The organism is Azospirillum sp. VT-I1, from assembly GCF_055698305.1.
Genome location: NZ_CP168800.1, coordinates 2,484,763 through 2,593,642, shown reverse-complemented (window position 1 = coordinate 2,593,642; position 108,880 = coordinate 2,484,763). Strand labels below are relative to the sequence as shown.

Annotated in this window: 115 protein-coding genes and 3 pseudogenes (2 of these 118 running past the window's edge); 49 read left to right on the top strand and 69 right to left on the bottom strand. The window is 67.9% G+C overall.

What is annotated here, in order from left to right; all coding sequences use genetic code 11:
• The 4 genes from AB8P05_RS12515 to AB8P05_RS12500 all read left to right on the top strand — a co-directional run.
• On the top strand, nucleotides 1-322 hold the 3' end of the coding sequence (locus tag AB8P05_RS12515) for a PAS domain-containing sensor histidine kinase (protein ID WP_472758157.1). 1,217 nt of this gene lie to the left of the window's left edge; the window shows 322 of its 1,539 coding nt (coding positions 1,218-1,539); its start codon lies off the left edge, out of view; the stop codon is at nucleotides 320-322.
• Nucleotides 323-472: 150 nt separating this feature from the next.
• A complete protein-coding gene (locus AB8P05_RS12510) occupies nucleotides 473-964 on the top strand; it encodes an MmcB family DNA repair protein (RefSeq protein WP_455171087.1) in 492 nt (163 codons plus the stop codon).
• A 258-nt stretch (nucleotides 965-1,222) separates the two neighbouring features.
• Nucleotides 1,223-1,678 carry a response regulator gene (locus AB8P05_RS12505; protein WP_472758156.1) on the top strand — a complete coding sequence of 152 codons (456 nt, stop codon included), beginning with the start codon at nucleotides 1,223-1,225 and terminating at the stop codon, nucleotides 1,676-1,678.
• The gene (locus AB8P05_RS12500; protein WP_472758155.1) at nucleotides 1,648-2,046 is read left to right on the top strand and encodes a hypothetical protein; all 399 of its coding nucleotides are present in this window, start codon (nucleotides 1,648-1,650) and stop codon (nucleotides 2,044-2,046) included. The genes AB8P05_RS12505 and AB8P05_RS12500 overlap by 31 nt, the downstream gene beginning before the upstream one ends.
• 33 nt (nucleotides 2,047-2,079) lie before the next feature.
• Here AB8P05_RS12500 and AB8P05_RS12495 read toward each other — a convergent pair whose 3' ends face one another.
• The 3 genes from AB8P05_RS12495 to AB8P05_RS12485 all read right to left on the bottom strand — a co-directional run bounded on the left by AB8P05_RS12495 (nucleotide 2,080) and on the right by AB8P05_RS12485 (nucleotide 5,339).
• A complete protein-coding gene (locus tag AB8P05_RS12495) occupies nucleotides 2,080-3,333 on the bottom strand; it encodes a serine hydrolase (protein WP_472758154.1) in 1,254 nt (417 codons plus the stop codon).
• A 715-nt stretch (nucleotides 3,334-4,048) separates the two neighbouring features.
• A complete protein-coding gene (locus tag AB8P05_RS12490) occupies nucleotides 4,049-4,210 on the bottom strand; it encodes a hypothetical protein (protein WP_472758153.1) in 162 nt (53 codons plus the stop codon).
• A gap of 367 nt (nucleotides 4,211-4,577) precedes the next feature.
• Nucleotides 4,578-5,339: a proteasome-type protease gene (locus AB8P05_RS12485; RefSeq protein ID WP_472758152.1), complete on the bottom strand. Its 762-nt coding sequence runs from the start codon at nucleotides 5,337-5,339 to the stop codon at nucleotides 4,578-4,580.
• A gap of 480 nt (nucleotides 5,340-5,819) precedes the next feature.
• Here AB8P05_RS12485 and AB8P05_RS12480 point away from each other — a divergent pair, with 480 nt between their 5' ends.
• From AB8P05_RS12480 to AB8P05_RS12460, 5 genes are all read left to right on the top strand, one after another.
• Entirely contained in the window at nucleotides 5,820-6,332 is a 513-nt protein-coding gene (locus tag AB8P05_RS12480) for a phasin family protein (RefSeq protein ID WP_472758151.1), read from the top strand.
• 324 nt (nucleotides 6,333-6,656) lie between these two features.
• Nucleotides 6,657-7,130 carry a phasin family protein gene (locus AB8P05_RS12475; protein ID WP_455171081.1) on the top strand — a complete coding sequence of 158 codons (474 nt, stop codon included), beginning with the start codon at nucleotides 6,657-6,659 and terminating at the stop codon, nucleotides 7,128-7,130.
• 345 nt (nucleotides 7,131-7,475) lie between these two features.
• Nucleotides 7,476-7,802, top strand: coding sequence for an ATP-dependent Clp protease adapter ClpS (clpS, locus tag AB8P05_RS12470; protein WP_063633957.1), 327 nt, complete (start codon nucleotides 7,476-7,478; stop codon nucleotides 7,800-7,802).
• Between the two features lie 8 nt (nucleotides 7,803-7,810).
• Nucleotides 7,811-10,126 (top strand): ATP-dependent Clp protease ATP-binding subunit ClpA, encoded by a 2,316-nt coding sequence (gene clpA, locus AB8P05_RS12465; RefSeq protein WP_455171080.1) that lies wholly within the window; start codon nucleotides 7,811-7,813, stop codon nucleotides 10,124-10,126.
• 135 nt (nucleotides 10,127-10,261) lie between these two features.
• Nucleotides 10,262-11,125, top strand: coding sequence for an NAD kinase (locus AB8P05_RS12460; RefSeq protein ID WP_472758150.1), 864 nt, complete (start codon nucleotides 10,262-10,264; stop codon nucleotides 11,123-11,125).
• Between the two features lie 28 nt (nucleotides 11,126-11,153).
• Here AB8P05_RS12460 and AB8P05_RS12455 read toward each other — a convergent pair whose 3' ends face one another.
• The 3 genes from AB8P05_RS12455 to AB8P05_RS12445 all read right to left on the bottom strand — a co-directional run bounded on the left by AB8P05_RS12455 (nucleotide 11,154) and on the right by AB8P05_RS12445 (nucleotide 13,519).
• Nucleotides 11,154-12,341: a PP2C family protein-serine/threonine phosphatase gene (locus AB8P05_RS12455; protein ID WP_472758149.1), complete on the bottom strand. Its 1,188-nt coding sequence runs from the start codon at nucleotides 12,339-12,341 to the stop codon at nucleotides 11,154-11,156.
• Between the two features lie 10 nt (nucleotides 12,342-12,351).
• Nucleotides 12,352-13,149 carry an ATP-binding protein gene (locus tag AB8P05_RS12450; protein WP_472758148.1) on the bottom strand — a complete coding sequence of 266 codons (798 nt, stop codon included), beginning with the start codon at nucleotides 13,147-13,149 and terminating at the stop codon, nucleotides 12,352-12,354.
• A 64-nt stretch (nucleotides 13,150-13,213) separates the two neighbouring features.
• Nucleotides 13,214-13,519, bottom strand: coding sequence for an STAS domain-containing protein (locus AB8P05_RS12445; RefSeq protein ID WP_455171076.1), 306 nt, complete (start codon nucleotides 13,517-13,519; stop codon nucleotides 13,214-13,216).
• A gap of 305 nt (nucleotides 13,520-13,824) precedes the next feature.
• Here AB8P05_RS12445 and AB8P05_RS12440 point away from each other — a divergent pair, with 305 nt between their 5' ends.
• From AB8P05_RS12440 to AB8P05_RS12425, 4 genes and pseudogenes are all read left to right on the top strand, one after another.
• Nucleotides 13,825-16,221: an ATP-binding protein gene (locus tag AB8P05_RS12440; RefSeq protein WP_472758147.1), complete on the top strand. Its 2,397-nt coding sequence runs from the start codon at nucleotides 13,825-13,827 to the stop codon at nucleotides 16,219-16,221.
• On the top strand, nucleotides 16,218-17,909 hold the full coding sequence (locus tag AB8P05_RS12435) for a response regulator (RefSeq protein WP_472758146.1): 1,692 nt from the start codon (nucleotides 16,218-16,220) through the stop codon (nucleotides 17,907-17,909). The genes AB8P05_RS12440 and AB8P05_RS12435 overlap by 4 nt, the downstream gene beginning before the upstream one ends.
• Nucleotides 17,900-18,922, top strand: a complete 1,023-nt coding sequence (locus AB8P05_RS12430; protein ID WP_472758145.1) for a response regulator — start codon at nucleotides 17,900-17,902, stop codon at nucleotides 18,920-18,922. Before AB8P05_RS12435 ends, AB8P05_RS12430 begins: the two co-directional genes overlap by 10 nt.
• Nucleotides 18,919-20,292 (top strand): annotated as a pseudogene (locus tag AB8P05_RS12425) (DUF1329 domain-containing protein); the annotation flags it as partial. The gene AB8P05_RS12430 and the pseudogene AB8P05_RS12425, both read left to right, overlap by 4 nt.
• A 44-nt stretch (nucleotides 20,293-20,336) precedes the next feature.
• On the opposite strand, the gene AB8P05_RS12420 reads toward AB8P05_RS12425, so the two are convergent.
• Together AB8P05_RS12420 and AB8P05_RS12415 are read right to left on the bottom strand one after the other, a co-directional pair.
• Entirely contained in the window at nucleotides 20,337-20,966 is a 630-nt protein-coding gene (locus AB8P05_RS12420; RefSeq protein WP_472758144.1) for a hypothetical protein, read from the bottom strand.
• A gap of 107 nt (nucleotides 20,967-21,073) precedes the next feature.
• Complete coding sequence (locus AB8P05_RS12415) at nucleotides 21,074-21,220, bottom strand: hypothetical protein (protein ID WP_167562458.1); 147 nt, start codon at nucleotides 21,218-21,220, stop codon at nucleotides 21,074-21,076.
• A 116-nt stretch (nucleotides 21,221-21,336) separates the two neighbouring features.
• On the opposite strand from AB8P05_RS12415, the gene AB8P05_RS12410 reads away from it, so the two are divergent.
• From AB8P05_RS12410 to AB8P05_RS12400, 3 genes are all read left to right on the top strand, one after another.
• Nucleotides 21,337-21,900, top strand: coding sequence for an ankyrin repeat domain-containing protein (locus AB8P05_RS12410; RefSeq protein WP_472758143.1), 564 nt, complete (start codon nucleotides 21,337-21,339; stop codon nucleotides 21,898-21,900).
• A 27-nt stretch (nucleotides 21,901-21,927) separates the two neighbouring features.
• Complete coding sequence (locus tag AB8P05_RS12405; RefSeq protein WP_472758142.1) at nucleotides 21,928-22,911, top strand: cobalamin biosynthesis protein; 984 nt, start codon at nucleotides 21,928-21,930, stop codon at nucleotides 22,909-22,911.
• Nucleotides 22,912-23,078: 167 nt separating this feature from the next.
• Nucleotides 23,079-23,483 carry a hypothetical protein gene (locus AB8P05_RS12400; protein ID WP_472758141.1) on the top strand — a complete coding sequence of 135 codons (405 nt, stop codon included), beginning with the start codon at nucleotides 23,079-23,081 and terminating at the stop codon, nucleotides 23,481-23,483.
• Between the two features lie 45 nt (nucleotides 23,484-23,528).
• Here the strand turns inward: AB8P05_RS12400 and AB8P05_RS12395 are convergent, their stop codons facing one another.
• The 3 genes from AB8P05_RS12395 to htpX all read right to left on the bottom strand — a co-directional run bounded on the left by AB8P05_RS12395 (nucleotide 23,529) and on the right by htpX (nucleotide 26,331).
• Nucleotides 23,529-24,251, bottom strand: a complete 723-nt coding sequence (locus tag AB8P05_RS12395) for a hypothetical protein (RefSeq protein ID WP_472758140.1) — start codon at nucleotides 24,249-24,251, stop codon at nucleotides 23,529-23,531.
• Nucleotides 24,252-24,277: 26 nt separating this feature from the next.
• Entirely contained in the window at nucleotides 24,278-25,210 is a 933-nt protein-coding gene (locus AB8P05_RS12390) for a DHH family phosphoesterase (RefSeq protein ID WP_472758139.1), read from the bottom strand.
• 77 nt (nucleotides 25,211-25,287) lie between these two features.
• Nucleotides 25,288-26,331: a zinc metalloprotease HtpX gene (gene htpX, locus AB8P05_RS12385; RefSeq protein WP_472758138.1), complete on the bottom strand. Its 1,044-nt coding sequence runs from the start codon at nucleotides 26,329-26,331 to the stop codon at nucleotides 25,288-25,290.
• A gap of 102 nt (nucleotides 26,332-26,433) precedes the next feature.
• On the opposite strand from htpX, the gene AB8P05_RS12380 reads away from it, so the two are divergent.
• Nucleotides 26,434-26,622, top strand: coding sequence for a DUF1674 domain-containing protein (locus AB8P05_RS12380; protein WP_472758137.1), 189 nt, complete (start codon nucleotides 26,434-26,436; stop codon nucleotides 26,620-26,622).
• A gap of 9 nt (nucleotides 26,623-26,631) precedes the next feature.
• Here AB8P05_RS12380 and AB8P05_RS12375 read toward each other — a convergent pair whose 3' ends face one another.
• The 5 genes from AB8P05_RS12375 to AB8P05_RS12355 all read right to left on the bottom strand — a co-directional run bounded on the left by AB8P05_RS12375 (nucleotide 26,632) and on the right by AB8P05_RS12355 (nucleotide 32,770).
• Nucleotides 26,632-27,696: a sn-glycerol-3-phosphate import ATP-binding protein UgpC gene (locus AB8P05_RS12375; protein WP_472758136.1), complete on the bottom strand. Its 1,065-nt coding sequence runs from the start codon at nucleotides 27,694-27,696 to the stop codon at nucleotides 26,632-26,634.
• A 25-nt stretch (nucleotides 27,697-27,721) separates the two neighbouring features.
• Nucleotides 27,722-28,570, bottom strand: a complete 849-nt coding sequence (gene ugpE / locus AB8P05_RS12370; RefSeq protein WP_455171064.1) for a sn-glycerol-3-phosphate ABC transporter permease UgpE — start codon at nucleotides 28,568-28,570, stop codon at nucleotides 27,722-27,724.
• The gene (gene ugpA, locus AB8P05_RS12365) at nucleotides 28,567-29,451 is read right to left on the bottom strand and encodes a sn-glycerol-3-phosphate ABC transporter permease UgpA (protein WP_472758135.1); all 885 of its coding nucleotides are present in this window, start codon (nucleotides 29,449-29,451) and stop codon (nucleotides 28,567-28,569) included. The genes ugpE and ugpA overlap by 4 nt, the downstream gene beginning before the upstream one ends.
• A 100-nt stretch (nucleotides 29,452-29,551) precedes the next feature.
• The gene (gene ugpB, locus AB8P05_RS12360) at nucleotides 29,552-30,904 is read right to left on the bottom strand and encodes a sn-glycerol-3-phosphate ABC transporter substrate-binding protein UgpB (protein WP_472758134.1); all 1,353 of its coding nucleotides are present in this window, start codon (nucleotides 30,902-30,904) and stop codon (nucleotides 29,552-29,554) included.
• Between the two features lie 297 nt (nucleotides 30,905-31,201).
• Nucleotides 31,202-32,770, bottom strand: coding sequence for a hybrid sensor histidine kinase/response regulator (locus AB8P05_RS12355; RefSeq protein ID WP_472758133.1), 1,569 nt, complete (start codon nucleotides 32,768-32,770; stop codon nucleotides 31,202-31,204).
• A 281-nt stretch (nucleotides 32,771-33,051) separates the two neighbouring features.
• Between AB8P05_RS12355 and AB8P05_RS12350 the strand changes: the two genes are divergently transcribed.
• The gene (locus tag AB8P05_RS12350; protein WP_472758132.1) at nucleotides 33,052-33,819 is read left to right on the top strand and encodes a M48 family metallopeptidase; all 768 of its coding nucleotides are present in this window, start codon (nucleotides 33,052-33,054) and stop codon (nucleotides 33,817-33,819) included.
• A 30-nt stretch (nucleotides 33,820-33,849) separates the two neighbouring features.
• Here AB8P05_RS12350 and AB8P05_RS12345 read toward each other — a convergent pair whose 3' ends face one another.
• A complete protein-coding gene (locus tag AB8P05_RS12345) occupies nucleotides 33,850-37,107 on the bottom strand; it encodes a bifunctional diguanylate cyclase/phosphodiesterase (protein WP_472758131.1) in 3,258 nt (1,085 codons plus the stop codon).
• Nucleotides 37,108-37,531: 424 nt separating this feature from the next.
• Between AB8P05_RS12345 and purB the strand changes: the two genes are divergently transcribed.
• The 4 genes from purB to rarD all read left to right on the top strand — a co-directional run bounded on the left by purB (nucleotide 37,532) and on the right by rarD (nucleotide 40,733).
• Nucleotides 37,532-38,827 carry an adenylosuccinate lyase gene (gene purB, locus AB8P05_RS12340; RefSeq protein WP_472758130.1) on the top strand — a complete coding sequence of 432 codons (1,296 nt, stop codon included), beginning with the start codon at nucleotides 37,532-37,534 and terminating at the stop codon, nucleotides 38,825-38,827.
• 158 nt (nucleotides 38,828-38,985) lie between these two features.
• Entirely contained in the window at nucleotides 38,986-39,225 is a 240-nt protein-coding gene (locus AB8P05_RS12335; RefSeq protein WP_012973287.1) for a BolA family protein, read from the top strand.
• 88 nt (nucleotides 39,226-39,313) lie between these two features.
• Entirely contained in the window at nucleotides 39,314-39,649 is a 336-nt protein-coding gene (grxD, locus tag AB8P05_RS12330; RefSeq protein ID WP_042697386.1) for a Grx4 family monothiol glutaredoxin, read from the top strand.
• Between the two features lie 157 nt (nucleotides 39,650-39,806).
• A complete protein-coding gene (gene rarD, locus AB8P05_RS12325) occupies nucleotides 39,807-40,733 on the top strand; it encodes an EamA family transporter RarD (protein ID WP_472758129.1) in 927 nt (308 codons plus the stop codon).
• Nucleotides 40,734-40,736: 3 nt separating this feature from the next.
• Here rarD and AB8P05_RS12320 read toward each other — a convergent pair whose 3' ends face one another.
• On the bottom strand, nucleotides 40,737-41,414 hold the full coding sequence (locus tag AB8P05_RS12320) for a TetR/AcrR family transcriptional regulator (protein ID WP_472758128.1): 678 nt from the start codon (nucleotides 41,412-41,414) through the stop codon (nucleotides 40,737-40,739).
• Between the two features lie 136 nt (nucleotides 41,415-41,550).
• On the opposite strand from AB8P05_RS12320, the gene AB8P05_RS12315 reads away from it, so the two are divergent.
• Entirely contained in the window at nucleotides 41,551-42,696 is a 1,146-nt protein-coding gene (locus AB8P05_RS12315; protein ID WP_472758127.1) for an alkene reductase, read from the top strand.
• A 133-nt stretch (nucleotides 42,697-42,829) separates the two neighbouring features.
• On the opposite strand, the gene AB8P05_RS12310 is transcribed toward AB8P05_RS12315, so the two are convergent.
• On the bottom strand, nucleotides 42,830-43,354 hold the full coding sequence (locus AB8P05_RS12310; protein WP_472758126.1) for a hypothetical protein: 525 nt from the start codon (nucleotides 43,352-43,354) through the stop codon (nucleotides 42,830-42,832).
• 322 nt (nucleotides 43,355-43,676) lie between these two features.
• Here AB8P05_RS12310 and AB8P05_RS12305 point away from each other — a divergent pair, with 322 nt between their 5' ends.
• The 6 genes from AB8P05_RS12305 to nifW all read left to right on the top strand — a co-directional run bounded on the left by AB8P05_RS12305 (nucleotide 43,677) and on the right by nifW (nucleotide 48,769).
• Nucleotides 43,677-44,072: a HesB/IscA family protein gene (locus tag AB8P05_RS12305; protein ID WP_472758125.1), complete on the top strand. Its 396-nt coding sequence runs from the start codon at nucleotides 43,677-43,679 to the stop codon at nucleotides 44,070-44,072.
• Nucleotides 44,073-44,155: 83 nt separating this feature from the next.
• Nucleotides 44,156-45,079 carry a Fe-S cluster assembly protein NifU gene (nifU, locus tag AB8P05_RS12300; protein ID WP_472758124.1) on the top strand — a complete coding sequence of 308 codons (924 nt, stop codon included), beginning with the start codon at nucleotides 44,156-44,158 and terminating at the stop codon, nucleotides 45,077-45,079.
• Nucleotides 45,080-45,094: 15 nt separating this feature from the next.
• Nucleotides 45,095-46,300: a cysteine desulfurase NifS gene (gene nifS / locus AB8P05_RS12295; RefSeq protein ID WP_472758123.1), complete on the top strand. Its 1,206-nt coding sequence runs from the start codon at nucleotides 45,095-45,097 to the stop codon at nucleotides 46,298-46,300.
• A 150-nt stretch (nucleotides 46,301-46,450) separates the two neighbouring features.
• On the top strand, nucleotides 46,451-47,572 hold the full coding sequence (gene nifV / locus AB8P05_RS12290) for a homocitrate synthase (RefSeq protein WP_472758122.1): 1,122 nt from the start codon (nucleotides 46,451-46,453) through the stop codon (nucleotides 47,570-47,572).
• Nucleotides 47,569-48,420, top strand: a complete 852-nt coding sequence (cysE, locus tag AB8P05_RS12285) for a serine O-acetyltransferase (protein ID WP_472758121.1) — start codon at nucleotides 47,569-47,571, stop codon at nucleotides 48,418-48,420. Before nifV ends, cysE begins: the two co-directional genes overlap by 4 nt.
• 13 nt (nucleotides 48,421-48,433) lie before the next feature.
• Nucleotides 48,434-48,769: a nitrogenase-stabilizing/protective protein NifW gene (nifW, locus tag AB8P05_RS12280; RefSeq protein ID WP_455171048.1), complete on the top strand. Its 336-nt coding sequence runs from the start codon at nucleotides 48,434-48,436 to the stop codon at nucleotides 48,767-48,769.
• Between the two features lie 71 nt (nucleotides 48,770-48,840).
• Here nifW and AB8P05_RS12275 read toward each other — a convergent pair whose 3' ends face one another.
• Nucleotides 48,841-49,143 (bottom strand): hypothetical protein, encoded by a 303-nt coding sequence (locus tag AB8P05_RS12275; RefSeq protein WP_111065673.1) that lies wholly within the window; start codon nucleotides 49,141-49,143, stop codon nucleotides 48,841-48,843.
• 295 nt (nucleotides 49,144-49,438) lie between these two features.
• On the opposite strand from AB8P05_RS12275, the gene AB8P05_RS12270 reads away from it, so the two are divergent.
• Nucleotides 49,439-49,843 (top strand): response regulator, encoded by a 405-nt coding sequence (locus AB8P05_RS12270; protein WP_472758120.1) that lies wholly within the window; start codon nucleotides 49,439-49,441, stop codon nucleotides 49,841-49,843.
• A gap of 196 nt (nucleotides 49,844-50,039) precedes the next feature.
• Here the strand turns inward: AB8P05_RS12270 and AB8P05_RS12265 are convergent, their stop codons facing one another.
• The 5 genes from AB8P05_RS12265 to AB8P05_RS12245 form a co-directional block, all read right to left on the bottom strand.
• Nucleotides 50,040-50,333, bottom strand: coding sequence for a ferredoxin family protein (locus tag AB8P05_RS12265; RefSeq protein ID WP_472758119.1), 294 nt, complete (start codon nucleotides 50,331-50,333; stop codon nucleotides 50,040-50,042).
• Nucleotides 50,330-51,631 (bottom strand): FAD-dependent monooxygenase, encoded by a 1,302-nt coding sequence (locus AB8P05_RS12260; RefSeq protein ID WP_472758118.1) that lies wholly within the window; start codon nucleotides 51,629-51,631, stop codon nucleotides 50,330-50,332. The genes AB8P05_RS12265 and AB8P05_RS12260 overlap by 4 nt, the downstream gene beginning before the upstream one ends.
• 28 nt (nucleotides 51,632-51,659) lie before the next feature.
• Complete coding sequence (locus tag AB8P05_RS12255) at nucleotides 51,660-52,739, bottom strand: electron transfer flavoprotein subunit alpha/FixB family protein (RefSeq protein WP_455171044.1); 1,080 nt, start codon at nucleotides 52,737-52,739, stop codon at nucleotides 51,660-51,662.
• A 25-nt stretch (nucleotides 52,740-52,764) separates the two neighbouring features.
• Nucleotides 52,765-53,616 carry an electron transfer flavoprotein subunit beta/FixA family protein gene (locus AB8P05_RS12250; RefSeq protein WP_149225452.1) on the bottom strand — a complete coding sequence of 284 codons (852 nt, stop codon included), beginning with the start codon at nucleotides 53,614-53,616 and terminating at the stop codon, nucleotides 52,765-52,767.
• A 227-nt stretch (nucleotides 53,617-53,843) separates the two neighbouring features.
• Nucleotides 53,844-56,975 carry a hybrid sensor histidine kinase/response regulator gene (locus tag AB8P05_RS12245; protein WP_472758117.1) on the bottom strand — a complete coding sequence of 1,044 codons (3,132 nt, stop codon included), beginning with the start codon at nucleotides 56,973-56,975 and terminating at the stop codon, nucleotides 53,844-53,846.
• A 186-nt stretch (nucleotides 56,976-57,161) separates the two neighbouring features.
• On the opposite strand from AB8P05_RS12245, the gene AB8P05_RS12240 reads away from it, so the two are divergent.
• Entirely contained in the window at nucleotides 57,162-58,007 is an 846-nt protein-coding gene (locus tag AB8P05_RS12240; RefSeq protein WP_472758116.1) for a BglII/BstYI family type II restriction endonuclease, read from the top strand.
• Nucleotides 58,008-58,147: 140 nt separating this feature from the next.
• Here AB8P05_RS12240 and AB8P05_RS12235 read toward each other — a convergent pair whose 3' ends face one another.
• The 7 genes from AB8P05_RS12235 to AB8P05_RS12205 all read right to left on the bottom strand — a co-directional run bounded on the left by AB8P05_RS12235 (nucleotide 58,148) and on the right by AB8P05_RS12205 (nucleotide 64,171).
• Complete coding sequence (locus AB8P05_RS12235; protein ID WP_472758115.1) at nucleotides 58,148-58,720, bottom strand: LysE family translocator; 573 nt, start codon at nucleotides 58,718-58,720, stop codon at nucleotides 58,148-58,150.
• 120 nt (nucleotides 58,721-58,840) lie between these two features.
• Nucleotides 58,841-59,737 (bottom strand): LpxL/LpxP family acyltransferase, encoded by an 897-nt coding sequence (locus tag AB8P05_RS12230; RefSeq protein ID WP_472758114.1) that lies wholly within the window; start codon nucleotides 59,735-59,737, stop codon nucleotides 58,841-58,843.
• Nucleotides 59,721-60,719: a tetraacyldisaccharide 4'-kinase gene (lpxK, locus tag AB8P05_RS12225; protein ID WP_472758113.1), complete on the bottom strand. Its 999-nt coding sequence runs from the start codon at nucleotides 60,717-60,719 to the stop codon at nucleotides 59,721-59,723. Before lpxK ends, AB8P05_RS12230 begins: the two co-directional genes overlap by 17 nt.
• 20 nt (nucleotides 60,720-60,739) lie before the next feature.
• Nucleotides 60,740-62,035, bottom strand: coding sequence for a 3-deoxy-D-manno-octulosonic acid transferase (locus AB8P05_RS12220; protein ID WP_472759342.1), 1,296 nt, complete (start codon nucleotides 62,033-62,035; stop codon nucleotides 60,740-60,742).
• A gap of 165 nt (nucleotides 62,036-62,200) precedes the next feature.
• Nucleotides 62,201-62,380, bottom strand: coding sequence for a hypothetical protein (locus tag AB8P05_RS12215; protein ID WP_472758112.1), 180 nt, complete (start codon nucleotides 62,378-62,380; stop codon nucleotides 62,201-62,203).
• 49 nt (nucleotides 62,381-62,429) lie between these two features.
• A complete protein-coding gene (locus tag AB8P05_RS12210) occupies nucleotides 62,430-63,320 on the bottom strand; it encodes a hypothetical protein (protein WP_472758111.1) in 891 nt (296 codons plus the stop codon).
• A 239-nt stretch (nucleotides 63,321-63,559) separates the two neighbouring features.
• Nucleotides 63,560-64,171 carry a LysE family translocator gene (locus tag AB8P05_RS12205; RefSeq protein ID WP_455171037.1) on the bottom strand — a complete coding sequence of 204 codons (612 nt, stop codon included), beginning with the start codon at nucleotides 64,169-64,171 and terminating at the stop codon, nucleotides 63,560-63,562.
• Between the two features lie 232 nt (nucleotides 64,172-64,403).
• Here AB8P05_RS12205 and AB8P05_RS12200 point away from each other — a divergent pair, with 232 nt between their 5' ends.
• Complete coding sequence (locus tag AB8P05_RS12200) at nucleotides 64,404-65,153, top strand: YoaK family protein (RefSeq protein WP_472758110.1); 750 nt, start codon at nucleotides 64,404-64,406, stop codon at nucleotides 65,151-65,153.
• A 5-nt stretch (nucleotides 65,154-65,158) separates the two neighbouring features.
• Here AB8P05_RS12200 and AB8P05_RS12195 read toward each other — a convergent pair whose 3' ends face one another.
• Nucleotides 65,159-66,157, bottom strand: coding sequence for a glycosyltransferase family 4 protein (locus AB8P05_RS12195; RefSeq protein ID WP_472758109.1), 999 nt, complete (start codon nucleotides 66,155-66,157; stop codon nucleotides 65,159-65,161).
• Nucleotides 66,154-66,996, bottom strand: coding sequence for a UDP-2,3-diacylglucosamine diphosphatase (locus tag AB8P05_RS12190; protein WP_455171034.1), 843 nt, complete (start codon nucleotides 66,994-66,996; stop codon nucleotides 66,154-66,156). The genes AB8P05_RS12195 and AB8P05_RS12190 overlap by 4 nt, the downstream gene beginning before the upstream one ends.
• 148 nt (nucleotides 66,997-67,144) lie before the next feature.
• On the opposite strand from AB8P05_RS12190, the gene AB8P05_RS12185 reads away from it, so the two are divergent.
• Nucleotides 67,145-68,179: a diacylglycerol/lipid kinase family protein gene (locus AB8P05_RS12185; protein WP_472758108.1), complete on the top strand. Its 1,035-nt coding sequence runs from the start codon at nucleotides 67,145-67,147 to the stop codon at nucleotides 68,177-68,179.
• 218 nt (nucleotides 68,180-68,397) lie between these two features.
• Here the strand turns inward: AB8P05_RS12185 and AB8P05_RS12180 are convergent.
• The 3 genes and pseudogenes from AB8P05_RS12180 to purC all read right to left on the bottom strand — a co-directional run.
• Nucleotides 68,398-68,805 (bottom strand): annotated as a pseudogene (locus tag AB8P05_RS12180) (DNA-3-methyladenine glycosylase family protein); the annotation flags it as partial.
• A gap of 164 nt (nucleotides 68,806-68,969) precedes the next feature.
• On the bottom strand, nucleotides 68,970-69,212 hold the full coding sequence (purS, locus tag AB8P05_RS12175; RefSeq protein WP_014246942.1) for a phosphoribosylformylglycinamidine synthase subunit PurS: 243 nt from the start codon (nucleotides 69,210-69,212) through the stop codon (nucleotides 68,970-68,972).
• A 54-nt stretch (nucleotides 69,213-69,266) separates the two neighbouring features.
• On the bottom strand, nucleotides 69,267-70,031 hold the full coding sequence (gene purC, locus AB8P05_RS12170; protein ID WP_472758107.1) for a phosphoribosylaminoimidazolesuccinocarboxamide synthase: 765 nt from the start codon (nucleotides 70,029-70,031) through the stop codon (nucleotides 69,267-69,269).
• A 295-nt stretch (nucleotides 70,032-70,326) separates the two neighbouring features.
• Between purC and AB8P05_RS12165 the strand changes: the two genes are divergently transcribed.
• On the top strand, nucleotides 70,327-71,103 hold the full coding sequence (locus tag AB8P05_RS12165; RefSeq protein WP_472758106.1) for a peptidoglycan-binding protein: 777 nt from the start codon (nucleotides 70,327-70,329) through the stop codon (nucleotides 71,101-71,103).
• 45 nt (nucleotides 71,104-71,148) lie between these two features.
• On the opposite strand, the gene AB8P05_RS12160 is transcribed toward AB8P05_RS12165, so the two are convergent.
• Nucleotides 71,149-71,925, bottom strand: a complete 777-nt coding sequence (locus AB8P05_RS12160; RefSeq protein ID WP_472758105.1) for an NRDE family protein — start codon at nucleotides 71,923-71,925, stop codon at nucleotides 71,149-71,151.
• Nucleotides 71,926-72,104: 179 nt separating this feature from the next.
• On the opposite strand from AB8P05_RS12160, the gene AB8P05_RS12155 reads away from it, so the two are divergent.
• The gene (locus AB8P05_RS12155; protein WP_472758104.1) at nucleotides 72,105-72,425 is read left to right on the top strand and encodes a DUF1476 domain-containing protein; all 321 of its coding nucleotides are present in this window, start codon (nucleotides 72,105-72,107) and stop codon (nucleotides 72,423-72,425) included.
• A 60-nt stretch (nucleotides 72,426-72,485) separates the two neighbouring features.
• Here the strand turns inward: AB8P05_RS12155 and AB8P05_RS12150 are convergent, their stop codons facing one another.
• Complete coding sequence (locus AB8P05_RS12150; RefSeq protein ID WP_472758103.1) at nucleotides 72,486-73,352, bottom strand: N-formylglutamate amidohydrolase; 867 nt, start codon at nucleotides 73,350-73,352, stop codon at nucleotides 72,486-72,488.
• Between the two features lie 278 nt (nucleotides 73,353-73,630).
• On the opposite strand from AB8P05_RS12150, the gene AB8P05_RS12145 reads away from it, so the two are divergent.
• Nucleotides 73,631-74,584, top strand: coding sequence for a M14 family metallopeptidase (locus tag AB8P05_RS12145; protein WP_472758102.1), 954 nt, complete (start codon nucleotides 73,631-73,633; stop codon nucleotides 74,582-74,584).
• 224 nt (nucleotides 74,585-74,808) lie between these two features.
• Here the strand turns inward: AB8P05_RS12145 and AB8P05_RS12140 are convergent, their stop codons facing one another.
• Entirely contained in the window at nucleotides 74,809-75,333 is a 525-nt protein-coding gene (locus AB8P05_RS12140; protein WP_472758101.1) for a CreA family protein, read from the bottom strand.
• Nucleotides 75,334-75,456: 123 nt separating this feature from the next.
• Here AB8P05_RS12140 and AB8P05_RS12135 point away from each other — a divergent pair.
• Nucleotides 75,457-76,563: pseudogene (locus AB8P05_RS12135) on the top strand (AI-2E family transporter); the annotation flags it as partial.
• 187 nt (nucleotides 76,564-76,750) lie between these two features.
• Here the strand turns inward: AB8P05_RS12135 and AB8P05_RS12130 are convergent.
• Together AB8P05_RS12130 and AB8P05_RS12125 are read right to left on the bottom strand one after the other, a co-directional pair.
• On the bottom strand, nucleotides 76,751-77,764 hold the full coding sequence (locus tag AB8P05_RS12130; RefSeq protein WP_472758100.1) for a DUF6352 family protein: 1,014 nt from the start codon (nucleotides 77,762-77,764) through the stop codon (nucleotides 76,751-76,753).
• Between the two features lie 30 nt (nucleotides 77,765-77,794).
• On the bottom strand, nucleotides 77,795-78,793 hold the full coding sequence (locus AB8P05_RS12125) for an alpha/beta hydrolase (protein ID WP_472758099.1): 999 nt from the start codon (nucleotides 78,791-78,793) through the stop codon (nucleotides 77,795-77,797).
• Nucleotides 78,794-78,997: 204 nt separating this feature from the next.
• Here AB8P05_RS12125 and AB8P05_RS12120 point away from each other — a divergent pair, with 204 nt between their 5' ends.
• The 5 genes from AB8P05_RS12120 (at nucleotide 78,998) to AB8P05_RS12100 (ending at nucleotide 83,085) form a co-directional block, all read left to right on the top strand.
• On the top strand, nucleotides 78,998-79,585 hold the full coding sequence (locus AB8P05_RS12120; protein ID WP_472758098.1) for a septal ring lytic transglycosylase RlpA family protein: 588 nt from the start codon (nucleotides 78,998-79,000) through the stop codon (nucleotides 79,583-79,585).
• A 465-nt stretch (nucleotides 79,586-80,050) separates the two neighbouring features.
• On the top strand, nucleotides 80,051-80,500 hold the full coding sequence (locus tag AB8P05_RS12115) for a MaoC family dehydratase (RefSeq protein ID WP_455171021.1): 450 nt from the start codon (nucleotides 80,051-80,053) through the stop codon (nucleotides 80,498-80,500).
• A gap of 131 nt (nucleotides 80,501-80,631) precedes the next feature.
• Nucleotides 80,632-81,573, top strand: coding sequence for a bifunctional riboflavin kinase/FAD synthetase (locus tag AB8P05_RS12110; RefSeq protein WP_472758097.1), 942 nt, complete (start codon nucleotides 80,632-80,634; stop codon nucleotides 81,571-81,573).
• Between the two features lie 14 nt (nucleotides 81,574-81,587).
• Nucleotides 81,588-81,764, top strand: a complete 177-nt coding sequence (locus tag AB8P05_RS12105; RefSeq protein WP_455171019.1) for a hypothetical protein — start codon at nucleotides 81,588-81,590, stop codon at nucleotides 81,762-81,764.
• A gap of 118 nt (nucleotides 81,765-81,882) precedes the next feature.
• A complete protein-coding gene (locus AB8P05_RS12100) occupies nucleotides 81,883-83,085 on the top strand; it encodes a multidrug effflux MFS transporter (protein ID WP_472758096.1) in 1,203 nt (400 codons plus the stop codon).
• Here the strand turns inward: AB8P05_RS12100 and AB8P05_RS12095 are convergent.
• Nucleotides 83,051-83,623, bottom strand: a complete 573-nt coding sequence (locus AB8P05_RS12095; RefSeq protein WP_472758095.1) for an MgtC/SapB family protein — start codon at nucleotides 83,621-83,623, stop codon at nucleotides 83,051-83,053. The genes AB8P05_RS12100 and AB8P05_RS12095 overlap by 35 nt on opposite strands.
• A 439-nt stretch (nucleotides 83,624-84,062) precedes the next feature.
• Between AB8P05_RS12095 and AB8P05_RS12090 the strand changes: the two genes are divergently transcribed.
• A complete protein-coding gene (locus tag AB8P05_RS12090) occupies nucleotides 84,063-85,199 on the top strand; it encodes a type III PLP-dependent enzyme (protein WP_455171016.1) in 1,137 nt (378 codons plus the stop codon).
• Nucleotides 85,200-85,410: 211 nt separating this feature from the next.
• Here AB8P05_RS12090 and AB8P05_RS12085 read toward each other — a convergent pair whose 3' ends face one another.
• Entirely contained in the window at nucleotides 85,411-85,623 is a 213-nt protein-coding gene (locus AB8P05_RS12085; protein ID WP_455171015.1) for a DUF1127 domain-containing protein, read from the bottom strand.
• Between the two features lie 313 nt (nucleotides 85,624-85,936).
• Here AB8P05_RS12085 and AB8P05_RS12080 point away from each other — a divergent pair, with 313 nt between their 5' ends.
• Together AB8P05_RS12080 and AB8P05_RS12075 are read left to right on the top strand one after the other, a co-directional pair.
• Nucleotides 85,937-86,662 (top strand): HAD family hydrolase, encoded by a 726-nt coding sequence (locus tag AB8P05_RS12080; protein ID WP_472758094.1) that lies wholly within the window; start codon nucleotides 85,937-85,939, stop codon nucleotides 86,660-86,662.
• Nucleotides 86,663-86,674: 12 nt separating this feature from the next.
• Nucleotides 86,675-87,025, top strand: a complete 351-nt coding sequence (locus tag AB8P05_RS12075) for a cupin domain-containing protein (RefSeq protein WP_472758093.1) — start codon at nucleotides 86,675-86,677, stop codon at nucleotides 87,023-87,025.
• Between the two features lie 22 nt (nucleotides 87,026-87,047).
• On the opposite strand, the gene AB8P05_RS12070 is transcribed toward AB8P05_RS12075, so the two are convergent.
• The 3 genes from AB8P05_RS12070 to AB8P05_RS12060 form a co-directional block, all read right to left on the bottom strand.
• Nucleotides 87,048-87,281: a hypothetical protein gene (locus AB8P05_RS12070; RefSeq protein ID WP_455171012.1), complete on the bottom strand. Its 234-nt coding sequence runs from the start codon at nucleotides 87,279-87,281 to the stop codon at nucleotides 87,048-87,050.
• 132 nt (nucleotides 87,282-87,413) lie between these two features.
• Nucleotides 87,414-88,916: a tripartite tricarboxylate transporter permease gene (locus tag AB8P05_RS12065; RefSeq protein ID WP_472758092.1), complete on the bottom strand. Its 1,503-nt coding sequence runs from the start codon at nucleotides 88,914-88,916 to the stop codon at nucleotides 87,414-87,416.
• Entirely contained in the window at nucleotides 88,913-89,389 is a 477-nt protein-coding gene (locus AB8P05_RS12060) for a tripartite tricarboxylate transporter TctB family protein (RefSeq protein WP_472758091.1), read from the bottom strand. Before AB8P05_RS12060 ends, AB8P05_RS12065 begins: the two co-directional genes overlap by 4 nt.
• A gap of 409 nt (nucleotides 89,390-89,798) precedes the next feature.
• On the opposite strand from AB8P05_RS12060, the gene AB8P05_RS12055 reads away from it, so the two are divergent.
• On the top strand, nucleotides 89,799-90,779 hold the full coding sequence (locus tag AB8P05_RS12055) for a tripartite tricarboxylate transporter substrate binding protein (RefSeq protein WP_472759341.1): 981 nt from the start codon (nucleotides 89,799-89,801) through the stop codon (nucleotides 90,777-90,779).
• 41 nt (nucleotides 90,780-90,820) lie between these two features.
• Here the strand turns inward: AB8P05_RS12055 and queC are convergent, their stop codons facing one another.
• From queC to AB8P05_RS12025, 6 genes are all read right to left on the bottom strand, one after another.
• Nucleotides 90,821-91,561 carry a 7-cyano-7-deazaguanine synthase QueC gene (gene queC / locus AB8P05_RS12050; RefSeq protein WP_455171008.1) on the bottom strand — a complete coding sequence of 247 codons (741 nt, stop codon included), beginning with the start codon at nucleotides 91,559-91,561 and terminating at the stop codon, nucleotides 90,821-90,823.
• Nucleotides 91,562-91,684: 123 nt separating this feature from the next.
• Nucleotides 91,685-93,559 (bottom strand): PAS domain S-box protein, encoded by a 1,875-nt coding sequence (locus AB8P05_RS12045; protein ID WP_472758090.1) that lies wholly within the window; start codon nucleotides 93,557-93,559, stop codon nucleotides 91,685-91,687.
• 199 nt (nucleotides 93,560-93,758) lie between these two features.
• Complete coding sequence (locus AB8P05_RS12040) at nucleotides 93,759-94,574, bottom strand: alpha/beta fold hydrolase (protein WP_472758089.1); 816 nt, start codon at nucleotides 94,572-94,574, stop codon at nucleotides 93,759-93,761.
• Nucleotides 94,575-94,584: 10 nt separating this feature from the next.
• Nucleotides 94,585-95,910 carry an O-acetylhomoserine aminocarboxypropyltransferase gene (locus AB8P05_RS12035; RefSeq protein WP_472758088.1) on the bottom strand — a complete coding sequence of 442 codons (1,326 nt, stop codon included), beginning with the start codon at nucleotides 95,908-95,910 and terminating at the stop codon, nucleotides 94,585-94,587.
• A 402-nt stretch (nucleotides 95,911-96,312) separates the two neighbouring features.
• Nucleotides 96,313-97,449, bottom strand: coding sequence for a carboxylate-amine ligase (locus AB8P05_RS12030; protein ID WP_472758087.1), 1,137 nt, complete (start codon nucleotides 97,447-97,449; stop codon nucleotides 96,313-96,315).
• Nucleotides 97,450-97,468: 19 nt separating this feature from the next.
• Complete coding sequence (locus AB8P05_RS12025; RefSeq protein WP_472758086.1) at nucleotides 97,469-98,293, bottom strand: N-formylglutamate amidohydrolase; 825 nt, start codon at nucleotides 98,291-98,293, stop codon at nucleotides 97,469-97,471.
• Between the two features lie 208 nt (nucleotides 98,294-98,501).
• On the opposite strand from AB8P05_RS12025, the gene AB8P05_RS12020 reads away from it, so the two are divergent.
• From AB8P05_RS12020 to AB8P05_RS12010, 3 genes are all read left to right on the top strand, one after another.
• Entirely contained in the window at nucleotides 98,502-99,209 is a 708-nt protein-coding gene (locus tag AB8P05_RS12020; RefSeq protein WP_472758085.1) for an MBT domain-containing protein, read from the top strand.
• Nucleotides 99,210-99,335: 126 nt separating this feature from the next.
• Nucleotides 99,336-100,256 (top strand): DMT family transporter, encoded by a 921-nt coding sequence (locus AB8P05_RS12015; RefSeq protein WP_472758084.1) that lies wholly within the window; start codon nucleotides 99,336-99,338, stop codon nucleotides 100,254-100,256.
• 154 nt (nucleotides 100,257-100,410) lie between these two features.
• A complete protein-coding gene (locus AB8P05_RS12010) occupies nucleotides 100,411-101,190 on the top strand; it encodes a FadR/GntR family transcriptional regulator (protein ID WP_472758083.1) in 780 nt (259 codons plus the stop codon).
• A 93-nt stretch (nucleotides 101,191-101,283) separates the two neighbouring features.
• Here the strand turns inward: AB8P05_RS12010 and AB8P05_RS12005 are convergent, their stop codons facing one another.
• The 16 genes from AB8P05_RS12005 to rpsC form a co-directional block, all read right to left on the bottom strand.
• On the bottom strand, nucleotides 101,284-101,931 hold the full coding sequence (locus tag AB8P05_RS12005; protein WP_014246906.1) for an adenylate kinase: 648 nt from the start codon (nucleotides 101,929-101,931) through the stop codon (nucleotides 101,284-101,286).
• On the bottom strand, nucleotides 101,931-103,271 hold the full coding sequence (gene secY, locus AB8P05_RS12000; protein ID WP_455170998.1) for a preprotein translocase subunit SecY: 1,341 nt from the start codon (nucleotides 103,269-103,271) through the stop codon (nucleotides 101,931-101,933). Before secY ends, AB8P05_RS12005 begins: the two co-directional genes overlap by 1 nt.
• Before the next feature lie 123 nt (nucleotides 103,272-103,394).
• On the bottom strand, nucleotides 103,395-103,880 hold the full coding sequence (gene rplO, locus AB8P05_RS11995) for a 50S ribosomal protein L15 (RefSeq protein WP_455170997.1): 486 nt from the start codon (nucleotides 103,878-103,880) through the stop codon (nucleotides 103,395-103,397).
• Between the two features lie 4 nt (nucleotides 103,881-103,884).
• On the bottom strand, nucleotides 103,885-104,076 hold the full coding sequence (rpmD, locus tag AB8P05_RS11990; protein ID WP_014246903.1) for a 50S ribosomal protein L30: 192 nt from the start codon (nucleotides 104,074-104,076) through the stop codon (nucleotides 103,885-103,887).
• 2 nt (nucleotides 104,077-104,078) lie between these two features.
• Entirely contained in the window at nucleotides 104,079-104,654 is a 576-nt protein-coding gene (gene rpsE / locus AB8P05_RS11985) for a 30S ribosomal protein S5 (protein WP_455170995.1), read from the bottom strand.
• Between the two features lie 12 nt (nucleotides 104,655-104,666).
• Nucleotides 104,667-105,029 carry a 50S ribosomal protein L18 gene (gene rplR / locus AB8P05_RS11980; protein ID WP_063633870.1) on the bottom strand — a complete coding sequence of 121 codons (363 nt, stop codon included), beginning with the start codon at nucleotides 105,027-105,029 and terminating at the stop codon, nucleotides 104,667-104,669.
• A gap of 5 nt (nucleotides 105,030-105,034) precedes the next feature.
• Complete coding sequence (gene rplF, locus AB8P05_RS11975) at nucleotides 105,035-105,568, bottom strand: 50S ribosomal protein L6 (RefSeq protein ID WP_149225497.1); 534 nt, start codon at nucleotides 105,566-105,568, stop codon at nucleotides 105,035-105,037.
• A gap of 13 nt (nucleotides 105,569-105,581) precedes the next feature.
• Nucleotides 105,582-105,980 (bottom strand): 30S ribosomal protein S8, encoded by a 399-nt coding sequence (gene rpsH / locus AB8P05_RS11970; RefSeq protein WP_042694090.1) that lies wholly within the window; start codon nucleotides 105,978-105,980, stop codon nucleotides 105,582-105,584.
• Between the two features lie 13 nt (nucleotides 105,981-105,993).
• A complete protein-coding gene (rpsN, locus tag AB8P05_RS11965; RefSeq protein ID WP_012973218.1) occupies nucleotides 105,994-106,299 on the bottom strand; it encodes a 30S ribosomal protein S14 in 306 nt (101 codons plus the stop codon).
• 15 nt (nucleotides 106,300-106,314) lie between these two features.
• On the bottom strand, nucleotides 106,315-106,857 hold the full coding sequence (gene rplE, locus AB8P05_RS11960; protein ID WP_012973217.1) for a 50S ribosomal protein L5: 543 nt from the start codon (nucleotides 106,855-106,857) through the stop codon (nucleotides 106,315-106,317).
• 10 nt (nucleotides 106,858-106,867) lie between these two features.
• Nucleotides 106,868-107,185, bottom strand: coding sequence for a 50S ribosomal protein L24 (rplX, locus tag AB8P05_RS11955; protein WP_014246896.1), 318 nt, complete (start codon nucleotides 107,183-107,185; stop codon nucleotides 106,868-106,870).
• Nucleotides 107,185-107,553 (bottom strand): 50S ribosomal protein L14, encoded by a 369-nt coding sequence (gene rplN, locus AB8P05_RS11950; protein WP_012973215.1) that lies wholly within the window; start codon nucleotides 107,551-107,553, stop codon nucleotides 107,185-107,187. The genes rplX and rplN overlap by 1 nt, the downstream gene beginning before the upstream one ends.
• Before the next feature lie 19 nt (nucleotides 107,554-107,572).
• Entirely contained in the window at nucleotides 107,573-107,827 is a 255-nt protein-coding gene (gene rpsQ, locus AB8P05_RS11945; protein ID WP_042694099.1) for a 30S ribosomal protein S17, read from the bottom strand.
• A 12-nt stretch (nucleotides 107,828-107,839) separates the two neighbouring features.
• Nucleotides 107,840-108,046: a 50S ribosomal protein L29 gene (gene rpmC, locus AB8P05_RS11940; protein ID WP_012973213.1), complete on the bottom strand. Its 207-nt coding sequence runs from the start codon at nucleotides 108,044-108,046 to the stop codon at nucleotides 107,840-107,842.
• Complete coding sequence (gene rplP, locus AB8P05_RS11935; RefSeq protein WP_014246894.1) at nucleotides 108,043-108,474, bottom strand: 50S ribosomal protein L16; 432 nt, start codon at nucleotides 108,472-108,474, stop codon at nucleotides 108,043-108,045. The genes rpmC and rplP overlap by 4 nt, the downstream gene beginning before the upstream one ends.
• A 12-nt stretch (nucleotides 108,475-108,486) precedes the next feature.
• A protein-coding gene (gene rpsC / locus AB8P05_RS11930; protein ID WP_455170994.1) for a 30S ribosomal protein S3 crosses the window boundary here: on the bottom strand, nucleotides 108,487-108,880 show its 3' portion. It continues 356 nt past the right edge of the window; 394 of the gene's 750 nt are visible here — the last part of the coding sequence; its start codon lies off the right edge, out of view — the gene reads right to left on this strand; the stop codon is at nucleotides 108,487-108,489.

Here is a 108,880-nt window from a genome sequence, read left to right as displayed (position 1 = left end):
GCTGACGGCACAGCTGATGCCGGACGGCGGGATCGGGCTGATGGTGGCCGACACCGGCGTCGGCATCCCGACCGCCGAGCTTCCCCGCATCCTCCACCCCTTCGAGCCGCAGGATTCCACCATCGCCCGCAACTCCCGCGGGACCGGGTTGGGATTGCCGATCGTCAAGCGGCTGGTGGAAATGCATGGCGGCCGGCTGGAGCTGACCAGCGAGCCGGGGGTCGGCACCGCCGCCGTGCTGGTGTTCCCCGCCGACCGCAGCCTGCCGCGCGACCGCTGCCGGCCGGCGCCCCTGCCCCCGGTCGTCATTCCCGGCCAGTAGGGGGCGGACCAGCAGGACCCGGCCAAGTCGGATCCGGCCAAGTCGGATCCGGCCATACCCTTTTTGCCCCTTGGCGCCGCGGGGCCGACGCGGCATTGTGTCCGCACCGTTCCCGAACCGTTCCCATTTCCTGGTGGTGGCACAGCGCCAATGAGCGACGATCTTGCCGTTCCGGCTTCCGACAGCGACCTCGCTCCGTCCACAGGCGGGGCGGTGCCGATCTTCCGCGGCGTGCGGCGGGCGCTGGCGATGCGCGGCTACGCCACCCTGACCGAGTTCCGGCTGGCCAGCGGCCGTCGGGCCGACGTGCTGGCCATCGACGAGTCCGGCTGCATCCTGATCGTCGAGGTGAAGAGCGGCGTCCCCGACTTCCGGTCCGACCAGAAATGGCAGGACTATCGCGAATGGTGCGACGCCTTCTATTTTGCCGTCGATGACGGGTTCCCGACCGAGCTGATCCCCGACGATTGCGGGCTGATGGTCGCCGACGCCTATGGCGCCGAGGTTCTGCGCGAGGCGCCGGTCGCCAAGCTGGCCGCCGCCCGCCGCAAGACCCTGCTTCTGCGCGCGGCGATGACAGGCGCCGGACGCCTGCACCGGATCGAGGATCCGATGTTCACCCAGGCTTCCCCCACCGTGTGATACCGTCGAGCGTAAGTTCTGACTTACGCTCGACGGTAAGGGCCGCGACTGCGGCCCCGCAGGCCCATGCCTGCGAAGGCAAGCGGCCGGACGGCCGCGCCCGCCGATTGAGGGCGAGCATAAAGCCTGATGTGTCAGGATTTATGCTCGATGATAGTACGCGACCGTCCATCCGAAACTGTCTGATGGTGTGGGTGCGCGCTGCGTGCGAACCGGCTAGACTGCGGCCCTCTCATCAACCCGGAAGAGCGGACCGGCATGCCACCCTTGCACATCCTGCTGGCGGAAGACGAGACGGTCACCCGCCTTGCCGCCCGCGCCCTGCTGGAGCGCGCCGGCCATCGGGTGGTGGCGGTGGAGGACGGTCCCGCCGCCGTCGCGGCCGCCGCGCAGATCGCTTTCGACCTGATCCTGATGGATCTGGGCCTGCCCGGCCTGCCGGGCGACGAGGCCGTGCGTGCCATCCGCAGCCGCCCGTCCGGCGCCACCCCGCGCATCCTGATGCTGACGGCCAGTGTCACCGCGGACGGGCGCGACCGCTGCGCCGGCTGCGGCGCCGACGGCATCCTGGCGAAACCGCTGCAGATGGACGCCCTGTCCGCCGCGCTGGCCGGCTCCCGCCTGCAGCGCCGCTGGTGGCCGAGCCGGAGTTCGACGAGAGCGCCATCGCGACGATGCGGGAGATGCTGCCGCCCGCCCGTGCAGCCGAACTGATCGGCAAGACGGCCGCGGTGCTGCGCCAGCACGATCAGGCGCTCGCCGAGGCGTTGCGGAACGGGGATCGGACATTGGCCGGGGCGATGGCGCACAAGATCGCCGGCGTGTCGGGGCAATATGGCTGCCTCGCCCTGCGCCGCGCCGCCCGTGCGCTGGAGGCGGAGTTGGAGGACGGTCCCGCCGCCGACCTGTCGCGGCGAACGGGCGAACTGGCCGGCACCCTGGCGCCGGCGCTGGAGTTCCTGGAACGCTACGCCGCCGCGGCGCGGGGTGATCCCCCCGCCCGCCGAGGCGTATCAGAGTCTGTCTGGTGCTTATTGAAGCACCAGACAGACTCTAAGCTTATGGTTTTCCGTGTGATTTAAGCTTCAAGCGACTCCGCTTGAACCGATCACACTCTAGCCGCGGTCGCCGGGCGACACCGCGACGCAATGGTGGCCGTGCTTCGTCAGGACGGCGCAGGCCTTGCGCGCATCCTTTTCGTCGAGACCGGTCAGGCGGGCGCGATAGACGGTGTCCTTGCCGGCCTTCGCCTCCACCACGCTGGCCTTGGCCGCGCGCAGGATGAAGGGGGCCTGCTTGACCGCCTGACTGACCGCCTTGTTGCCGGCGGCACGGCTGGAGAAGGCGCCGACCTGGACGCCCCAGTGGGAGCCGGCCTCGCGGGCGGCCTTGCTCTCCCGCGCCGGAGCGGCGGGAACCGCGGCCATCTGCACGGCGGCGCGCACCGGCTTGGCCTTCGCCACCGGTTCGTCGTCGTCATCCCCCTCGCCGTCGACGGCGCGGGCATCGGAGCGCGAGGTGTCGAGGCTGGCCATCACCGGCCCGTCGTCGCGGCCATGGCTGGGCCGGCCGAAGGCCTGGTCGAGCAGCGCCGCCATCTTGTTGTCGCGCGACCCGGCGGACTTGCCGCCCATCACCACGCCGACCAGCCGGCGCCCGTCCCGCACCGCCGAGGCGGCGAGGTTGAAGCCCGACGCGACGGTGTAGCCGGTCTTGATGCCGTCCATCCCCTCGTAGCGGGACATCAGGTGGTTGTGGTTGGCCAGGGTGCGGCCGCCATACACGAAGTTGCGGCGGCTGAAATAGGGATAGTACTTGGCGTGGTCGCGCATCAGGGCGCGGGACAGCAGGGAATAGTCGCGGGCGGTCGTCACCTGCTCCATGTTCGGCAGGCCGGACGCGTTGCGGTAGACGGTGCGCCGCATGCCCAGCTCGCGCGCCTTGCGCGTCATCATCTCGGCAAAGCGGGATTCGGTGCCGCCCAGCGCTTCCGCCAGCACGACGGAGGCGTCGTTGGCCGACTTGGTGACGAGGCCGAGGATCGCGGTTTCCACCTTCAGCGTCTGGCCGGCGCGCAGGCCGAGCTTGGTCGGCGACATGCTCTCCGCGAAGGAGGAGACCGGCAACTGCTGGTCGAGGGACAGGCGCCCGTCCTCCAGCGCGTCGAAGGTGAGGTACAGCGTCATCATCTTGGTCAGCGATGCCGGATGGACGATGGCGTCGGCATCCTGGTCGATCAGCACCTGCCCGGTCCGGGCATCGACCACGATGGCCGCAGCCTTGGCCGCCAGCGCTTCGGCGGCGGTGAGGCCAGACCCGACGGCCACCATGCCCAGCAGCGCGGCCGCCGCGAGGAAATGGCGTCCCACACCCGCCGAACTCCGCCCGACGGCCGTATCCGTTCCGCGAAAGGCGAACGGAAACAATCCGTTACGAACGGTGTTGCGCGTTACACTCATGATGGCCCCGCCAACCGCTAGATTTTGGTGCTTGGTTCAATGGTAAATTCGTGCGAAATCAGTGTCTAGCAGGAATTCGTTAATTTCTTGCTTTGGCTTTTGGCAGTGTCTGTGACCAAAATGGCGTGCCCTGGGTGACGGGGGAGGACGGGGAAGACCGCGGAGGACGGCACGCAAGCAGAGGGGTTACGGCGCGGGGGCAGACGGATTACCGGCGCCCTCCGATCGGCCGGGGCCCGGCGATCGGGCTTGCCGCCGCGACCTGCGCCCTCCACCTACCAGGGGCCGCCGACGCGAGGCAAGCGACAATGAGCCGTGGTCATCAAAGAAGCGTCCCGGACACAAGCGTACCGGGAACAACCGTTTCGACCGACGCCTTTTCCCCCGGCCGCCGACGCGGCCTGCCCCGCCGCGCACGCACCGCCCTGATGGCGGCATCCGTGACGGCGTCCCTGCTGGCGCTCGCCGGCTGCACCTCCGCCGGGCCGACCGACAATCCGGTAGCGCGCAAGCTGACCTGGTTCAGCTATCTCAACGGCGACGACCTGCGGTCGCGCTGCGGCAAGGACGGGACCGACCGCTTCCGCCTGGTCTTCAATGCCGACTACAACCGGCATGTGCGGACCTACGACGTCGTCGGCGACCCGGAGCGCGGCGGCGCCGCGGTGGAGGCCCATGTGATCGAGGCGACCGACCTCGCCCGCATCACGCCGGCCGACCCCTTCTCCGCCGCCCGCGGCCGCAAGGCGTCGCTGCAGCTGACCGCGGCGCAGTATGACAGCTTCATCGGCCGCCTGCGCGAGGACGGGGCGTTCGACCCGCCGCCGCACGGGCTGCGGCTGCCGTCCAACGGCTTCTATTGGCTCATCAACGGCTGCCGCGCCGGGCAGTGGTTCTTCACCGCCTTCCCCTACCCGTCCAGCCGCTTCACCGACGCCGGCTTTCCCGACCTGATGCGCGGCATCGACCCGACCGGCGTGGCCTTCCCCGGGCTGCCGCCCCCGACGAGGCCCCGCGCACCCTGCCCTCCTCCGGCCAGCTGGCGGACGGCGGCGTGTTCTTCGAGGTCCAGGTCGGCCGTCATGGCCTCGTCGGCCCGACCGCCCCCTTCGGGGCGCTGCTGCTGGGCGCCCTTCCGGGGGACTGAGCGGAGGTCAGACGGCTTCTTCGGCCGTCTGGCGCGGGCGCAGGCTGTCGGGCACCAGCGTCTCGACCCACGGGCCGTCGGGCATGCGGCGGGCCAGTTCCGTCAGGTTGCGGTTCCACCACTGGCGCTGTTCGCTGAGATCGTCATAGTCGTAGTTGGACTGGCGCCAGCTGCGCGAGTCCGCATGGTAGGACACCATGTCGATGGGGAAGCCGACGTCGTTGCTGGAAAAGCGGGTGCTGTCGAAGGACAGGTAGGCAAGCTTCAGCGCCGTCTGCATGTCGGTGCCGTAGGTCAGCGCCCGGTCCAGGATCGGCTTGCCGTAGGCGGTGGCGCCGATCGACAGGTAGGGCGTGCGCTCGTCCACCTCGATCCAGTTGCCTTCCGGATAGACCAGGAACATGTAGGGCTCCCGGTCCTCGGCCAGCTGGCCGCCGATGATGGCGTGCAGGTTGAAGTGCAGCTTCGACGCCTCCAGCGACTCCTTATCCTCCGCGGCGACTTGCCGCAGGCAGGCGGTGAAGGCCGAGACCGCGTCCAGCATGGTCGGGTAAGCCTCGCCCCGGCGCTTCTGCATGTCGCGGCGCAGATAGGCCAGCGTCTTGTCGCGCACGCTGCGCAGGCCGGAATTCATGATGAAGAAGCGGTCGCCGCCGCTGCCCATCATCGTCACCTTGCGGGCCGACGAAAGCTGCGAACCGCTGGTGATGCGGCCGTCCGACAGACCGATCAGGCCGTCGCGTGTCTTGATTCCAAGGCAATAGGTCATGATCGAAAAGGTCCCGAAGATGCGGCCCGAGGAGCGGACGGCCCGGAGCGCCGCGTCCAAGCGCCGCACCTGACCATTGGCCAGGGCGAATCCCGCCCGCGGCCACGCTACACTTGTCCCACCGCCGGTAAATCCTTCGTTAAGGAGTTGCCGTCGTTTCCGCGACCGCCGCGTCCGTCGGCAACGTCCGAGACGCCGTGTTCATCGGAGTTTCACGCGATCGGAGTATGGTGCGGCGCAAAAGGTCAGGCAGGACACTTGCCGAACGGACAGTTGACACCGCCCTCTGCTTAGCCCATAAAATCCTCATATTGCAGTGCAGCATTCCTGGGGCCGTCTCGCGGCTCCGGGGGCCGGCTGGACCGGATGCACAACGTATAAACGCAACGCAAACCGCTGCCGGCAGGCATCGTGCCCCGCTCCGCGGCGGGCCGGGCCCATCTTCCAAACGTCGGCATCAGCCAGGAAGGAACGCGCGTCATGAACCAGTTCACGCCGAAGTCGCTCGAAACCGTCGCCGCCCAGGCCAAGGAGCAGTATGAGGGTCTGGTGAAGGCCGGCCAGGAGCAGACGGTCAAGCAGTTCGAGCAGACCGCGACCGCCGCCAAGCAGCAGTTCGAGAAGACTGCCGCCCAACTGCTGAAGAGCTACGAGGATCTGCAGGCCACCGGCAAGGCGAACGTCGAGGCGCTGATCGCCAGCAGCACCATCGCCGCCAAGGGCGCCGAGGATCTGGGCCGCGAGGTCGTCGCCTACGGCCAGTCGGCGCTGGACAAGTCGATCACCACCGGCAAGGCCCTGCTGACCGCCAAGACCATCCAGGAAGTCGTGGAGCTGCAGAACGACTTCCTGAAGTCGAGCTTCGACGCGATGCTGGCCGAGACCAGCCGCCTGCAGGAGCTGACCACCAAGGTCACCAACGAGGCGCTGGCCCCGCTGAACGCCCGCGTCACCGCGACGGTGGAGACCTTCTCCAAGCCGATCGCCGCCTGATCGGTCCCGACCGCACGGCATCCGACCGCCGGGGTTCAGCCATGGCCCCCGGCTTCGCGAACGGCCCGGCAACCTCCACGCGGTTGCCGGGCCGTTCGCGTCAGAGGATGATGGCGATGGCCGGCCACGCCGGCATTTTTGTGCAGCGCACAATGCGCCGTTGACTCCACGCCCGGCTTTCCTTACATTCAGCTTATGTTGCAGTGCAGCATATCTCGGGCGCCCGCCCTGACGGGGTCCGAGGGTTTCAACCCAGTCCGCACCCGGTCGCCGCACTGGCGGGACCGCGCGGTTGACCCCTGAGAGAGCGCGAGGAGCATAGCCATGTCCGACCAGATCGCCGCCGTCACCAAGTCCGTCGAAGACGCCATCGCCACCGCCAAGCAGAACCTGGAAGGCCTCGTGAAGGCCCAGCAGGAGCAGATCGAAAAGGCCTCCGCCCAGGTGCTGAAGGGCTATGACGAGCTGACCGTGCTGACCAAGCAGAACGTCGACGCCTTCGTGAAGTCCGGCACCGTCGTCGCCAAGGGCGCCGAAGAGGCCGGCAAGCAGGTCGCCGCCTTCACCCAGTCCTCGCTGGAGAAGAGCGTGTCGAACGCCAAGGCCCTGCTGGCGGTTAAGACGATCCAGGAACTGGTCGAGCTGCAGAACGCCTATGCCAAGGCCAGCATCGACGCGCTGGTCGCGGAAAGCACCAAGATGCAGGAGCTGACCGTCAAGATCGCCAACGAGGCGCTGGCCCCGCTGAGCGCCCGCGTCAACGCCACGGTCGAGGTTCTGTCGAAGAAGGCTGCCTGACCGGCGGAACCGGACGGGCCTTGACCGGCCCGCCGACCATTCCCAGCTGATGGCACGCATCGCGGCGGCCCGGCATCCCAAACAAATGGGGTGCCGGGCCGTTTTGCGTTCGCCCTCCCCCATCCGCAAGCCCCTGCGCGCGATGCCGCGGAAGGGGCTAGGGTTTTCCGCCGATTGCGGACCGTCCGAAAGCGATGTCTCCTATTACGGGGTAGCGGGAGGGCCGGCGGTCCAAAGGAGGGTCTGCCAAATGGAGGGTGACTGAAAACGGCCCCTTCCCACCGCGACCGAAATGCCCATATCATTCACATTGACAGTGCATCGCGATGAAATTCGACTGGGACCATGGCCGACTCTGACAAGCAGGGCAACGACGGCACTAACAGCGGCGTGGTCGTCAAGGCCAAGCCGAAGACCAAGAAGCCGTCGATGTACAAGGTGTTGATGCTGAACGACGACTACACTCCCATGGAGTTCGTCGTTCTCGTTCTCGAACGCTTCTTCAGCAAATCGCGCGAGGAAGCGACACAGATCATGCTGCATGTGCACCGGCGGGGTGTGGGGTTGTGCGGCGTGTTCACCTACGAGGTGGCGGAGACGAAAGTCACGCAGGTGATGGACTTTGCGCGCCAGCACCAGCATCCGCTGCAATGCACGTTAGAAAAGGATTAGACCCACACATGCTGTCGCGTAACCTGGAACAGACGCTGCACCGAGCCCTGGCCCACGCGAACGAGCGCAGGCATGAATACGCGACGCTCGAACATCTGCTTCTCGCGTTGACCGAAGACTCCGATGCTACCGCCGTCTTGCGCGCTTGCGGGATCGACCTCGACCGACTGCGCGCGGAACTGTCGGATTACCTCGACAATGAACTTGCGAACCTTATCACGAACAGGCCCGATGACGCCAAGCCGACGGCTGGTTTCCAACGGGTTCTGCAGCGTGCGGCCATCCACGTCCAGTCGTCGGGACGTGAGGAGGTGACGGGAGCAAATGTGCTCGTCGCCTTGTTCTCTGAACGCGAGAGCCACGCGGTCTATTTCCTGCAGGAGCAGGAGATGACCCGGTTCGACGCGGTCAACTACATCTCTCACGGAATCGCGAAGGCTCCGGGCCGCTCGGAAACAAAGCGTGTCTCGGGCGCTGACGACGAGGCGGCGGCGGAGAAGGTCGTGAAAAAAGGCAGCGAAGCGCTCGAGGCTTACTGTGTCAACCTGAACAAGAAGGCGTCCGGCGGGAAGATCGATCCGCTGATCGGCCGGGAGCAGGAGGTCGAACGGACCATCCAGATCCTGTGCCGGCGGTCGAAGAACAACCCGCTCTACGTCGGCGACCCCGGTGTCGGCAAGACCGCCATCGCCGAGGGCCTGGCCCGCCGCATCGTCCAGCAGGAAGTGCCGGAGGTGCTGCGCAACGCCACCATCTTCGCGCTCGACATGGGCTCGCTGCTGGCCGGCACGCGCTACCGCGGCGATTTCGAGGAGCGGCTGAAGGCCGTCGTGTCCGAACTCGAGGCGACGGAGGGGGCCATCCTCTTCATCGACGAGATCCACACGGTGATCGGCGCCGGCGCCACCTCGGGCGGTGCGATGGATGCCTCGAACCTGCTGAAGCCGGCGCTGGCGTCGGGTTCGCTGCGCTGCATCGGTTCGACCACCTACAAGGAATACCGCAGCTACTTCGAGAAGGACCGGGCGCTGGTCCGCCGCTTCCAGAAGATCGACGTCAACGAACCGTCGGTCGAGGATGCGATCAAGATCCTGCAGGGCCTGAAGCCCTATTACGAGAAGCACCACAAGGTCACCTACACCAACGACGCCATCCGCGTCGCGGTGGAGCTGTCGTCCAAGTACATCGGCGACCGCAAGCTGCCCGACAAAGCCATCGACATCATCGACGAGGTCGGTGCGGCGCAGATGCTGCTGCCGGAGAACAAGCGCCGCAAGAAGATCGGCGTGAAGGACGTGGAGGCGGTGGTCGCCAAGATCGCCCGCATCCCGCCGAAGTCAGTCAGCCGCGACGACAAGGAAACGCTCCTGAACCTGGAGCGCGACCTGAAGACCATGGTCTTCGGCCAGAACAAGGCGATCGACGCGCTGGTCTCCGCCATCAAGCTGGCCCGTGCCGGCCTGCGCGAGCCGGAGAAGCCCATCGGCAACTACCTGTTCACCGGCCCGACCGGTGTCGGCAAGACCGAGGTTGCCCGCCAGCTCGCCATGACGCTGGGCATCGAGCTGACCCGCTTCGACATGTCCGAATATATGGAGCGGCACACGGTGTCGCGCCTGATCGGCGCCCCGCCGGGCTATGTCGGCTTCGACCAGGGCGGCATGCTGACCGACGCCATCGACCAGCACCCGCACTGCGTCCTGCTGCTGGACGAGATCGAGAAGGCCCATCCGGATCTGTTCAACATCCTGTTGCAGATCATGGACCACGGCAAGCTGACCGATCACAACGGCAAGATCGTCGACTTCCGCAACGTCATCCTGATCATGACCTCGAACGCCGGGGCCGCCGACATGGCCAAGCCCGCCATCGGCTTCGAGCGTGACCGCCGGGTCGGCGAGGACATCGAAGCGGTCGAGAAGATGTTCACGCCTGAGTTCCGCAACCGCCTGGACGCGATCATCCCCTTCGCGCCGCTGACACAGGAGGTCATCAACCGCGTCGTCGACAAGTTCATCATGCAGATGGAAGCGCAGCTGGAAGACCGCGGCGTGTCCATCGAGCTGAACGAGGAGGCGCGCGAGTGGCTGGGCAAGAAGGGCTACGACCCGCTCTATGGCGCCCGCCCGCTTGGCCGCGTGATCCAGGAGTACATCAAGAAGCCGCTGGCGGAAGAGCTGCTGTTCGGCAAGCTCAGCAAGGGCGGTCTGGTCAAGGTCACCGTGCAGGACGACAAGCCGGCCTTCGAGTATGCCGAGGGCAACCGGCCGAAGCGCACCTCCGGCGACGACGACGAGGAAATGGTGACGGAGATGGTCGAGTAACCCGACCGCTCCGTTCCGGATCGTGAAAAAGGGGGACCGTCCGCGGTCCCCCTTTTCGTTGCCCTCCCGGCGGATGCGCTCTTTTGCATCGCTTCGTCACCGCGCGATACTTTTGCGCGAACGCCGGACTGCGCTATGGTCGGCACCATGACCGATCCCGCCGCCATGCAGCCCGCCCTTTTGCAGTCCGCAGACGCGCAGGCGCCCTTGCTGCCCGCGCCCGACGCGCTGCGCATCGCCTTCGCCTGCGCCGACACGGACGAGGCGCGCGCCGCGCGCACCCGGCTGGTGCACCGCTACGGCAATGCCGTCCCGGACGAGGCCGACGTGATCGTGGCGCTGGGCGGCGACGGCTTCCTGCTGGAAACGCTGCACCGGGCGCTGACCCGCGACCGCCAGCGGCCGACTCCGGTCTACGGTATGAACCGCGGTTCCGTCGGCTTCCTGCTGAACGCCTACCGCGAGGAGGACCTGGCGGAGCGCATCGTCGCCTCGCAGCATGTCCGCCTGCACCCGCTGCGCATGATCGCCACCCGGGTCAACGGCGAACGGGTGGAGGCGCTGGGCATCAACGAGGTGTCGCTGCTGCGCGAGACGCGGCAGGCGGCCAAGCTGCGCATCACCATCGACGGCGTGGTCCGGCTGCCGGAGTTGATCTGCGACGGCGCCCTGGTGGCGACGCCGGCCGGCAGCACCGCCTACAACCTGTCGGCCCACGGTCCCATCGTGCCGCTGAATGCCGGGGTGCTGGCCCTGACCCCGATCAGCGCCTTCCGTCCGCGGCGCTGGCGCGGCGCCCTGCTCCCCCATGCCGCCCGCATCACCTTCGACGTGCTGGAGGAATCCAAGCGCCCGGTCAGCGCCGTCGCCGACTTCACCGAGGTGCGCGAGGTGCTGCAGGTGCAGGTTCAGGAATGCCGCGAGGTCGGCCTGACCTTGCTGTTCGACCCCGAACTGAATTTCGAGGAACGCATCCTGAAGGAGCAGTTCGCGCCCTGACCTCCACGCCTTTCCACGCCCGCTCCTTCTACGCCCGCCTTGCCACCCACACCGCGGTCAGGTCGTCGCGCAGGGGCAGGCGGGTGCGGGCGTAGAAGCTCTCCATCATCGGGCCCAGCGGATGCACGCGATCCCTGGCCAGCGCATCGCGGACAAAGTCGGGCACCGCGTCCTGCCCCAGCGGGCCGAGTTCGTCGCCGCCGCATTCGATCAGCGCGTCGCTGTAGAGGAACAGGAAACCGCCGCGCGGCAGGCGGAAGCTGTGGTCGACATACTGCGCCCGCCGCGAGGCGCCCAGCACCAGCCCGGCCGAATCGAGCAGGCGGATGTCCGGCCCGTCGCCCTTCACGGCCGCCGGCGTGCCCAGCACCGGGTTGGGCGACCCCGCCGCGGCGAAGGTCAGCGTGTCGGTGGCAAGGTCGAGGATGCCGAAGAAGGCGGTGGCGAACTGCCCCGTCGGCAGCACGTCCTTCAGCGCGGCGTTCAGCTGCGCCAGCCATTGCGACGGCGCCACATGGTGCATGGGAAAGCGGTCGATCAGCGTGTGCAGGCGGAAGGTGTTGATCGCCGCGGTGATGCCGTGCCCGGCGAAATCGACGATCAGAAGCCCAAGCCGCCGGTCGCCCAGCGGATAGAGCCCCCAGAAATCGCCGCCCAGTTCCGACGACGTCTCGAAATGGGCGTCCAGCGTCAGGCCGTAGCGGTCGGCCACCTCCGCCAGCCGCCGCTTTTCCGGCAGGAGCGAGGTCTGCATGGCGCGGGCGTGCGACAGCTCGCGCTGGACCCGCTCGCGGAAGGCGGCGAGGTCGTTGAACAGCTTGCGCTTTTCCAGCTGGTGGCGGACGCGGGCGACGCATTCGCCGGGCTTGATCGGCTTGGAGATGAAATCGCTGCCGCCGGCCTCGAAACAGCGGACCTGCTCCTCGTCGCTGTCCAGCGCGGTCTGGAACAGCACCGGCAGCTCCTCGTGCGTCGCATTGCGGCGCAGGGCCTCGCACATCTCCCAGCCGTTCATCACCGGCATGTCGACGTCGAGCAGCACGAGGTCGGGACGGAACCGGTCGACCGCCGCCAGCCCTTCGCGACCGTTCTCGGCAAAGGCGATGTCGGTGATGCCGGCGCGGCGGATCACCAGGGCGAGGGATTTGCGGTTGAATTCATTGTCGTCGACGATCAGGACGCGGCAATCCGACAGCGACAGGGCAGGCACGGGCATGCGGGCTCCGTCAGCGGTCGAACTGCAGAACGGTGCAGCGCCCGCCGTCGGTCACCGTCACGCGGGAGGCCAGCGTGCGCATGAAGACGAAACCGCGGCCGGACCGCGCCTTGTTGCCGGTGGTCGCCGGCGCCAGTTCGGTGTCGAAGCCGCCGCCCTGGTCCACCACGGCGATGGCGATGCTGTGATCGGTCCAGCGGCAGAAGATGTCCAGCCGCCGCCGCACCACGGCCGGGTCGCCCAGCCGGTCGCGCATCATCTCGCCGAAGCGGCGGTAACCGCCGGGCTCCCCCTTGACCGAACTCGACAGGCCGAGGTTGCCGTGGACGATGGCGTTGGCCACCGCCTCGTGCAGGCAAAGCTCCACGTTGGAGCGGCGCTGCGGGTCGAGCGCGCCGCGCCGCACCAGCTCGTCGCAGACCAGGACCGGGCATTGCAGGCCATAGGCGCTGCCGGTGGTCAGCGACAGGTAGAATCCGGGCAGGCGCGGATGCTCCGCCGCCGACGCGCCCGACCAGTCATCCAGCAGGGCCGCGCATTCGTCGGTCCCCTCCCCCAGCTCGACCGTCAGGAACGGGCTGCGGTCGAAGGCGGCGCGCAGCCGGTCGCGGTCCGCCCGCTCCAGCAGCTGGGCTTCCACCGCCGGACAGGCGGCCTCCGCGGCGGCGGGCAGGCCGTCGGTCCCCACCCCGGTGCCGTCGAAGCGGGAGAAGAAGCGCGCGGCCATGTCCGCCGGCACGCGGTTGCGCAGCACGCTGAAGGCGCGGAGCGCCGGTTCGGCCGGGCTGTCGGGAAGGGCGGCGTCCATGGCGGCAATCTCCCCAGTGAAATGGACCGGTGCAGCCGGCGGCTGGCGGCCGGCTGCCGGAGGATCAATGTTCGAAGGTGATGATCTCGGACAGGCGGGCAAGCTCGATCGACCGCTTGACGTCGCCGGCCGCCCCGCGGACGACCAGCTTGGTGTTCATGCTTTCCGCCTCCTCCTGCAGGATCAGCAGCATGCCGAGGCCGGCGGAGTCGATGAACTCAAGCCCCGACAGGTCGAGCACCACCCGGTGGCCGCGCAATTCCTGCAACTCGGTCACGATTTCGACCAGACGGTCGTGGTCGGTGAACTCCATCCGTCCGGACAGCCGGATCTCGGGCGCCGTATCGGTCTTGATCGTCTTGAATTCCATACTTCCCCTCACCCGTCCGTCGCCGTCCGGACATGCGTGTGCAATCCGGACGCCCTTCATACAAATGCGCGCGAAACACCAGACAACTGCCTATGCACAGTAGTGCAAGCTCCGGCCTTGTCTCAAGCGCCGATGCCATGCGTGCGGCTCCATTCACCCAAGCGCGACAGTTTTTCCACGGCCGCGGGCCCAGGCTTCACCTCCATGGACGGGCCCATGGACGTGCCGCCCGCAACGGGGTAGAACGTCTTGACGGGCGCACGCGCGCTGCGTGCCGCCCCAACGAACCTCCGGAACGGCAATGCATGACCAGGATCGCTGAGGCGTGGCGGCGCGTGCCGGCGGTATCGGCAAAGTTCCTGCTGATCCTGGTGCCCAGCCTGGTGGTCGCCGTCTCGCTGTTCTCGGCCCTGTTCTTCTACGACCGCTACAAGGATTTGCAGACGGCCCTGCGGGACAAGGTGGCGACCATCGCCGACATCAATGCGGCGGCGCTGTCCAACAACCTGTGGACCTTCGATGTCCAGGCCATCCGCAACGTCATCCAGGCCATCGGTGCCAACCGCGAGCTGGTCTGCGTCGAGGTGACGGACGATCTGGCCGACGGGCTGTTCGCCTGGCCGGGACCGAACTGTCCGCTGAGCGGCGACGCCAACATCGAGCGGCGTCCGATCCGGGTGCAGAACCTCCAGGTCGGCACCATCACCCTGCACTACAATCACAAGGTCGCGCGCGAACAGCTGCGGCAGGAGGTGGTGAACACCGCGGTCCTGCTTCTGCTGATGCTGGCCGGCACCATTGCGGCGGCGCTGGCCGCACTTCGCCTGACGGTGGGTCGCCCGCTGCGGCGGCTAATCGCCTCCATTCTGGAATCGGAACGCGGCGGCGGGCTGCAGCCGGTGGACTGGCGCGCCTCCGACGAGCTTGGCCGGGTGATCCAGGCCCACAACGCCATGCTCGCCCGGCTGGGGCAGGAGGAGGCCGCCCTGCGCAAGAGCGAGCAGCGGCTGGCGCTGGCCATCACCGCCACCCGCTCCTCCGTCTGGGATTACGATTTGCGGACCGGGCAGTATTGGTGGTCGAAGGAGTTCCCCGCCCTGCTCGGCTACGGGCCGAACGAACTGACGATGACGGCGGAGACCTGGGCCTCGCTTCTGCATCCGGACGAGGCGGAGCGGGTGATGGCCGAGTCGCGGCGGCGGCTGCGCGACCGGGCCATGGCCTACACCACGGTCTACCGCATGCGCCGGCGCGACGGCCGCTGGGCCTGGATCGAGGACCGCGCCACCGCCCAGCGCGACCCCGACGGCCGCGCCCGGCGGCTGACCGGCACCATGTCCGACGTCACCGAACGGGTGCGGGCGGAACTTGACCTTGCGCACGAGCGCAACGTGCTGCAGGTCACGCTGGACAACACCGACCAGGGCATCATCAAGGTCGACGGCGACGGCCGGGTGGTGATGGCGAACAGCCGCGCGGCGGAACTGCTGAACATCCCGCCGGACATGCTGGCCGGCAACCCCCGCTTCGCCGACGTGGTCGCCCTGCAGCGCCGCCAGGGCGAGTTCGGCGAGATGGGCGACGACCCGGACCTGTATCTGAGCTACGGGATCTGCGGTTCGGACGGCGCCGCGGATGGTGGATTAGAGGGACCGGCCGGCACCATCGACCAGCCCTTCACCTTCAAGCGCCGCCGCCCCGACGGCCGCATCGTGGAGGTGCGCACCAACCCGCTGCCGGAGGGCGGGTTCGTCCGTACCCTGACCGACGTGACGGTGGAGGCGCGGTCGGCCGAGGAGATCTTCAACGCGATGCAGGAGCTGGAGCGCGCCTATGCCGACCTGAAGGAGACCCAGGCCAACCTCGTCCAGGCGGAAAAGATGGCCTCGCTCGCCCTGCTGGTCGCCGGCGTGGCGCACGAGATCAACACGCCCATCGGCATCGCCTTCGGCTGCGCCACCCACCTGTCGGGCCGCACCGGCGCCCTGGCCGAAGCGTTCGAGCGCGGGACGATGAAGAAGTCGGAGCTTGCCGCCTATGTCGCCACCGCCGGCGAATCCTCCCGCCTGATCGAACAGAACCTGACCCGCGCGGCTGAACTGATCCAGAGCTTCAAGCGCGTCGCCGTCGACCAGACCAGCGAGGAGCGGCGCCGCTTCGACCTGCTGGCCTATCTGGAGGAGGTGGTGACCTCGCTCGGCCCCACCCTGCGCAAGAGCCGCCACCGCGTCGCCATCGCCTGTTCCCCCGGCATCCTGATGGACAGCTTCCCCGGCGCGCTCAGCCAGGTGGTGACCAATCTGGTGATGAACGCGCTGACCCACGCCTTCCCGGCCGACGGCAAGGGGCACATGGTGATCGACGTGGACGAGATGCCGGACGACGAGGTGGAGATCCGCTTCGCCGACGACGGCGTCGGCATCCCGGCGGAAAACCTGCCCAAGGTGTTCGAGCCCTTCTTCACCACCCGGCGCGGGTCGGGCGGCAGCGGGCTGGGGCTGCATATCGTCTTCAACCTCGTCACCCAGTCGCTGGGCGGGCGGATCTCGGTTGACAGCGTTCCCGGCGATGGAACTACCTTCACCCTGCGCATCCCGCGGACCGCCGCCAATCCGCAGGCCGCCCAGCAATCCCAGTTGCAGCCTCAGCCGCAGCCTCCCCACCTTCCGACGCCCGTCCCGCTGGAGACCGACCCCGCATGAACACCGGCGCCGCCTATGACGACGACGAGATCCTGTTCGCCGACGAGGAGGCGGAGGGTCTTGCGGATCGCTCCGGCGTCGCGGCGGTCGAGCGGGAGCCGGCGCACGACCCGGCGGCCCCGCCCTGGACCATCCTGGTGGTGGACGACGAATCGGACGTGCATTCAATGACCGGCCTGCTGCTGGCCGACGTCACCTTCCAGCGGCGGCGGCTGGAGCTTCTCAGCTGCTTCACCGCGGCGGACGCCCGCGCGGTGCTGGAACTCCGCCGCGACATCGCCGTGATCCTGCTGGACGTGGTGATGGAGGAGGACGATTCCGGCCTGAAGCTGGTCCGCTGGATCAGGGACGAGCTGGGCAACCGCGACGTCCGCATCATCCTGCGCACCGGCCAGCCGGGGCAGGCGCCGCAGCGCGACGTGATCGTCGATTACGACATCAACGACTACAAGCCGAAGGCCGACCTGTCGGCGGAAAGCCTGTTCACCGCCGTGATCGCGGCACTGCGCGCCTTCGACCAGATCCAGTCCATCGAGACCCGCGTGGCCGAGCGCACGCGCGAGCTGCGCGAAAGCCGCGAGCAGGCGGAGGAGGCGACCAGGGCCAAGTCGGCCTTCCTCGCCACCATGAGCCACGAGATCCGCACGCCGATGAACGGGGTGCTGGGCATGCTCGGCCTGCTGGAACGGACGGAGCTGGACGAACACCAGCGCGACACCGTCGCCACCATGCGCGAATCGGCCAGCGCGCTGCTGCGGATCATCGACGACATCCTGGATTTCTCCAAGATCGAAGCCGGGAAGATGGATCTGGAGCGGGTGCCGCTGTCGGTCCCCGCGCTGGTCGAAGGGGTGGCGGAAACGCTGGCGCCCGCCGCCGGGGCGAAGGGGCTGGCGCTGCTGACCTATGTGGACCCGGCGATCCCGCCGGCCCTGCTGGGCGACCCGGTGCGGCTGCGCCAGATCCTGTTCAACCTCGCCGGCAACGCCATCAAGTTCACCGAGGCCGGCCGCGTCGTCCTGCGCGCGGAGATGGAGCCCACCGCCGCCGCCGACGACGATGCGGAGCCGGTGCTGCGCATCGCCGTCTGCGACACCGGGATCGGCATCGCCGAATCGACCCGCCAGCGCCTGTTCCAGCCCTTCACCCAGGCGGAAAGCTCCACCACCCGGCGCTTCGGCGGCACCGGGCTGGGGCTGTCGATCAGCCGGCGGCTGGCCGCGCTGATGGGCGGCGAGATCGGTGTGGAGAGCGAGCCCGGCGCCGGTTCCACCTTCTGGCTGCGCCTGCCGCTGGCCCGCGCGGCCGACCCGGCCCCGGCGGAGGACGGCGGCGACGCCATCGGGCTGGACGGGCTGACGGTGCTGCTGGGCGTGCCCGACGACATGGAGCGCGGCTTCCTCGCCCGCTATCTGGAGCAGGCCGGCGCCCGCGTGCTGCCCGCCGCCTCCCCGCCCGAACTGGCGACCCAGGCCCGTATCGCGCGGGAGGCGGGATGCGCGGTCGGCGTCGTCACCATCGACGAGGCACTGCATGTTCCCGCCGCGGCCTGCGCGCCCGACGAGTTCGGCCGCCGCAGCGGCGAACCCCGGCCGCCGGTAGTCCTGCTCTGCCACGAAACCGGGGGGAAGTCTCCGCGACCTCCCGGCCCGGCACGCGGGGCGCCGAACCCGGCACCGTGGTGTTGAGCCGCCCGTTGCGCCGGCTGGTCCTGCTGCGCGCCGTGGCGGTCGCCGCCGGGCGGCTGGCCCTCCCGGCCGCCGCCCACCACACCCCTCACCACGCCGCCCCGGCGACACCCCCCGCCGGCCGCAAGGCGGAGGCCGCGCCATCTGCCGACTCCGCCGCGACCAGCCCGCCAAGCGTAGAGGAGGCGATGGCCCAGGGGCGCCTGATCCTGGTGGCGGAGGACAATCCGGTGAACCGCAAGGTCCTGCTGATGCAGCTGCAGGCCCTGGGCTATGCCGCGGAGATGGCGCCGGGCGGGGCGGAAGCCCTGGCAGCACTGGACGCCATGCGCCGGGGCGAGCGCCGTTACGCCCTGCTGCTGACCGACGTCCAGATGCCGGAGATCGACGGCTTCGAGCTGACCCGCCGCATCCGTACCGCCGAGCCGGACACCGGCGCCCGCCTGCCGATCGTCGCGATCACCGCCAACGCCGCGCCGGCCGACATCGAAAGCTACCGCGCCGCCGGCATGGACGACGTGCTGAGCAAGCCGCTGGAGCTGTCGCAACTGGCCGTCGCCCTCGCCCGCTGGATGCCGCCGTCCCTCCCGCCGCCGGAACCACTGCCGGCCATCCCGGCCGCGATCCCGGCCGCTGCCGGCGATGCGCTGATCGAGCTGGGAAGCCTGCGCGCGCTGTGCGGCGGCGATGCGGCGATTCTGGCGGAGCTGCTGGACGATTTCGTCACCATCGGCCGCGGCATCGTCGCCGATCTGGACACGGCGCTCGGCAACGGCGACCGCGAATGGATGCGGGCCTGCGCCCACAATCTGAAGGGCTCCTCGCGCAATGCCGGCGCCAAGCCGCTGGCGGACGCCGCCCGCGTCCTGGAGCAGGCCGCCGCGGAGGGTGCGCCGCTTCCGCAGCTTGCGGAGGCGGCCGACCGGCTGCGCTCCATCTTCGCCGCCACCGGCGAGGCCATCGGCCGGGAGCTGGCCGGGGTGAAGCAGGCCGACGCGGAGCGCCCGGCATGAACGGCGATCCGTCCGCCTACCGTCCCGGCCGGCGCGAGGCGCTGGGCCTTCTGCTGGGCGCCGCCGCGGCGACCGCCGCGTCCCCGCTGTCGGCCCAGAATGCACCGGCCGCACCGGCCCAGAACGCCCCGCCGGATGTCGGGGTCCCGCGGCTGGGCGAGGAGCTGACGCCCTTCGGGGCGGTGCGGGCCGGCAACCGCACGCGGGCGATCCCGCCCTGGACCGGCGGGCTGACCCAGGCGCCGCGCGGCTATGTGCCCGGCCGCCCCTCTCCCGATCCCTATATCGAGGATGTCCGCTGGTTCACCGTCGGCGCCGCCGATGTGGAGCGCTACAAGGTCCGGCTGACCGCCGGGCAGCAGGCGCTGCTGGAAAAGTACCCGGAGAGCTTCGAGCTGGCGCTGTTCCCCTGCCGCCGCAGCGCCGCCGCACCGCAGCGCATCTATGACGCGTCGATGGCGAATGCCGACCGGGCGGCGTTGGGGGCGAACGGTCTGGTTCTGCGCGATGCGGCGGTCGGCGTACCCTTCCCCATCCCGGCCAACGGGCTGCAGGCGATGTGGAACCACAAGCTGCGCTGGCGCGGCGAGCGGGTGTCGCGCACCAGCCTGACCATGGTCCAGTCCGGCGACGGGGCGCGCACGCAGACCCGGCTGCGCGAGGACTTCCTCTCCCCCTACGCCGCCAGCGATGCGGCGGCACCGCCGTTGCTCTACCGCCGCACCATCCTGGACCCGAAGGAGCAGGCCGGCAGCAGTCTGGTGGTCCAGTCGACGCTCGATCCCATCGCGGCCCGGACCCGTGCCTGGGCGCGGGAGGGCGAGCGCGGCCGGGTGGTGCCGGCGCCCGACTTCTCCTATGACACGCCGGACCCGGTGACAGGCGGCATCTGTACCGCCGACATGCTGGACATGTTCAGCGGCGCGCTCGACCGCTTCGACTACACGCTGGTGACGCGGCGCGAGATGTATATGCCCTACAACGCCCACCGGCTGACCAACCCCAGCCTGACGGCGCGGGACATCCTGTGGCCGGGTCATCCCAACCCGCAGTTCCTGCGCTACGAGATGCACCGGGTCTGGGTGGTGGATGCCCGGCTGAAGCCGAACTTCCAGCATGCCCTGCCCGACCGCACCTATTACCTGGACGAGGACAGCTGGCAGATTCTGGCGTCGGAGCATTACAACGGCAAGGGCGACCTTCTGCGCTACGCCGAGGCGCATCCGGTCCCGCACTGGCAGGTGCCGGCCCTGGTCCCGACGGTGGAGTTCGCCTTCGACCTGACCGCCGACCGCTATGTCGCCCGCGGCGTGGACAACGGCCTGCCGCCGCCGCAGTTCGACGCGCCGCTGAAGCCGGAGGACTTCACCCCCGAGGCCCTGGTCCGCCGCGGCCGGCGGGGTGACGCCCGTCCTTACGTCGACCCGGTCTGCCGCACGTCGTGGACTTCGGCCGGCTGGGTGGCGTGGCGGTTCAGCACCTCCAGCGCGATGCTTTCGCGGGCGGCGTCGCCGACATTGACCCACAGCAGGATCCCGCCCTTGTCGAGATGCTGCAGCATCGGCTCGTTGCGCTTGTCAGTGATCCATTGCGACAGGAAGGAGCCGGCGGCCCCGCTGCCCACTCCGGCGGCCGCGGCAGCCGCGGCGGCGGCGAGTGCCGTCCCGCCGGTGGCCAGCACCGCGCCGGTGGCGATGATGGCGCCGACATAGGCGGGGAAGCCAACGGCGGCGCCCTGGCCGCTGCCGATGTCCTCCGGCGAGATGTAGGCCTGCCGCGGGGCGTCGGGATCGTGGGCGAGGCTGCCGACGTCTCCGGGCACGCTGCCCAGCCGCTCGCGGATCGTCTCGTCGTTGGCCAGCAGGCTCAGCTCATGGCGCTGGAAGCCGGCCAAAGTCAGGTCGTCGATGGCGTTCTGCAGGGATTCGCGGCTGTCGAAGATCGCCACCGCCTCGCGCACCGTGGCGTCCGCGGTCCCTCCGCTGTCCCCGGTCCAGGCGCTGGAATCGATTGTGGTCGGGTTCTGGTCGCGGCTCTCGATCATGCCTCCACCCCTTCGCTTCGCAGGATGTCCGTACAATCCGGATCCAACCGAGAAGCGGGGCCAAGGTTCCGGCCATGCTGGCGATGAGGCCCTTGCCGGGCGCTCGATCAGGAGCGCGCTGCCGCGGCGGGGGGCGGCACGATGCCGCGCGGTTCCGGCATGGCGCCCAGGAACCACCAGAGGCCGAGCCCGATCAGCACCGCCTTCACCAGCAGGAACAGCGCGATGTGGCGGGCAAGCGGGTTTCGCAGCATGACGGTCCTCTTGGCGAATCGGCGCGCGCGTACCGAAGAGAAAAGGCCGATCTGGCAAAGGCGCCCGTCTTTTGGCTAGTATCCGGCACCCCTGCTGTCAAGGAAGGACACCCGCCATGAAGCGGCTCCTGCTCGCCACCCTCCTCGCCGCCGGCCTGTCCGCCGGCTCCGCCGCCCCGGCCTTCGCCCAGATCAGCCTGTTCCAGGACACCGGGCTGATGCAGGCGGTCAACGAGGGCGATGTCGCCAAGGTGAAGGGCGCCCTGTTGCGGGGCGAGAACCCCAACCAGGCCGACATCCACGGCAAGACCGCCCTGCTGGCCGCGGTGGACCGGTCCAACCCGGCGATGGCCGGCCTGCTGCTGGACGGCGGCGCCAACGTCAACCGCGCCGACAAGGCCGGCAACACCCCGCTGCTGGCCGCGGCCGAGAACGGCAACCCGGAACTGATCGACCTGCTGCTGAAGAAGGGCGCGAAGGTCGACCAGGAGAACCGCGAGGGCATGACCCCGCTGATGGTCGCCGCCCGCGCCGGCCGTGCCGACGTGGTGGACCGGCTGCTGAAGGCCGGCGCCAAGGTCGACCGTTCCGACTTCACCGGCCGCACCGCGCTGAACTGGGCGCAGGAAAGCCGCAACGCCCGCGTCGGCACCCTGCTGCGCCAAGCCGGCGCCCGCTGATGCCTGTCCTCTAGTCGCGGAGACGCCATGTTCGGTTCGGCCTTCGGCGGTCCCGGCCCGCTGCTGCTCCTGCTGCTGGCACTGGGGATCGACGCGCTGTTCGGCGACTGGCTGGACCGCATCCTGCCCGACCCGGCAGGGCTGGCGCGGCGATTCTGCAACGCCGCCGACGCCCGGCTGAACCGGGCGGAGCGCGGCGCCTCGGCGCAGGTTTTCCGCGGGGCGCTGGTGGTGCTGGCGCTGCTGCTGATCGCCGTGGCGGCCGGGCTGGCTGTGGAATGGATCGGCTCCATCGGCCGCGGCTGGATGCTGGAACTGCTGGCCCTGCTCTGCGGCCTGCGCGGGCGGGCGGCCTGGACCCGCGTGCGGGCGGTCCGCCGCGCGCTGGAGAGCGGCGGGGTGGTTCCCGGCCAGGAGGCGATCCAGTCGCTGACCCGCCGCCACGTCTATGGCCTGGACGAGCACGGCATCGCCCGCGCGGCGGTGGAGGCGGCAGCCCGCGCCTTCGACCGCAAGCTGGTGGCGCCGGTCTTCGCCTATGCCCTGCTCGGCGTGCCGGGCCTGTTCGTCTGGACCGCGATGGACGGCGCCGACGCGGCACTCGGCAGCCCCGGCGTGCGCCATGGCCGATTCGGATCGACCGCGGCGACGCTGGACGACGCGCTGAACGCCCTGCCCGCCCGGCTGGCTGGCCTGCTGCTGGCGCTCGCCGCCCCCTTCATCGGCACCGCCAAGGCCGGCAGCGCTTTCCGGACACTGCGAAGCGATGCGCGCAAGCACCCGTCGCTGAACATGGGCTGGCCGATCGCGGCGATGGCGGGCGCGCTGGGCCTCGCGTTGGGCGGCCCGCACCGCGACGGCGGCGTGGTCATCACCGAAAGCTGGATCGGCGACGGCCGTGCCCGCGTCACCCCAGCCGACATTGGGCGAGCGCTCGCTCTATCCGCCGTCGCCGCCTTGCTGCTTGTCGGGCTGGTGGCGCTGCTGCTGTGGGGGGTGGCGGGGATTTAAACCATGGATGGCATCTCCTTTTGAAGTTTTTAACTCAAAAGGAAACGCAAACTGAGACCATACCCCTCTAACGTAGAAAGCTTGATGTGATATTCGCTTCGTGCCAAAGTTCAAATGTTAGAGATGTTTTTTGAACCTTTGCAAGAAACTTTGCACGGATTAGTAGAATGAAGCATGCACCTTTTACGATTTTACTCGTTGGCCTTGATGCCAATCTAGCGGAGATTGTTTCTTCTTCCCCCAAACTATCAGTTCGAACCCTTGAAGAAAAACTGGCGCAGTACTCGAAAAACATTAAAGAAATTACCCAGTTTGCAAGCTATAACGATATTAGAATAGAAGATTACATGGAACATATTGGTTCTATAATGAGAAATTACTCAAAACTCGAAGCATCTATTCTAGAGAGAAGGAACACGACCCTAAGCCGCGCCCTCGAAATCTTTACCGCAGCTATAAAAATATTTTTCGAAATTGTGAAGAATTACACAAAGCCGCCTGGACCTCCATCGCTCCCCGGCTGGGATCATATATTTAGAATATCTGACCACACAAAAAATGATCAGAAGTAGATTTCTGTCAAATATTCATCGGTTTTCAGGACATTAGCACTCAGTCTATCTATCCTTCTGCGGCCCGACATCCTCCACCATGTAGAACAGCCCCCGCCGGTCGCGCTCGACCCGCAGGATGAAGCGGCTGATCCCGCCGGCCTTGATGGTCCAGAGATCATCGCCGCCGTCCAGCGGCCGAAGCTCCAGCTCGTCCGGCACCGGGGACTCGCCCAGCCGCTTCAGGATGCGGTCGGCGCGGGTGCGGTCGATGGCGGGCAGGCTTTCGGCGGCGCGGGCGTCGAAACGGTCGCTCTTCACATAGCGGGTTCCGGAACCCTGGATCGGGCTGGAGGGACGGCCCGGCTGCAGCCGCGCACGCGCCGCCATCAGCCGCCAGCGCGCCGTGCCGCAGGCCAGCACCGCCGCGGCATGGACGGCGGCGACGCGCTCGATCAGCTCCGGGAACAGCGGCATCAGCTCCCGCCGCTTGTAGGCGACGCGGCTCATCAGGTCGTGGATGGAGCGTTCGGCCGCCGCGGCGGCCTCCGGCAACTCATCGGTCTCGGCCGCCAGCAGCCCCGGGATGGCCTCGAGCGCCGCCCCGGCCACCAACGCGTCGATGCGGGCCAGCGCCGCCGCCCCGGCCGCGTCGGTGCGGGCGATGGCGTCGGCAACCACCGGGCGGGCGCGGTCGAGCGCCTCGGCCCGCGGCACCTCGTCGGACAGGGCGGACAGCCATCCGGCGTCGAACAGGGTGCCGTCGGGGAAGGGAGGAAAGGCGCTCAATCGCTCTGGAACCGGTCGGTGAGGTGTCAGCCGTCCGCCCGCATGCGGGCGACGATGGCCTCCAGTACCTCTTCGGCCCGGTCGTTGTCGACCTGGCAGGTGCCTGCCGCCTGATGGCCGCCGCCGCCATATTGCAGCATCAGCGGGCCGATGTCGGTCTTCGAGCTGCGGTTCAGGATCGACTTGCCGCAGGCCAGAACGGTGTTCTGCTGCTTCAGGCCCCACAGGACATGGATCGACACGTTGGTGTCGGGGAACAGCGCATAGATCATGAAGCGGTTGCCGGCATAGATCGTCTCCTCCTTGCGGAGGTCGAGCACGACGACGTTGCCGCGCACGGTGGCGCAGCGCTTCAGCTGGTCGACGAACAGCTCGGCATGCTGGGTGTAGAGGTCCACCCGCTCCTTCACGTCGGGCAGCTCCAGGATCTGCCCGATGGAATGGCTGCGGCAGTAGTCGATCAGGTCCATCATCAGCTGGTAGTTCGACACCCGGAACTCGCGGAAGCGGCCGAGGCCGGTGCGCGCGTCCATGATGAAGTTCAGCAGGGTCCAGCCGGTGGGATTCAGGATGTCCTCGCGCTGGTACTGCGCCGAGTCGGCCTGATCGACCGCCGCCATCATCTCGTCGGAGATGGTGGGGAAGCGCTCCTTCCCGCCATAGTAATCGTAGACGACGCGGGCGGCGGACGGTGCCTTGGGGTCGATGATGTGGTTCGCCTTCTCGCCGACGCGCATGGTCTCCGACAGGTGATGGTCGAACACCAGATGGGCGCCCTCGACGTAAGGCAGGTTGGTGGTGATGTCGCGGCCGGTGATCTCGATCTTGCCGTCCTGCATGTCCTTGGGATGGACGAACTTGATCTCGTCGAGGATGCCCAGATCCTTCAGCAGGACGGCGCAGACCAGCCCATCGAAATCGGAACGGGTGACGAGGCGGTATTTCGCGACTTCGGACATGCAAGCTTCCCCTGGCGGCCGTCGTGGTTGAGCGCTGGCCGGAAGGGTAGTCGCCCACCCGTCCGGCGCGCAATCCTTTACCAGCGGCCGCGGCGGAGATCAGCCCCAGGGGCCGCGGCGGTTCTGCGGCATGAAGCCGCCCTGGCCGCCCTGACCGGTTCCCTGCGGCGGCGCCCCCAGGGCGAGCGGCCGTCGCGCGGCGGGGTGAAGCCACCACCGAAGCCGCCGCTAAAACCGCCTCCCCCGAACCCGCCGCCGAAGCTGCCGGTCTGGGCCGCCATCGCGCGCAGCCGCGCCACCCGCTCGCCCATGTCGGGGTGGGTCGAGAACAGGCTGGCCATGCTGGCGCCGCTGAGGGGGTTGGCGATGAACAGGTGGGCGGTCGCGGGGTGCGCCTCCGCCTGATAATTCGGGATCTGGTGGGCGCTGTTGTGGATGTTGGTCAACGCGTCGGCCAGCCAGTTGGGACGGCCGCAGATCTCGGCGCCGATGCGGTCGGCCTCGAACTCGCGGGTGCGGCTGATCGCCATCTGCACCAGCGTCGCGGCGATGGGGGCGAGGATGGCGGCCAGCACCGCCCCCACCATGCCCAGCGGGTTGCCGCCGCGCTCGTCGCTGCTGGACGCACCGAAGAACAGGCCGAAGTTGCCGAGCATCGACACCGCACCGGCGATGGTCGCGGTGATCGTCATGATCAGGGTGTCGCGGTTCTTCACATGGGCCAACTCGTGCGCCATCACGCCGGCAATCTCCTCCGGTGTCAGGCGCTGCAGCAGGCCGGTGGTGGCGGCGACCGCCGCATGCTCCGGATCGCGGCCGGTGGCAAAGGCGTTGGGCTGATCGTTCTCGATGATGTAGACGCGCGGCATCGGCAGGCCGGCGCGCTCCGCCAACCGGGCGACGATGCCGTGGAACTCCGGCGCCGAGTAGGCGTCGACCTCGCGGGCGCCGTACATCGACAGCACCATGTTGCCGGAATTCCAGTAGCTGAACAGGTTCATGCCCAGCGCGACCACGAAGGCGACGATCAGGCCGGTCTTGCCGCCCAGCAGGAAGCCGACCGCCATGAAGATCGCCGTCAGGCCGGCAAGGAGAATGGTGGTCTTCAGATAGCTGGTCATGGTCGCCATATCAGTTCAGGATGGGCCGAAGCGGGGTAACCCGCCCCGATCCAAGATATGGGCCTGATCCGAGCCCGCGTTCAAGATGCCCGCAATTTCGCGATGGACATGATGACCGAACCGACCAAGCCGCAGCAGGACGCTGCCGACCCAGCGACCGGACAGACCGCTCCGGACGCCACCGAGACGAAGGGCCCCGAGCAGAAGCCGGGCGAGATCGGCGGCCCGAAGGGGCCGGAGCCGACCCGCTACGGCGACTGGGAGTTCAAGGGGCGCTGTTCGGATTTCTGATCGGCAGCTTCACTCCACCCGGCGGCCGGTGACCGCGTCGAACAGGTGCAGGGCGCCGTCCTGCGGGGCGACGGTCATCCGGTCGCGCTCGCGCACGGTGGGAATGCCGGCCATGCGGACCAGCAGCGTCTCGCCATCCGGCAGACGGCCATAGACCACCGTGTCGGCCCCAAGCGCCTCGACCAGTTCAACCTCGATGGAAAAGCCCTGCGCGGCAACGGCCAGATGCTCCGGCCGGATGCCCAGCTTGATCGGCCGGCCGGCGTCGGTCGGGCGGGGCTGCGGCAGAGCAAGACGCTGGCCGTCCGGCAGCAGCACCGCCTCGCCGCGGTCATCGATGCGGCCGTCCAGCACATTCATCGGCGGCGAGCCGATGAAGCCGGCGACGAACAGGCTGGCCGGGCGCTGGTAGACCTCCAGCGGCGTGCCGATCTGCTCGGCCACGCCGTGGTTCATCACCAGGATGCGGTCGGCCAGCGTCATCGCCTCCACCTGGTCGTGGGTGACGTAGAGGCTGGTGATGCGCAGCCGGTCCTGCAGACGCTTGATCTCCACCCGCATCTGGGTGCGCAGCTTGGCGTCCAGGTTGGACAGCGGCTCGTCGAACAGGAAGGCGGCGGGTTCGCGCACGATGGCGCGGCCCATGGCGACGCGCTGGCGCTGGCCGCCCGACAGCTGGCTCGGCCGGCGGTCGAGGAAGCGGCCAAGCTCCAGGATCTCCGCCGCCTTGTCGACGCGGGCGCGGATCTCCGCCTTCGGAATCCCGCGGATCTTCAGGCCGTAGGCCATGTTGTCGAAGACCGTCATGTGCGGGTAGAGCGCATAGTTCTGGAACACCATCGCGATGTCGCGGTCCTTGGGCTCCAGATTGTTGACCACGCGCCCGCCGATGGCGATCTCACCGCCGGTGATGCCCTCCAGCCCGGCGACCATGCGCAGCAGGGTGGATTTGCCGCAGCCGGACGGCCCCAGCAGGACGAGGAATTCGCCGTCCCGGATCGCGATGTCGATGCCCTTGATCGCTTCGACCGGCCCGTAGGATTTGCGGACGTCGCGGATTTCAACGGTTGCCATTGTTCTTCTTTCCTTCGTCCGCGTCTTACTTTTCGCTGTCCACAAGGCCCTTGACGAACCAGCGCTGCATGAACACCACCACCGCCACCGGCGGCAGCATCGCCAGCACCGTGGTCGCCATGATGAGGTTCCAGTCGTTGGCCGATTCGCCGGTGCCGATCATCTTGGTGATGCCGGTCACGATGGTTTCCATGTCGCCGCTGCTGGTGACCAGGAGCGGCCAGAGATACTGGTTCCAGCCATAGATGAAGAGGATGACGAACAGGGCTGCGATGTTGGTGCGCGACAGCGGCAGAACCACGTCGATGAAGAAGCGCACCGGCCCGGCGCCGTCGATCTTCGCCGCCTCCAGCAGTTCGTCCGGAATGGTCAGGAAGAACTGGCGGAACAGCAGCGTCGCGGTGGCCGACGCGATCAGCGGAATCGCCAGCCCGGCATAGGTGTTGATGAGGCCGAGGTCGGCGACGACCTTGTAGGTCGGGATGATCCGCACCTCCACCGGCAGCATCAGCGTGATGAAGATCAGCCAGAAGAAGGCCATGCGCAGCGGGAAGCGGAAGAAGGCCACCGCATAGGCCGACAGGATCGAGATGGCGATCTTCCCCAGCGCGATGGCCAGCGCCATGACGAGGCTGTTCAGCATCATCGTGCGCACGGGCGTGTATTTGGCGCGCGCGCCCGCCTCGCCCGCCCAGGCCTGGGCGTAGTTGTCCAGCCCCTGCCCGCCCGGCCACAGCGGCAGTCCGCCGCGGCCGATGGTGCCGGAATCCCAGGTGGAGCCGATCAGCGTCACATAGATCGGATAGGCGAAGATGAGGACGCCGACGATCAGGACGATGTGCGGCACGAGGTCGATGAATCGGGTCGGCTTCATGCGTAGTGGACCTTGCGCTCGATGAAGCGGAACTGCACCGCGGTCAGCGCGATGACGATCACCATCAGGATCACCGACTGCGCCGACGATCCGCCGAGGTCGTTGTTGACCACGCCGTCATGGTAGACGCGGAAGATCAGCGTCTCCGTCGCCTTGCCCGGCCCGCCCTGGGTCAGGGCGTGGATGGTGCCGAAGGTCTCGAAGAAGGCGTAGACCATGTCGACCACCAGCAGGAAGAAGGTGGTCGGCGACAAGAGCGGGAAGGTGATGGTCCAGAAGCGCCGCACCGGACCGGCGCCGTCGATGCTGGCCGCCTCCATCACCGAGCGCGGGATCGCCTGCAGGCCGGCCAGGAAGAAGATGAAGTTGTAGGCCACCTGCTTCCAGCTGGCGGCCATGATGACCATCCACAGCGCCTGACCGCCGTTCAGCCGGTAGTCCCAGTCATAGCCGAGCGCCCTCAGCGCCCGGCCGAAGGACCCGATGTCGGGGTTGAAGATGAACATCCACAGCACCGCCGCGACGGCCGGGGCCAGGGCATAGGGCCAGATCAGCAGAGTCTTGTAGGTGCGCGCGCCCTTGATCTTGGAATCGGCCAGCACCGCCAGCAGCAGCGCCGTGCCCATCGACAGCACGGTGACCGCGATGCTGAAGATCATGGTGACCTTCAGCGTGTCGAGATAGTTCGGGTCGCCCAGCACATGTTCGAAATTCTCGAACCAGACGAACTCGCTGCGGATGCCGAAGGCGTCCTGCAGATGCACCGACTGCCAGACCGCCTGGGCCGCCGGCCAGATGAAGAACACCAGCGTCACCGCCACCTGCGGCGCGAGCAGCAGGTAGGGCAGCAGCCGGTTGTCGAATGTCACGCGACGCTGCAAAGGATGGTCTTTCGTGAATAGGGAGCGACGCAGTTCCTCTCCCGCCTCTCGCACAAACGACGCTTGTGCGAGAGACGGGGGCGGGACGTTACGTCCGAACTCAGCCCTTGTTGGCGCGCTCGAAGTTGCGCAGCACCGCGTTGCCGCGCTTCACCGCGGAGTCCAGCGCTTGGCGGGCGTCCTGCTGGCCCTGGAATGCCTTCTCGAGCTCTTCCTGGATGATGTTGCGGATTTCCGGCAGGTTGCCCAGACGCAGGCCCATGCTGTTCTCGGTGGTGGGCGTGCGGGTCAGCTGGGCGGCCGGCACGTCGGCGCCGGGGTTCTTCTCGTAATAGCCCTGGGCCTTGGCCAGTTCGAAGCCCTTCATCGTCACCGGGACATAGCCGGTGTCCATGTGCCACTTCGCATCGACCTCCGGCCGGGCGAGGAAGCTGAAGAACTGCGACACGGCCTTGTATTCGGCCGGCGTGCGCTTGGGCGAAGTCATGACCCAGAAGGCGGCGCCGCCGATGATGCTGTTCTTCGGGCCGTCCTTGGCGAATTCCGGCCAGTAGGGCAGCGGGGCGGCGCCCCAGGCGAAGTTCGCTTCCTTGGTGGTGCGGCTGCGCAGGCCGGACGAGCCGTGGATCATCGCGCATTCGCCCGACGGGAACAGGGCGTCCGGCTTGTTGTCGCGGCCGCCATACTTGAACAGCCCCTCCTTCTGCATGTCGATCAGCGTCTGCACATGCTTGACGAAGAGCGGCGCGTCGATCTTCAGCTCGGCGTTCAGGCCGCCGAAGCCGTTGGCCTGGCTGGCGAATGGGGTGTTGTGGATGGCGCCCAGCTGTTCGAACTGCGCCCACACCGGCCAGGAGGTGGTCATCGGGCAGGTGGAGCCCGACGCCTTCAGCTTCCTCGTCGCCTCGATCATCTCCGGCCAGGTCGCCGGCGGCTTGTTCGGGTCGAGGCCGGCCTTCTGGAAGGCGTCCTTGTTGTAGAACATGATGGTGGTGGAGCTGTTGAACGGCAGCGCCATCATCTTGCCGTCCCTGGACGAGTAATAGCCCTTCACCGCCGGGATGTAGGCGTCGGCGTCGAAGGAGGCGCCCGTCTCCTGCATCAGCTGGTAGACCGGCTTGATCGCCGGGCCGGCGGCCATCATGGTGGCGGTCCCGACCTCGAACATCTGCACGACGTGCGGCGCGTTGCCGGCGCGGAAGGCGGCGATGGCCGCCTGCATCGTCTCGGGATAGGCGCCCTTGTAGGAGGCGTTGACCTGGACCGCCTGCTGGCTGTCGTTGAACTCCTTGACGACCTGCTCCAGCTGGCCGCCCAGCGGCTGCGGCAGGCCGTGCCAGAAGTCGATCACCGTCTTCGATTGCGCCAGCGCCGATCCCGGCAGGGCGGCGAGCAGCAGCGCGGTGGTGGTGGCGGCGCCCGTCAGGAGGGCAAGCTTGCGGCGGGTCAACATGCGGTGGGTCTCCCTATCCCGGTATGGTTCGCGGTTGTCATGAGGGCATTGGGTTGCCGTCCCGCGACGCTTTCGTGAAGTTTTGGTGGCAGACGCATACGGCCATGTGCCTGGCCATCTGTTTGCGCTTGCGAAAACACTGCCGGCCCGATGGTCGCTTCCGAAATTGTTGGGTTGCTCTAAACGTCACACTGCGCACGCATGACTGGGTCTGTCAAGACGCCGCATTACAGTTTTGTGACGTGAAAAACGGCCGGCCGGAATGTTGCGGAGCGAAAATGCGCAGGCGCGAAAAGGCTAACGCGGACAGGAACCGGCGCCCGCCTTCAGGCTGTGGCTGAGCAGGCGGCGCAGCGCCTTGGGATCGCAGGGCTTGTGGACCAGGGGCAGGCCGCTGCGGTCGACGCTGCGCAGCCGGTCGGGGTCGGTGTCGCCGGTGACGATCACGCCCGGCACGCGCCGTCCGCAGCGGGCACGCACCGCCTGGATGGCGTCGATGCCGGTTTCCGGCCCCGACAGCCGCAGGTCGGACAGCACGAGGTCCGGAGCGGTGGCGGCGCTGTCCAGTTCGGCGCAGGCCTCGTCGATGCCGCGGGCGGGGATGACGGCATAGCCCCAGCCGCGCAGCAGCATACCGATCCCCTCCAGCTGCATGGCGTCGTCCTCGATCACCAGCACCGTGCCGGCTTTTGCCGGAGCGGCGGCGGCCGGGGTGCCGGCGGCCGGTTCAGGTTCGCTGTCGGCGGAATCGTCGCCCGCGCGGTCGCCGTCCGGGCCGGCCAGCGGCACCTCCACCGCGAAGACGGAGCCCTTGCCCAGCCGGGAGCGCACCGTCACCGGATGCCCAAGCACCTGCGCCAGCCGCCGCACGATGGCGAGGCCGAGACCCAGCCCCTGTTTCCGGTCGCGGCCGGGATTGCCGAGCTGGTGGAAGTCCTCGAAGATCACGGCATGGTTGGCCGGGTCGATGCCAACGCCGGTGTCCCACACCTCGATGCGCAGGGTGTCGCCGCGCCGCCGCGCCGCCAGCAGGATGCCGCCCTTCAGCGTGTAGCGCAGGGCGTTCGCCAGGATCGGCCGCAGCAGCCGTTCCATCAGGGCGGGATCGCTGGTGACCTGGGCGTCGAGCGGACGGACGTTGAAGCGCAGCCCCTTGGCCTCCGCCTCCGGCCCGAACTCCTCCAGCATCTTGGCGAGCAGCTCGTCCACCGGGAAGGTCTGCGGCTTGGCGGTGACCAGCCCGGCTTCCAGCGCCGACACCTCCAGCAGGGCACGCAGCAGCGTCTCACCGCCGACGATCGCCTGCTCCAGCTTGTTCGCCAGCTCGATGGAGGCCGGATCGGTCAGCCGGCCGATCAGCAGATGGTGGAACAGGTGCATCGCCTGGAAGGGCTGGCGCAGGTCGTGGCTCGCCGCCGACAGGAACCTGCCCTTGGCGGTACGGGCGCGCTCCGCATCGGCGCGGGCCTGTGCGGCGTCCGCCCGTGCTTCGGCCAGGGCGGCGGCACCGGCGTCGGCGACCAGGGCCACGGCGCGGACGGCCCCGCCGGCATCCCGCACCGGGGTCAGCGCCACCGCACCGCCCAGCCCGGGAAAGGGTCCGGCACCGCTGGCCGGCGTGCCGGTCGCCAGCACCCGGCGCCGCAGCGCGTCGAGCGCGCCGGCCGTCTCGGCCGCCAGACCGGCCTCCTCCAGGGTCCGCCCTTCCACCGCATCCCCGGCAAGACCGAAGGTCGCGGCGAAGGCACGGTTCGCCACCAGCACGCGCCCGTCCTCGCCAAGCAACGCATGGGGGGCGTCGTTGGCCGACAGCAGCGCGTCGTACCAATCCGCGCGGGTCGGCGTCTGTCCTTGGATGAGAGGCATCGGCATGTACTCGGCAAAACTGCGGGGAAGGCTGACGATAAAGAAAAATTCGTTCCGAACTTCGGGAAAACGGGTGGCCTGGAACCACCGCGTTACCTCTGCTTTATCTTGTGCTCCCATCGATCGTGTCAAATGTGACCTCAGTCGACCCCATGGCCGATGCCCTGCCTACGCTTCGTTCGAAGGCCCTAATGCTTTAAGCCGAAGCTGCGCCTTTCCCCATGCGCGGCGACGGTGGCAGGACGCTTCCGCATCCGCCCGCCGCCGCGCTATAAGACGGCATGGTGCAGCGCCGCCCTTCCCTCCCCGCCCTCTTGCGCAAGCGCAAGCGATCCGCCGCCCGGCCGCCCCAGCCGCCGCGGGCGCTGGAGATTTCCGGCCTGCCGATGCCGCTGGAACTGCGGGAGAGCGCGCGCGCCACCCGCATGACCCTGCGCGTCGATGCCGGTCGCGGGCTGGTCCAGGTGGTTGTCCCGGTCGGCGTGTCGGAGAGCGACGCCCGCCAGTTCGTCGGCCGGCATGACGGCTGGCTGCGGGCGCGTCTGGCGGCGATGCCGCCGTCCCTGCCCTTCGCCGATGGCGCCAGCGTGCCTTACCTGGGCGTCGAGCATGTCATCCGCCACGACCCTGCCCTGCGCGGCCCGACCCGGATCGAGAAGGGCGCCCTGCTGGTCGGCGGCCAGCCCGAGCATGTGGCCCGCCGCGTCCGCGATTTCCTGACCGCCGAGGCGAAGCGCGAGCTGTCGACCCGCGCCCGCCTCAAGGCCGCCTGCATCGGCGCCCGCGTCGCCGCCGTCACCATCCGCGACACCAGGAGCCGCTGGGGAAGCTGTTCGTCCACCGGCCGGCTCTCCTTCTCCTGGCGCCTGATCCTGACGCCGGAGCCGGTGCTGGACTATGTCGTCGGGCATGAGGTGGCGCACCTGCGCGAGATGAACCATTCCCCGCGCTTCTGGGCGCTGTGCGCCAGCCTGACCGCCGGTCAGAACGTCGAGCTGCCGCGGGCCTGGCTGAAGGCCAACGGGACGCGGCTGCTGCGGTACGGGTGAGGCGGAAACTGCCGGAACGCCCTCCGGCGGCTACTCCACCGCCTCCACCACCCGCAGCTTGGCGGCGCCGGCGTCGTTCTGGACGAAGGCCAGAAAGTCCTCGTATGGCATGGGCCGGCCCAGCAGATAGCCCTGGCATTGGTCGCAGCCCATGGTGGCGAGGCAGTGATACTGCTCCTCCGTCTCCACCCCCTCGGCCAGCGTCTGCATGCGCAAGGACCGCGCCATGCCGATGATCGCCTCGGCGATGGCGCCGCTGTCCGGGTTGCCGGCGCGCAGGCCGCTGACGAAGCTGCGGTCGATCTTGAGCTTGTCGACGCGGAAGCGCTTCAGATAGGCCAGCGAGGAATAGCCGGTACCGAAATCGTCGATGGCGAGCGGCACCCCCATCTCGCGCAGCTGCGAGAAGGTTTCCGACACCACGTCGGAATCGTCCATCAGGACGCTTTCCGTCACCTCCAGCTCCAGCGCGGAGGGCGGGATGCCGTAGGCAGACAGCCAGCCGGCCACCCGCTCCGCCAGACCCGGGCGGCGCACCTGCACCGCCGACAGGTTGATGGCGATCAGCAGGTCCTGGTGGCGCAGCAGTTCCGCCGCGCGGCGGCAGGCCTCCCCCAGCACCCAGTCGCCCAGCGGCAGGATCAGGCCGGTATCCTCGGCCACCGGGATGAACTGGCCGGGCATGATCAGCGTGCCGTCGGGCTGGCGCCAGCGCACCAGCGCCTCCGCCCCGATCAGCCGGCGGCCGTCCAGCGAGAACTGCGGCTGGAAATGCAGCTCCAGCTCGTTGTTGGCCAGGGCGCGGCGCAGGTTGTTCTCCGTCCACATCCGGTCGGAGGCGCGGCGGTTCAGCTCCGGCGTGAAGAACTGGTAGGTGGCCCGCCCGGCCTCCTTGGCGGCGTACATCGCCATGTCGGCGCTCTTCAGCAGCGCGTCGATGCCGGTGCCGTCATCTGGGTAGATCGCAATGCCGATGGAGGGCGTCACCTGCAGCTCGTGCCCGTCGATCACATAGGGCTCCGACAGGGCGTGCAGCACCTTGCGCGCCACGATGCCGGCGGCGTCGGGGCTGTCCATGTCGCTGATGAGGATGATGAACTCGTCGCCGCCCTGGCGGCTGACCGTGTCGCTGGCCCGCACCGTGCCGAGCAGCCGCCCCGCCACCTCGCGCAGCAGCCCGTCGCCGACCTGATGGCCCAGGCTGTCGTTGATGGTCTTGAAGCGGTCGAGGTCGACGAACAGCAGCCCCACCTTGGTGCCGTGGCGCCCGGCGGCCAGCATGGCGCGCTCCAGCCGGTCGCGCAGCAGGAAGCGGTTGGGCAGGTCGGTCAGGAAATCGAACTGCGCCAGATGGCGGATGCGTTCCTCCTGCGCGCGGGTCTCGGTGATGTCGGTGAAGGCGGCGATGTAGTTGGCGACCGCACCGTCCTCGTTCCGCACCAGCTTGACGCTCAGCCATTCCGGGAACATTTCGCCGTTCTTGCGGGTGCTCCAGATCTCGCCGGCCCAATGGCCGTTCTCGCGCAGCTGCGCCCACAGATCCTCGTAGAAGCCCGGCGGGTTGCGGTCGGAGCGCAGGAACTCCGGACCGCGGCCCAGCACCTCCTCCCGGTCATAGCCGGTGATGCGGGCGAAGGCGTCGTTGGCGGCGACGATCTGCCGGTGCTCGTTGGCGACGAACATCCCCTCCGCCGCGTTGTCAAACACCTTGGCCGACAGCCGCAGCTGCCATTCCGCCCGCTTGCGCTCGGAGATGTCGCGGGCGATGGCCGAGTAATAGACGTCGCCCTCGTAGGTGATGCGGCTGGCCGTGACCTCCAGCTCCAGCGAGCGGCCGTCCGGGGTGCGGTAGACGGTCTCGTAATGGCTGGCCGCGTCCTCGCCCTCCGCGGCGAAGCGCTTCAGCAGGTCGGCCTGCCCCATCACCAGATCTTCCAGCGTCCCGCCCAGCGCCTTGCAGCCGAAAGGGTTGATGTAGGCGATGCGCAGGTTCGCGTCGGCCAAAACGACGATCTCCGACACATGGTCGACGAAGAAATTGGCGAGGTAGAGCTGCCGCGCCCGCTCGCGCAGCATGCTGTCGCTGTGCCGGACCCGCAGTTGGTAGCTGCCGACGATGCGCCGGATCCAGCCGGTGACCAGCCAGGATACGCCGACGGACGCGGCCAGCGCCACGCCCAGCACCGCCACCGTGGTCCAGACCCGCTGGTTGACGCCGCGGCTGATCTCCGCCCGGCGGGCCTCCATCTCCTTGCCGACATCGTCGATGTAGAAGCCGGCGACCAGGATCCAGCCCCACACGGTGGGGGCCGAGACATAGGCCATCTTCGGGGTCGGCCGCGCGGTGACCGGATGGATCCAGTCGTAGCGCACCTCCCCGCCGCCCTGCCGCCCCTGCTCCAGAAAGCGGGTGACGAGGTCGCGTTCGGTCTTCCACGGCAGGTCGCGGGCGTTCATCCCCTCCGACGCGGGCGCGGTCGGCGACAGCAGCACCTGCCCGTCCTGGCGCAGCACGCCGATGTAGCCGGTTTCCCCGAAGCGGAAGGCGCGCAGCCGTTCCAAGGATTCACGCTGAAGCTGCGCCTCCACCGCCCCAAGGGAATCGCCGGCGCCGATCAGCCAGTCATAGGGTTCGAACCGGCGGACGAAGGCCAGCTTGTCGACCATCTGCGCCGGGTCGTCGGGCATGCGCCAGCGATAGCGCGCGAAGCCGCGCAGGCTGGGGTCCTGGACCGCCCGCATCAGCTCGCGCACCACCGCCGCACCCTGGGGATCGGGGGCGGCGAAGGGAGAGGTCCCCTCCCGCGACGGATCGATCGGCATCAGCACCGACTCGCCGTTCAGGTCGTTGATGAAGTAATAGCCGCGCCCGCCGGAAAAGCGGAGCGGCCGCAGTGTCTCCTTGATCGATTCCTTTACGGCCGCATCGGGCAGGATGTCCTTCCCCCGGTCGTGGACGCTGCGGGCTATGGCATGGGCCTCGTCCACCTGGGTGCGCAGATGTTCCTTCAGGAGCGGTTCGACGCGCGAGCGCATGTAGGCGAGATAGGACTGCGCATTCTCCACCTCCTGCACCAGGGCCTGATGCTGCTCCTGGACATAGCGCACCTCGCTCTGCTGCAGGTCGTGCTCCAGGTCGGCCCAATGCTGCCAGACGAAATAGAAGCCGAGCCCGAGGACGAGCGCCGACACCAGCGCCATCGACGCCAGGAACTGCAGGCGGTAGAGCCGGGCCTCGTCTGACGAGCGCGACGGCGCACGGACCAGCTCGGCGACGGGGTCGGACAAGAAGGGCTCCCTTCGGATGGCCAGTCGGATGGTTTATGGGGGAACCGGTGGGCGCCGGCCCCGATGCGCTGTGCAAGTGTTGCTTAATGCTCGCAAGGATTCAACTGCAAGCAAATCTAAACCACCCGGGCGCGACTCTTTGACTGTTTTCCTCGCTTCTGGATGGCCGGGTTGCGACGCAACCGCAGCCGGACAGGGATTTCGCGGAAAGTACGCCCGCCAAGCGTTAGGCGCGGATTCCCTTAGGCCAGCAACGATTCGGCCGCGAAGATTAATTCCGCCGCGGACGGGACGGGCCGCAGGGCTTCCACCGGGCCATCGCGAGGCTTTAAAACGCATGCCCACGCCGCTATGGTCGCGCGCGCGTGCTATGAGACCCGCAAGCCACCCTCAATCCAGCGCCCGCATCCTCCGGAGAGTGCCGATGATCCCCCGCTATACCCGCCCCGAAATGGCCCGCATCTGGGAGCCGGAAAACCGCTTCCGCATCTGGTTCGAGATCGAGGCGCACGCCTGCGACGCGCAGGCCGAGCTGGGCGTGATCCCGAAGGAAGCCGCCAAGGCGGTGTGGGAGCGCGGCAAGTGGGAGATCGACCGCATCGACGAGATCGAGCGGGAGACCCGCCACGACGTCATCGCCTTCCTGACCAACCTCGCCGAGTATGTCGGTCCCGAGGCCCGCTTCGTCCACCAGGGCATGACCTCGTCGGACGTGCTGGACACCTGCCTCGCCGTTCAGCTGACCCAGGCCGCCGACCTGCTGCTGGCCGACATGGACGCCCTGCTGGCCGCGCTGAAGCGCCGGGCCTACGAGCACAAGGACACCGTCACCATCGGCCGCAGCCACGGCATCCATGCCGAGCCGACGACCTTCGGCCTGAAGCTGGCCGGCCATTACGCCGCCTTCGCCCGCGGGCGCGAGCGTCTGGTCCAGGCACGCCAGGACATCGCCACCTGCGCCATCTCCGGCGCCGTCGGCACCTTCGCCAACATCGACCCGCGGGTGGAGGAGCATGTCGCCGCCAAGCTGGGCCTGTCGGTGGAGCCGGTGTCGACGCAGGTCATCCCGCGCGACCGCCACGCCTTCTACTTCTCGGTCCTGGGCGTGATCGCGTCGAGCATCGAGAATCTGGCGACGGAAATCCGCCACCTGCAGCGCACCGAAGTGCGCGAGGCGGAGGAGTATTTCCACCCCGGCCAGAAGGGCTCGTCGGCGATGCCGCACAAGCGCAACCCGGTCCTGTCGGAGAACCTGACCGGTCTGGCCCGCATCGTGCGCGCCGCCGTCGTCCCGGCGCTGGAGAACGTCGCGCTGTGGCACGAGCGCGATATCTCCCACAGCTCTGTCGAGCGGATGATCGGCCCCGACGCCACCGTCACGCTGGACTTCGCCCTGGTGCGCCTGACCAGCATGATGGAAAAGCTGGTGGTCTATCCGGAGCGCATGCAGAAGAACCTGGACGATCTGGGCGGCCTGGTCTTCTCGCAGCGCGTGCTGCTGGCGCTGACCCAGGCCGGCATGAGCCGCGAGGACAGCTACAAGGCGGTGCAGCGCAACGCCATGCAGGTGTGGGAGAAGGGTGGCAACTATCTTGACCTGCTGTCGGCCGACCCCGACATCGCCAAGCATATCGGCCGCGACAAGCTGGAGCCGATGTTCGACATGTCCTACCACACCAAGCATGTCGACACGGTGTTCAAGCGCGTGTTCGGCGAGTGAGCTGCTGATGGGGCGGGCCGTTACGGCGTCTTCCGCATTCCGGCAAATATTTGCCGGTGGATGACAAACGGCCCGGCCGCACCTACTCTATCTTGAGAAGCAAGTGCCCGGGCGGGGCAATCCTGAACAGAGCCCTGAACAGAACGAGGATTGGACCCATGGCGATGGAAGCCGCCACGATCGAAAAGCTCATCAAGGAGGGCATCCCGGACGCGGTCGTCGAGATCGCGGACCTGCGCGGCGACGGCGACCACTATGCCGCGCTCGTCACCTCCGCCGCCTTCAAGGGCAAGAGCCGGGTGCAGCAGCACCAGATGGTCTACGCGTCCCTGCAGGGGAAGATGGGCGGCGAACTGCACGCCCTGGCACTGACCACCGCGGTGCCGGAAGGCGCCTGAAGGTGAAGCCGCCGGAAGGCGCCTGAACACACGTCGCAACGGACAGGGGCCCGGCAATACCGGGCCGAATCGGAAGGGTTATCGAGTCATGGTCGATCAGAACGTCGTCGAGCGCATCGAGCAGGACATCAAGAACAACGATGTCGTGCTCTACATGAAGGGGACCCCGGTGTTCCCGCAGTGCGGCTTCTCCGCCGCCGTCGTCCAGGTGCTGAGCCACACCGGCGTCAAGTTCAAGGGCGTCAACATCCTGGAGGATCCGGGCCTGCGCCAGGGCCTGAAGGAATACTCGAACTGGCCGACCTTCCCGCAGCTCTACGTCAAGGGCGAACTGGTCGGCGGCTGCGACATCGTCCGCGAGATGTACGAGTCGGGCGAGCTGCAGACCCTGCTGGCCGACAAGGGCGTTGCCACCGCCGCCTGAGGCGGTGCGGTTCAGCCGAGAAACGGAAAAGCCCCGCTCCGGCGGGGCTTTTTGTTGGGTGAACGGGTTGCGGAACCGGAGTGATGCCGGTTGCGCAGCCCGGCCATGTTCGTCCGCCCGCTGCCGGATTGCACAAACAATGTGCTAAACGGACTGCATGGTACAGACCCCGCCGCCCGCCAAGGCCCCGACTTCCACAACCGCGGCGTTCGTCGCGGCGCTGTCCTCCTACCTGATCTGGGGGCTGGTCAACCCGGTCTTCTTCAAATCGCTGGGCGACGTCGGCGCGGTGGAGATCGTGGCGCACCGCGTGGTCTGGACGGTGGTGCTGGTCGGCATCGGCGTTCTGGCCACCCGCGGGCCGGCGGCGGTCCTGGCCGCGGTGGGAAGCTGGCGCCGGCTGGGCGTGTTCCTGGTCACCACGCTGCTGGTCACCACCAACTGGACCGTCTTCATCTGGGCGGTGGTCAACAGCCGGCTGGTCGAGGCCAGCCTGGGATACTTCATCAACCCGCTGGTCAATGTGCTGCTGGGCGTGCTGTTCCTGAACGAACGGCTCAGCCGCGGGCGGATGCTGGCGGTCGCCATCGCCGCGGCGGGCGTCGGCAGCCTCGTCGTCAGCTATGGCGCCGTGCCCTGGGTCGCCCTGTCGCTGGCGCTGTCCTTCGGGTTCTACGCGCTGGTGCGCAAGAAGGCGGCGGTAGATCCGGTGGTCGGCCTGCTGGTGGAAACCGCGCTGCTGCTGCCGGCGGCACTGGGATATCTGCTGTGGCTGGGCGGCAGCGGGGCCTTCGGCCATGAGTGGGGCGAGAGCACCCTGCTGGTCCTGGCCGGCCCGATGACCGCGGTGCCGCTGGTGCTGTTCATGATCGGGGCGGCGCGGCTGACGCTGACCACCATGGGGCTGCTGCAATATGTCGGGCCGACCGGGCAGCTCCTGCTGGGCGTGCTGGTCTATGGCGAGGCCTTCACCCGCAGCCACGCCATCACCTTCGCCTGCATCTGGGTGGCGCTGGCCGTCTTCACCGCCGACGCGGTGCACAGCCACCGCACCGCCGCCCGCGCCGCAACTGCCGCGGAGTAACCGTCACCGCGGCGTCAGGCCGTGGGCGATGGTGTGGGCCAGCGTGCCGACCATGGCGCAGATGCCGGCGTCGTCGCGGCCGAACACCACCTGGTCGAGGAAGCCCAGCCCGAAGCTGAGCGTCGCGATGCCGGCCGCCACGTTGGCGAGATCGGCGTCGGCGGCGATGGCGCCGCGGTCGCGGAACCCCTCCAGCCGCTTCAGCAGGCAGGGGATGCGGCTCTGCGACAGGGTGCGGGCCATCTCGTCCGCGATCGCCTGATCGACCAGGGCGCGGGCCAGCACGACGCGGGTGAAGTCGCGGCATTTCCAGCTGTGCTTCAGCTGGGCGTGCAGGAAGCGGGCGAGGTCGGTCTCCAGATCCTCGTGCGGCGGCGGCAGGTCGCAGCCGCCCGACTCCTCGCGCCAATAACGCTCCACCACCGCCAGCAGCAGGCCGCTCTTTCCCGAGAAATAGCGCTGGATCAGCTGCTCGTTGACGCCGGCCCGCCCGGCTATCTCGCGCGTCGTCGCCGCGTCGAAGCCGCGTTCCGCGAACACCAGCTTGGCGGCATCGAGCAGCGCGCCTTCCGTCGCGGCGCGGTCACGCTTTCGCGCGCCACCCTCGCAGGCGCCCTCGGTGCCATTGCCGGGGCAACAGCCGTCATCGTCCCTGCTTGCGGCGTCCTTGCTTGCGTCCAAAACCGGTCCCTCTCCGCTCCGTCCCATCGGATCGATAATAAGTATGCAGATACATACTTGACAAGCGGCAGGCTCCGGTTCAAGTATGTACTCACATACATACAAGCCGATTTGCCCAACAGGGGGTAGTCCCGCCATGCCGCAGAGCACCGATACGCACAGCACCGACACGCACAGCACCGCAACCCCGGATCTGTTCACCCCGCTGCGCCTCGGCGCCATCGAGCTGCCGAACCGCGTCGTCATGGCGCCGATGACCCGCAGCCGTGCCGGCGAGGGCAACTGCCCGACCGCGCTCACCGCCGAATATTATGCGCAGCGCGCCTCGGCCGGGCTGATCATCACCGAGGCGACGCAGGTCTGCGACACCGCCCAGGGCTATCCCAGCACGCCGGGCATCCACACCGACGCCCAGACCCTGGCCTGGCGCGCGGTGGCCGACGCCGTGCACAGCGCCGGCGGGCGGATCGTCACCCAGCTCTGGCATGTCGGCCGCATCTCCCACCCGCTCTTCCAGCCGAACGGCGCCGCCCCGGTCGCCCCCTCGGCCATCGCGGCCAAGGGCCAGCTCTACACCGGTGCCGGCATGGAGCCCTTCCCGGTGCCGCGCGCCCTGGAAACGTCGGAGATCCCCGGTCTGGTCCGCAGTTTCGCCGACGCCGCCAAGCGCGCGGTGTTCGATGCCGGCCTGGACGGGGTCGAGATCCACGCGGCCAACGGCTACCTGATCGACCAGTTCCTGCGCGACAGCACCAACACCCGCACCGACCAGTATGGCGGGACGGTGGAGAACCGCTGCCGCTTCCTGCTGGAGATCCTGGAGGCGACGGCCCATGCCGTCGGCGCCGACCGCATCGGCGTGCGCCTGTCGCCGACCGGCGTGTTCAACGACATGACGGACAGCGACCCGCTGCCGCATTTCCTGGCGATCACCAAGGCGCTGAACCCCTTCAACCTCGCCTATCTGCATGTGATCGAGGGACGGCCCGGCCACCACATGGCCCCGCCGGAGGGCGCACCGCATGTGGCATCCGCCCTGCGCACGGCCTTCAAGGGTCCGTTCATCCTGAACGGCGGCTATGGCCGCGGCGACGCCGAAACCGCGCTCGCCAAGGGCGAGGCCGACGCGGTCAGCTTCGGCGAGGCCTTCATCTCCAACCCGGACCTGCCGCTGCGCTTCCGTGTGGACGCGCCGCTGGCCGAGCCGGACCGCACCACCTATTACGGCGGCGGCGCCAAGGGCTACACCGACTATCCGGCGCTGGAATCGGTCGCCGCCTGACCTTTCGCGGCGGACCGGTCCGCCGCATCCCCCTCGACGTGAGAGCGCGTCGTGAGAGCGTCGTGAGACGCATATCCCCCCTGCCCCCGGTCCGACACCCCCGGACCGGGGGTCTTTTTGGCGGGAACGGCCGTTACGCCGCCCCGGCCTCCCCATTCGGGCCGCCGTCCAGTCCGCGAGCCAGCGCGGCGATGGTCCCGTAGCCGACCTGATCGGCCGGATCGATCTCCGCCATCTTGGCGAGGATCGCCAGCGCCTTGTCGCGGTTGTGGCGACGCAGCTCGATGAAGGCCAGCGCCTTCATGGTAAACAGGAAGAAGCGCGCCGGCCCGGCCGCCGTCCAGTCCGCGGAGCCCGCGGTCAGCTGCGACCAGTCGGCGGAAAAGCCGCCCTGGAGTGCGGCGGCATCCAGCCCGATGCGGGCCACCCGCTCCGCCTCCCCCAGCTTCTTGCGGTTGAAGTAGAATTTGTAGAGCGCATAGAAGACCGGCAGCACCCGCGGTCCCTTGCGATGCGCCTCCCACAGCAGCGATTCGCAAACCTCCGGCACGTCGCGGGCCTTCACCGCCTCCTGCAAAAGCTCGTCGATCTGTTCCGGCACGTCGCCGAAGGCCATGCGGCCGTTCGACATCCTGAGTTCGATCGGTTCGTCGCTCATCTCGCTCCTCGCCTTTCCGCTGCTTCGATTTTCTGTTGAGAAAATCAACCATCCGACGCACCGACGACGCCACATGGTACGCGCGCGGGCGCAGGGAAAGACCATAATATTTTTGTGCGGCGAAGTGTCGCGGCTGTCGCAAAGCCGACACGCGCCAAACCCGACAAAAACGTTGGAAGGCGAAACATTGTCGGACTCTCGCCATGCCGATTCAACCCTACAATCCTTGCAAATCAACGCTTTGGCTGTTTGGCACACCATTTGCTATACTTCTCGTCAGATCGGCCGGCACCCCCGGCAACGCGGCTTGAGGAGGCGGGACATGGTGACTCTGACGGATGCGGCGGTTTCCACCCTGGAACGGGTCCTGGCGAAGTCGGGCGGCGCTGCCGCCGGCCTGCGGATCGCGGTGACCGACGGCGGCTGCGCCGGCCTGAAGTACCAGATGGGCCTGGAGGCGGCGGCCGGCGACGACGACGCAGTGCTCAGCTTCGGCCCGGTCACCATCTTCGTCGACGCCAACAGCCAGCCCTTCCTGTCGGGCGTGGTGGTCGATTTCGTCGAGGGCATCGAAGGCTCCGGCTTCAAGTTCGACAACCCGAACGCGACGAGCAGCTGCGGCTGCGGCAAGTCCTTCTCGGCCGGCGGAGAGGGCGGCGGCTCCTGCTCGACCACTTCGTCCAGCTGCGGATCGTCGGCCCCCTACTCCACCCACTGATTGGGGCCACTGATTGGGGCCACTGATCCCCCGGACAGCTCTTCTTCCCCTAGGCGCGCACCCCACGGAAAGGCAGCAGCGACATGTGGAACTACACCGACAAGGTCAAGGAACACTTCTTCAACCCGAAGAACTCCGGTGTCCTGGACAGCGCCAACGCGGTCGGCGAGGTCGGCTCCATCACCTGCGGCGACGCGCTGCGTCTGATGCTGAAGGTCGATCCCGACACCCAGATCATCCAGGACGCGAAGTTCCAGACCTTCGGCTGCGGCTCGGCCATCGCCTCCTCCTCCGCGCTGACTGAGATGATCATCGGCAAGACGGTGGACGAGGCGCTGACCCTGACCAACCGTGACATCGCCGAGTATCTGGGCGGCCTGCCGCCGGAGAAGATGCATTGCTCCGTCATGGGGGCGGAGGCGCTGCGCGCCGCCATCGCCAACTACAAGGGCGAGGCGTGGGAAGACGACCATGAGGAAGGCGAGCTGGTCTGCAAATGCTTCGGCATCGACGCCGCCATGATCGAGCGCGCGGTGACCGTCAACGGCCTGACCACGCTGGAGGAGGTCACCCACTACACCAAGGCCGGCGGTTCCTGCCAGACCTGCCACGAGAAGATCGAGGAGGTTCTGGAAGAGGTGCTGGCGAAGACCGGCGCGCTGAAGCCCGCCGCCAAGCATGTCCCCGGCACCGTCGGGCTCGACGCCATCAAGCCGCTGGAGCCGAAGGCCGAACCCGCCGCGGCGCCCAAGCTGACGAACGTCCAGCGCATGCAGGTCATCATGAGCGCCATCGAGGAGATGCGCCCGCAGATCCAGCGCGACGGCGGCGACGTGGAGCTGGTCGACATCGACGGCAAGGACATCTACGTCCGGCTGTCCGGCGCCTGCTCCGGCTGTTCGCAGTCGGCCGGCACGATGATGGGCGTGCAGATGAAGCTGGTCGAGAAGCTCGGCGAGTTCGTGCGGGTCAAGCCCGCGTCCCTCATGCCGGCCCACGCGGGCTAAGGGGAGCGCCAAGCCATGAGCCAGGGAATCTATCTCGACAACAACGCCACCACCCGCGTCGATCCGGAAGTGCTGCAGGAGATGCTGCCGCTCTTCACCGAGCATTTCGGCAACCCGTCCTCCATGCACGGCTTCGGCGCCGCGGTGGGCGGCAAGATCGAATGGGCGCGTAAGCAGGTCCAGGCCCTGCTGGGTGCGGCCCATGACAGCGAGATCGTCTTCACCTCCGGCGGGACGGAAAGCGACAACACCGCCATCCTGTCGGCGCTGGAGGCCTATCCGAAGAAGCGCGAGATCGTCACCAGCGTGGTCGAGCACCCCGGCGTGCTGGCGCTCTGCGAGTATCTGGAGAAGAAACGCGGCTACAAGGTCCACCGCATCCCGGTGGATAACCGGGGCAACCTCGAGATGGACGCCTACCGCGCCGCCCTGTCCGACCGGGTCGCCATCGTCTCCATCATGTGGGCCAACAATGAGACCGGGACGATCTTCCCGGTGGAGGAACTGGCGCGCATGGCCAAGGAGGTCGGCGCCCTCTTCCACACCGACGCCGTGCAGTCGGTCGGCAAGATCCCGATGAAGCTGGCCGACAGCGCCATCGACATGCTGTCGCTGTCCGGCCACAAGCTGCACGCCCCCAAGGGCATCGGCGCGCTCTACGTCAAGCGCGGCCTGCGCTACCGCCCGATGCTGCGCGGCGGCCACCAGGAACGCTCGCGCCGCGCCGGGACCGAGAATGCGCCCGGCATCGTCGGGCTGGGCGCCGCCGCCCAGCTGGCGCTGCTCCATATGGGCGACGAGAACACCCGGGTGAAGGCGCTGCGCGACAAGCTGGAACAGGCGATCCTGGCGGCGGTGCCCAGCTGCTTCGTCACCGGCAACCCCGACAACCGCCTGCCCAACACCTGCAACATTGCCTTCGAGTACATCGAGGGCGAGGCGATCCTGCTGCTGCTGAACGAGGCCGGCATCGCCGCGTCGTCCGGCTCCGCCTGCACCTCGGGCTCGCTGGAGCCCAGCCACGTCATGCGCGCCATGGGCGTGCCCTACACCGCGGCCCATGGCGCCACCCGCTTTTCGCTGTCGCGCGACACGACGGAGGAGGAGATCGACCGGGTCATCGCCGTAGTGCCGGGCATCATCGCCAAGCTGCGCAGCCTGTCGCCCTACTGGCAGCAGGAAGCCGGTAAGCCCAAGGAATTCGCACCCGTCTATTCGTAACGGCTCAGTTCGTTACACCGGAATCGCAGGTCGGGTCGATGGCCCGTCCCGGCACCCCGCCCGACGACACCCCGTCGGGGCGGGTCCCCGGCCCGGCCTGCGACACTTCTCATGGGGGGCAGCTCTTCCCCCTACGCGCGAGGTGCCCCCATGCCCACCACCTTCGCCACCATCAACGACACCACCCTGCGCGACGGCGAGCAGACCGCCGGCGTCGCCTTCACGCTCGACGAGAAGATCGCCATCGCCAAGGCGCTCGACGCCGCCGGCGTGCCGGAGCAGGAGATCGGCATCCCCGCCATGGGCGAGGAGGAGCGCGAGGGCATCCGCGCCGTGGCGGCGCTGGGGCTGACGGGCCGGCTTATGGTGTGGTGCCGCATGCACGACGCCGACCTGAAGGCGGCGCTGTCCTGCAATGTCGGCTTCGTCAATCTGTCGATGCCGGTGTCGGACATCCACATCACGAAGAAGCTGAAGCGCAGCCGCGCCTGGGCGCTGGCGGAGATCGAACGCCGGGTGAAACAGGCGCGCGACCATGGGCTGGAGGTCAGCGTCGGCGGTGAGGATTCCTCCCGCGCCGACATGGATTTCCTGATCGCCGCCGCCACGGTGGCGCAAGAGGCCGGCGCGCGGCGCTTCCGCTTCGCCGACACGCTGGGCGTGCTCGACCCCTTCCAGACGCGCGCCTGCATCGAACGGCTGCGCCGGGCCACCGACCTGGAAATCGAGATCCATGCCCATGACGATCTGGGCCTTGCCAACGCCAATTCGCTGGCGGCGGTGCTGGGCGGCGCCACCCACGTTAACACCACGGTGAACGGGCTGGGCGAGCGCGCCGGCAACGCCCCGCTGGAGGAGGTGGTGGTGTCGCTGAAGCACCTCTACCACATCGACAGCGGCGTGGAGACGCGGTCGCTCGGTGCCATCAGCGATCTGGTGGAGCGGGCGTCCAACCGGCCGGTGGCGGTCAACAAATCCATCGTCGGCGCCGCCGTCTTCACGCACGAGGCCGGCATCCATGTCGACGGACTGCTGCGCGACCGCGCCACCTACCAGAATTTCGACCCGGCCGAGGTCGGGCGCGAGCATCGCATCGTGCTGGGCAAGCATTCCGGCACCGCGGCGGTGAAGCTGGCCTATGAACGGCTCGGCATCGCCTGCGACGACGCCACGGCGCAGGCGGTCCTGCCGCGGGTGCGGGCGCTCGCCACCCGCGCCAAGCGGCCGCCGACTCCTGAGGAACTGCACGCCTTCCTGGAGGCGGCGACATGAGCAAACCGGAAAGCCGACCCGGCATCATCGCCCTGCTGCGTGAGGACGTCGCCTGCGTCTTCGACCGCGACCCGGCGGCGCGCAACGTCTTCGACGTGCTGACCTGCTATCCCGGCATCCATGCGCTGGTGATGTACCGTTTCGCCAACGCGGCCTGGCGGCGGGGGCTGCGCTGGCCGGCGCGCTTCCTGTCCTACGTCGCCCGCGCGGTGACCAACATCGACATCCATCCCGGCGCCGCAATCGGCCACCGTTTCTTCATCGACCATGGCGCCGGCGTGGTGATCGGCGAGACGGCCGAGATCGGCGACGACGTGACGCTCTATCACGGGGTGACGCTGGGCGGCACCTCCTGGACCAAGGGCAAGCGGCACCCGACGTTGAAGGACGGCGTGCTGGTCGGGGCCGGCGCCAAGATCCTGGGGCCGATCACCGTCGGCGCCAAGGCGCGGGTCGGCGCCAACTCGGTGGTGACCAAGCCGGTGCCGGCGGGCATGACCGTGGTCGGCATCCCCGGCCGGGTGGTGCGGCCGGAAACCCAGAGCCATCTGCCCGGGCGTCCGCTGTCCCCCCACAACATCGACCTGGAGCATCACCTGATGCCGGACCCGGTCGGCAAGGCCATCGCCTGCCTGATCGACCACATCAACCGCATCGAAGCCCGGCTGGAAGCCCACACTGCAACCGAAACGTCACAGTTTCCTGCTAAGAACATCCGCCTGTCGGAATTTCGCCTGAACGATATGCACAGCGATATACGTTTGGACGGTGTGGCCTGCAGCTCTTGTGGCAACATCTGCGACCAGGAGGGGTGCGGCCCCTCCCCTTCCACCCAGCAGCACGCGTGAGGAGCCTTCGACGATGAGCGAATTCACCGACGACCTCGACGATCTGGAAACCGCGGAAGACTTCCTGCGCTTCTTCCACGTCACCTATGACCAGCGCGTGGTCAACGTGAACCGCCTGCACATCCTGCAGCGCTTCCACGACTATCTGTCGGCGGACCATGGGATGGAGGGGCTGGACGACGACGGGATGTCGGCGCGCTACCGTTTCCATCTGGAACGCGCCTACCAGGACTTCGTCGTCTCCAACGCCATCGCGGAGAAGACCTTCAAGGTTCACAAGGAGGAAGCGCGCAAGATGGCCGACCGCTTCGTCCCGCTGGACAGCCTGCTGGGGTCGCCGGTCGGCTGAGCCGCCGGCGCCGGCAACGCGCGTCGGCAACACGGGCAGGAAAAGGGGCGCCGGTTGCGCCCCTTTCGCCGTCAGTGGATCTTGCTCTCGTTAGGGCCGTCGTCACGCCGGTAGACGTGGACGTGGTAGGCGGCCATCGGGTTCTCGTCGATGTAGCGGAGCAACTCCTGCTCGGTGCGCGGCGTGGCGTCGCGGATCAGCACCTGCCAGGCCGGCTCCATCGTCGCGCGCATGGTCTCGTCGTGGGGCAGCATGATGAAGCCGGCCCATTCGGGGTCGAAATCCGCCAGATAGCTCTTGGCGTAGTGCTTCATCATCGCCGCGTCGTTGACGTTGACGCTTTCCATGTTTTCGAAACAGACACGCAGGTCCATCGCCATCCTCCTCATGGAATAGGGCACGGCCCCGCCAATGGTCCGCAAGGGACGCGCGCAGGTCCGCGATGTTCGGTCCTGAAAACAGCCATGGGATAGAGATGGTACGCCGACCGGGTGAAAAACAAGGGAGCACGATCTCTCTCCCACCCTCCCGCGCTGCCCTGCGGCCATACCTGTCCGCTGCGCCATGCATCTGGCGCAGACCGCGCCATTGGTCATAACCCTGCGCTTTTTGGGTTCGCCGACTGCATGGCTCCTGTAGAATTCTTGTGACAGCACCCGCAAGAGTCCGATGACAGATCCCACGCTTGCCTCCGACCATCCCCTGCGCATCCTCATCGTCGAGGACGAGAGTCTCGCCGCCATGGCTTTGGAAGAGGTCCTGGGGATGCTTGGCTATGCCGTCATCGGGATCGAGGACAACGCCGATGCCGCGATTGCGGCGGCCGAACGGCTGCGTCCCGACATCGTGATGATGGACATCCGCCTGCTCGGCTCCCGCGACGGGATCGAAGCCGCCGCGGCGATCCGCGCGCGCACCGGCATCCGCTGCATCTTCACCTCCGCCTTCGCCGATGCCGAGACCCGGCACCGCGCCGCCGACTGCGAGCCCTTCGGCTTCGTCCGCAAGCCCTATTTCCCGGCGGAACTGCAGCGGGCACTGACCCATGCGGCGGGGGTGTTGAAGGGGCGCTGATTGCCCCCACCTATCCTCCCCCGCTGGGCGGGGAGGAACTGCCGCCACTCTCCCGAAAAAGCACTGATCCCCTCCCCGCCCAGCGGGGAGGGTTAGGGTGGGGGCAATCAGCGCCCCTTTGTTCAAGACAAATCAGCCCCCGCGCGTCGCCGCGCGGAGGCCGTCGAGTGGGCGGGGGAAGACTCCAAAAGTCCGATCAGCCGAACTTATAGCTGATGCCGTAACCGCCGCGCGGATAGTCCCAGGCGATGTTGCCCTTGTCCTGGCAGACGACGCGGCAGGTGCCGCATTCCAGGCAGCCGTCGGTCACCAGCGTCACGCCGCCGGTCTCGTTCTTGCTGTAGCAGGCGGCCGGGCAGCAGAAGGTGCAGGCCTGTTTCTCGCAGCTCTGGCAGGCTTCCGCGCTCTTGATCTGAATATGCGGCCGGCTCTCGTCGACGATGTAGCGGTTCTGATAGAGCTTCTCTTCGACCTTGACCATCATGTTCATCGCACGGCCCTCACCAGCTTGATTGCGTCACCGACCAGTCCCATCACCGAGCGGCGCTTGATGAAGGACTTCATGATCTGCTTTTCCTTCGACTTCTTGTCGACGCTGTCCACGGTGAACCAGTTGTGGGCCGCCGCGGTGATTTCGTCGGGGTAGGCGCCGAAGAACTGCTTGTTGCCGTGCATGATGCCGGGCAGCTCGCGATACTTCTTCAGGTCCTTCATGATGAAGCTGTCGTCCAGCTTCTTCTTGTAGGCAGCCAGGTTCGACGCGCTGTAGCCCTTGCCGGCGGCCTTCAGCTCGATCACCGTTTCCGCCGCCATCCGGCCCGACGCCATGGCGAGGTTGGAGCCCTCGCGGTGGGCGGCGTTGTTGAAATGGGCGGCGTCGCCGACCACCATCCAGCCGTCGCCGTAGAGCTGCGGGACCGCCTTGTAGCCGCCCTCCGGGATCATGTGAGCGGCATATTCCTTCATCTCCGCCCCTTCGATCAGCGGCTTGATGACGGGGTGATTCTTCAGGTCCTCCAGCATCCGGTAAGGCGGGCAATCGCCGTTCTTGAAGTCGGAGATCAGGCAGCCGATGCCGATCGTCAGCGATTCCTTGTTGGTGTAGAGGAAGGCGGTGCCGACCATCCCCTTGGTCACCTTGCCCATGATCTCGATGACGACGCCCTCGTCCTCCTTGATGCCGAAGCGCTGCTGGATCAGCTCCGGATCGATGAAGAGGATTTCCTTCACCGCCAGCGCCACATTCTCCGGCGCCGCTTCGGTCTGAAGGCCGGCGCGCTTGGCCAGCAGGGCATTCACGCCGTCGGCCATGATGACGACGTCGGCATGGATTTCCCCGCCCTCGCGGTCGGTGCGCACGCCGATCACCTTGCCGGACGGATCGCGGATCAGCTCCGTCACCGTCGTCTCGCAAATCTGCAGACCGCCGACCTTGCGGATCTGCTCGCCCCACCATTTGTCGATGTTGGCGCGGATGATGGTGTAGCGGTTCGGCTTGTCGGTGTTGAAGGCCTCCGAGCGGTAGTTGGTGCCGACATAGCTGTCGTCGCCCAGCAGCCAGACGCGCTGTTCGATGATGTGGCGCTCGGTCGGGCAATCATCCCGGAAGTCCGGGATGATCTTCTCCAGCTCGTGGGCGTACATGATGCCGCCCTGAACGTTCTTGGCGCCGGGATACTCGCCGCGCTCCAGTTGCAGAACCTTCAGCCCCTGCTTGGCCAGCGTGTAGGTCGCGGCGTTGCCGGACGGGCCGGCACCGATGACGATGGCGTCGAACTTTTCGACCATGTCGACAGGCTCCTTTCTCGTCCGGCGGTCAGCCGGCCATGCGGTTGACGGACAGGCGGCGGCCGAAGGCGTCGGTCAGCGCCGGCAGGATCTTCAGCGCGTCGCCGACCAGCCCGAGATGGGCGAAGTCGAAGATCGTCGCGTTCGGATCGGTGTTGATCGCCAGGATCAGGTCCGACTTCTCCATGCCGACCCGATGCTGGATGGCGCCGGAGATGCCGGCGGCGATGTAGAGCTTCGGCCGCACCGTCTTGCCGGTCTGCCCGACCTGACGGTCGTTGCCGGCCCAGCCGGCCTGGACCAGCGGGCGGGTCACCCCGACCTCGGCACCCAGCACCCGGGCGAGGTCGAAGACCAGCTTCATGTTCTCGACCTTGCCCAGCCCCTTGCCGGCCGACACGATGATGTCGGCGAAGGCCAGCTGCGCCTCGTTCTGCTCGCGGTCGGCGATGAAGTTCAGGACCTTGGTGACGATGTCCTCTTCGCGCAGGTCCGGCTGGATTTCGATGACGCGGCCGGTGCGGGCATCGTCGCGCTCCGGCATCGCCATGACGCGCGGGCGGACGGTGGCCATCTGCGGCCGGTAGGCCAGCGTCTGGATGGTGCAGAGCAGCGTGCCGCCGAAGGTCGGCCGGGTGGCGGCCAGCGAGCGGTTGTCGGCGTAGATGTCCAGTTCGGTGCAGTCGGCGGTCAGGCCGGTCGCCAGCGTGGTGGCGATGGCGCCCGCCAGGTCGCGGCCCAGCGTGGTGGCGCCCAGCAGCACGATCTCCGGCTTGTGGGTGTTCACCACGTCGGTCATGACGCGGCAATAGGGATCGGTGCGGTAGTCGGCCAGCGCCGGGTCGGTCACCTTGTAGACGATGTCGGCGCCATAGCTGATGGCGTCGCCGCAGATGCGGTTCAGGTCGGGGCTTTCGGCGCCCAGCACCACGGCACCCACCTCCACCCCCAGCTTGTCGGCCAGCTTGCGGGCTTCGCCCAGCAGTTCCAGCGACACGGAGTGGACGATGCCGCGCTCCTGCTCCACGATCACCCAGACGTTCTTGTAAACCTTCAGGTGTTCGGGAAGCTGGAACTTGCGGCCCTGGGGCTTGCTCGGTTCGCTCATCGTCGGGTCTCCCGCGGATTGATCGTCAGAGCCCGGCCGCGGCGCGGGCGAGCAGGTCGTCGGCCAGCTTGGGCTGGGCGGCGAAGATGGCGTCGATGGCGGCGGCGGCCATCGCGTCGGGGGTGTCGGATGCGGCCTCGATCATCTTGGCCTTTTCCGCCCGCGGCTTCGGCACGAACACCTTGGACACCACGGTCGGCGAGCCCTTCAGGCCGACGCGGCCCTCCTCGGCGCCGGTGAAGTCGCGGCTCCAGGTCTTCAGCTCGTAGCGGGCGGCGCGGAACAGGTCGTCCATCTTGCCGAAGCGGATGGTGTTGGTGCCCTCCAGCATGGTGATCATGCAGGGGAGTTTCGTCTTCAGCACCTGCACCCCACCTTCGGAGCGGCGCTGCACCACGATCTCCTTGGAGGCGATGTTCAGGTCCTCGATCCTGGTGATGTAGGTCAGCTGCTCGAAGCCGAGGCGGGTGGCGATGCCGGGGCCGACCTGGGCGGTGTCGCCGTCCACCGTCTGCTTGCCGCAGAAGACGATGTCGACCGGCTCCTCCTCCGCCAGCTTCTGGATGGCGGAGGTCAGGGCGTAGGAGGTCGCCAGCGTGTCGGAGCCCGCGAACTTGCGGTCGGTCAGCAGCACCGCGTCGTCGGCGCCCAGCGACAGCGCCTTGCGCAGCGAGGTCTCCGCCATCGGCGGCCCCATGGTCAGCACCGTGACGCGGGCGCCCACCTTGTCCTTCAGCCGCAGCGCCTCTTCCAGCGAGAACAGGTCGAAGGGGTTGATGATGGCGGGCACGCCCTGCCGCATGATGGTGTTGGTGACGGGATGGATGCGGATCTGGGCGCTGTCGGGCACCTGTTTGATACAGACGACGATGTGCATCCCGTTCTCCTTGGCTTCCGCTCTCGCTGTGGCGCGCATGTGGGTTTGGGGCCGGCACCGGGCCGGGATACACCCAGAACAGCAAGCGGCGTGCCAGCCGGCGGAATGCCGGCCAAGCCACGGGAAACATTCGGGATTTCGGGGAGATGCGATGCGCCGCAACCTTGTCGCAAAGGCGACAAGCGGGCTGCCATGTCGGGTTCGTTACAGCCCGCGGGGGTGCGGGATCAGACCGCCTCGATATGGCCGACGACGCGGTCCAGCTCGACGCCGACGCGGGCGACCATGGCGGCGATGCCGTCCAGCCGGCGGTCGATCACCGCCATCTCCACCGCATCGGCGGCGGCGGCGAGGTCGCGGGCGCCGACGGTGCGGGAGGAGCCCGCCAGCTTGTGCGCGGCCTGCCGCACCTCGTCCCAGATCTCGCCGGCCAGCGCATCGGTCAGCCAACGGTGGGAGGCGCTGTTGGAGAGCACGAACTCGCCCAGCAGATGCCGGACGAAGTCGGCGTCGCCGTCAAACAGCGCGGTCAGCGCCCCGATGTCGATCGGCGGCAGGTCGGCAACGGCGGGGGCGGGGGCGGGGGCGGGCTGCGATGCCGGCTCAGGGGCTGGTTGCAGCAACTTTGCGTTCACCGGCGGCCGATCCTGCGGCGGATCGCACGGCTCCTCCCCCTCCCGGGCCTCACCGTCCGGCGCAGGCAGGAAACGGTCGAGCACCCGGCGCAGGTCGGCGAGGCTGACCGGCTTGGCCAGCGTGTCGTCCATGCCGGCAAGCAGGCAGAGCTGGGCCTCGTTCTCCGTCGCGTTGGCGGTGATGGCGACGATGGGCAAACGGGGACCTCCCCCGGCCGCCTCCGCCGCGCGGATGCTGCGGGCCAGTTCCATCCCGTCCATCTCAGGCATCTGGCAGTCGGTCAGCAGCAGCCCATGGCCGCCGGCCCGCCACAGGTCGAGCGCCTGGGCGCCGTCCTCCGCGGTCTCCATGACATGGCCCAGCAGGGTCAACTGGCGCTGGATGACCTGCCGGTTGGTCGGATGATCCTCCGCCACCAGGATCAGGCGTCCCTGCGCCCGCGCCTCCTCCACGGTGGGCAGCCGGCGCCGGCCGGCGGCGGGAGCGGCGGGCTCCGGTTCGGGCTGCAGGTCGGCCCGGCCGCCCTCCCCTGCCGGCATGCGTCCGGCGGCGGCGAGAACGGCACGGACCAGAGCGGCGCGCCGCACCGGCCGGCCGAGGACGACGGTCCCGGCTCCCGCCCCAACCCCCGAGGAGCCCAGTGCGGCCGTATCGCCGGCGGTCAGCGCATCGCCGCCGATCAGCACCCGGCCGCGCACCCGGCCACGTGGGTCGCTGTCCAGTGCCGCGCTGTCGGTGCCCAAGGTGGAGACCAACACGTCGCAGACGGCGGTGGGCAGCAGCGTGCGCAACGCCGCGTCGGCGTCGGCCGCCTCCACCAACTGGGCGCCGTCGGCATTCAGGTAGCGGGCGAGGAATCCGCGTTCCTCCGCGTCGGCGGCCAGCAGCAGCACGGTCACCCCCTGCAGCGGCGCCCGCTGGAGGCCGGCGGCATCGTCCCCTGCCGGGACCAGATCGGCGGCGAAGGTGAACCAGAAGGTGGAGCCGGCATTCAGCTCGCTGGTGACGCCGATGTCGCCGCCCATCAGCTCGGCCAGACGCCGGCAGATCGACAGGCCGAGCCCGGTGCCGCCGAACCGGCGGGTGGTGGATACCTCCGCCTGGGTGAAGGGGCGGAACAGGCGGATCTGGTTCTCCGCCGAGATGCCGATGCCGGTATCGGTCACCGCGACCCGGATGATGACGCGGTCGCCGTCGAAATGCGCCAGTTCAACCCGCACCGTCACCGAACCGGACTGGGTGAACTTCACCGCGTTGCCGGCGATGTTGAACAGCACCTGCCGGATGCGGACCGGGTCGCCCAAGACCTCCGCCGGCAGGTCGGGATCGATGTAGGTGACCAGGGACAGGCCCTTGGCCCGCGCACCGGGGGCCAGCGTGTCGGCCACCCCCTCCACCACCCCGGCCAGCGCGACCGGCACCCGTTCCAGGTCCAGCCGTCCGGCCTCGATCTTCGAGAAGTCCAGGATGTCGTTGATGATGGTCAGCAGCGCGCCGGCCGATTCCCGCACCACTGTGACCAGTTCGCGCTGGTCGCCGGTCAGGCTGGTGTGCTCCAGCAGTTCCAGCATGCCCTGGATGCCGTTCATCGGCGTGCGGATCTCGTGGCTCATGGTCGCCAGGAACAGCGACTTCGCCTGGTTGGCCGCCTCCGCCTCCGACCGCGCCGCCTCCGCCGCCTCGCGCGCCGCCACGAGGTCGCGCGTGCGTTCCGCCACCTGGGCTTCCAGGCTGCGGTTCAGCTCGGTCAGCTCCTCGTACAGGTGGACGTTGTCGAAGCCGATGGCGACCTTGGCGCAGAACACCTCCAGCAGGCGCCGCTCGTCCGCCGTCAGGGCCCGGCAATGGCCGAGATAGACCGCCGTGTCGTGCCGCCGGGTGGCGGAGCGGAAGACCAGCACGCTGTGCCCGCGCTCGAACCGGTTGCGGCCGTCAGCCAGCGCCGCCGTCACCGCCTGCACCGCGTCGTTCGGCAGGGCCAGGAACAGCGGCGTCCCCTCCATCCCGGCATGGCGGCCGGCGCCGCCCAGCACCAGCGGTTCCGTCGGTCGGAACCCATCGGACTGGCCATCGGACAGCCCATCGGACAGGCGGCTGACCAGCGCCACCCCGTCCCCCGGCGGGCAGACGCCGACGATCTGCGCCACGGCATGGCGCACGAACTCCGCCATCGTCCGCTGGCCCAGCAGGGTGGAGGAGGCGTCGAGGATGCGCTCCAGACCTTCGCGGTGGTCCTCAATCGCGGTGATGTCCTGATAGCCGCGGAGCGCCGCGACGACGGAGGTGAACAGCTTCTGCGCCGTCAGCTCCGTCTTCGATTTGTAGTCGTTGATGTCGTAGCTGAGGATGACGTCGCGTTCCGGCGCCTGCCCCGGCTGGCCGGTGCGCAGGATGATGCGGACGCGGCGGTTGCTCAGCTCGCTGCGGATGTAGCGGACCAGCCGCAGGCCGGCGTCGTCCGACTCCATCACGACGTCGAGCAGGATCACCGCGATGGCCGGGTTGTCGCGCAGCACCCCGCGCGCCTCCGCCGCGGTGGCCGCCGACAGGAACTGCGCCGGGCGCCCTTCGAAGGTGAAGCCGCGCAGCACCATCTTGGTGGTGGCGTGGATGGCGGGGTCGTCGTCGACGATCAGGATCAGCCAGGGTTCGACCGGTTCGGCAGCCTCGGCCGCCACCTCGACGGCAGGTTCCTCCTCCGCGAACAGGAATTCGTCGCTCATCACGGTCCCCCGGCGAACTTGCCGCGCATTTTCCACCCCGGCGCGCGGGCGACCTTAGCATAGGTGCGGGAACGGCTGCCAGTTCGGCCCCGGCCGCCGATGAGGCGGTGCAGCCCGGCGGAAAGGGTGGATTTGCCGGGCGGCAGCCGCCATGGTGGCGCCGTTTTCCATCGCGCATGTGCCGTCATGAACCTGCTTGCCTGCATCCACGACAAGGCCCCGCTGATCGAGGCGCGGGATCCCGACCTGGGCGACCTGTTCCCGCCGGGATTCCTCGATTTGTACGAGGTGCACAGCTACCGCAATGCCGCCCGCATCCTGGCCCATGCCTGCACGGCCGAGTTCCGCGAGATCACCGAGCGGCTGATGGAGTTCCGCATCCGCACCGAGGACATCGTGGCGTCCGGCGGCAACAAGTCGCAGATCGCCAAGACGATGGAGCGGATGCTGAACCCGCTGGGCTGGAACGAGACGCGCATCCGCGGCGACCTGTTCATCACCAAGATGATCGTGACGCACGAGGAGAAGCGCCGCGTCGCCGGCAAGAACCGCGGCCAGACCGTCACCGAACAGCGCCAGCGCGAGGAGCTGTACAAGGTCAACGGCTTCATCGACGGGCACAAGATCGACTTCGTGAAAGGGCGCGTGTCCTTCGACCTGGAATGGAACAGCAAGGACCAGACCTTCGACCGCGACCTCTACGCCGCCCGCACCTTCTACGAATGCGGCATCATCAACGCCGGCGTCCTGCTGACCCGCAGCGCCGAGCTGATCCCGCTGTTCACCGAGGTGGCGCGGCGGGTGGAGATGAAGAACTTCCAGAACAAGTACGGCGCCAGCACCACCTGGATGAAGAAACTGCTCTACCGGCTGGACGCCGGCCGCGGCGGCGGCTGTCCGGTGCTGGCGCTGGGCCTCCGGCCGGCGGTGGTGTCGGACTTCGAGGAATGGAAGGACAGCCACCCGGTCGTCCGGCAGACGGCGACCTTCGACGTCGACACCGGGGCGGAGGACGAGGACGATCTTTGGTGAGGGGGTGGCTCCGGTGCGAAGCTAGACCCCCACCTATCCTCCCCGCTGGGCGGGGAGGGACTGCCGCCACTCTCCCGCCTAAGCACTTAGTCCCCTCCCCGCCCAGCGGGGAGGGTTAGGGTGGGGGTCCAACCCGCCCCTCACGCGAACTTCCGATCCGTCAGCAGCAGCCGCACCGCAAAGCCCAGGAACAGAACCCCGGCGATGCCATCCAGCGCCGTGCGCACCCGCGGGCTGGACAGCACGCGGCGGGCGGCGCCGGCGCTCAGCGCGGCGACGCCGGCCAGATAGAGGCCGCCCAGCACCGAAATGATGCTGCCCAGGATGAAGGTCTGCAGCGCCACATGGCCCAGGGCGGGGGCGATGAACTGCGGCACGAAGGCCAGCTGGAACAGGATGATCTTCGGGTTCAGAAGGTTGGTCAGCAGTGCCTGGACGAACACCCGGCCGGAGCGGGCGGAGGGCGGCGCCTCCATGGCCGGAACGGGTTCGGCGCCCCGGTTCGCCCAGACGCTCCACAGCGACCGCAGGCCGATCCAGGCCAGATAGGCGCCGCCGGCATAGCGCAGCAGGTCGAACAGCGTCGTCGATGCCGCGATCAGGGCGGAGATGCCGGCGGCGGCCAGCAGCGCATGCACCATGTTGCCGACACAGATGCCCAGCGTCGCCACCACCCCGGCCTGACGGCCGTCGGCGATGCTGCGGGTCAGCACCAGCAGCGATCCGGCCCCGGCGCCAGCACCAGGACACAGACGGCGATCATGTAGAGTTGCAGCAGATGCGGGTCGAGCGGCAGGGTCATGGCGGCGGGCCTTCGGGCGGTGGGGGTGCGGTCAATCCGGCCAGCGGCGGTGGATCCACAGCCATTGCGCCGGCTTGTCGCGGATCCAATCCTCCAACAGACGGTTCAGCCGTTCCATCAGAATTCGCGCATCCGCATTGCGGTCGCCGCTGGTCGGGTATTCCTCCGGCGGCAGGACGGTGACGCGGAAGCGTGCGCCCTCCAGCCTTTCCGTCCGCGCGGGGCACAGCGGCAGCTGCATCTTCATGCCGAGGACGGCGGCGGCCGGCGCGGTCATGGCGTCACGGCCGAAGAAGGGGATCGGAATGCCGTCATTCATCTTCTGGTCGATCAGCATGCCGACATGGCCGCCCTTGGTCAGGTGACGCAGCAGAATGCGCGCACCATCCGGCCCCTTGGGAATGTGGGTGCCGGTCGCCGCCCCGCGCAGCTTCACCAGCAGTTCGCCGACGATCGGGTTGTTCGGCGCGCGGTAGACCAGTCCCAGCTCCAGCCCGCGCAGGCGAGCGGCGACCGACTGCACCTCCCAGTTCGCCAAGTGGCCGGAGACCATGATGCCGGCCTTGCCGTCCTCGCGCAGGGCGTCGACATGCTCGATGCCGACCACCTCCACCCGCTCGCGGCCGATCTGCTCCAGATGCGGGTATTCGGCGATGGTGCGGCCGAGATTGTCCCACATCCCGCGCAGGATCGCGTCGATCTCCGCCCTGCCCTTCTCCGGGAAGGCGCGGGTCAGGTTGCGGCGGGCACGGGCGTTGTTGGGCAGCCACGGCCCCACCGTCCGCCCGATCCAGCCGCCGAGCGCCGACGCGCGGTCGAGCGGCAGCGCCCGGAACAGGGCGCAGACAGCATGGACGAGCACCGCCTCCAGCTTGTAGCCGACATGACGCGTCAGCCATTGCTGCAGCGGGCTACGCGGCTTGGCCATCGGGGCTTCCTTTCAGCAACACAGGGGTCAGCAGCGCGGCGAGCGCCCCCTCATCCTCCCAGCGGACGGAGACCGGCAGCACCTCCACCCTGCCCCGCAGGTCCGGCGGAAGGCGCACGGCGTCCTTGGCGGTGGTGACGGGCACGGCGCCCGCTGCCGCGGCGCGGTCGATCAGGGCCGCCACCTCGGCCGGGCGGTAGGGGTGGTGGTCGGCGAAGGGCGCACGCTCCACCACGCGGGCGCCGAGCGTCTCCAGCGTGGCGAAGAACTTCTCCGGCCGGCCGATGCCGGCGAAGGCCAGGACGGCGCGGCCGGCGAGCCGGGCGGCGGCCTCCGGATCGGGCTCCAGCCATGCCTTCAGCACCGGACGCCCGCCGGCCAGCGCCGCGACGCCATGACGGTCCTCCCCCAGGATCACCAGCGCGTCGGCACGGGCGAGGCCGTCGGCCACCCGTTCGCGCAGCGGTCCCGCCGGCACCAGCCGCCCGTTGCCGAAGCCGACCGCGCCGTCGGCGACGATCAGCGCCAGATCCTTGTGCAGGGCGGGGTTCTGGAACCCGTCATCCATAACGATGGCCCCCGCGCCGGCGGCCACCGCGCACCGCGCACCCGCCACCCGGTCGCGCGCCACCCAGCAGGGTGCGGCACCGGCCAGCAGCAGAGCCTCGTCGCCGACATCGGCCGCGGTGTGGCGGGCGGGATCGACCTGCAGAGGCCCGGCCTCCCGTCCGCCATGGCCACGGGTCAACGCATGGACGGGGACGCCGCGGGCACGCAGGGCGGCGATCAGCGCCAGCCCGACCGGCGTCTTTCCCGCACCGCCCGCCACCAGATTGCCGACGCAGACTACCGGCGCCGCGACCCGCCGCGGAACGGTTCCGGCGATGCGCCGCCGCCCGGCCAGCCCATAGAGCGCGCCCAGCGGCGCCAGCAGGGAGGATGCCAGACCGGGCGGCCTGTACCAGAAGGCGGGGGTCTTCACGGGCCGGTCATCCGCTCAGCTCATCCCCTGGAGGCGGCGGTCCGGATGCCGGCGGCATCCAGCACCGGGGACAGCGCCGCCAGCGCCCGGTCGATGATCCGCCGGTTGTCCGCCGTCACCCGCGCGGCACCCGCGACGATGCGGTCGCGCGCGCGCCCGTCGGTCAACAGCCGCCGGATCTCGCGGGCCAGCGCATCGCCGTCCGCGACCGGCAGGGCGCCGCCGGCGGCCTCCAGCATGTGGGTGATCTCGCCGAAATTGAACATGTGCGGACCATAGAGGACCGCGCAGCCCAGCTGCGCCGGCTCCACCGGGTTCTGGCCGCCATGGGGAATGAAGGAGCCGCCCATGCACACCACCGGCGCCGCGCGGTAGAACAGCCCCAGCTCGCCCATCGTGTCGGCGACATAGACCGCATGCTCCGGCCCCGGCAGCAGGTGACGGCCCGTCCGCCGCAGCGCCGGCAGCCCCCGCTCCTGCATCAGCCCGGCGACCGCCTCGCCGCGATGGGCATGGCGGGGCACGATGACGGTCAGCAGGCCGGGCAGAGCCGGGGCCATCGACGCATGGACCGCCGCCGCGATCTCCTCCTCGCCGGGATGAGAACTTGCGAGCAGCCAGACCGGCCGGCCCTCCAGCGCGGCGCGCAGCGGCTCCATGGCGTCGTCGTCGGCGGGCGGCGGCTCGGCGGAGAATTTCAGGTTGCCGACACTGGCGACGCCTGCGGCCCCCAGCCGGCGCAGCCGCTCCGCATCGCCTTCGGTCTGGGCCAGCGTGATCCGGAAGGTGGACAGCAGGCCGCCGACGAAGCCCGGCGCGTTGCGCCAGCGGGCGAAGCTGCGCTCCGACATGCGGGCGTTCACCAGGGCGGCGGGGATGGACCGGGCGCGGATGCCGGCCAGCAGGTTCGGCCAGATCTCCGATTCCGTCCACAGCACCGCATCGGGGCGCCAATGGTCGAGGAAGCGGTCGACGGCATCCGGCAGATCGACCGGCACATATTGATGGATCGCCCGCTCCGGCAGCCGCTTTTCCATCAGCGCCGCCGAGGTGACGGTGCCGGTGGTCATCAGCACCGTCAGGCCGGGCGCGTCGTCCAGAAGCCGGCCGACCAGGACCAGGACCGAATTCGCCTCGCCCACGCTGGCCGCATGGATCCACACCAGCGGGCCGGCCGGCCGCGGGCGCGAAGGCGTGCCGAAGCGCTCCGCCTGACGCACGGGGTCTTCCTTGCCCGCGGCGCGGCGGCGGTCGAGATAGAGGCGCACCGCCGGCCCGGCGACGGTCGTCAGGCCACGGTAGAGGGATTGCAGCATCAAGGCCCGGAACAGGAGACGGACGACAACGGGCGCGTTGCCGGTCCCCCTGATACGGAACACCGGCAGCGCGCCCGGCGGCACCTTAGCACGCGGCACGCATTCCGTAACAGGGGCCGGTGCGATGGGGGTGCGTGGCCTGCAGATCCAATCGTTGCTGGACAATCACCCTTTGGTGTCGTCGGGGATCTGATAGGTGACGGTCCAAAATTCTCCGTCTTGCGTTTTTTGAATATTCAGATTGGGATACTCGTCTTTTGGATACTCGAGCAGCACCCCACTGATGATTTGGTCCGCCTGATCCTCAGTCAAATCTCTCGTTACGACCGTCCGATAAGCCGCCATGTGCGTCACTCCATCCCGAGTTCTTTGAATGGGGGGCAGGTTTGGTGCTTCAGCCCTTCCAGCCGAAGCCGCGAGCCACCGCCGCGGTCTGGCTGGCGAGCGCCGGATTGCGGATCAGGCTGATGGCGGCGATGCCGCGGGTGTCGACGCCCTGGGCCTTGTATTGGGCGGCGATGCGGCTCAGCCGGTCGCGCTTCTCCGCGTCCGTCAGCCCGTCGGCGACGGCATAGCCGTAGAGGAAATTGGCGGCATCGGTGGAGGCGAAACCGGTAATATTGACCAGTTGCTGTTCGGCCTCATGCGCGGCGGTGGCTGCGCGTTCGGTGATGCCGATCAGGGCGCTCAATACCGTTCCGCTTGCGTAATAATCCTCGAGGTCGGTTAGAGCGACCCCTGGCGGATAGTCCTTCAGCGGCTTTGAAAGGCCGGTTAGGATGCGGGCGCGCACATGGGCGCGGTTGGCGCGCATCGAAGAGTGGATGGCCGGCAGCGTCTTGTCGCCAAGAACCTCCCTCTCGAAGGCAGCGCGGCTGCCGGTAATGCCGGCGCCGATAGCCGACAGCACGCTCGCCGCCGCCCCACCGCTTGCCGCGCCAGCCGAGGTGACCCCGAGTGTCAGCACGTCGGTGGAGAAGCCCGCCTCGCGCATCTGCTGGAACAGCTTCTCCTCGAACTGCGAGAAGTTGACGTCGATGCCATACATCCGTGCCGCTACCTTCGTATTGCGGCAGGTCTCGTCGACACAATTGAGGATCGCGACTGCGCTCCCCTGCTCCATCAAGGCCGGCTCGGGCGGCAAGCGCTCAGGGTAGCCTTTGAAAGAGGCGCAGCCGGCGACTGCGACGACCAACGGCAGCGAGGCAAGAAGACCGCGCCAAGCAAAGAACCGCGGCGGAGTGCAATCCATAAGGGCGGGAACATCGAACGGACGACGGCGCACGGCATATCCTCCCGGCTGCAATAGAGGACGCTGTTTCTCGCATCCATCTTTAGCATGGCCGGTTGAGGATCACAACGTCATATCAACTATATGTGCAATTCCCGGAAACAATCACACCATTGAAGGGAATTTCGGTAAGCACCGCCGCCACACCGGAGCAATCCCCACTATAGGACAGCCCAATGGCTGCCTTTCGCAGGCTCGCTATGCAGGCACTTGATTGGACAGCCAAGCTCTCCTCACCGCTCCGCCAGCGCCAGCTTGGCGCCCAGCGCGGCGAAGGCGGCGGCGAAGCTGCGGCGCATCCAGGCCATCACCCGCGGGCGGGAGACCACCTGGTCGCGCACCGCGGCGGCGAACAGGCCGTAGACGACGAAAACCGCGAAGGTCAGCGCCATGAAGACGCCGCTGAGTTCCAGCATGCGGGCGAGCGGCTGCGGATCGGCGTCGCTGACGAACTGCGGCAGGAAGGCCAGGAAGAAGATCGACAGCTTCGGGTTCAGCACATTGACCAGAACCGCCCGCAGGATCATCCGCCCGGCGGGAAGTCGCGCCGTCTCCGTCCGGACGCTGAGCGCCCCCTGCTCCTTCAGCGTCGCCCAGGCCATGTAGAGCAGATAAAGCACGCCCAGGATCTTCAGCCCCTGGAACGCCACGGCACTGGTGTGCAGCAGCGCCGCCAGCCCCAGCACGGCCGCCGCCATGTGCGGCACGATCCCCAGCGTACAGCCGAACGCCGTGACGGCACTGGCACGCGCGCCCTGCGACAAGCCCGCCGCCAGGGTGAGCAGCACGCCGGTGCCGGGCGAGGCGACGACGATCAGGGAGGTGATGAGGAATTCGGGGCTCATGGGCGGAGACCTCGCAGGGATGTCGGGGAGCCGGAATGGAACCATGGCACGCGACCGTCGCCAAGGGGATGGTTCCGAGAGGCGGGAAGGCCCAACCCGTCGCATTGTCCCCTGCCCCATCCGTCCGCTATCCTGATCGAAATCCCCCGCCTCGCGGTGCCGCATGCCGGTCTCATATCTGCGCACGCTTTCTGAGAGCAAGCGAACCAGACGGGCGAATGTCCATCTCGGCGTGTCGCTCGCCTTTGTCGCCGGGGCGATCAACGCGGGCGGGCTGCTGGCGGTGCTGCAATACACCTCGCACATGACCGGCATCGTCTCGTCCATCGCCGACAATCTGGTGCTGGGCAACCTCGTGGCGGTGGCGGCGGGCATGGCGTCGGTGGCGGCCTTCGTGTCGGGAGCGGCCTATTCGACGATCCTGATCAATTGGGGGCGGCACAACCGGATGCACAGCGCCTATGCCTACCCGCTGTTCTGGGAGGCGCTGCTGCTGCTTGGCTTCGGGCTGCTGGGCAACAGCCTGGACGATCATCGGGCGCTGTTCGTGCCGGTGACGGTTCTGCTGCTGTGCTTCATCATGGGGCTGCAGAACGCCATCGTGACCAAGATCTCCAATGCGGAGATCCGCACCACCCACATGACCGGCATCGTCACCGACATCGGGATCGAGCTGGGCAAGCTGGTCTACATCAATCTCGGCACCGAATCGGCGCGCTACCAGCCGGTGCGCACCAACTGGCCGCGGCTGGGTCTGCTGCTGGCCCTGCTCGGCGCCTTCTGCCTGGGCGGGGTGATCGGGGCCGCCGGGTTCAAATATGTGGGCTATGTCACGACGGTACCGCTGGCCGGGTTCCTGGTGCTGCTGGCGATCGTGCCGATGGTGGACGACGCGCGGACGCGGACGCGCCTGCTGCTGCGCCAGCGGATCAAGGCGAATGGCGGGGGGCGGCACCGGGAAGCGCCGCCCCCGCTGACCTGAGGCCGTTACGTGAAGGGCCGCAGGTTGGACAGGAACTGTTCGGCCGAGCGGCGCCAGGAATAGCCCAGCGCATAGTCACGGCACCGCTCGCCGGGGATCGCCAGCGCCCCTTCGACCGCCCGCTTCAGATCCTCGTCCAGGCAGCCGGCGCCGGAGCCGTCGACCACGTCCAGCGGTCCCGGCACCGGGTAGGCCGCCACCGGCACGCCCGACGCCAGCGCCTCCAGCAGGACCAGCCCAAAGGTGTCGGTGCGCGACGGGAAGACGAAGACGTCGGCGGCGGCGTAATGCTTCGCCAGCTCCTCGCCATGCTTGGCGCCGACCCAGTGTACGCCGGGATACTTGCGCTGCAGCTCTTCCCGCGCCGGGCCGTCGCCGACCACCACCTTGGTGCCGGGCAGGTCGAGGCGCAGGAAATCCTCCAGGTTCTTTTCCACCGCGACGCGGCCGACATACATCGACACCGGCCGCGGCAGATCGAGGAAATCCTTGCCGCGGGGCCGGAACAGCTCGGTATCGACCCCGCGGGTCCAACGGCGGATGTTGGTGAAGCCGCGGCCCTTCAGCGCGTCCTCGATGGTCTGGGTCGCCACCATCACCGCCGAGGACGGCTTGTGGAAGCGGCGCACCACCGCATAGGACAGCGCCAGCGGGATCGGCGCGCGGTCGCGGACATATTCGGGGAAGCGCGTGTGGTAGGCGGTGGTGAAGGGCTTGCCATTCTTCAGGCAATAGGCCCGCGCGGCGAAGCCCAGCGGCCCTTCGGTGGCGATGTGGATGCAGTCGGGCCGCATGCCGTCGATCATCGCCCACAGCCGGCGCTTCGCCCCCACCGCCAAGCGGATCTCCGGATATGTCGGCATCGGCAGGGTGCGGAAGCGGTCGGGGCCGATCACCTCGACGCTGTGGCCCATCGCCTCCAACTCGGCCCGCACGGTGCCGATGGTGCGCACGACGCCGTTCACCTGCGGGTGCCAGGCGTCGCTGACGATCAGGATGTTCACGCCGCTTCCCGTTCCTTCGCCGGAATCTTGCCCGCACTGGGACCGGGGGCGGGAAGCCGCCGCGCCATGACCTCCGCCCAATGGATGATCTCCAGCACGCCGCTGTCGTGCTCCACCAAGGCGGTGCAGGACTCGACCCAATCGCCGTCGTTGCAATAGAGGATTCCTTCGATATCGCGCATCTCGGCGGTGTGGATGTGGCCGCAGACGACGCCGTCGACATTGCGGCGGCGGGCCTCGTCGCCCAGCGCCTCTTCGTACTTGCCGATGAACTCGACCGCGGTCTTGGCCTTGTGCTTCAGGTAGGCCGACAGCGACCAATAATTGAAGCCCAGCCTGCGGCGCACCCAGTTGAACAGGGTGTTGACGTGCAGCAGCGTGACGTAGGCGTGGTCGCCCAGCAGGGCCAGCCACTTGGCATAGCGCACCACGGCGTCGAACTTGTCTCCGTGGGTGATCAGCAGGCGCCGGCCGTCGGCGGTGGTGTGGACCCATTCGTCGACCACATGCACGCCGCCGAATTGCAGGCCGACATAGTCGCGCGCCGCCTCGTCGTGGTTGCCGGGAATGTAATAGACCTGCACCCCCTTGCGGGCGCGGCGCATGATCTTCTGCACCACGTCGTTGTGCGCCTGTGGCCAGTACCAGCTCTTCTTCAGCCGCCAGCCGTCGACGATGTCGCCGACCAGGAACAGGTGATCCGATTCGGTGTGCTTCAGGAAATCGAGAAGCAGCTCCGCCTGACAGCCGCGCGTTCCCAGATGAACGTCGGATATCCAAATGCTGCGGTAGCGCTTGACCGCTGGGACGGCGTCCATCATCCGCTCCGTCGTCGCCATGGCCGGTGGCCATCAAGACAACTGCCGTATAAAGGAAAGCAGCACACCTTGACAATGATTTGGAACGCCCGCACCTATTCGCCACAGTGATTTGGGCAATCGTCATGACGCTGCAGTTTTACTGCAACGGAACCGCCGCCTGCCCTTCATGGTTCTGCAACAGAAGGCGCCCCGTGCGCCGGTCAGGGAGAGCGAATCGGTGCGCGACACGGTGCTGATGGACGAGAGCCCGGCGGTTGCTGCGGGCGGCGGAGACGATGCGGCGATCAAGGTCCGGCGGCTGCTGGTGATCCACAACCCGACGGCGGGCGGGCGGCGGGCGCGGCGGCTGCGCGCCGTGGTCTCGCGGCTGGAGGCGCGCGGGCTGAGCGTCGCCGTCAGGCCGACGAGCAAGCGCGGCGACGCGGAGGACTTCGCCCGCAGGGCCGATCCCGCCGAGGTCGACGCGGTGGTGGCGGCCGGCGGCGACGGCACCATCAACGAGGTCATCAACGGGCTGGCGGTCCACGCCGCGGCGGGCCGGCCGCTGCCGCTCGGCATCGTGCCGATGGGCACCGCCAATGTGCTGGCCGCCGAGCTGGGGCTGTCCATGGATGCGGAACGCATCGCCGCGGCGATTGCCGGCGGGCGGCGGACGATGATCTGGCCGGCACTGGCGAACGGGCGGGTGTTCTCGCTGATGGCCGGGGTCGGGCTGGACGCGCGGGTGGTGGAGGGGGTCGACCCGCGGGTGAAGCGGCTGATCGGCAAGGGCGCCTATGTGGCGGAAACGCTGGTGCAGCTGGCGACCCGGCCGGACCACCGCTATCGGGTGACGCTGGACGACGGCGAGAACTGGGGGGAGCCGCAGGACGTGGCGTCGGTCATCGTCGCCAAGGGGCATTTCTACGGCGGCCGCTTCATCTGCGCGCCCGACGCACGGCTGACGGAGCCGGAGCTTCATGTCTGCCTGTTCCCGCGGGGCGGGCGGCTGAACGCGCTGCGCTATGTCTGGGGCGTCACCGCGGGACGGCTGACGCGGTTCCCGGAGTATCGCGTGGTAACGGCGAAGCGCGTGCGGATCGAAGGGCCTGCGGGCGACGGGCTGTTCGCCGACGCGGTGCAGGGCGACGGCGACGTGCTGGCGCGGCTGCCGGTGGAGATCACGCTTGCGGGGTGGCGGTTGCCGGTGCTGGTGGGGTGACTGGTTGCTCGGAGGCCCCCTCCCCATCCCTCCCCGCTAGCGCGGTGGAGGGGGCAGGAGCTTTGCGGGAGTGCAGCGGCAGTTCCCTCTCCCGCGTCAGCGGGGAGGGTTAGGGAGGGGGCATTCTTCGACAGCTTCGCCGCCCTCGCCTGCTCCTGCAATGCCACGTAATGGTGCCAGACCAGCCGCGCCGCCAGCGAGCGGTAGGGCCGCCAGGGCTCGGCCACCTCGATCAGCTGTTTCGCCGTCGGCTTGTCGGCCCAGCCCTTCAGCCGCTGGACGCCCAGTTGGATCGCCAGATCGCCGATGGGCCAGATGTCCGGCCGGTCGAGCGTGGTCATCAGATAGACCTCGGCACTCCAGCGGCCGATGCCCTTCAGCGCGACGAGCTGGGCGATCGCCTCCTCGTCGGGCAAATCTTGGATGATGTCGAAATCGAGCCGGCCGCTCGCCACCGCCTCGGCGAGGCCGCGGGCGTAGCCGATCTTCTGGCGGGAGAAGCCGCAGGCGCGCAGGGTGTCGTCGTCCAGCGCCAAAATGGCGTCGGGAGTGACCTCGCCGCCCATTCGGTCCTGCAGCTTGGCCCACAGCGCCAGCGCGACCTTGGTGGAGAGCTGCTGCTCCATCACCATGCGCAGCAGGCCGACGAAGCCGGTCGGCCGGCTGAAGTCGCGGATCACCGGACCGCCGACGCGCAGGCATTCGGCGAAAATGGGGTCGAGCGCGGCCAGATGCTCAGCGTTCATGCTCGACGCTCATCGGCCGCGCTCCACGTCCCGGAACCGGTGGCTCAGGCCACCAGCTCGATGGCGTAGTCCTCGATCACGGTGTTGGCGAGCAGCTTGCTGCACATCGCCTCGACCTCTTTGCGGGCGGTCGCCTCGTCGGTGCTCTTGAGCTGCAGCTCGATCACCTTGCCGGCGCGGACGTCCTCGACGCCGTCGAAGCCCAGCGTGTGCAGCGCGTGCGCAATGGCCTTGCCCTGGGGGTCGAGAACGCCGCGCTTGAGGGTGACGTGAACCTTGGCCTTCATCGGATGTCCGCTCGCTTTACGGTGTTGGGTGGAGGGGTGGGTGTTGGATGGCGGTCACTGGATCGTCTTGGGGCCCTTGACGTCGCTCGGCCCGCCTTCCGGCAGGATGCCAAGGCGCCGCGCGACCTCCTGATAGGCTTCCTCGACACGGCCCAGATCCTGGCGGAACCGGTCCTTGTCCAGCTTCTCGTTGGTCTTGACGTCCCACAGCCGGCAGTTGTCGGGGCTGATCTCGTCCGCCAGAACGATCCGCATCTCCTCGTTCTCCCACAGCCGGCCGAACTCCAGCTTGAAGTCCACCAGCTTGAGCCCGATGCCGAGGAAGAGGCCGGACAGATAGTCGTTCACACGCAAGGACAGCGCGACCATGTCGTCGAGATCCTGGGGAGCCGCCCAGCCGAAGGCGGTGATGTGCTCTTCCGAGACCATCGGGTCGCCCAGCTCGTCCGACTTGTAATAGTACTCGATGATGGAACGCGGCAGCGGCGTGCCTTCGGGAATACCGAAACGGCGCGACAGGCTGCCGGCGGCGACGTTGCGCACCACGACCTCGATCGGGATGATCTCCACCTCGCGCACCAGCTGCTCGCGCATGTTCAGGCGGCGCATGAAGTGCGTGGGCACGCCGATCTCGGACAGACGGCTCATCAGATACTCGGAGATGCGGTTGTTCAGCACCCCCTTGCCGGTGATGACGCCCTTCTTCTGGTTGTTGAAGGCAGTGGCGTCGTCCTTGAAGTACTGCACCAGGGTGCCCGGCTCCGGCCCTTCGAAGAGAACCTTGGCCTTGCCTTCGTAGATGCGCCGGCGTCGTGTCATCGCGTCTTCGTCCAAATACGTAAGGACCGGTCAAGCGAGCTTGCCGGCCCAGGAATGTGCCTGAGTGATATAGCAAGCCGGGTGCACGAACACAACGACGGGGGTTGGCACGGGAGGAGCGGCGAGAGGACATGGCGGGCAAAGAGTACAGCCTCCCCCACCGGGAGATCTCGGGGGCGAGAAGATGCACGCTTCGGGGTTACGATCTCTCGCTTACACCCTTTATGGTCAAGCCGCACATTGACACACCCGAATTACAAGCAGAGCGTGGTCGCGTAACAATCTGGAGGGTGCCATGAGCTCGCTTGCAGATGAATTCCCACTGAACTCCATAAAGAACTTTAACCATGGCGTCTCGCCCGCCCGGCAGTCGACAATGCTTAAAGTGTTTGGTGAGCCGCGCCAGACATTCAATCAAGACTGCCAGCCGGTTACAAATCCAACACTGAAACAGCTGATCATAAGTTCTATCGATGTCGGCCCCTTTAGCGTCACCGGCCTGCGTCCCGCAGTGGAATCACTTCAGAGAATAATGCAGGACGTCAAATCGGACAATGTTTTGCTTTACAATGCCCTGGGCACCGCGGGCATGCTGTGTTGCCGCTATGTCCGCGGATCGACCTCCTCGATTTCCAACCACTCCTGGGGCACGGCGATCGACATAAAGATCAACGGCAAGCTGGACCCGCGCGGAGACAACGAGGTTCAGTACGGACTTACCTTGCTCGCCACATATTTCAACCGGCATGGCTGGTTCTGGGGCGCCGGGTTCCGCACCGAAGACGGCATGCATTTCGAAGTGTCGGATGAACTGATCCGCTCCTGGGTCGCGGATGGGACCCTGTCGGGCAACTCGCATGCCGGTGCATTGACACTGTCGTCGGGCGACCGAGGCCCCGATGTCAGAGACCTTCAACGCAAGTTGAAGGCCGCCGGATTCGATCCGGGTGTGATCGACGGTGATTTCGGACCGAATACCAAGCTGGCTTTGACCAACTTTCAACAGCAGAAGGGCCTGGATCCGAGCGGTGCCGCCGACCACGAAACACTGCAGGCACTGGGACTCGCGTAAGCTTCTTCCGGCGAAGCCCAGAGGGTGCAGCGAAAGCGCCTGGTTTTACCCGAACTCCACTGGCACATAGCCCACCGCGTGCGGGCGGCCGGGGGCGAAGTGCCAGATGGGGTTCAGGTCCGGCCGCTCCACCCGCGGCACAGCGAGCAGCGAACTGGACGAGGTGCCGAAGCCGCTGGGAAGCAGGAAGTCCATGGCGCCGCGCTCGTCCGGCGTGCCCTCCCAGATGCGGCTGCCCATCAGCTCCGGCCACCCGCCCCAGGCGAAGGACTCCGCGTCGGGCGCATCCACGGCCGGCGGCGCGGCATGTTCGAACAGCGGGCGGTAGAAGGCGGTGCGCGGGTCCTGCGGGTCGTCCAGTTCGAAAGCGGTCAGCATGTGGACGCCGGCGGGGATCGACGACACCTCCGGCCGGTGGCGCGGGTTGGCGCCGCGGTGGACGACCAGAAAGGCGTCGCGGTTGTCGGCGATCACCAGATTGAAAGGGCGGTAGGCGCGGATGTCGAGATGGGCGAAGCTGCGCGCCGCATCGGCGGCGTCGGCATGGTCGAGCGCGTCCAGCACCAGCTCCCCGCGCGACCGCTTGCCGGCCTCCGGCCCCAGCGTGCCGAAGCGGTTGAGGATCACCGCCACCACCCCCTCATCGTTCAGCCCCATCCAGGAGCCGCCGGCCAGCTCGTCCAGCCCGGCGACCACGTTGGGCCGGTCGGGCCAATGGCGGGCCGGCGGCAGCCAGGGGCGCCCTGCCATCTCGTCACGGTTCCCGGCGACGACCAGCGGCCAGATTGCGTCGGGTCGCCGCAGGAGAATCACGCTGCACATGCCTTGCCCTGTCTGCTGTTGCGTCTGGTCGTGGGAGAGGAACGGGAAGCGCTGTCAATCCGTATGAAACGCCGCGGAATATCCGTGGCTGCGACGCGGCGGAACGGTGACGGCGACCGTCTCCCGGCTATATAATCTTAGGCAATGGGAGTGAAACCAATAAAGGAGCGCAGGTCATCATGACGACCTTCGACGACCGCGAAAAGGCCTTCGAGTCCAAGTTCCAACACGACGAGGACCTGCTCTTCCGCATCCGCGCGCGGCGCGACCGGCTGGCCGGCGAATGGGCCGCCGACCTGATGGGGCTGACAGGGGCGGAGGCGGAAGCCTACGCCCGCGAGATCGTGGACACCGACATCGCCACCCTCGGCCCGCACGACATCCGGGACAAGCTGTGCGCCGACCTGCACGCCCGCGGGGTCGATATCTCCGACCATCGGGTGGAAAAGCAGATGGCCCATTTCCTGGACCTCGCGCGCAAACAGGTGACGCAGGCCTGATCGGGAAACAGCCTAGCGCCCCGCGGACCCGCCGCCCGAACGGTACCGGCGGCGGGCCGCCTATTCCGCTGCGCGGCGCAGGATGCGCTGGCCGGCATAATCGGCGATTCGGCCGATCAGCAGGTCTATGTCGCCCTTCAGCCGGGTGAAGCCGTCGTGGCGTTCCAGCGTCTCCTCGTTCATGTAGAGGCGCCGGTTGATCTCCAGCTGGATCGAATGGCGACCGCGCGCCGGATCGCCGTAGCGCGCCAGCAGTTCCACCCCCTTGTACGGATCGTTGATCGCCACGCGGTAACCGAAGCCGCGCAGGGTCTGCGCCACCAGATGGACGAAGCCCGGCTCGCTGGTGGAGCCGTCGCGGTCGCCGATCACGAAGTCCGCCGCCAGCGGATCGCGCCCGTCCGGACGCAGCGACGATGGCATGGAGTGGCAGTTGACGTGCCAGACCGCGCCGAACCGCTCCGCCAACCCGTCCAGCGCCATCCGCATCTGTGCATGGTAGGGACGGTAGTAGCGGTCGATGCGCTCGGCCACCACCGAGGCCGGCAGCTTCCCGTCATAGAGCGGCACGCCCGGCCGCAGCATGCTGCGGATCAGCCCCATACCCAGGGTGCTGCGCGGGGTCGGGCGCAGCGGCACCGGCCAGTCGCCGTCGATCAGCGCCGGGTCGATATCGTCCACCGCGCGGTTCACGTCGATGCAGGTGCGGGGGAACAGCGCGCACAACAGGGTGGCACCATGGTCGGGGGCCGTCGCGAACAGCTCCTCCACATGGGTGTCCTCGCCCTGGCGCAGCAGGGGATGCGGGCAGACCACGCGGAAATCGGCGGGATAGACGCTGCCGCTGTGCGGCGAATCGAACAGAACCGGGAGGCGGTGGCCGACCGGGTCGTTGCGGACCAGAACGTCATCGATCACGAAGCTCATCGACCGGCCCCGCCCAGACGCCAAGACAGTGTTAACCGCAAGCTCGACCGCCGCCCTTATGGATCCTGCGGATCCCATCAGCATGGATCCGGCAGATCCTATAACCCAAGCGTCAACCCACAGTCGACGGCAATTCGTCATGATGCTGCCATGCCGCCGCAACAATGCCTGCATGACATCAGCCGAAAAAACCACGGCGCCCGACCGGGCCGGACTGGCGCGGGGTCACATGCTTCGCCATACTGAGCGGAGCGCCCCACCGCTGGCGAGCCTGCCGCTTGACCGACCCCCTCTTCGCTCCCGTCGAACTCACGCCGCCGGACATCGCGCCCTACCGGCGCGGCAACACCGGCATCGACCATGTCACCAGCCTGTCGGCGGAAGAGCCGGGGCCGCATGTGGTGCTGAACGCGCTCGTCCACGGCAACGAGCTCTGCGGCGCCATCGCCCTGGACGCGCTGCTGCGGATGGGCCTGCGGCCGGCGCGCGGGCGGCTGACCTTCGTCTTCGCCAACACCGCCGCCTACGCCACCTTCGACCGCCAGAACCCCTACGCCTCGCGCTATCTGGACGAGGATTTCAACCGGCTGTGGTCGCCCGACCATCTCGACGGCAGGCGCGACAGCCTGGAGCTGCGCCGCGCCCGCGCCCTGCGTCCGGTCTACGAGTCGGCGGACCTGCTGCTCGACCTTCATTCGATGACCGCGGACACCGCGCCGCTGACCCTGTGCGGCCGGACAAGCCGCGGGCGCGATCTGGCGCTCGGGCTCGGCTATCCGGCCTGGGTGGTGGCGGATGGTGGGCATGCCGGTGGAAAGCGGCTGATCGACTACGGCGGCTTCGCCGAGCCGGAGGGGTCGCGCACCGCGATTCTGGTCGAATGCGGCCAGCATTGGCGGACCGAGACCGCGACGGTCGCGCTGGAAAGCTGCCTGCGCCTGCTGCTCGGCCTTGAGATGATCGAACTGCCGGCCAACGGTCCCCGCCTGCGCCCGCGCACCGATCCGCAGCGGGTGGTCGAGGTCACCGAGGCGGTCACCGCGTCGAGCGAGCGCTTCCGCTTCACCGCCCCCTTCGTCGGGATGGAGGTGATCGGCCGCGCCGGCACCGTCATCGGCTGGGACGACGGCCGCGCCATCCTGACCCCCTACGACGACTGCGTCCTCATCATGCCCGCCCGCCGGGTGAAGGCCGGCCAGACGGCGGTGCGGCTGGGGCGGATCGTCGGGTGAGGTGATGCGATCCTTGCTGCGTCCGTGAGTATGAGGACGAATTTGACACGGATTTCGCGGATTTAGGCACGGATTACACGGATTTCTTCTGATCTTGGCAAAGCTCGGGCTTCCCTGGAAAGCGAGCGCACTGGCAACTCCACATCCGTGTAATCCGTGCCTAAATCCGTGACATCCGTGTAAATCCTGCCCCTGGATCAGCACCCCGCAGGCAGCCCGCACCCTCACTTCGCCGCCGGCTTGCCCTTCGTCCAGGTCGCGTTGGCGCTGAACAGGGGCACGGTCGATATCGACATCTTGGCGGATGCGTCCTTCACCTGCCGGCTGTACACCACATAAACCAGCGTGTCGTTCGGCCGGTCGTAGATGCGGCGGATGGCGATCGACTTGAAGATCAGGCTTTTCCGTTCGGAGAAAACCTCCTCCCCCTTCTGCGACAGCTCGATGTCGTCGACGGTGACCGGCCCGGTCTGGCGGCAGGCGATGGAGGCATTGGACGGGTCCTCGAACCAGTTGCCCTTGCTCAGCCGGTCGATCAGGCTGCGGTCGAAATCGACCAGATGGCAGGTGACGCCCTTCACCTTGGGATCCTCGATCGCCTGCACCTGCAGCCCGTTGCCGGTCCAGTCGTTGGAAAAGCGGCCGACCACCTCGTCCGCCGCCGCGGAACGGAGCGTGAGCCCGGCGGTCAGCAGGCCCAGAACCAAAAGGCCGGCGGAAACGTTCATCAGGGGAAACGGGCTGCGCATCGCGACTGGGTCTCCGGCAAGGACGGGGGGACCGCAGGAGGCGCGGCCCGGCAAAACACTCCCCTAGATCGGAGGAGCCGGCGCCACCGTCAAGCGCCGTCCTCCGGAGGTCCGGCAACCGCGATGACAGACCGCAGCCCGCTCGCCTCGACTTCCCCTGCGCTTCCACCCGCGCCCGAGGCCCCGCTTCCCGGAACGCCGGAGCCGGTGACCGAGCCCCTGCCCCCGCCCGGCAACCGCCGCGACCCGTTGGCCATCGCCGCCGTCGGCCTGTTCGTGATCGCCGTGCTGTTCGCGCTGTATTTCGGACGCGAAGTCCTGCTGCCGATCATGCTGGCGCTGATCCTCAGCTTCCTGCTGCGGCCGCTGGTGCGCGCGCTCTACCGGCTCGGCATTCCGGAGGGGATCGGCGCCGCCATCATGGTCATCACCCTGTTCGGCAGCGTGCTGCTGGCGGTCTACACCCTGTCGGCCCCGGCGGCGGAATGGGTCAACCGCATGCCGCGCGTCCTGCACGAGCTGGAATTCAAGCTGGGCGACATCCGCGCCGGCATCGAACGCGCCCGCGAAGCCTCGCGCCAGATCGAGCAGATCGCCAAGGAGACCGGCAACGAGGCCGGGCCGGTGCGCGAGGTGGTGCTGCGCGGTCCGTCGCTGATGGAACAGGCGATCAGTCAGGTCGAAGCGGTGATCGTCAATGTCGTGATCCTGCAGGTCCTGCTGTATTTCTTCCTGGCGAGAGGCCGCCATTCGCTGGAGGCGCTGATCGGCACCATGCGCAACGTCGACGACCGCGTGCATTACGCCATGGTTGCGGCGACGCTGCAGCAGAACATCGCCGCCTATCTGCTGACCATCACCGTCATCAACGTGGTGCTGGGGATCGCCACCGGTCTGGTCATGTGGCTTTGGGGGCTGCCCAACCCAGCCCTGTGGGGGGTTCTGGTGGCGGTGGCCAACTACATTCCCTTCATCGGACCGGCGGTGATGACCGGCGTCCTGTTCCTGGTGTCGGTCCTGACCTTCGACGGTCTCGGCACCATCCTGCTGCCGCCCCTGTCCTTCGTGGCGCTGACCACGATCGAGGGCAACTTCCTGACGCCGATGATCGTCGGCCGGCGGCTGTCGCTGAACCCCATCGCGGTGTTCGTGTCGATCCTGTTCTGGGGTTGGCTGTGGGGCATCCCCGGCGCCCTGCTTGCCGTGCCGATCCTGGCGATCCTGAAGATCCTGTTCGACGCGCACGAGCCGCTGAAGCCGGTGGGGGCGGTGTTGGGGGGTGAGGTGTCGGCTTCGATTGCCCCCACCCTGACCCTCCCCCGCTGGGCGGGGAGGGAACTCCGCTGCACTCCCGCAAAGGTCCTGTCCCCCTCCCCGCTCAGCGGGGAGGGTTGGGGTGGGGGTCTGACGCCTCCCCTCACGCCACCGACGCCAACGGCAGATTCACCAGCAAATTCTGCGGCTTCAGCTTCAGCCGCCGCCCTTCCGTCATCGCCAGCCCCAGATAGACCGGCCGGCCGGCAAGGTCCTGGCGCATGGCGGCGGGGTCGGCGAAGTCCAGGCGGAACAGCGCGAGGATGCGGGCCAGCCGGTCCTCCCCCACCTCCACCCCGTTATAGAGGTCGTTGAGGATCGCGGTCGCCGCGCTGTCGAGCCCGACATGCCAGACCCAGCGGTCGTCGCGGATATTCTGCACCGGCTGGATGCTGACCGTCACGCCCAGGAAATGCGCCACCCAGGCCTCCAGCACGCGGGCCAGCGCGTCCAGCCCGGCCGCGGCGAAGGTGATGTCCAGCACCGTGTCGTGCCGGGCGTCGCGGCCCCAGTAGAGCGGGTGGTTGGTCTCGTCAAGGATGTCCAGATCGACGCTGCGGGGCGCGGTGCCGGCCTCCACCACCAGACGGCCGAGAGAGCCGAAGCCGCCCGACGACGCCATGGTCTCCACCGTCTCGGCATCGGCGACGCGGACGCGGCCGTCGGCGACCGACACCGTCTGCTCGCGGAAGAACAGCTCCCCCGCCCGCGCGCGCAGGCCGGACGGCGTCTCATCCAGGATGCCGCGCAGGATGGCATGGGCCAGCTGGTCGATGAACAGGCTGGGCACGCCGCGGGCGCCCTCGCGGAACAGGCGGATGTAGCAGCCTTCCAGGGTTCCCGCCGCCAGCAGCCGGTCGCGGAAGGCCAGCCAGACCTGGAAATTCTCGCGCGCATCCGGATCGGTGATGGCGTCGAGCAGCGGGGCGGGCACCGTCCGCGCCGGATCGTCCAGCAAGGCGGCGTGAAGCGTGCGCTCGGCGTCGCAGGCCTCCTCCGGCGGGCGCATCTCGGGCCGCAGCAGATAGGCGCGCAGGAAATCGGGCGTCACCGCCAGATGGTTGTCGGCATCGCGGGTCAACAGGTGGAAACCGGACGCCGTCCAGAAATCGGTCATGCTGAGGGGCACCTCTGGTCCTGAAGGCGCCTATCCGACGACAGAGCCACCGGACGGCGCAAGTGTCTTGTGGACGGTCCCGTCATCGAGGGTCCTGTCGAGGAAGGCGTCGATGTCCGCCCACACCCGGTCGCGGATGGCGTCGCACTCCATCAGCAGCTCGTGCTTCGCGTCGGGATACTCGACAAGATGGGCGTTGCCGAGCCGGGCGGCCACCGTCCGGTGAAGCTCCGCCCGCACCACCCGGTCGTCGGGCGCGCTCAGCAGCAGGACCGGCGTGCGCACCCGTTCCAGCGGCAGGCCGCCATGGAGCAGCGCATCCTCCGCATCCAGCGCCGCGGCCACCCAGGCGAAGCTGACCCCGCCGACGCGCAGTTCCGGCCGCTCGGCATAGGGGGCGTGGAAGGCGGCGTAGCGCCGGGGATCGGCGGTGATCTTGTTGTCCGGCCGGAAGACGCCCTCCGCCGGGTCGTAATCGCCCTGCCACAGCGCATAGCGGGCCCCGCAGCCGCAGGCGAGCCCCAGCGTGGCCAGCGCCCGCGCCAGCCGGCGCGGCAGTGGCCCGGTGTGGATGGCGTACATCGGCGCCGCCAGCAGCACGGCGGCATAGCGGCCGGGATCGTCGCCGGCATGGCGGGCCAGCGCCAGCGTCGCCACGAGGCCGCCCATGGAGTGCGCCAGCAGGATCAGCGGCCCGCCGGTCTCCGCCGCGACCGGGGCCGCGACCTGCCGGTAAACGCAGTCGAGGTCGTCGACCAACAGCGCGAAATCCGTCAGGTGGTGGATCTGCCGGTTGGCCAGCGGCCGGTCGGACAGGCCCTGGTTGCGCCAGTCGACCGCCACCACGCGGAAGCCGCGGGCGGTCAGCGCGCCTGCGGTCTCCGCATATTTCTCGATGAACTCGGCGCGGCCGGTCAGCACCAGCGCCGTGCCGCGCGCCCGCTCCGGCATGGGCCAGACCGCGACGCGCAGCAGCACCCCGTCGGCCATCGCGACGGACCGCATCTCCACATGCCGCAGGTCCGTCATGGGCCCCGATGCAGTCCAAGCGGAATCGTCGGCCATGTTTTCTCCCTTGAACGTTGTGCTGCAGACTGGAAGAGCGACCCCGCGGACGGGCTGCCCGAATTCATCAAGACGTTCGAAACCGGAAATAGCAATGAGAACTTGGTGATGATCCGCAATGGAACTCTTTTCCTTGGAGGGTGTTGGTGCGCCGTTGGAGGTGTACCGATGAAGACAATGCGAACCATAGTCCTGGCGCTTGCCGCCACCGCCTTGAGCGGGACTGCCGTCCCGGTGCTGGCGAACGAAAAGGCCAAGGTTCCGCCCGTGCGGGTGGAGCAGCAAGAGGATGGCGAGGACATTCTCGTCCACAAGGGGGAAGCATCCTTCTACAGCCAGAAGTTCCACGGCCGCACCACCGCCAGTGGCGAGCCGATGAACCAGAACAAGCCGACCGCGGCGTCGCGCACGCTGCCGCTCGGCGCCAAGGCCACGGTCACGAACGAGGAGAACGGCAAGAGCGTCGACGTCATCGTCAACGACCGCGGCCCCTATGTCGACGGCCGGGTGATCGACCTGTCGCGCTCCGCCGCCAGGAAGCTGGACATGATCGAGGACGGGACCGCCCCGGTGACAGTGGAGGTCAAGCCGTCGGAGCAGCCGACCGACACCGCCCGCGACAAGGTGGAGGAGAAGGTCGAGCAGCTCACTCCCGACCGGCAGGTCGCGGACCGCGAAGGCCGCGGCCAGGGAAGCAGCGGCAACAGCGGCGGCACCGGCAGCGACACGGTGTCGCAGTCCGGATCGGGCAAGTAATGTTGCGGCGCGGCGAAGTCGGCCCTCCGATTCGCCGCGCCCGTCCGCCGGCAATTATTGCGCTGCCGAACAAATGGTCACCGAACAGTCAATCGGTTGAAAGGAAACGGACTTTTCCACCGCGGCGCGGTGCGGCGGCAGAAAGTCGCGCCAACGCCTGCGCCAAGGGCGGAAGCCGCGCGTCTTGTCCGATAAGTTGTTGATCGGGCGTCGCTTCCGGCGCAATACCTTCATTGCGAAGTAATCCGGACATGAGGTGTGCTCTTGCATTGCGGCGAAGCCTGCCGCGTGGGGCGGCCGCCTTGTCCGCGGTCTTGTGCGGAACGTTAGAGATTTTTTTGCATTTTTGGAGGAGACGTGGTGCCATTCCCATCGCTGCGGCGCACATGACGCATTGCAGCGAACGGCGCGGCGCCAGTGCGTCAGACGCCGGAACAGGCACCGAGAGAAAGAGGAATTGCTGCGATGGACGACGTGCGTCAGGTCCGCAAGGATACCGAAGGCTACTGCATCGAAGACCTGTCCGTCGGCATGACGGCAAGCTTCGCCAAGACGGTGACGGAAGCCGACATCGTCCTGTTCGCAGGCATTTCCGGCGACACCAACCCGGTCCACATCAACCAGGAATATGCCGCCACCACCATGTTCCAGGGCCGCATCGCCCACGGCATGCTGACGGTCGGCTTCATCTCGGCCGTGCTGGGCACCAAGCTGCCGGGGCCGGGCTGCATCTACATGAGCCAGACGCTGAAGTTCAAGGCGCCGGTCCGCGCCGGCGACACCGTGACCGCCCGCGCCACCGTCACCGAGCTGATCCCGGAAAAGCGCCGCTGCGTCATCAAGACCGTCTGCACCGTCGGCGACACCGTGGTGGTCGAAGGCGAAGCGCTGCTGATGGTCCCGTCCCGCGGCTGATTTTTCGACGCCTGACCGTTGCCTTCGGGCGACAGGACAGCGCCGGCGCGTTTACCCCGCGCCGGCGTCGGTCTATATAGACGCCCGAGCAAGCGGGCCCGCCGGGGTCCGCCCACAGCACCGGGGCGCGCATGCGACTGTACAGACACACCGCCGACCTGCCGGCCGAAGAGCGGGGCGCCGTCGTGGCGCTCGGCAATTTCGACGGCGTGCACCGCGGGCATCAGACGGTCATCGGCACCGCCCAGCGCCTGGCCGCGGAGATGGGCGTTCCATCGGCCGTCGTCACCTTCGAACCGCACCCGCGCAGCGTCTTCCGTCCCGACGACCCGCCCTTCCGGCTGACGCCCTTCCGCGTCAAGACCCGGCATATCGAGGCGCTGGGCGTCGACCAGCTGATCGTCTGCCATTTCGACGACAGCTTCCGCCACAAGACCGCGCAGGCCTTCGTCGACGAGATCCTGGTCGGCGGGCTGGGCGTCCGGCATGTCGTCTGCGGCTATGATTTCCTGTTCGGCCACAAGCGGTCGGGCGATCCGGCCTTCCTGCTGCGCGCCGGCCGCGCCCAGGGCTTCGGCGTGACCGAGGTCGGCCCGGTGTCCGATGCCGAGGGCGGCGTCTATTCCTCCACCCGCGTGCGTGACGCGCTGGTGGCCGGCCGCGCGCGCGAGGCAGCCTATGTGCTGGGCCACCCCTGGGAGATCGAGGGGCGCGTCGTCCATGGCGACCAGCGCGGCCGCACCATCGGCTTCCCCACCGCCAACATCGAGTTGGGCGAGTATCTGCGCCCGGCCTTCGGCGTCTATGCGGTGCGCGCCGGCATCGACCGCGGCGGCGAGACCGTCTGGCTGCCGGGCGTCGCCAATCTCGGCGCCCGCCCCACCGTCGACGGCACCGTGGCCCGGCTGGAGGCCCACCTGTTCGACGTCGACCTAGACCTGTACGACCTTCATCTGCGGGTGCAGATGGTGGATTTCCTGCGGCCGGAGATGAAGTTCCCCAGCTTCGACGCGCTGAAGGAGCAGATCGTCCAGGATGCCGCCGCCGCCCGCGCGGTGCTGGCCGCCGGCTGACGAGGGGACGGGGCATGGAACGGGTCCTGATGCTGCTGTTCATCCTGAACCAGGGCGGTCCGACCACGCTGGAGTTCGCCAGCATGGAGCAATGCAGGGCGGCCGAGCCGGTCATCATCCAGAACTACCGCGAGATGACCGGCAACACCGTGCTGTCGCGCTGCATCCGCATGGTGCTGCCGGCGAAGTGATGGAGCGGGCCCGCTGGACTGCAGGTCTGCCGGGCAGAGATCCGCGCTGGCGGAGATGGTTTCGTCTGATACAGTGCGGCCCCGTCCTCGCTTCCCCGCCGCGGTGCCCGCCCCTGCTATGCCCCGTCCCGATTCCCTGCCGATCCGCATGCTGCTGACCGCCCTGGTCGCCTTCGGTCCGCTGTCCACCGACCTCTATCTGCCCTCGCTGCCGGCGCTGGTCCGGGTGTTCGACACCGATGTCGTCACAGTGCAGATGACGCTGTCGATCTTCCTGATCGGCTTCGCCGTGTCGCAGCTGGTCTATGGCCCGATGTCCGACCGGTTCGGCCGGCGCCCCACCCTGCTTGTCGGGGTGGCGATCTATCTGGCGGCCAGCGCCGTCTGCGCCATGACCACCAGCATCGAGGGACTGATCGCCGCCCGCTTCTTCCAGGCTCTCGGCGCCTGCTGCGGGCCGGTGGTGGCGCGGGCGGTGGTGCGCGACGTCTTCGGGCGCGACCGGGCGGCGACGGTTCTGGCCTACATGTCGATGGCGATGGCGCTTGCCCCCGCGGTCGGGCCGATGCTGGGCGGCGTGCTGACGGAATGGTTCGGCTGGCGCGCCAACTTCGTTCTGCTGACCCTCTTCGCCTGCGGCATCCTGGCGGCGGTGTGGTCGATGCTGGGCGAGACCAACGCCCACCGCGACGAGGAGGCCCTGAGGCCCAGCAAGCTGGCCGCCAACTACCTGCTTCTGCTGCGCAACCGCGGCTTCGTCGGCTATGTGCTGGTGGTCGCCTTCTCCTACAGCGGCATCTTCTCCTTCATCTCGGGCTCGTCCTTCGTGCTGATCGACCGGCTGCACCTGACCCCGGCGCAGTATGGCGCCAGCTTCGGCGCGGTGGTGCTGGGCTATATGCTGGGGACCTTCCTGGCCGGACGGCTGACGCCGCGGCTGGGCGGCGCCCGCATGATCCGCATCGGCACGCTGCTGTCGCTCGGCGGCGGAGTCGTGGGCGGGCTGCTGGCGCTGGCCGGGGTGCTGCACCTGCTGGCCATCGTCGTGCCGGTCTTCCTGTTCATCCTGGGCACCGGGCTGACCCTTCCCAACGCCACGGCGAACGCGGTCGGCCCCTACGCCACCATGGCCGGGCTCGCCTCCTCCCTGCTGGGATTCGCGCAGATGACCATCGCCGCCGCCATCGGCATCGTCGTCGGCCACATGAACGACGGCAGCGCCCTGCCGATGATGGGAGCCATCGGTCTGGTCGGGCTGGGCGCGCTGCTGGCGCACCGGCTGCTGGTCATCCCCGCGACGCAGGGCGGGCGATCCGCCTGACACGGCCCGGCGGACGGGCGGCGCGGCGCGGCTCCCGCCCCTTGCGGTCGTCGTCGGCCCTGCGGCCCTCGTCATCCTCCTTGCCGAACTGGGGGAAGCGGTCCATCAGGACGGTGAACAGGATCGTCACCATCAGGCACAGGCCCAGCGCCATCCCCGCCAGCAGGTAGTATCCGGCGCCGCAGGCGATGCCCAGCCCGCCCGCCACCCAGATCACGGCGGCGGTGGTGGCCCCGCGCACGCTGTCGCCGGAGCGGAACATCACCCCAGCGCTGATGAAGCCGACCGCCTGGGCCACGCCCTGGATGACGCGCACCGGGTCGCTCGGCCGCTCATCGCCGCTGGCATGCAGCCCGACATAGAACTCCAGCGCCACCAGAGTCGTCAGGGCGCAGCTGATGGATATCAGCGTATGCGTGCGCAAACCCGCCGCCTTGCCGCGCATCTCGCGGTCGAGCCCGAGCAGCGCGCCGCACACGGCAGCGGCCAGCAGCCGCAACCCGATCTCCTCCACTGTCAGAACCGTAGTCAAGCCCATGAAATCACTCCGGTTTTTTTGCCCCCCAAACGGTCTGCCACTTTTTTGGGGCACGCGGCATTTTTCACTTTGAAATCGATCGCGTTGGATCTATGTAACGCGAACTCGCAAGCGCACGTGCCGCTGGCCCGCCCCTCGGCGTCTCCGAGATGTGGTTATGCAACGACGTAACGCGTGATCCCCGACCGTCCCTTAAACAAGGCGGCGACTTGGAGGTTACGATGGTTGATGTTGTTGTGGGTGGGCGCGTGCTCACCCGTCTCCGAAATTTGTCGCTCCTGGACCATACGGACAGAACAGGCTTCTGTACGGGGCAATCCAGTATTGGCGGCTTGAGCGCCTGATCAGCTTTTTCAGTTGCTGATCGGCCCGCTCGGCCGCTCCGTTCCCCCCGACTTCACCCGTTCCGTTCCATCATCTTGCGTCCCAGGAGACCTCGATGACCCAGAAGATTGCGCGCTTTTTCGAAGAGCAGCGCCCGCAGACCCCTTGCCTCGTCATCGACCTGGATGTCGTCGAGCAGAACTACAACGATCTGCACGACGCCCTGCCCGACGCCCGCATCTTCTATGCGGTGAAGGCGAACCCGGCCGCGGAAATCCTCAGCCTGCTGGCCCGTCTCGGCTCCGCCTTCGACTGCGCCTCGGTCCCGGAAATCCAGATGGCGCTGGCCGCCGGCGCCACGCCGGACCGCATCTCCTTCGGCAACACCATCAAGAAGGAAGGCGACATCCGCCGCGCCTACGAGCTGGGCGTGCGCCTGTTCGCCTTCGACAGCGAGCCGGAGCTGGAGAAGATCGAGCGCGCCGCCCCCGGCGCCCGCGTCTTCTGCCGCATCCTGACCTCGGGCGAAGGCGCCGAATGGCCGCTGTCGCGCAAGTTCGGCTGCGACCTGACGATGGCGCGCGAGCTGCTGCTGAAGGCCCGCGACATGGACGTGCAGCCCTATGGCGTGTCCTTCCATGTCGGCTCGCAGCAGAAGGACCTGATGCAGTGGGACCACGCCATCTTCCAGGTGGCGCAGCTGTTCCGCGAGCTTGAGGTTCTGGGCGTCGACCTGGGCATGATCAACCTGGGCGGCGGCTTCCCCACCCGCTACCGCACCGACGTGCCGGAATGCACCGCCTACGGCCAGGCGATCTTCGACTCGCTGCGCACCCACTTCGGCAACCACCTGCCGGAAACCATCGTGGAGCCGGGCCGCGGCATGGTCGGCAGCGCCGGCATCATCGAGAGCGAAGTGGTCCTGGTGTCGCGCAAGTCGGCCGAGGATCCGAAGCGCTGGGTCTATCTCGACATCGGCAAGTTCGGCGGTCTGGCCGAGACGATGGACGAGGCGATTCAGTACCCGATCGAGGTGCTGGGCGACGACTCCGACGCCGACCGCGAGGCGGTGATCCTGGCCGGTCCGACCTGCGACAGCGCTGACGTGCTGTATGAGCGCGCCGACTACAAGATGCCGATGGGACTGAAGTCGGGCGACCGCGTGCGCATCCACGCCACCGGCGCCTACACCACGACCTACTCGGCCGTCTGCTTCAACGGCTTCGAGCCGCTCAAGCACTACTGCATCTGAGGAAGCGGCGGGGCGGCGCCCTGCCCTTTCCGGATTTCTCCAAGAAAAAGCCCGCCTGCCGGTTCAGTCCGGCGGCGGGCTTTTCTTTTCTACCGGCTATTTTTTGTGCAGCCCATCCATTGGGCAATCCAGCGAGCGGGCAAAGAAAAGGCCGCTTCCGATCAACGGAAGCGGCCTTTTCCGGTGCGTTCGCCGGCCGGCGTGCGGACGTTCATTCCCGCCAGAACGGCTTGGACATCTCGCGCTCGGCATCCAGGCGGCTGAAGCCGATGTCCTGCAGCATACGGTCGTCCAGATAGCCCAGCTCGCGGCGGGTCACGACGCGCTGGCGCCACAGGCCGAACAGGTTCGAGGCGACTTCGACGATATGGGCGAAGGTGGAAGTGGAGCGGCCGGCTTCGGCCGAATGCAGCATGGTGGCCATGATGAAGATTCCTGAGATGTCTTGTTATGGAGGGTCCGCCGGTCGGCGATCACGTCCTCCTTGTGTGGAAATATAATTACGCTCCTTTGAGCCATGTTGCCACCCCCGACGGCAACATGCCCGCTTTGCAGGCAGCGAAGAACTCGCCATGGAATGTCACCGATCTGTGGCAAAAACGTCATTACGGATACTTACGGTTTGGCAGACGGACAATAGCGGGCACTAGCACCTTCCCGGTCTGGACAAGAGCGACCGACTTGGGCCATGTATTGTTTTACTTACGGATCAATCGAGCGGACCTGCGGACAGTCCCATGAGCGGCATACACACCCCCGGCGGCGGCCCGGGCATCCAGACCTTCGAGACCATCGGCTTCGATGGCGACGACACGCTGTGGCACAACGAATCGCTCTTCTCGATGACGCAGGACCGCTTCCGCGCCCTGCTGTCCCATGCCGCTGACCCGACCGACCTGGACCGCCGCCTGCTGGAGGCGGAACGGGCCAACCTCCGGGTATATGGCTACGGCATCAAGGGCTTCGTCCTGTCGATGATCGAGACGGCCATCGCGGTCACCGACGGCCAGGTCGCCGCCCGCGACCTGCAGAGCCTGATCGATTTCGGCAAGGCAATGCTGGAGCATCCGGTGGAACTGCTGCCCGGCGTGGCGGAGGTGGTGGAGGCGCTGTCCTCCCGCTACCGGCTGGTTCTGATCACCAAGGGCGACCTGTTCGACCAGGAAAGCAAGATCGCCCGCTCCGGACTGGCGGAGCTGTTCCATGCGGTTGAGATCGTCAGCGAGAAGGACCCGGCGACCTACCGGCGGGTGATGGACCGCCACGGCATCGACCCGACGCGCTTCCTGATGGTCGGCAACTCGGTGCGCTCGGACATCCTGCCGGTGCTGGCGACCGGCGCCCATGCCGTCCATATCCCCTACGCCATCACCTGGGCGCATGAAGAGGCCGAGGTGCCCGACGACCATTACCGCCGCCTCGACGGCATCCGGGACCTGCCGGCACTGCTGGCGTCCTGGTGAGGAGTCCTGCCGATGTCCCTGACCCTTCTGCCCGAACTGGACGGCATCGCCCCCGAGACCGGCGGCCCGGCCGCCGACCGCATCCTGTCCGGCGCCCCCGTCTTCACCACCTGGAACGGCTACGAGTCGGCGGACGGCAAACGCTTCGCCGGCGTCTGGCGGTCGACTCCCGGATCCTGGCGCATCGTCTATGACGAGTGGGAGTATTGCGAGATCCTGGAGGGCGAAAGCGTCGTCGCCCACGACGATGGCCGGAGTTGGACACTGAAGGCCGGCGACCGTTTCGTCATCGAACCGGGTTTCCAAGGCAGCTGGACGGTGGTCGCGGCCACGACCAAGCGCTATGTGGTGGTGCTGCCCTGACCGACCCGGTCTGGCGGCCTGCTCAACCGGTGAGTTCGACCGAGTTCTGGACGGTGCCGTGGCTGATGATGGTGACGGCCTTGCGCCCGATCTCCACCGCCAGCACACCCAGCGTAAGGACGGAGACGACCAGCATGAGGCGGGCGACGTCACGGGACCGGGCGCGCCTGCGGGCCTTGATCCGGCGACGGTCACGGAGCACCGCGCGCATGGCCCCATCGGTCAGACGCGATCCGAACCATGCATTGGCGGCCATGATGCGCTCCCCATCACCCCGAACAGGTATGGCCGCATTTATATAAAATTTTATCTTGTTCAGCAAGAACCGAATCCTGCGGCGTGACGCCCCAGGATTCGGTTGCGGGAGCCGGCCGCAGGCAAAGGCGCCCTACTCCTTGAAGGCGACCTCGCGCTGGCGGCGGAAGGCCGGCAGGAGGATGAGGGCCAGCAGGCCGGCGGCCACGGCAATCAGGCCGGCGCTGATCGGACGGGTGACGAAGACGGTCAGGTCGCCCTGCGACAGCAGCATGGCGCGGCTGAGATTCTCCTCCAGCAGGGGGCCGAGGACGAAACCCAGCAGCAGCGGCGCCGGTTCGCAGTCCAGCTTCTTCAGCACATAGCCGAACACGCCGAAGCCGGCCATCAGCAGCACGTCGAACACGTCGTTCTTCAGGCTGTAGGTGCCGATGCAGCAGAAGACCAGGATGGCCGGGAACAGGAAGGCGTAAGGCACGCGCAGAAGCCGCACCCAGATGCCGATCAGCGGCAGGTTCAGCACCACCAGCATGACGTTGCCGACCAGCATGCTGGCGATCATGCCCCAGAACAGGTCGGGCTGCTTGGTCATGATCTGCGGCCCCGGCGTGATGCCGTGGATCATCATCGCGCCGATCATCAACGCCATCACTGCGTTGGACGGGATGCCGAGGCTCAGCATCGGGATGAAGCTGGCCTGGGCGCCGGCATTGTTCGCGGCCTCCGGCCCGGCGACGCCCTGGATGGCGCCTTTGCCGAAGGCGGAGGGATCGCGCGCCATCTTCTTTTCCAGCGCGTAGGAGGAAAAGGCGCTGAGCGTCGCCCCGCCCCCAGGCAGGATGCCCAGGAAGGCGCCCAGCGCCGTGCCGCGTACGGCGGCCGGGAAGGCGTCCTTGAAGTCCTGCCAGCCCGGCCACAGCCGGTGGATCGGCGATGGCTCGATGCCGCGGCCTTCCGTCTCCTCCAGGTTGGCGATGATGTCGGCAAGGCCGAACAGCCCCATCGCCAGCGGCACGAAGTCCAGCCCGTCATAAAGCTGCGGGATGTCGAAGGTGAAGCGCATCTGGCCGGAATTGACGTCGGTGCCGACCATCGACAGCAGCAGCCCGACCAGGATCATCGCCACCGCCTTCACCACCGACCCGTGAGCCAGGATCACCGCGCCGATCAGGCCGACCAGCATCAGCGCCACATATTCCGACGGGCCGAAGGCCAGCGCCACCCCCGCCAGCGGCGGGCCGGCTAGCGCGATGACCAGGGTTGTGACGCAGCCCGCGAACAGCGAGGCCAGGGCGGCGGTCGCAAGCGCCACGCCGCCGCGGCCCTGACGGGCCATGGCGTTGCCGTCCAGGCATGTCATGACGGAGGAGGATTCGCCCGGCAGCTTCACCAGGATGGCCGTGGTCGATCCGCCATACTGGGCGCCATAGAAGATGCCGGCCAGCATGATCAGCGCGCCCACCGGCGGCAGGTAGAAGGTGATCGGCAGCAGGAGCGCCACCGTCGCCGTCGGTCCCAGGCCGGGCAGCACGCCGATCAGCGTGCCGATCAGGACGCCGAGGAAGCAATAGACCAGGTTCATCGGCTCGACCGACACGCCCAAACCGAGCCAGAGATTGGCGAAGACGTCCATCATGGCCAGATCTGGAGCGGCAGGCCCAGTCCCCAGGAAAAGATGGCGACGCAAGCGGAGGCCAGCGTGGCCCACAGCGCAGTGAAGGGACCGGGGCGCAACGGCCGTCCGGCGAGGCCGCCGATGCCGATCAGCGCCAGGATGGCAAGCACCAGCCCCAGCCTGTCGAGCAGGGCGGCGAAGGCGATCACGGCGACGGTGATGGCGACCGCCGGCCGCCACGCCCAGCCCAGCGTCGCCGGCCCCGCCGCGGTCAGCCCGCGCAGCAGGGTCGCCAGCCCCGCAGCCAGCAGGAGATAGCAGACGAGCCGCGGGAAGAAGCCGGCCTGCATCATGGCCAGCGATCCCGCCTCCCAGCCGCGCGCCAGCCAGAGCCCGCCGAGGGCGAGGGCGCTGAGCAGCAGCCCGGCCGCGAGATCCTGGGGCGATCTCAGCAGGGATGCTGCCGATCGGGGCGATCTCAGGGTGTGTGTCATTGGATGGATGTGTCCGATCTCTCAGCCATGCGACGGCGGCCATGTGACGGCGGCCATATACCGGCGGAGGAGCCCGACGCCGCACCCGCTCCATCGGGAATGCGGCCCGCGCCCCGGGGGACGCCGCCCGAAGCCGCCGTTCCGACCGCTGGCGCCCATCTCCGCCGGTTGCATTATTACCGCGCCACACTTCCCCGTCGAGCGCGTTGTCGCGCAAAACTCCGTTTAGGGAGAGAAATCGTGGGGGAAGTTCAAGATGTTTTTCATCAGATTTGCGGCATATTACCCGTTATGGTACATGCTGACTTTCTTCATACACGCATAATGAATGGGTGACCCCGGCGCGGCCGGGGCCGGGGCCCGAAGGATCGGACATAGAACGATGACAGCAGCCATTCTCCCCCTGCGCATGGCCGGCGGCCGTGCGGCGTCCTTCCTGGTTGCAGCCTTGGCTGCCCTGATGCTTTGGCTGGCGGGTTCCCCCGCGGCGGTGCAGGCCGCATATCCCGAGAAGCCGATCACCATGATCGTCGCCTATGGCGCCGGCGGCTCCACCGACGTCACGGCGCGGATGCTGGCGCCCTATATCGAGCGCTATCTGGGCGGCGGGCGCATCGTCGTCATGAACCGGCCGGGCGCCGGCGGCGAGATCGGCTTCGCCGCCATCGCCGACGCCGCCCCCGACGGCTATACCATCGGCTTCATCAACACGCCCAACCTGATCACCATCCCGATCGAGCGGCCGGCCCGCTATGGGCTGGACCGGCTGGACCCGCTGGTGAACATCGTCGACGATCCCGGCGTGATGACCGTCCGCGCCGACAGCCCGTTCCGGTCGGTCGCCGACGTGGTGGAGTTCGCGAAGGGCAATCCGGGCACGCTCACCGTCGGATCCACCGGCATCGGCTCCGACGACCATCTCGCCATGCTGGTCCTGGAACGGCAGGCCGGGGTGAAGATGACCCATGTGCCGTTCGCCGGCAGCGCCGAGAACTACCGCGCCATGCTGGGCTCCCACATCAGGATCTGCGACCAGAACCTTGGCGAGGGGCTGCGCGGGATTGCCGGCGGCGATCCCGTGCGCATGCTGGGGGTGATGAGCCGGGCGCGCTGGGACATGGCGCCGGACCTGCCGACCTTCCGCGAGCAGGGCTATGCCATCGACATGGTGTCCATGCGCGGCATCGGCGCCCCGAAGGGCCTGCCGCCCGACATCCGCCGCACCCTGGTCGAGGCGATCACCAAGGCCGCAATGGATCCGGAATTCCAGGCCAAGGCGCGCGAGACCTTCCAGCCCCTGCGCATCCTCGGCCCCGATGCCTTCGCCACCGAGCTGAAGCAGCTGGACGGCGAATTCCGCACCCTGTGGACCGAAATGCCCTGGAAGTAATGACGAAGAAAATCCGGCCGCTTACGGAACGATCTTCTCCGTTACGATGCCGTTCCGGTGTCGTAACGGATCGGGTCGCTCAACCCGGCTTCGGCAAATCCCTTCAGCCGCAGCAGGCAGCTGTCGCAGGCGCCACAGGACAGCCCTTCCGGCGTCGGATCGTAGCAGGAGTGGGTGAGGCCGTAGTCCACCCCAAGCTCCAGCCCGCGGCGGACGATCCCGGCCTTGTCCAGCGTCATCAGCGGCGCGTGGATCCTGAACCGGCTGGTGCCCTCCACCCCGGCCCTGGTGGCGAGGTTGGCCAGCGTTTCGAAGGCCGCGATGTATTCCGGGCGGCAGTCGGGATAGCCGGAGTAATCCAGCGCGTTGACGCCGATGAACAGGTCTGACGCTCCCAGCGTTTCCGCCCAGGCCAGCGCGAAGGACAGGAAGACGGTGTTGCGCGCCGGCACATAGGTGACGGGAATGCCCTGGCCCAGATCGGCCTGCAGATCGGCGGCGCTGCCGTGCTTGGGCACGTCGATGCTGTCGGTGAGGGCTGAGCCGCCGAAGGCGCGCAGATCGATGTCGGCGATCACATGCCGCTCCACCCCCATCGCCGCGACCACGCGCTTTGCCGCCTCCAACTCCACCGAATGGCGCTGGCCGTAGCGGAAGCTGAGCGCGTTGACGCGATAGCCCTCGGCCTTGGCGATGGCGAGCACCGTCGTCGAATCGAGACCGCCGCTGACCAGCACCACGGCGTCCTTCGGCACACCCATCGTCTTGTCCGGACCCGCCATCGCACACCCACCTTCACTAAGCCGCCCGTCGCCGCGGGCAAGGATGGCGACAGCTTTTGGCACATCCCGGCGCATCGGGCCAGAAAAGGCGTCAGGATATGGGGCGCCCGGGTCGCCTCCCGCTCACATCATGGCCGCCAGCATGTCCTCGATGGTCATGACGCGTGAGGGCGGCAGCCGGACGGTCGCGGTGCAGCCCCGTCCTGGCGCGCTGTCCAGCGCCAAGGTGCCGCCATGAGCCTCCACCAGACGGACGGCGAGCGGCAGGCCGAGCCCAAGCCCCTCATAGCGGCGGGTGACGGTCTGGTCGATCTGGGCGAAGGGGGTCAGGGCGGTCGCGATATCCTCCGCCTGCATGCCGATGCCGCGGTCGCGCACCGCCATCTCCACCCAGCCGTCGGCGGCGGGCGCCATGGCCAGGGTGACGGTGCCCTGCGGATGGCTGAACTTGATGGCGTTGGACAGCAGATTGCCCAGCGCCTGGCGCAGGCGCCGCGCGTCGCCCCGCACCGGCGGCAGATCGCCGTCGGCCGCAACCTCCACCGTCACCCCCTGGCGCGAGGCCTGGAACTCCAGGTCCGCGACCACCTGGGCGGCAAGCGCCGAGAGGTCGACCGGTTCCTCGGCCAGCGACAGGCCGCCGGCCTCGACCTGCGCCATGTCGAGGATATCGTCGATGATGGCCAACAGCCGTTCGCCGGCCTGCCGGATGGCGACGACGCAGTCGCGCTGGCGCTCCTGCCCCTGCCCCTGCCCCTCCGCCGGCTGCGCGTCCGTTCGCGCCTCCAGCACTTGGGAGAAGCCGATCACCGCGTTCAGCGGGGTGCGCAGCTCATGGCTCATGCTGGCGATGAAGGTCGACTTGGCGCGGTCGGCCGCCTCCGCCGCCTCCTTGGCGGCCCGCAGCTCGGCTTCCGCCCGGCGTCGTTCGGTCACGTCGCGCAGGATGGCGGTATAGATCCGCCGCCCCTCCACCTCGCTCGCGCTGACCGACAGTTCCACCGGGAATCGGGTGCCGTCGGCGCGCTCCGCCTCGGCGGCGCGGTCGCGGGCGACCAGGGCCGTGGTCTGTCCGGGGGCGAATTCCAGCCGGACGCCGCCCTCCTCCCGCAGATGGGCCAGCGGAATCAGCCGGTCGAGCGGACGCCACAGCAGATCGCCGGCCACCACGCCGAACATCGCCTCCGCCGCGCGGTTGAAGCCGAGCAGGATGCCGGCCTCGTCGACGGTGAGGATGGCTTCGGCGACCGTGTCGAGGATGGCTTCGTTGCGCGCCTCCGACAGGCGCAGGGCGTTGGCGGTGTGCAGATATTCGCTGACGTCGGTGATGGTGGCGACAGTGCCGCCTTCCTCCATCCTGATGCGCTGGCACAGCACCCGGCGGTCGGTGCCCGCCCCCTGCGGATCGCGGAAGCGGAAATCGGTCAGCTGGGGCTCCCCGCCCGGCTCGATCCGCCAGTCCGCCTCCACCCGCGCCCGGTCGTCGGGATGGACGGCACCGAGCCAGCCGTCGCCGAGCAGCCGATCGGGCTCCAGCCCGGTGATGGCCGCAAGGCGGGCGTTGGCGAAGACCACCTGACCGGTCGCGTCGGCCTGCAGGATGCCGACCGGCACCGCATCCGCCAGGGTGCGGTAGCGCGCTTCGCTGGCGCGCAGCCGTTCCGACAGGGCGATGACGTCGCTGACGTCGCGGACGGTCAGGAGCAGCCCGCTGATCGCGGGATTCGCAAGTTCGTTGCGGACCGTCGCCTCCAGCCAGTGCCAGCCGCCGTCGGCATGGCGGAAGCGGAAGACGGCACGGCCGCTGCTGCCCGCGGGCGCGGCAGCGCGAATCAGAAGCCGCCGCTGCGCCTCCTCTAAATCCTCCGGGTGGATGTGCCGGTCCAGAGTGGCGCCGGTGAGCGACCCGGGCGGGTGGCCCAGCAGGTCAACCATCGCCTCGGCGATGCTGAGAACCCGGCCGTCCACCGACAGCACCGCAACCGCTCCGTCCGACACGCGGCACGGGGGCCCGACCGACGGCTCTCCTGACTGCAAGATGACGCCTCCGAACCGGCAATGAATGGTTGGACCGGTTTGCCGACCGTTCGCATCGGTGCGGCAACCCGGCCCCGCCGGTCAGAGTAGGCAGCAGATTATTAACAGGGTATGTCAGAAAAACTCGGGTCGCGCCCCGATGGTTTCGACGCTGAAACCGTCATCCCCGTCGCAAGGACAGGAAAGAGGTCAGCGCGTCCAGAACGGCGTCGGGGGACTCGGTCATCACCATATGCCCGGTCTGGGACAGGACGACGACCTGCGAAGACTTGACTCGCGCCGCCAGTGCGCGTCCTGCCTTGGCCGGAGTCATCTTGTCCAGCGCGCCCAGCAGGAACAGGACAGGACAGGCAACCGCGGCGGCGGCATCCGCCCCCTGCCCGTATTCATTGCAGGCGGCGAGATCGACCCCCAGCACGCCCGGCCGGACCGACGCCATCAGCCGGCGCCCGCCGGGGATCAGAGCTAGGCCCGGCGTCGGGCAGCTGCCACCCTGGGCGCCGCCATGGCCACGCGGCCCATGGCCCCATCCGACAACCATCTCGATGGCCGACTGCTCGCCGGCATGGGCGGCAGCCAGCAGGTCCGGGTGAACCGGCATCCGTTCCGCCACGCCCAGCAGGGCGACGGCCTCGACCCGCGCGCCATGGCGGGCGGCGGCGTCCAACGCCACCAGCGCACCCATGGAATGGCCGACCAGCGCCGCCCGCTCCAGGCCGGCGGCGTCCAGTAGAGCTATCACCCAGTCGGCGATGGCGGCGATGCTGCCCAACGGCTCCCCGCCGGAGCGGCCATGGCCCGGCAGGTCCACCGCCAGCACCGAGCGGCCATGGTGGGCGAGGTAGCGGCTTTGCAGGCTCCACACGCTGTGGTCCATGCCGGCGCCGTGGATCAGGACGATTGCGGGACGGGCGGGATCGATCTCCCGGCCGCCGGTGTGGACGAAGACGGGTGTTCCGTTGACGGTCAGCTGCATGGCGCGGCCCTCAGCCCTTGGTGGCGGCGCGCAGCGCCTGCTTCAGGTCGTCGATCAGGTCTTCGCAATCCTCAAGCCCGATGGACAGGCGGATCATGTCCTCCCCCACCCCGGCAGCGGCGAGCGCCTCCGCATCCAGCTGGGCGTGGGTGGTGCTGGCGGGATGGATGACCAGCGACTTGGCGTCGCCGACATTGGCGAGGTGCGAGAACAGGGTCAGCGACTCGATGAAGCGGCGTCCCGCCTCGCGGCTGCCGCCCTCCCCACTCCCGCGGATGCCGAAGGAGATGATGGACCCGGCGCCGTGCGGCAGCAACCGGGAGGCCAAAGCATGGTCGGGATGGTCCACCAGTTCCGGGTAGGAGACCCAGGCGACGGCGCCCTTTTCCGCATTCAGCTCCCCTTCCAGGAAGCAGACCACCTTGCGGGCGTTGTGGATGTGGCACTTCATCCGCAGCGGCAGCGTTTCCACCCCCTGCAGGATCTGGAAGGCGTTCATCGGGCTCATGCAGGCGCCGAAATCGCGCAGGCCCTCGGCCCGGGCGCGGGCGATGAAGGCGGCCGGGCCGTATTCCTCGGCGAAATCGATGCCGTGATAACCGGCATAGGGCTCGGTCAGGGTCGGGAACTTGCCCGAGGCTTCCCAATCGAACCGGCCGCCGTCGATCACCACACCGCCGATGGCGGTGCCGTGGCCGCTCAGCCACTTGGTGCAGGAATGCATGATGATGTCGGCGCCATGCTCGAACGGACGGCAGAGATAGGGGGTGGTGAAGGTCGAATCGATCATCAGCGGGATGCCCGCCTCGTGCGCGATGGCCGCGACCTTCGGCACGTCCAGCACCTCCAGCCCCGGATTGCCCAGCACCTCGCCGAAGACCAGCCGGGTTTCCGGCCGGATCGCCGCGCGGATGTCGTCGAGGTCGCGCGGATGGACGAAGGTCGTGGTGATGCCGAATCGCGGCAGCGTGTAGGCCAGCAGGTTGCGGCTGCCGCCATAGATGGAGGAGGAGGCGACGATGTGCCCGCCCGCCCCCATTAGCGTCATGATCGCCAGGGTCATGGCGGCCTGTCCGCTGGCGGTGCAGACGGCGCCCACCCCGCCCTCCAGCGTCGCCAGCCTTTCTTCCAGGACCGCGACGGTGGGGTTGGAGATGCGCGAATAGATGTGGCCCGGCCGTTCAAGGTTGAACAGGGCCGCCGCCTGATCGACGTCGCTGAAGACGTAGGAAGAGGTCAGGTGGATCGGAACCGCCCGCGCCCCGGTTGCCGGATCGGGCCGCTGCCCCGCATGAAGAGTCTGCGTATCGAACTTCAGGAACTTGGCGCCCGCCATGCCCCTCCCTCCCCTCGGATTGGAAAGAGGGCCGCTTATGGTCGAGCGGCCCTCTCTGCTTGTCAGTTATTTATTTGCCAGCCCTGTTCAACCCGCATTCCAGCGGCATCGAATGTGCGGAAGCGTATGGAGACATGACGCGCGCGTCAAGGTGGTTGGAGAGACGGAGCGTCGGGGGAGGCTTCCCGAGTCAGGGGAAGGAATGCGACGCCCGCAAGATCGACACGGATTTCACGGATTGAAGCATGGATTTCACGAATGTGGCGTGGCAAAGCGACCGCTTTCCGAAGAGGCAGCACCATCGCGAAGTTCACGAAAAACCGTGTAATCCGTGTTCGAATCCGTGAAATCCGTGTTCACCTTACCCACCCGGGCACGACGCTCCCTGGTGGGCGAACGCCCTTACGACGCCACCCCCACCATCGTCTCCTCCACCAGCCAATCCACCACCCGGCGCAGCGCCTCGTCCTCGCCGGCACCTGCAGCGAGCGCCTCCTGGTAGATCGCGATCTGGCGGTGGGCGCTGGTGCCGCGGGCCACGATCTCGCGCGCCCGCTCGACCTCGGCGGTGCAGCCGAAATGCTCGGCATCTTCGCGGGTCAGGTCGATGATCTCGTCCAGCAGGTCGGCGTAGGGCACGATACGGCCCTGGCCGAAATCGACCAGCCCGCTGTCCAGACCATAGCGCTGGGCGCGCCAGCGGTTCTCCTCGATCAGCAGGTTCTTGTAGGGCCTCCAGGTGACGTTGCGCAGCTTCAGCCGCCACAGCATGCGCAGCAGGCAGCGGTACAGCGCCGCCACCGTGACCGCATCGTCCAACCGGGTGCAGATGTCGGTGATGCGCATTTCCAGCGTGGGAAAGCGCGAGGACGGCCGGATGTCCCACCACAGCTTGCTGGCATCCTCGATCACCCCGGCATTGACCAGCACCGCGACATGGCTCTGATACTCGCCATAGCTCTGGAAGCCGGCGGGCATGCCGGTGCGCGGCAGTTCGTGCCACACGCTGAGCCGGTAGGACCGGCGCTCCATGTCGCGCCCGCGCCAGAAGGGCGAGGAGGTCGACAGAGCCAGCAGATGCGGCAGGAAGTAGCGGACCTGGTTCATCAGGTCGATGCGCAGGTCGTCGTCCTCGATCCCGATATGGACATGCATGCCGCAGATCATCAGCCGCCGTGCCGGCGCGCCCAGATCGCGGGCCAGCATGTTGTAGCGGTCGCGATTGGTGTGCTTCTGCGGTTCCCACGCCGCGAAGGGATGGGTGGAGGCGGCGATCGGCGCCAGCCCGTAGCGGCCGGCCACTCCGGCCACCGTGGCCCGCAAGGCCGCCAGTTCGTCCCGCGCCTCCGCCAGCGTCTTGCAGACCGGCGTGCCGACCTCGATCTGGCAGCGCAGGAATTCCGGATGGATACGGCCGGGCGCCTGCTCCTGACAGGCCTCCAGCATCTCCTCCGGCGGGCTCTGCACGATGTCGCGCGTTCCGCGGTCCACCAGCAGATATTCTTCTTCCAGGCCCATGGTGAAGGACGGTTCGGTCACGGCGGCTTCCATCTCGTGTTCAGGCCCGCGGATAATGGTGGATGGTCGCCAGCGACGGCAGGTCCAGCAGCGGTTCCAGCGCGTCGCCGATCACCTGCGCCCACAGATCGGCACCCTCCGGCGTCGCGATCAGGTCCTGCCGCACCTCCAGCAGGACGTTGGGATAGCCGGCGGGTGTCGCGTGGGTTTCCACCGTGCCGCCCAGCGTGCCGCGGCCGGAATAGGGCTGGTTGTCGCCGACGCACCAGCGCCCGTCGGCCTCCAGCGCCTCGATCAGCGGCACCGGCAGGCGCGGGTCGTTGTCCCACAGCACGCCGATGTGCCAGGGACGCGCCACCCCGCGCATGGTCGGCGTGAAGCTGTGGACCGACACCATCACCGGCACCTGTCCGCGTTCGCGGATGGCAGACAGCGCCGCCGCCACCGCCGCATGGTAGGGATGGAACAGCGCCTCCACCCGCCGGGCCTGCTCCCCGGCATCCAGCGCGCGGTTGCCGGGGATCACCACATCGTCGCTGACCACCGGGATCGCGGTCGGATCCTCCAGCGCGCGATTCGGGTCGATCACCAGCCGGGAGAAGCCGGACAGCACCGCCGTGGCGCCGAAGCGCCCGGCCAGCCGCCGAGTCACCTCGGCAGCGCCGATGTCATAGGCGATGTGGCGGCAGAGCTGCTCTTCCGGCAGGCCGAGGTCGCCCAGCGCCTTGGGGATCACGCGCGACGCGTGGTCGCACACCAGCAGCAGCGGCCCGCCCGCATCCTGGTTCAGCGTGGTCGCCGGCGGCGGATCGTCGGGCCCCAGCAGCGGAGCGGCGATTCGCGGCGCGGGCGCCGGCGCGGTCACCGGCTGCCGGTGTTCGGGCGGCCCGTCCTGGGAATGGCCAGGGGAGTAGCCGGGTGAGTGCGGGGAGTCTTGCGGGGTCGAGGCAACCATATGCCACCCTAACGCAACCGCCACGCCGGGCGGAAGCGCGGCCGATGGTGGTAGCCCGATCGGCAAGCTGCTACCCTCCCCATCCCTCTCCGCGCGAACCCACCGGAAGACGTCCCGCATGCTTCGCCTGCTCACCCTCTGCCTTGCCGTGATGGCGCTGCTCAGCGCCTGCGGTCCCGTTTATGAGACGCAGTACAGCCTGATCCCGCCCACCTCGGCGGAAGGTCGGCTGTGCGTCAACCAGTGCCAGCAGAACCGCAATTTCTGCCGCCAGAACTGCGGCCTGAACCAGCAGGCCTGCGTGAACGAGGCACGGTCGCGCGCACTCTACGAGTATCAGGCCTACGTCAACCGGCAGCAGGCGGAGAAGAAGCCGATCAAGAAGTCGGTCAGCGATTTCGACCGCTCCTATTCCTGCGGCAACAGCAGCTGCGAGGCCCGGTGCGAGGCCGATTACCGCGACTGTTTCGGCGGCAGCTGCGGCGGCCAGGTGATCGCCAGGACCGTGTGCACCGCCTTCTGCGACCAGGAAAAGCCCAAGCCGGCCCCGGCCGCGGCGCCGATGCTGAGCCCGATGCCGCCGGGCGCCGCCCAATCGCCGATCCAGTCGCCGGTTCAATCCCCGGCGGCGTCCGCAGGCGGCTATCCGGCCGGCGCCTCGCTGTGCCAGCCCGGCATGCGGGTGGAGGTGGAGTGGAAGGGGGACTGGTATCCCGCCACGGTGAAGGACAAGCCGCGCAAGGACGGTCGCTGCCCGATCCACTATGACGATTTCGGGTCCGAGGACGACGAATCGGTGTCGCTGCGCCGCATCCGCCCGCGCTGACGCTGACGCTGACGCTCTGGGGCGCTGCACCGGGCCGACACCGTAAAGGGGAAACCAGGACGCGCACGGCAGCCATGACGCGCGTCCTGCTGGCCCGCCGAACTATCGGCGGATATAAGCGTGCCCATGTCAGACGCCAGTGCCATCCCCGTCGACCATGCATCCCGGACGCAGCGCATCGCCCTGATCGCCTTGCTGCTGGGCGCGCTGGGCATCGCCTTCGCCCCGATCTTCGTCCGGCTGTCCGATGTCGGGCCGGTCGCCATCGGCTTCTGGCGCATGGCGCTGGCGACCCCGGTTCTGGCTCTGTGGATGATGAGCGAGTCGCGGCAGCGCACCGCCGGCCGCACCAGCCGGCGCCCCTCCTCGCTCGCCGATTACGGACGGCTGTCGCTGGCCGGGCTCTGCTTTGCCGGCGACCTCGCGGTCTGGCACACCTCGATCCGTTACACCTCCGTCGCCAACGCCACGCTGCTGGCGAATTTCGCGCCGCTGTTCGTGGCACCGGTGGCGTGGTTCCTGTTCAAGGAGCGGATCACCGGGCGCTTCGTCCTGGGCATGCTGCTGGCGCTGGCCGGCGCCGTCGTGCTGATGGGGCAGAGCTTCCAGCTCAGCACAGACCATCTGTTCGGCGACGCGCTGGGACTGCTGACCGCCGTCTTCTATGCCGGCTACATCCTGTCGGTCGGACATCTGCGTGCGGAGTTCTCCACCGCCACCATCATGACCTGGAGCGGCGTCATCACCGCCGCCGTGCTGCTGCCGCTGGGCCTCTATGACGGCGAGACGATGCTGCCGGCAAGCGCGGCCGGGTGGCTGGTGCTGGCCGGGCTGGCGCTGTTCAGCCATGCCGGCGGGCAGAGCCTGATCGCCTATGCCCTGGCCCATCTGCCGGCCTCCTTCTCGTCCGTCAGCCTGCTGCTGCAGCCGGCCGCCGCCGCGATCCTCGCCTGGCTCCTGCTGGACGAACCGCTGGGCACGCTGCAGGCGGTGGGCGCCGCGGTGATCCTGATGGGCATCCTGCTGGCCCGGCGCGGAAGCCGCTGACATCCAACGGGCCGGCCCGACGGCCGAGCCTGTATTTCCATCCCGCGGGCAAGGCGCCGCAGGCCGTCTGTCGGCCATTGACCCGGCCCGCCTGGACCGCTACCGGTATTACCAACCGCCGTTGAACCGCTTTCCGACCAAAGGGGAAACACAAGTGCCCGGCACCGACGACAGCGCTCACGTCCCCTCCTCCTCGCAGCGCATTTCGGAGTGGGTGGCTCAACAGCTTCTCGACCGCATCGCGCGCGGCGAGCTGGTGCCGGGGGAGCGGCTGCCGGGCGAACGCCAACTCGCCGAGCAGCTGCATGTCAGCCGCGTTTCTGTGCGGGCCGCGCTGCAGAAGCTGAAGACCCAGGGCTTCCTCACCGCCGTCCAGGGCGGCGGCACCCGCGTGGTGTCGTCGGCCGGGATGATGGACGGGGCGCTGACCGCCATGGTGCGCAGCACCCACCAGAACCTGTGCGACCTCGTGGAAATCCGCATGGCGCTGGAAAGCTGGGCCGCCCGCCGTGCCGCCGAACGGGCGACGCAGGAGCAGATCGACACCATCGGCCGCATCCTGGCGGCGATGAGCGAGACCAACCGCGACGGCGGCCGCGCCGCCGACGACATGGACTTCCACGTCGCGGTCGCCCAGGCGTCCGGCAGCCCGGTCTATCTGCACCTGCTCTCCACCATCCGCGACATCCTCGGCAACATGGTCGAGATGAAGCACACCGAGCCCTTCATGGAGAACCATGAGGCGCTGATGATCGAGCATCACCGCGCCATCCATCAGGCCATCGCCCGCCGCGACCCCGATGCCGCCGCGAACGCCGTCACCGCCCATCTCGGCTGGATCCTGGCCCGCTACCGCACCATGACGGAGGAGCCGGCCACCCCGGCGACGCCGCAGACCGATGCCCCGCCCTCGCCCGGCACGCCCGCTGCCTGATCGCGTCGCTCGACCGACCAGTACCAAAGAACGACAAAGGCCGCAGCCTCCCACCGGAGGCTGCGGCCTTTGTCATCGGACCCGATGCGACCCTCAGCTTGCGAGGACCGCCTCGATCTCCTTCGTCACCTCATCGATGTCGGCCATGCCGTCCACCGCCTTCAACACGCCGCGTCCCTGGTAATAGGGCAGGATCGGCGCGGTCTGCTGGTGGTACTGGGCGAGACGGGTGGTGACCGTCTCCGCATTGTCGTCGGCGCGCCGCTTGAACTCGGTGCTGCCGCAGACGTCGCACACGCCCTCGACCTTCGGCTTCTCGAAGCTGTCGTGATAGCCCTTGCCGCACTTGGCACAGGTGTAGCGGCCGGTGATCCGCTCCACCAGGACATCGTCGACGACCCGCATCTCGATCACATGGTCGAGCTTCAGGCCCTTCTCCTCCAGCATCTTGTCCAGAGCCTCGGCCTGGGCAACGGTGCGGGGGAAGCCATCGAGAATGAAGCCGTTCTTGACGTCGGGCTTGGAAATGCGCTCGGCGATCATGCTGACCATCAGCTCGTCCGGCATCAGCTTGCCGGCGGCCATGATCTCCTTCGCCTGCTGCCCGAGCGGTCCGCCTTCCGCCACCATGGCGCGGAGCATGTCGCCCGTGGACAACTGCACCAAGCCACGCGTGTCTTCCAGACGGCGCGCCTGGGTCCCCTTCCCGGCGCCCGGCGGACCGAGCAGTATGAGGTTCATTACTTTCTCCCCCGAAGCTTCGATTTCTTGATCAATCCCTCATACTGGTGAGCCAGCAGGTGGGAATGAATCTGCGCGACCGTGTCCATCGTGACGGTGACCACGATCAGCAGGCTGGTGCCGCCAAAATAAAACGGAACCGAGTGCTGGGATATCAGGATTTCGGGGAGGAGACAAACCGCCACAAGGTAGGCGGAGCCGATGACCGTCAGCCGGGTAAGCACATAGTCGATATGGTCGGCGGTGTTCTTGCCGGGACGGATGCCGGGGATGAAGCCGCCATACTTCCGCAGGTTCTCGGCCGTCTCCGCCGGATTGAAGACGATGGCCGTGTAGAAGAAGCAGAAGAACACGATCAGCGAGGCGTACAGCAGCATGTAGAGCGGCGTGCCGTGCGCGAGATAGCGCGACACCGCCTGCAGCCACTCCGGCCCCTCGCCGCCGGCGAAGCCGACCGCGGTCAGCGGCAGCAGCAGCAGCGACGACGCGAAGATCGGCGGGATGACGCCGGCCGTGTTCATCTTCAGCGGCAGGTGCGACGCTTCGCCGCCGAACACGCGGTTGCCGACCTGGCGCTTGGGGTATTGCACCAGCAGGCGTCGCTGGGCGCGCTCCATGAAGACGATGAAGAACACCACGCCGACCGCCATCACCAGCATCAGGATTATGAACAGCGTCGACAGGGCGCCCTGGCGGCCGAGTTCCAGCGTGTTGACCAGCGCGCGCGGCAGTTCCGCGACGATGCCGGCGAAGATGATCAGCGAGATGCCGTTGCCGATGCCGCGGGCGGTGATCTGCTCGCCCAGCCACATCAGGAACATGGTGCCGCCGACCAGCGTGATGACCGTGGCGACCCGGAAGAACAGCCCCGGATCGATGACCGCCGCCCCGCTGGAGCCGCGCATCGCCTCAAGGCCGACCGCAAGGCCGTAGGCCTGCACCGTGGCAAGCGCCACCGTGCCGAATCGGGTGTACTGGTTCAGCTTCTTGCGCCCGGCCTCGCCTTCTTTCTTCATGGCCTCCATCTGCGGCGACACGGCGGTCAGCAGCTGCACGATGATGGACGCCGAGATGTACGGCATGATGTTGAGCGCGAAGATGGTCATGCGGCTGAGCGCGCCGCCGGCCAGCATGTCGAACATGCCGAGGATGCCGCCGCCCTGCTGCTTGAAGACGTCGCTGAGGATCGTCGGATCAATGCCCGGCAGCGGGATGTAGGTGCCCAGCCGGTAGACGATCAGGGCCGCCAAGGTGAACCAAATCCGCTTTTTCAGCTCGGTCGCCTTGGAGAAAGCCCCGAAATTGATGTTGGCGGCAAGCTGCTCGGCCGCTGATGCCATGGTCCAATCCCTGTCCCGTAAGCGCGAACGGGGCGGCACTGCATGACGCAGGCCGCCCCTCGCGACTTCGCTTTTTGTAGTGCCACGAAAGCCCGCGCGCAAGCGCGGGCTTGTCGCAGAACTTTACTCGGCGGCTTCGGCGGCGGGAGCGGTCAGCGTGACGCTGCCACCCGCCTTCTCGACCGCCTCGATGGCCGACTTGGACGCGCCGGCGACCGTGAAGGAAACCTTCGCGGTCAGCTCGCCCTTGGCCAGCAGGCGGACACCGTCCTTCTTCACCTTGCCGGTGACGCCGGCGGCGTTGAGCGCCGCGGCATCGATGGTCTCGGAAGCATTCAGCTTGCCCAGGTCGATGGCCTTCTGGACCATGCCCAGGTTAACCACCGAATATTCCTTGGCGAAGATGTTCCGGAAACCGCGCTTCGGCAGGCGGCGGTGCAGAGGCATCTGCCCGCCTTCGAAGCCGTTGATCGCCACGCCGGTGCGCGAGGTCTGACCCTTCACGCCGCGGCCAGCGGTCTTGCCCTTGCCGGAACCGATACCGCGGCCGACGCGCATGCGCGCCTTGCGGGCACCGGCGTTGTCACGCAGGTCGTTAAGCTTGGTCATGATCTCAGCCCTCGTTCTCGACGCGGACCAGGTGCGCGACCTTGGCGATCATGCCCCGCACGGCCGGAGTGTCCTCCAGCTCGCGGGTCCGGTGCAGCTTGTTGAGACCCAGACCGACCAGCGTCTCGCGCTGGTCGTGCTTGCGGCCGATCGGGCTGCCGATCTGGGTCACGACGACGGTCTTCTTCTCCGCCATGATCAGGCCTCCTGTCCGGCGCCGGCCTCGCGACGGCCGAGGATGTCGCTCACGCGACGACCACGACGCGCCGCGACGGAACGCGGGCTGGTGACCTGGGTCAGGGCGTCGAAGGTCGCCTTGATCATGTTGTGCGGGTTCGACGTGCCGATCGACTTGGTCACGACGTCAGCGACGCCGAGAGCCTCGAAGATCGCGCGCATCGGACCACCGGCGATGATGCCGGTACCGGCCGGGGCGGCCCGCAGCACGACCTTGCCGGCACCGAAGTGGCCGTTGGTGTCGTGATGCAGCGTCCGGCCTTCGCGCAGCGGAACACGGATCATGCCGCGCTTGGCCTGATCGGTCGCCTTGCGGATCGCTTCCGGCACCTCACGGGCCTTGCCCGAACCGACGCCGACGCGGCCCTTGCCGTCGCCGACGACGACCAGAGCGGCGAAGCCGAAGCGACGACCACCCTTGACCACCTTGGCGACGCGGTTGATGCCGACGAGCTTTTCGATCAGCTCGCTCTCTTCCCGGTCCCGCTCGCGCGGCTGCCGGTCGCGGTTGTCCCGCTCCCCACGTTCACGTGCCATATCCGGGCCTCCTTAGAACGACAGCCCGCCCTCACGGGCGGCGTCGGCCAGGGCCTTGACCCGGCCATGGTAAATGTACCCACCGCGGTCGAAGACGACCTCGGTGATCCCAGCGGCCTTGGCGCGCTCGGCGATCAGGCCGCCGATGCGCTTGGCAGCATCGACGTTGCCGCCGTGCTTGAGCTGCTCGCGCAGCTCCTTCTCCAGCGACGAGGCAGACGCGAGCGTCTTGCCGTTTTCGTCGTCGATGATCTGGGCGTAGATGTGCAGATTCGACCGGAAGACCGAGAGGCGAACGCGCCCGCCGGCCTTCTTGGCAATCTGCGCGCGCACGCGCTGCTTGCGGCGCTCGTGGAGTTGCTTTGGCTTCAGCATGGCGGTTACTTCTTCTTACCTTCCTTGCGCAGGACGGTTTCGGTCTCGTACTTGATGCCCTTGCCCTTGTAGGGCTCCGGCTTCTTCCAACCGCGGATCTCGGCGGCAACCTGCCCGACCTTGTGCTTGTCATAGCCGCTGACCGAAATGGCCGTCGGCTTGTCGCACTTGATCGTGATGCCTTCCGGGATCGGGTACTTCACGTCGTGCGAGAAGCCGAGCTGCATGACCAGCTCCTTGCCCTGCACGGCCGCGCGGTAACCGACGCCGTTGATCTCGAGGTTGATCGTGTAGCCCTGGCTGACACCGGTGACCATGTTGTTGATCAGGGTGCGCGAGGTCGCCCACATGACGCGGGCGCGCTTGCTGTCGTTTGCCGGCTTCACCACCACCTTGCCGTCTTCCAGCGAGGCGGTGATGTCGTCGATCAGGGTCAGGCTGAGTTGCCCCAGCTTGCCCTTGGCCGTCACCTGCTGACCGTCGACCTTCACGTCGACGCCAGCCGGGACCGGCACGGGATGCTTGCCAATGCGCGACATCTGCCAATCCCCCTTAGAACACGCGGCAGAGGACTTCACCGCCGACGTTGGCGGCGCGGGCCTCGTTGTCCGACATCACGCCGCGCGGGGTCGACAGGATCGACAGACCAAGCCCGTTGTAGACACGGGGCAGGTCGGCGATCTTCGAGTAGACGCGACGGCCGGGCTTCGACACACGGGCGATCTGCTTAATGACAGGCTCGCCTTCGTGGTACTTCAGCTCGATCTTCAGGTTCTTGACGCCCGGACGCAGTTCTTCCTCGGACCAGCCGCGGATGAAGCCTTCACGCTTCAGAACTTCCAGGACGTTGACGCGCAGCTTAGACGCCGGGGAAACCACAACGGACATGCGGGCGTGCTGACCGTTGCGGATGCGGGTCAGCATATCGCCGAGCGGATCGCTCAAAGACATTCTCGGACCCTCCTTACCAGCTCGACTTCGTCATGCCCGGGATCTGGCCGGTGGAGGCCAGTTCGCGGAGCGTGACGCGGGACAGCTTGAACTTGCGATAGAACGCGCGCGGACGCCCGGTCATTTCGCAGCGGTTCCGGATGCGCACCTTCGAGGAGTTGCGCGGCAGTTCGGCCAGCTTGAGGCGGGCAGCGAATTGCTCTTCCGGCGGGAGGGTCTTGTCGTTCGCGATCGCCTTCAGGCGCGCACGCTTGTTGGCGTACTGCTTGGCCAGCTTGGCGCGACGCTTGTTCTTTTCGATGGCACTGGTCTTAGCCATGGTCGTGCTCCAGCCTCAGCTCACGAACGGCATGTCGAAGCCCTTCAGGAGAGCCTTGGCTTCCTGATCGGTCTTCGCCGAGGTGACGATGATGATGTCCATGCCGCGGATCTGATCGATCTTATCGTAATCGATCTCCGGGAAAATGATCTGCTCCTTGACGCCCATGGCGTAGTTGCCACGGCCGTCGAAGCTGTCACCCGGGATACCGCGGAAGTCACGGACGCGCGGCAACGCAATCGTCACCAGGCGATCCAGGAACTCGTACATGCGGTCGCGGCGCAGCGTGACCTTGCAGCCGATCGCCATGCCTTCGCGCAGCTTGAACTGGGCGATCGACTTGCGCGACTTGGTCACCACCGGCTTCTGACCGGTGATGGCGGCCATCTCGGCCACGGCGAGCTGGATCTTCTTGGAGTCGGCGACAGCCTCGCCGACACCCATGTTGACCACGATCTTCTCGATCCGCGGAACTTCCAGGTCGTTCTTGTAGCCGAATTCCGACTTCAGAGCGGCGCGGATCTTGGAATCGTAAACTTCTTTCAGACGTGCGGTCATGCCCGGGCCCTCACAGGTCGATGACTTCGCCGGACCGCTTGGCGACACGCACCTTGCGGCCATCCTCAAGGATCTTGAAACCGACGCGGGTCGGCTTGCCATCCTTGGGATCGACGTGAGCGAGATTGGAGACGTTGATCGGCGCCTCCATCTCAATGATGCCACCCTGCGAGCGGGCGCTGGCACGCTGGTGCTTCTTCACCACGTTCACGCCCTGCACAACGGCACGGTTCTCCTTGGGGAAAACCTTCAACACCTCGCCGGTCTTGCCCTTGTCACGGCCGGTCAGGACGACGACCTTGTCCTTGGTCTTGATCTTGGCGGCCATTACAGCACCTCCGGCGCCAGCGAGATGATCTTCATGAACTTCTTGCCGCGAAGCTCACGAGTGACCGGCCCGAAGATACGGGTGCCGATCGGCTCGCCCTGCTTGTTGATCAGCACGGCGGCGTTCCGGTCGAAACGGATCGCCGACCCGTCCTCCCGACGCAGTTCCTTCGCGGTGCGGACGATGACGGCGCGATGCACGTCGCCCTTCTTGACGCGGCCCTTCGGAATGGCCTCCTTGACCGAGACGACGATAACGTCGCCCACGGTCGCGACCTTCCGCTTGGACCCGCCAAGCACCTTGATGCACTGCACCCGGCGCGCCCCGCTGTTATCGGCGACTTCCAGGTTGGTTTGCATCTGGATCATTGTTTACGACCTTTCGTTATCACGCGGCGCCGCTGTCGGCGGCGGACTCCGTCACGACCGTCCAACGCTTGGACTTCGAGATCGGGCGGCATTCGATGATCGAAACGGTATCGCCGACCTTGAACTGGTTGCCCTCGTCGTGGGCGGCGTACTTCTTCGACTGACGAATGAACTTCTTGTACACGGGGTGCATGACACGGCGCTCGACAAGAACCGTAACGGTCTTGTCGCACTTGTCGCTGACCACCGTGCCCTGCAGAACGCGGCGAGGCATGGATGATCCCCCTTACTTGCCGGCGTCGGCGGAGCGGGCACGCTCGCCGAGGATGGTCTTGATGCGGGCGATGTCGCGGCGCACCGTGTTCACCCGCGCGGTGTTCTCCAGCTGGCCGGAGGCCTTCTGGAAACGCAGGTTGAACTGCTCCTTCTTGAGCTGGAGGAGCTGATCGTTCAGCTCATCCGCGCTCTTCGTACGAATGTCTACGGCCTTCATGCCGCGGTCTCCTCGACACCGCCCAGGCGGGTCACCAGCTTCACCTTGATCGGCAGCTTCGCGGCCGCCAGAGCGAAGGCGGTTTTTGCCACATCAGCCGGCACGCCGTCCAGCTCAAACAGAATGCGACCCGGCTTAACGCGAGCCGCCCAGTACTCCGGCGAACCCTTACCGGAACCCATGCGGACTTCGGCGGGCTTGGTGGAGACGGGGAGGTCCGGGAAAATACGGATCCAGACGCGGCCCTGACGCTTCATCGCGCGGGTGATCGCGCGGCGGGCCGCTTCGATCTGCCGGGCGGTGATGCGCTCCGGCTCCAGGGCCTTCAGGCCGAAGGAGCCGAAGTTCAGGGCGGTGCCGCCCTTGGCGTTCCCGTGGATGCGGCCCTTGTGGGCCTTACGGAATTTCGTGCGCTTGGGAGAAAGCATCGCTCGGCCCCTTTACTCGCGTTCGGAGCGCTCGGAGCGCTCGCGACGGTCGCGGCGATCGTGACGATCGCGGCGCGGCTCGCCGTCGGTCGACACCGGCTCGGAACCCATGCGCTTATCCTGCGCCATCGGGTCGTGAGCCATGACCTCGCCCTTGAACACCCACACCTTGACACCGCAGGTGCCGTAGGTGGTCTTGGCGGTGCCCACACCGTAATCGATGTCGGCGCGCAGGGTGTGCAGCGGAACGCGGCCCTCGCGGTACCACTCCATGCGGGCGATTTCCGCGCCGCCCAGACGGCCGGAGCAGTTGATCCGGATGCCCTGGGCGCCCAGACGCATGGCGGACTGCACGGCGCGCTTCATGGCGCGGCGGAACGCCACGCGGCGCTCCAGCTGGCTGGCG

Bases quoted from the DNA above. Each gene is read 5' to 3' on its own strand.
- AB8P05_RS12355 (WP_472758133.1), bottom strand. From the start codon at position 32,770: ATGCCTCTCATCCAAGGACAGACGCCGACCCGCGCGGATTGGTACGAC.
- rpmD (WP_014246903.1), bottom strand. From the start codon at position 104,076: ATGGCGGAGAAGAAGACCGTCGTCGTGACCCAGATCGGCAGCCCGATC.
- AB8P05_RS12190 (WP_455171034.1), bottom strand. From the start codon at position 66,996: ATGGCGACGACGGAGCGGATGATGGACGCCGTCCCAGCGGTCAAGCGC.
- rplE (WP_012973217.1), bottom strand. From the start codon at position 106,857: ATGACCGCACGTCTGAAAGAAGTTTACGATTCCAAGATCCGCGCCGCT.
- AB8P05_RS12015 (WP_472758084.1), top strand. From the start codon at position 99,336: ATGTCAGACGCCAGTGCCATCCCCGTCGACCATGCATCCCGGACGCAG.
- rarD (WP_472758129.1), top strand. From the start codon at position 39,807: ATGGTACAGACCCCGCCGCCCGCCAAGGCCCCGACTTCCACAACCGCG.
- ugpE (WP_455171064.1), bottom strand. From the start codon at position 28,570: ATGAAGCCGACCCGATTCATCGACCTCGTGCCGCACATCGTCCTGATC.
- AB8P05_RS12065 (WP_472758092.1), bottom strand. From the start codon at position 88,916: ATGATGGACGTCTTCGCCAATCTCTGGCTCGGTTTGGGCGTGTCGGTC.
- AB8P05_RS12410 (WP_472758143.1), top strand. From the start codon at position 21,337: ATGAAGCGGCTCCTGCTCGCCACCCTCCTCGCCGCCGGCCTGTCCGCC.
- rpsH (WP_042694090.1), bottom strand. From the start codon at position 105,980: ATGTCTTTGAGCGATCCGCTCGGCGATATGCTGACCCGCATCCGCAAC.
- AB8P05_RS12090 (WP_455171016.1), top strand. From the start codon at position 84,063: ATGACCCAGAAGATTGCGCGCTTTTTCGAAGAGCAGCGCCCGCAGACC.
- AB8P05_RS12380 (WP_472758137.1), top strand. From the start codon at position 26,434: ATGGACATGATGACCGAACCGACCAAGCCGCAGCAGGACGCTGCCGAC.
- rplN (WP_012973215.1), bottom strand. From the start codon at position 107,553: ATGATCCAGATGCAAACCAACCTGGAAGTCGCCGATAACAGCGGGGCG.
- AB8P05_RS12510 (WP_455171087.1), top strand. From the start codon at position 473: ATGAGCGACGATCTTGCCGTTCCGGCTTCCGACAGCGACCTCGCTCCG.
- AB8P05_RS12305 (WP_472758125.1), top strand. From the start codon at position 43,677: ATGGTGACTCTGACGGATGCGGCGGTTTCCACCCTGGAACGGGTCCTG.
- AB8P05_RS12095 (WP_472758095.1), bottom strand. From the start codon at position 83,623: ATGGGCTTGACTACGGTTCTGACAGTGGAGGAGATCGGGTTGCGGCTG.
- AB8P05_RS12490 (WP_472758153.1), bottom strand. From the start codon at position 4,210: ATGAAGCTGTCATACTGCGCCGCGGTCAGCTGCAGCGACGCCTTGCGG.
- secY (WP_455170998.1), bottom strand. From the start codon at position 103,271: ATGGCATCAGCGGCCGAGCAGCTTGCCGCCAACATCAATTTCGGGGCT.
- AB8P05_RS12035 (WP_472758088.1), bottom strand. From the start codon at position 95,910: ATGGCGGGCGCCAAGTTCCTGAAGTTCGATACGCAGACTCTTCATGCG.
- AB8P05_RS12055 (WP_472759341.1), top strand. From the start codon at position 89,799: ATGGCCGGCGGCCGTGCGGCGTCCTTCCTGGTTGCAGCCTTGGCTGCC.
- nifV (WP_472758122.1), top strand. From the start codon at position 46,451: ATGCCCACCACCTTCGCCACCATCAACGACACCACCCTGCGCGACGGC.
- rplP (WP_014246894.1), bottom strand. From the start codon at position 108,474: ATGCTTTCTCCCAAGCGCACGAAATTCCGTAAGGCCCACAAGGGCCGC.
- AB8P05_RS12265 (WP_472758119.1), bottom strand. From the start codon at position 50,333: ATGAACATGATGGTCAAGGTCGAAGAGAAGCTCTATCAGAACCGCTAC.
- AB8P05_RS12435 (WP_472758146.1), top strand. From the start codon at position 16,218: ATGAACACCGGCGCCGCCTATGACGACGACGAGATCCTGTTCGCCGAC.
- AB8P05_RS12415 (WP_167562458.1), bottom strand. From the start codon at position 21,220: ATGCTGCGAAACCCGCTTGCCCGCCACATCGCGCTGTTCCTGCTGGTG.
- AB8P05_RS12270 (WP_472758120.1), top strand. From the start codon at position 49,439: ATGACAGATCCCACGCTTGCCTCCGACCATCCCCTGCGCATCCTCATC.
- ugpB (WP_472758134.1), bottom strand. From the start codon at position 30,904: ATGTTGACCCGCCGCAAGCTTGCCCTCCTGACGGGCGCCGCCACCACC.
- queC (WP_455171008.1), bottom strand. From the start codon at position 91,561: ATGGCGGGTCCGGACAAGACGATGGGTGTGCCGAAGGACGCCGTGGTG.
- AB8P05_RS12020 (WP_472758085.1), top strand. From the start codon at position 98,502: ATGCTTCGCCTGCTCACCCTCTGCCTTGCCGTGATGGCGCTGCTCAGC.
- AB8P05_RS12120 (WP_472758098.1), top strand. From the start codon at position 78,998: ATGAAGACAATGCGAACCATAGTCCTGGCGCTTGCCGCCACCGCCTTG.
- AB8P05_RS12100 (WP_472758096.1), top strand. From the start codon at position 81,883: ATGCCCCGTCCCGATTCCCTGCCGATCCGCATGCTGCTGACCGCCCTG.
- AB8P05_RS12455 (WP_472758149.1), bottom strand. From the start codon at position 12,341: ATGCCCGTGCCTGCCCTGTCGCTGTCGGATTGCCGCGTCCTGATCGTC.
- AB8P05_RS12390 (WP_472758139.1), bottom strand. From the start codon at position 25,210: ATGTCCGAAGTCGCGAAATACCGCCTCGTCACCCGTTCCGATTTCGAT.
- rpsE (WP_455170995.1), bottom strand. From the start codon at position 104,654: ATGGCACGTGAACGTGGGGAGCGGGACAACCGCGACCGGCAGCCGCGC.
- AB8P05_RS12460 (WP_472758150.1), top strand. From the start codon at position 10,262: ATGGTCGGCACCATGACCGATCCCGCCGCCATGCAGCCCGCCCTTTTG.
- AB8P05_RS12260 (WP_472758118.1), bottom strand. From the start codon at position 51,631: ATGGTCGAAAAGTTCGACGCCATCGTCATCGGTGCCGGCCCGTCCGGC.
- rpsN (WP_012973218.1), bottom strand. From the start codon at position 106,299: ATGGCTAAGACCAGTGCCATCGAAAAGAACAAGCGTCGCGCCAAGCTG.
- rplX (WP_014246896.1), bottom strand. From the start codon at position 107,185: ATGGCCGCCAAGATCAAGACCAAGGACAAGGTCGTCGTCCTGACCGGC.
- AB8P05_RS12070 (WP_455171012.1), bottom strand. From the start codon at position 87,281: ATGGCCGCCAATGCATGGTTCGGATCGCGTCTGACCGATGGGGCCATG.
- AB8P05_RS12240 (WP_472758116.1), top strand. From the start codon at position 57,162: ATGAACCTGCTTGCCTGCATCCACGACAAGGCCCCGCTGATCGAGGCG.
- AB8P05_RS12085 (WP_455171015.1), bottom strand. From the start codon at position 85,623: ATGGCCACCATGCTGCATTCGGCCGAAGCCGGCCGCTCCACTTCCACC.
- AB8P05_RS12335 (WP_012973287.1), top strand. From the start codon at position 38,986: ATGGCGATGGAAGCCGCCACGATCGAAAAGCTCATCAAGGAGGGCATC.
- clpA (WP_455171080.1), top strand. From the start codon at position 7,811: ATGCTGTCGCGTAACCTGGAACAGACGCTGCACCGAGCCCTGGCCCAC.
- AB8P05_RS12450 (WP_472758148.1), bottom strand. From the start codon at position 13,149: ATGGACGCCGCCCTTCCCGACAGCCCGGCCGAACCGGCGCTCCGCGCC.
- AB8P05_RS12160 (WP_472758105.1), bottom strand. From the start codon at position 71,925: ATGTGCAGCGTGATTCTCCTGCGGCGACCCGACGCAATCTGGCCGCTG.
- AB8P05_RS12350 (WP_472758132.1), top strand. From the start codon at position 33,052: ATGGTGCAGCGCCGCCCTTCCCTCCCCGCCCTCTTGCGCAAGCGCAAG.
- AB8P05_RS12165 (WP_472758106.1), top strand. From the start codon at position 70,327: ATGAGCTCGCTTGCAGATGAATTCCCACTGAACTCCATAAAGAACTTT.
- purB (WP_472758130.1), top strand. From the start codon at position 37,532: ATGATCCCCCGCTATACCCGCCCCGAAATGGCCCGCATCTGGGAGCCG.
- rpmC (WP_012973213.1), bottom strand. From the start codon at position 108,046: ATGAAGGCCGTAGACATTCGTACGAAGAGCGCGGATGAGCTGAACGAT.
- AB8P05_RS12275 (WP_111065673.1), bottom strand. From the start codon at position 49,143: ATGGACCTGCGTGTCTGTTTCGAAAACATGGAAAGCGTCAACGTCAAC.
- AB8P05_RS12250 (WP_149225452.1), bottom strand. From the start codon at position 53,616: ATGCACATCGTCGTCTGTATCAAACAGGTGCCCGACAGCGCCCAGATC.
- rpsQ (WP_042694099.1), bottom strand. From the start codon at position 107,827: ATGCCTCGCCGCGTTCTGCAGGGCACGGTGGTCAGCGACAAGTGCGAC.
- AB8P05_RS12485 (WP_472758152.1), bottom strand. From the start codon at position 5,339: ATGACCTATTGCCTTGGAATCAAGACACGCGACGGCCTGATCGGTCTG.
- AB8P05_RS12505 (WP_472758156.1), top strand. From the start codon at position 1,223: ATGCCACCCTTGCACATCCTGCTGGCGGAAGACGAGACGGTCACCCGC.
- AB8P05_RS12110 (WP_472758097.1), top strand. From the start codon at position 80,632: ATGCGACTGTACAGACACACCGCCGACCTGCCGGCCGAAGAGCGGGGC.
- AB8P05_RS12060 (WP_472758091.1), bottom strand. From the start codon at position 89,389: ATGACACACACCCTGAGATCGCCCCGATCGGCAGCATCCCTGCTGAGA.
- clpS (WP_063633957.1), top strand. From the start codon at position 7,476: ATGGCCGACTCTGACAAGCAGGGCAACGACGGCACTAACAGCGGCGTG.
- AB8P05_RS12150 (WP_472758103.1), bottom strand. From the start codon at position 73,352: ATGAGCTTCGTGATCGATGACGTTCTGGTCCGCAACGACCCGGTCGGC.
- purC (WP_472758107.1), bottom strand. From the start codon at position 70,031: ATGACACGACGCCGGCGCATCTACGAAGGCAAGGCCAAGGTTCTCTTC.
- AB8P05_RS12400 (WP_472758141.1), top strand. From the start codon at position 23,079: ATGAAGCATGCACCTTTTACGATTTTACTCGTTGGCCTTGATGCCAAT.
- AB8P05_RS12255 (WP_455171044.1), bottom strand. From the start codon at position 52,739: ATGAGCGAACCGAGCAAGCCCCAGGGCCGCAAGTTCCAGCTTCCCGAA.
- cysE (WP_472758121.1), top strand. From the start codon at position 47,569: ATGAGCAAACCGGAAAGCCGACCCGGCATCATCGCCCTGCTGCGTGAG.
- nifW (WP_455171048.1), top strand. From the start codon at position 48,434: ATGAGCGAATTCACCGACGACCTCGACGATCTGGAAACCGCGGAAGAC.
- nifU (WP_472758124.1), top strand. From the start codon at position 44,156: ATGTGGAACTACACCGACAAGGTCAAGGAACACTTCTTCAACCCGAAG.
- AB8P05_RS12125 (WP_472758099.1), bottom strand. From the start codon at position 78,793: ATGACGGACCTGCGGCATGTGGAGATGCGGTCCGTCGCGATGGCCGAC.
- rplR (WP_063633870.1), bottom strand. From the start codon at position 105,029: ATGCTGAAGCCAAAGCAACTCCACGAGCGCCGCAAGCAGCGCGTGCGC.
- nifS (WP_472758123.1), top strand. From the start codon at position 45,095: ATGAGCCAGGGAATCTATCTCGACAACAACGCCACCACCCGCGTCGAT.
- AB8P05_RS12080 (WP_472758094.1), top strand. From the start codon at position 85,937: ATGAGCGGCATACACACCCCCGGCGGCGGCCCGGGCATCCAGACCTTC.
- AB8P05_RS12115 (WP_455171021.1), top strand. From the start codon at position 80,051: ATGGACGACGTGCGTCAGGTCCGCAAGGATACCGAAGGCTACTGCATC.
- AB8P05_RS12130 (WP_472758100.1), bottom strand. From the start codon at position 77,764: ATGACCGATTTCTGGACGGCGTCCGGTTTCCACCTGTTGACCCGCGAT.
- AB8P05_RS12440 (WP_472758147.1), top strand. From the start codon at position 13,825: ATGACCAGGATCGCTGAGGCGTGGCGGCGCGTGCCGGCGGTATCGGCA.
- AB8P05_RS12375 (WP_472758136.1), bottom strand. From the start codon at position 27,696: ATGGCAACCGTTGAAATCCGCGACGTCCGCAAATCCTACGGGCCGGTC.
- AB8P05_RS12310 (WP_472758126.1), bottom strand. From the start codon at position 43,354: ATGAGCGACGAACCGATCGAACTCAGGATGTCGAACGGCCGCATGGCC.
- AB8P05_RS12420 (WP_472758144.1), bottom strand. From the start codon at position 20,966: ATGATCGAGAGCCGCGACCAGAACCCGACCACAATCGATTCCAGCGCC.
- AB8P05_RS12155 (WP_472758104.1), top strand. From the start codon at position 72,105: ATGACGACCTTCGACGACCGCGAAAAGGCCTTCGAGTCCAAGTTCCAA.
- AB8P05_RS12475 (WP_455171081.1), top strand. From the start codon at position 6,657: ATGTCCGACCAGATCGCCGCCGTCACCAAGTCCGTCGAAGACGCCATC.
- rplF (WP_149225497.1), bottom strand. From the start codon at position 105,568: ATGTCGCGCATTGGCAAGCATCCCGTGCCGGTCCCGGCTGGCGTCGAC.
- grxD (WP_042697386.1), top strand. From the start codon at position 39,314: ATGGTCGATCAGAACGTCGTCGAGCGCATCGAGCAGGACATCAAGAAC.
- AB8P05_RS12500 (WP_472758155.1), top strand. From the start codon at position 1,648: ATGCTGCCGCCCGCCCGTGCAGCCGAACTGATCGGCAAGACGGCCGCG.
- AB8P05_RS12245 (WP_472758117.1), bottom strand. From the start codon at position 56,975: ATGAGCGACGAATTCCTGTTCGCGGAGGAGGAACCTGCCGTCGAGGTG.
- AB8P05_RS12005 (WP_014246906.1), bottom strand. From the start codon at position 101,931: ATGAACCTCATACTGCTCGGTCCGCCGGGCGCCGGGAAGGGGACCCAG.
- purS (WP_014246942.1), bottom strand. From the start codon at position 69,212: ATGAAGGCCAAGGTTCACGTCACCCTCAAGCGCGGCGTTCTCGACCCC.
- AB8P05_RS12075 (WP_472758093.1), top strand. From the start codon at position 86,675: ATGTCCCTGACCCTTCTGCCCGAACTGGACGGCATCGCCCCCGAGACC.
- rplO (WP_455170997.1), bottom strand. From the start codon at position 103,880: ATGACCAAGCTTAACGACCTGCGTGACAACGCCGGTGCCCGCAAGGCG.
- AB8P05_RS12480 (WP_472758151.1), top strand. From the start codon at position 5,820: ATGAACCAGTTCACGCCGAAGTCGCTCGAAACCGTCGCCGCCCAGGCC.
- AB8P05_RS12205 (WP_455171037.1), bottom strand. From the start codon at position 64,171: ATGAGCCCCGAATTCCTCATCACCTCCCTGATCGTCGTCGCCTCGCCC.
- AB8P05_RS12445 (WP_455171076.1), bottom strand. From the start codon at position 13,519: ATGGAATTCAAGACGATCAAGACCGATACGGCGCCCGAGATCCGGCTG.
- AB8P05_RS12140 (WP_472758101.1), bottom strand. From the start codon at position 75,333: ATGCGCAGCCCGTTTCCCCTGATGAACGTTTCCGCCGGCCTTTTGGTT.
- AB8P05_RS12040 (WP_472758089.1), bottom strand. From the start codon at position 94,574: ATGCAGCTGACCGTCAACGGAACACCCGTCTTCGTCCACACCGGCGGC.
- AB8P05_RS12405 (WP_472758142.1), top strand. From the start codon at position 21,928: ATGTTCGGTTCGGCCTTCGGCGGTCCCGGCCCGCTGCTGCTCCTGCTG.
- AB8P05_RS12185 (WP_472758108.1), top strand. From the start codon at position 67,145: ATGGTTCTGCAACAGAAGGCGCCCCGTGCGCCGGTCAGGGAGAGCGAA.
- AB8P05_RS12230 (WP_472758114.1), bottom strand. From the start codon at position 59,737: ATGGCCAAGCCGCGTAGCCCGCTGCAGCAATGGCTGACGCGTCATGTC.
- AB8P05_RS12105 (WP_455171019.1), top strand. From the start codon at position 81,588: ATGGAACGGGTCCTGATGCTGCTGTTCATCCTGAACCAGGGCGGTCCG.
- htpX (WP_472758138.1), bottom strand. From the start codon at position 26,331: ATGACCAGCTATCTGAAGACCACCATTCTCCTTGCCGGCCTGACGGCG.
- AB8P05_RS12215 (WP_472758112.1), bottom strand. From the start codon at position 62,380: ATGGCGGCTTATCGGACGGTCGTAACGAGAGATTTGACTGAGGATCAG.
- AB8P05_RS12315 (WP_472758127.1), top strand. From the start codon at position 41,551: ATGCCGCAGAGCACCGATACGCACAGCACCGACACGCACAGCACCGCA.
- AB8P05_RS12220 (WP_472759342.1), bottom strand. From the start codon at position 62,035: ATGCTGCAATCCCTCTACCGTGGCCTGACGACCGTCGCCGGGCCGGCG.